The 115,047-nt window shown below is 68.8% G+C and carries 97 protein-coding genes and 2 tRNA genes (2 of these 99 running past the window's edge); 48 read left to right on the top strand and 51 right to left on the bottom strand.

Annotation, left to right across the window (positions count from 1 at the left end):
• Window positions 1-872, top strand: partial view of a type I methionyl aminopeptidase gene (map, locus tag ACOQPQ_RS09415; RefSeq protein WP_420639186.1) — the 3' portion only. 70 nt of this gene lie to the left of the window's left edge; the window shows 872 of its 942 coding nt (coding positions 71-942); the start codon falls outside the window, past its left edge; the stop codon is at window positions 870-872.
• A 69-nt stretch (window positions 873-941) separates the two neighbouring features.
• On the opposite strand, the gene ACOQPQ_RS09410 is transcribed toward map, so the two are convergent.
• From ACOQPQ_RS09410 to ACOQPQ_RS09400, 3 genes are read right to left on the bottom strand one after another with little or no spacing between them, the layout of a single operon-like run.
• On the bottom strand, window positions 942-1,775 hold the full coding sequence (locus tag ACOQPQ_RS09410) for a DegV family protein (protein WP_420639185.1): 834 nt from the start codon (window positions 1,773-1,775) through the stop codon (window positions 942-944).
• Between the two features lie 32 nt (window positions 1,776-1,807).
• Complete coding sequence (locus ACOQPQ_RS09405) at window positions 1,808-3,091, bottom strand: MFS transporter (protein ID WP_420639184.1); 1,284 nt, start codon at window positions 3,089-3,091, stop codon at window positions 1,808-1,810.
• Window positions 3,088-3,702 (bottom strand): glycerol-3-phosphate acyltransferase, encoded by a 615-nt coding sequence (locus tag ACOQPQ_RS09400; protein ID WP_420639183.1) that lies wholly within the window; start codon window positions 3,700-3,702, stop codon window positions 3,088-3,090. Before ACOQPQ_RS09400 ends, ACOQPQ_RS09405 begins: the two co-directional genes overlap by 4 nt.
• Before the next feature lie 106 nt (window positions 3,703-3,808).
• Between ACOQPQ_RS09400 and ACOQPQ_RS09395 the strand changes: the two genes are divergently transcribed.
• Window positions 3,809-4,465, top strand: a complete 657-nt coding sequence (locus tag ACOQPQ_RS09395; protein WP_420639182.1) for a histidine phosphatase family protein — start codon at window positions 3,809-3,811, stop codon at window positions 4,463-4,465.
• A gap of 52 nt (window positions 4,466-4,517) precedes the next feature.
• On the opposite strand, the gene selD is transcribed toward ACOQPQ_RS09395, so the two are convergent.
• On the bottom strand, window positions 4,518-5,579 hold the full coding sequence (selD, locus tag ACOQPQ_RS09390; RefSeq protein ID WP_420639181.1) for a selenide, water dikinase SelD: 1,062 nt from the start codon (window positions 5,577-5,579) through the stop codon (window positions 4,518-4,520).
• Between the two features lie 311 nt (window positions 5,580-5,890).
• Here selD and ACOQPQ_RS09385 point away from each other — a divergent pair, with 311 nt between their 5' ends.
• On the top strand, window positions 5,891-6,274 hold the full coding sequence (locus tag ACOQPQ_RS09385) for a hypothetical protein (RefSeq protein ID WP_420639180.1): 384 nt from the start codon (window positions 5,891-5,893) through the stop codon (window positions 6,272-6,274).
• A gap of 7 nt (window positions 6,275-6,281) precedes the next feature.
• Here the strand turns inward: ACOQPQ_RS09385 and ACOQPQ_RS09380 are convergent, their stop codons facing one another.
• The 18 genes from ACOQPQ_RS09380 to ACOQPQ_RS09295 all read right to left on the bottom strand — a co-directional run bounded on the left by ACOQPQ_RS09380 (window position 6,282) and on the right by ACOQPQ_RS09295 (window position 32,163).
• Entirely contained in the window at window positions 6,282-8,468 is a 2,187-nt protein-coding gene (locus ACOQPQ_RS09380) for a sensor histidine kinase (RefSeq protein WP_420639179.1), read from the bottom strand.
• Window positions 8,465-9,757 (bottom strand): ABC transporter substrate-binding protein, encoded by a 1,293-nt coding sequence (locus ACOQPQ_RS09375; protein ID WP_420639178.1) that lies wholly within the window; start codon window positions 9,755-9,757, stop codon window positions 8,465-8,467. Before ACOQPQ_RS09375 ends, ACOQPQ_RS09380 begins: the two co-directional genes overlap by 4 nt.
• Complete coding sequence (locus ACOQPQ_RS09370; protein WP_420639177.1) at window positions 9,754-10,185, bottom strand: ATP-binding protein; 432 nt, start codon at window positions 10,183-10,185, stop codon at window positions 9,754-9,756. Before ACOQPQ_RS09370 ends, ACOQPQ_RS09375 begins: the two co-directional genes overlap by 4 nt.
• A gap of 54 nt (window positions 10,186-10,239) precedes the next feature.
• Entirely contained in the window at window positions 10,240-11,391 is a 1,152-nt protein-coding gene (locus ACOQPQ_RS09365) for a PP2C family protein-serine/threonine phosphatase (protein WP_420639176.1), read from the bottom strand.
• A 66-nt stretch (window positions 11,392-11,457) separates the two neighbouring features.
• On the bottom strand, window positions 11,458-11,787 hold the full coding sequence (locus ACOQPQ_RS09360; RefSeq protein WP_420639175.1) for an STAS domain-containing protein: 330 nt from the start codon (window positions 11,785-11,787) through the stop codon (window positions 11,458-11,460).
• Between the two features lie 230 nt (window positions 11,788-12,017).
• The gene (locus ACOQPQ_RS09355; RefSeq protein ID WP_420639174.1) at window positions 12,018-13,196 is read right to left on the bottom strand and encodes a lipid-transfer protein; all 1,179 of its coding nucleotides are present in this window, start codon (window positions 13,194-13,196) and stop codon (window positions 12,018-12,020) included.
• 32 nt (window positions 13,197-13,228) lie between these two features.
• Window positions 13,229-14,638 carry an FAS1-like dehydratase domain-containing protein gene (locus ACOQPQ_RS09350; protein WP_420639173.1) on the bottom strand — a complete coding sequence of 470 codons (1,410 nt, stop codon included), beginning with the start codon at window positions 14,636-14,638 and terminating at the stop codon, window positions 13,229-13,231.
• Between the two features lie 26 nt (window positions 14,639-14,664).
• Complete coding sequence (gene mutM, locus ACOQPQ_RS09345) at window positions 14,665-15,465, bottom strand: bifunctional DNA-formamidopyrimidine glycosylase/DNA-(apurinic or apyrimidinic site) lyase (protein WP_420639172.1); 801 nt, start codon at window positions 15,463-15,465, stop codon at window positions 14,665-14,667.
• Window positions 15,466-15,519: 54 nt separating this feature from the next.
• Entirely contained in the window at window positions 15,520-16,323 is an 804-nt protein-coding gene (locus ACOQPQ_RS09340) for an NTP transferase domain-containing protein (RefSeq protein WP_420639171.1), read from the bottom strand.
• Window positions 16,324-16,345: 22 nt separating this feature from the next.
• Window positions 16,346-19,729 carry a UvrD-helicase domain-containing protein gene (locus ACOQPQ_RS09335; RefSeq protein ID WP_420639170.1) on the bottom strand — a complete coding sequence of 1,128 codons (3,384 nt, stop codon included), beginning with the start codon at window positions 19,727-19,729 and terminating at the stop codon, window positions 16,346-16,348.
• Entirely contained in the window at window positions 19,726-22,950 is a 3,225-nt protein-coding gene (locus ACOQPQ_RS09330; RefSeq protein ID WP_420639169.1) for a PD-(D/E)XK nuclease family protein, read from the bottom strand. The genes ACOQPQ_RS09335 and ACOQPQ_RS09330 overlap by 4 nt, the downstream gene beginning before the upstream one ends.
• A gap of 101 nt (window positions 22,951-23,051) precedes the next feature.
• A complete protein-coding gene (locus ACOQPQ_RS09325; protein WP_420639168.1) occupies window positions 23,052-24,248 on the bottom strand; it encodes a phosphotransferase family protein in 1,197 nt (398 codons plus the stop codon).
• Between the two features lie 50 nt (window positions 24,249-24,298).
• A complete protein-coding gene (locus tag ACOQPQ_RS09320; RefSeq protein WP_420639167.1) occupies window positions 24,299-25,261 on the bottom strand; it encodes a RecB family exonuclease in 963 nt (320 codons plus the stop codon).
• 28 nt (window positions 25,262-25,289) lie between these two features.
• Window positions 25,290-27,383 (bottom strand): DNA gyrase/topoisomerase IV subunit B, encoded by a 2,094-nt coding sequence (locus tag ACOQPQ_RS09315; protein WP_420639166.1) that lies wholly within the window; start codon window positions 27,381-27,383, stop codon window positions 25,290-25,292.
• Window positions 27,377-29,803: a DNA gyrase/topoisomerase IV subunit A gene (locus ACOQPQ_RS09310; protein WP_420639165.1), complete on the bottom strand. Its 2,427-nt coding sequence runs from the start codon at window positions 29,801-29,803 to the stop codon at window positions 27,377-27,379. The genes ACOQPQ_RS09315 and ACOQPQ_RS09310 overlap by 7 nt, the downstream gene beginning before the upstream one ends.
• Window positions 29,804-29,924: 121 nt before the next feature.
• The gene (locus ACOQPQ_RS09305) at window positions 29,925-30,692 is read right to left on the bottom strand and encodes a glycosyltransferase family 2 protein (RefSeq protein WP_420639164.1); all 768 of its coding nucleotides are present in this window, start codon (window positions 30,690-30,692) and stop codon (window positions 29,925-29,927) included.
• Window positions 30,689-31,621, bottom strand: coding sequence for an SDR family NAD(P)-dependent oxidoreductase (locus tag ACOQPQ_RS09300; RefSeq protein WP_420639163.1), 933 nt, complete (start codon window positions 31,619-31,621; stop codon window positions 30,689-30,691). The genes ACOQPQ_RS09305 and ACOQPQ_RS09300 overlap by 4 nt, the downstream gene beginning before the upstream one ends.
• Before the next feature lie 53 nt (window positions 31,622-31,674).
• The gene (locus ACOQPQ_RS09295) at window positions 31,675-32,163 is read right to left on the bottom strand and encodes a nuclear transport factor 2 family protein (protein ID WP_420639162.1); all 489 of its coding nucleotides are present in this window, start codon (window positions 32,161-32,163) and stop codon (window positions 31,675-31,677) included.
• A gap of 52 nt (window positions 32,164-32,215) precedes the next feature.
• Here ACOQPQ_RS09295 and ACOQPQ_RS09290 point away from each other — a divergent pair, with 52 nt between their 5' ends.
• Together ACOQPQ_RS09290 and ACOQPQ_RS09285 are read left to right on the top strand one after the other, a co-directional pair.
• Window positions 32,216-33,784: a long-chain-fatty-acid--CoA ligase gene (locus ACOQPQ_RS09290; RefSeq protein ID WP_420639161.1), complete on the top strand. Its 1,569-nt coding sequence runs from the start codon at window positions 32,216-32,218 to the stop codon at window positions 33,782-33,784.
• 71 nt (window positions 33,785-33,855) lie between these two features.
• Window positions 33,856-34,539: a TIGR00266 family protein gene (locus tag ACOQPQ_RS09285; protein ID WP_420639160.1), complete on the top strand. Its 684-nt coding sequence runs from the start codon at window positions 33,856-33,858 to the stop codon at window positions 34,537-34,539.
• A gap of 84 nt (window positions 34,540-34,623) precedes the next feature.
• On the opposite strand, the gene ACOQPQ_RS09280 is transcribed toward ACOQPQ_RS09285, so the two are convergent.
• Complete coding sequence (locus ACOQPQ_RS09280) at window positions 34,624-35,607, bottom strand: ferrochelatase (protein WP_420639159.1); 984 nt, start codon at window positions 35,605-35,607, stop codon at window positions 34,624-34,626.
• Window positions 35,608-35,757: 150 nt separating this feature from the next.
• Here ACOQPQ_RS09280 and ACOQPQ_RS09275 point away from each other — a divergent pair, with 150 nt between their 5' ends.
• The 3 genes from ACOQPQ_RS09275 to ACOQPQ_RS09265 all read left to right on the top strand — a co-directional run bounded on the left by ACOQPQ_RS09275 (window position 35,758) and on the right by ACOQPQ_RS09265 (window position 40,567).
• Complete coding sequence (locus tag ACOQPQ_RS09275; protein WP_420639158.1) at window positions 35,758-36,630, top strand: transglycosylase family protein; 873 nt, start codon at window positions 35,758-35,760, stop codon at window positions 36,628-36,630.
• 78 nt (window positions 36,631-36,708) lie between these two features.
• Window positions 36,709-38,631, top strand: coding sequence for a hypothetical protein (locus ACOQPQ_RS09270; protein WP_420639157.1), 1,923 nt, complete (start codon window positions 36,709-36,711; stop codon window positions 38,629-38,631).
• Between the two features lie 88 nt (window positions 38,632-38,719).
• A complete protein-coding gene (locus ACOQPQ_RS09265) occupies window positions 38,720-40,567 on the top strand; it encodes a flippase activity-associated protein Agl23 (protein ID WP_420639156.1) in 1,848 nt (615 codons plus the stop codon).
• Between the two features lie 141 nt (window positions 40,568-40,708).
• Here ACOQPQ_RS09265 and ACOQPQ_RS09260 read toward each other — a convergent pair whose 3' ends face one another.
• The 3 genes from ACOQPQ_RS09260 to ACOQPQ_RS09250 are packed head-to-tail and all read right to left on the bottom strand — an operon-like array spanning window position 40,709 to window position 42,134.
• A complete protein-coding gene (locus ACOQPQ_RS09260) occupies window positions 40,709-41,239 on the bottom strand; it encodes a DUF5615 family PIN-like protein (RefSeq protein ID WP_420639155.1) in 531 nt (176 codons plus the stop codon).
• Window positions 41,236-41,886: a DUF433 domain-containing protein gene (locus tag ACOQPQ_RS09255; RefSeq protein ID WP_420639154.1), complete on the bottom strand. Its 651-nt coding sequence runs from the start codon at window positions 41,884-41,886 to the stop codon at window positions 41,236-41,238. The genes ACOQPQ_RS09260 and ACOQPQ_RS09255 overlap by 4 nt, the downstream gene beginning before the upstream one ends.
• Window positions 41,883-42,134, bottom strand: a complete 252-nt coding sequence (locus tag ACOQPQ_RS09250) for a hypothetical protein (protein ID WP_420639153.1) — start codon at window positions 42,132-42,134, stop codon at window positions 41,883-41,885. Before ACOQPQ_RS09250 ends, ACOQPQ_RS09255 begins: the two co-directional genes overlap by 4 nt.
• A 330-nt stretch (window positions 42,135-42,464) precedes the next feature.
• Between ACOQPQ_RS09250 and ACOQPQ_RS09245 the strand changes: the two genes are divergently transcribed.
• Both ACOQPQ_RS09245 and ACOQPQ_RS09240 read left to right on the top strand, forming a co-directional pair.
• The gene (locus ACOQPQ_RS09245) at window positions 42,465-43,442 is read left to right on the top strand and encodes an AAA family ATPase (protein WP_420639152.1); all 978 of its coding nucleotides are present in this window, start codon (window positions 42,465-42,467) and stop codon (window positions 43,440-43,442) included.
• Window positions 43,443-43,451: 9 nt separating this feature from the next.
• Window positions 43,452-45,977: a S8 family peptidase gene (locus ACOQPQ_RS09240; RefSeq protein WP_420639151.1), complete on the top strand. Its 2,526-nt coding sequence runs from the start codon at window positions 43,452-43,454 to the stop codon at window positions 45,975-45,977.
• A 108-nt stretch (window positions 45,978-46,085) separates the two neighbouring features.
• Here the strand turns inward: ACOQPQ_RS09240 and ACOQPQ_RS09235 are convergent, their stop codons facing one another.
• Window positions 46,086-47,087: a nucleotidyltransferase domain-containing protein gene (locus tag ACOQPQ_RS09235; protein WP_420639150.1), complete on the bottom strand. Its 1,002-nt coding sequence runs from the start codon at window positions 47,085-47,087 to the stop codon at window positions 46,086-46,088.
• A gap of 88 nt (window positions 47,088-47,175) precedes the next feature.
• On the opposite strand from ACOQPQ_RS09235, the gene ACOQPQ_RS09230 reads away from it, so the two are divergent.
• The gene (locus ACOQPQ_RS09230; protein WP_420639149.1) at window positions 47,176-47,961 is read left to right on the top strand and encodes a phytanoyl-CoA dioxygenase family protein; all 786 of its coding nucleotides are present in this window, start codon (window positions 47,176-47,178) and stop codon (window positions 47,959-47,961) included.
• Here the strand turns inward: ACOQPQ_RS09230 and ACOQPQ_RS09225 are convergent.
• Genes ACOQPQ_RS09225 through ACOQPQ_RS09205 form a run of 5 tightly spaced genes read right to left on the bottom strand, consistent with a single transcriptional unit; the run spans window position 47,958 to window position 56,714 of the window.
• Window positions 47,958-49,478, bottom strand: a complete 1,521-nt coding sequence (locus tag ACOQPQ_RS09225; protein WP_420639148.1) for a sulfatase — start codon at window positions 49,476-49,478, stop codon at window positions 47,958-47,960. The two genes, ACOQPQ_RS09230 and ACOQPQ_RS09225, sit on opposite strands and share 4 nt — an antisense overlap.
• Before the next feature lies 1 nt (window position 49,479).
• Window positions 49,480-50,034, bottom strand: coding sequence for a TetR/AcrR family transcriptional regulator (locus ACOQPQ_RS09220; protein ID WP_420639147.1), 555 nt, complete (start codon window positions 50,032-50,034; stop codon window positions 49,480-49,482).
• Entirely contained in the window at window positions 50,031-52,853 is a 2,823-nt protein-coding gene (locus ACOQPQ_RS09215; protein WP_420639146.1) for an ABC transporter permease subunit, read from the bottom strand. Before ACOQPQ_RS09215 ends, ACOQPQ_RS09220 begins: the two co-directional genes overlap by 4 nt.
• Window positions 52,850-55,171: an MFS transporter gene (locus ACOQPQ_RS09210; RefSeq protein ID WP_420639145.1), complete on the bottom strand. Its 2,322-nt coding sequence runs from the start codon at window positions 55,169-55,171 to the stop codon at window positions 52,850-52,852. Before ACOQPQ_RS09210 ends, ACOQPQ_RS09215 begins: the two co-directional genes overlap by 4 nt.
• Window positions 55,172-55,205: 34 nt before the next feature.
• On the bottom strand, window positions 55,206-56,714 hold the full coding sequence (locus ACOQPQ_RS09205; RefSeq protein WP_420639144.1) for a hypothetical protein: 1,509 nt from the start codon (window positions 56,712-56,714) through the stop codon (window positions 55,206-55,208).
• Between the two features lie 112 nt (window positions 56,715-56,826).
• Between ACOQPQ_RS09205 and ACOQPQ_RS09200 the strand changes: the two genes are divergently transcribed.
• Genes ACOQPQ_RS09200 through ACOQPQ_RS09190 form a run of 3 tightly spaced genes read left to right on the top strand, consistent with a single transcriptional unit; the run spans window position 56,827 to window position 61,531 of the window.
• Window positions 56,827-59,283, top strand: a complete 2,457-nt coding sequence (locus ACOQPQ_RS09200; RefSeq protein ID WP_420639143.1) for a glycoside hydrolase family 3 C-terminal domain-containing protein — start codon at window positions 56,827-56,829, stop codon at window positions 59,281-59,283.
• Window positions 59,280-60,686, top strand: coding sequence for an endo-1,4-beta-xylanase (locus ACOQPQ_RS09195; RefSeq protein ID WP_420639142.1), 1,407 nt, complete (start codon window positions 59,280-59,282; stop codon window positions 60,684-60,686). The genes ACOQPQ_RS09200 and ACOQPQ_RS09195 overlap by 4 nt, the downstream gene beginning before the upstream one ends.
• Window positions 60,683-61,531, top strand: a complete 849-nt coding sequence (locus ACOQPQ_RS09190; RefSeq protein WP_420639141.1) for a phytanoyl-CoA dioxygenase family protein — start codon at window positions 60,683-60,685, stop codon at window positions 61,529-61,531. Before ACOQPQ_RS09195 ends, ACOQPQ_RS09190 begins: the two co-directional genes overlap by 4 nt.
• Here ACOQPQ_RS09190 and ACOQPQ_RS09185 read toward each other — a convergent pair.
• Both ACOQPQ_RS09185 and ACOQPQ_RS09180 read right to left on the bottom strand, forming a co-directional pair.
• Entirely contained in the window at window positions 61,519-62,316 is a 798-nt protein-coding gene (locus ACOQPQ_RS09185) for a maleylpyruvate isomerase family mycothiol-dependent enzyme (RefSeq protein WP_420639140.1), read from the bottom strand. The two genes, ACOQPQ_RS09190 and ACOQPQ_RS09185, sit on opposite strands and share 13 nt — an antisense overlap.
• Before the next feature lie 85 nt (window positions 62,317-62,401).
• Window positions 62,402-63,118: a crotonase/enoyl-CoA hydratase family protein gene (locus ACOQPQ_RS09180; RefSeq protein WP_420639139.1), complete on the bottom strand. Its 717-nt coding sequence runs from the start codon at window positions 63,116-63,118 to the stop codon at window positions 62,402-62,404.
• 87 nt (window positions 63,119-63,205) lie between these two features.
• Here ACOQPQ_RS09180 and ACOQPQ_RS09175 point away from each other — a divergent pair, with 87 nt between their 5' ends.
• The 5 genes from ACOQPQ_RS09175 (at window position 63,206) to ACOQPQ_RS09155 (ending at window position 70,371) form a co-directional block, all read left to right on the top strand.
• A complete protein-coding gene (locus tag ACOQPQ_RS09175; RefSeq protein ID WP_420639138.1) occupies window positions 63,206-64,147 on the top strand; it encodes an ATP-binding cassette domain-containing protein in 942 nt (313 codons plus the stop codon).
• Window positions 64,144-64,971, top strand: a complete 828-nt coding sequence (locus ACOQPQ_RS09170; protein ID WP_420639137.1) for an ABC transporter permease — start codon at window positions 64,144-64,146, stop codon at window positions 64,969-64,971. The genes ACOQPQ_RS09175 and ACOQPQ_RS09170 overlap by 4 nt, the downstream gene beginning before the upstream one ends.
• 108 nt (window positions 64,972-65,079) lie before the next feature.
• Entirely contained in the window at window positions 65,080-65,703 is a 624-nt protein-coding gene (locus ACOQPQ_RS09165; RefSeq protein WP_420639136.1) for a NifU family protein, read from the top strand.
• 76 nt (window positions 65,704-65,779) lie between these two features.
• Window positions 65,780-67,477: an N-acyl-D-amino-acid deacylase family protein gene (locus tag ACOQPQ_RS09160; RefSeq protein ID WP_420639135.1), complete on the top strand. Its 1,698-nt coding sequence runs from the start codon at window positions 65,780-65,782 to the stop codon at window positions 67,475-67,477.
• 218 nt (window positions 67,478-67,695) lie between these two features.
• Window positions 67,696-70,371, top strand: coding sequence for an ATP-dependent DNA helicase UvrD2 (locus tag ACOQPQ_RS09155; protein WP_420639134.1), 2,676 nt, complete (start codon window positions 67,696-67,698; stop codon window positions 70,369-70,371).
• A 63-nt stretch (window positions 70,372-70,434) separates the two neighbouring features.
• Here the strand turns inward: ACOQPQ_RS09155 and dxs are convergent, their stop codons facing one another.
• The 3 genes from dxs to ACOQPQ_RS09140 all read right to left on the bottom strand — a co-directional run bounded on the left by dxs (window position 70,435) and on the right by ACOQPQ_RS09140 (window position 74,278).
• On the bottom strand, window positions 70,435-72,282 hold the full coding sequence (gene dxs / locus ACOQPQ_RS09150; RefSeq protein WP_420639133.1) for a 1-deoxy-D-xylulose-5-phosphate synthase: 1,848 nt from the start codon (window positions 72,280-72,282) through the stop codon (window positions 70,435-70,437).
• Between the two features lie 129 nt (window positions 72,283-72,411).
• On the bottom strand, window positions 72,412-73,185 hold the full coding sequence (locus tag ACOQPQ_RS09145) for a phosphatase PAP2 family protein (protein ID WP_420639132.1): 774 nt from the start codon (window positions 73,183-73,185) through the stop codon (window positions 72,412-72,414).
• Window positions 73,186-73,210: 25 nt separating this feature from the next.
• Window positions 73,211-74,278, bottom strand: coding sequence for a lysylphosphatidylglycerol synthase transmembrane domain-containing protein (locus tag ACOQPQ_RS09140; RefSeq protein ID WP_420639131.1), 1,068 nt, complete (start codon window positions 74,276-74,278; stop codon window positions 73,211-73,213).
• A 52-nt stretch (window positions 74,279-74,330) separates the two neighbouring features.
• On the opposite strand from ACOQPQ_RS09140, the gene ACOQPQ_RS09135 reads away from it, so the two are divergent.
• The 4 genes from ACOQPQ_RS09135 to ACOQPQ_RS09120 are packed head-to-tail and all read left to right on the top strand — an operon-like array spanning window position 74,331 to window position 79,628.
• A complete protein-coding gene (locus ACOQPQ_RS09135; protein ID WP_420639130.1) occupies window positions 74,331-75,965 on the top strand; it encodes an acetolactate synthase in 1,635 nt (544 codons plus the stop codon).
• A 32-nt stretch (window positions 75,966-75,997) separates the two neighbouring features.
• Complete coding sequence (locus ACOQPQ_RS09130) at window positions 75,998-77,392, top strand: TldD/PmbA family protein (protein WP_420639129.1); 1,395 nt, start codon at window positions 75,998-76,000, stop codon at window positions 77,390-77,392.
• Window positions 77,393-77,414: 22 nt separating this feature from the next.
• Complete coding sequence (locus ACOQPQ_RS09125) at window positions 77,415-78,761, top strand: TldD/PmbA family protein (RefSeq protein WP_420639128.1); 1,347 nt, start codon at window positions 77,415-77,417, stop codon at window positions 78,759-78,761.
• 27 nt (window positions 78,762-78,788) lie between these two features.
• Complete coding sequence (locus tag ACOQPQ_RS09120; protein ID WP_420639127.1) at window positions 78,789-79,628, top strand: undecaprenyl-diphosphate phosphatase; 840 nt, start codon at window positions 78,789-78,791, stop codon at window positions 79,626-79,628.
• Window positions 79,629-79,700: 72 nt separating this feature from the next.
• Here ACOQPQ_RS09120 and ACOQPQ_RS09115 read toward each other — a convergent pair whose 3' ends face one another.
• The 3 genes from ACOQPQ_RS09115 to ACOQPQ_RS09105 all read right to left on the bottom strand — a co-directional run bounded on the left by ACOQPQ_RS09115 (window position 79,701) and on the right by ACOQPQ_RS09105 (window position 81,615).
• Complete coding sequence (locus ACOQPQ_RS09115; RefSeq protein ID WP_420639126.1) at window positions 79,701-80,360, bottom strand: SAF domain-containing protein; 660 nt, start codon at window positions 80,358-80,360, stop codon at window positions 79,701-79,703.
• 71 nt (window positions 80,361-80,431) lie between these two features.
• Window positions 80,432-81,226, bottom strand: a complete 795-nt coding sequence (locus ACOQPQ_RS09110) for an S-methyl-5'-thioadenosine phosphorylase (RefSeq protein ID WP_420639125.1) — start codon at window positions 81,224-81,226, stop codon at window positions 80,432-80,434.
• 14 nt (window positions 81,227-81,240) lie between these two features.
• A complete protein-coding gene (locus ACOQPQ_RS09105; RefSeq protein ID WP_420639124.1) occupies window positions 81,241-81,615 on the bottom strand; it encodes an FmdB family zinc ribbon protein in 375 nt (124 codons plus the stop codon).
• Between the two features lie 95 nt (window positions 81,616-81,710).
• On the opposite strand from ACOQPQ_RS09105, the gene ACOQPQ_RS09100 reads away from it, so the two are divergent.
• The 9 genes from ACOQPQ_RS09100 (at window position 81,711) to ACOQPQ_RS09060 (ending at window position 88,548) form a co-directional block, all read left to right on the top strand.
• Window positions 81,711-82,292: a glycerol-3-phosphate acyltransferase gene (locus ACOQPQ_RS09100; protein WP_420639123.1), complete on the top strand. Its 582-nt coding sequence runs from the start codon at window positions 81,711-81,713 to the stop codon at window positions 82,290-82,292.
• 18 nt (window positions 82,293-82,310) lie between these two features.
• Window positions 82,311-83,516, top strand: coding sequence for a gephyrin-like molybdotransferase Glp (gene glp / locus ACOQPQ_RS09095; protein ID WP_420639122.1), 1,206 nt, complete (start codon window positions 82,311-82,313; stop codon window positions 83,514-83,516).
• 93 nt (window positions 83,517-83,609) lie between these two features.
• Window positions 83,610-84,593 (top strand): GTP 3',8-cyclase MoaA, encoded by a 984-nt coding sequence (gene moaA, locus ACOQPQ_RS09090; RefSeq protein ID WP_420639121.1) that lies wholly within the window; start codon window positions 83,610-83,612, stop codon window positions 84,591-84,593.
• Between the two features lies 1 nt (window position 84,594).
• A complete protein-coding gene (gene moaC / locus ACOQPQ_RS09085) occupies window positions 84,595-85,098 on the top strand; it encodes a cyclic pyranopterin monophosphate synthase MoaC (protein WP_420639120.1) in 504 nt (167 codons plus the stop codon).
• A 221-nt stretch (window positions 85,099-85,319) separates the two neighbouring features.
• A complete protein-coding gene (locus ACOQPQ_RS09080) occupies window positions 85,320-85,844 on the top strand; it encodes a hypothetical protein (RefSeq protein WP_420639119.1) in 525 nt (174 codons plus the stop codon).
• 78 nt (window positions 85,845-85,922) lie between these two features.
• A tRNA-Ala gene (locus ACOQPQ_RS09075) sits at window positions 85,923-85,999 on the top strand.
• Window positions 86,000-86,066: 67 nt separating this feature from the next.
• A complete protein-coding gene (locus tag ACOQPQ_RS09070) occupies window positions 86,067-87,071 on the top strand; it encodes a phosphotransferase family protein (RefSeq protein WP_420639118.1) in 1,005 nt (334 codons plus the stop codon).
• Window positions 87,068-87,436: a hypothetical protein gene (locus tag ACOQPQ_RS09065; protein ID WP_420639117.1), complete on the top strand. Its 369-nt coding sequence runs from the start codon at window positions 87,068-87,070 to the stop codon at window positions 87,434-87,436. Before ACOQPQ_RS09070 ends, ACOQPQ_RS09065 begins: the two co-directional genes overlap by 4 nt.
• Window positions 87,433-88,548, top strand: coding sequence for a hypothetical protein (locus tag ACOQPQ_RS09060; protein ID WP_420639116.1), 1,116 nt, complete (start codon window positions 87,433-87,435; stop codon window positions 88,546-88,548). Before ACOQPQ_RS09065 ends, ACOQPQ_RS09060 begins: the two co-directional genes overlap by 4 nt.
• A gap of 50 nt (window positions 88,549-88,598) precedes the next feature.
• Here the strand turns inward: ACOQPQ_RS09060 and ACOQPQ_RS09055 are convergent, their stop codons facing one another.
• Window positions 88,599-89,429, bottom strand: coding sequence for an SDR family NAD(P)-dependent oxidoreductase (locus tag ACOQPQ_RS09055; RefSeq protein WP_420639115.1), 831 nt, complete (start codon window positions 89,427-89,429; stop codon window positions 88,599-88,601).
• 95 nt (window positions 89,430-89,524) lie between these two features.
• Entirely contained in the window at window positions 89,525-90,493 is a 969-nt protein-coding gene (rsgA, locus tag ACOQPQ_RS09050) for a ribosome small subunit-dependent GTPase A (protein ID WP_420639114.1), read from the bottom strand.
• Window positions 90,494-90,610: 117 nt separating this feature from the next.
• On the opposite strand from rsgA, the gene ACOQPQ_RS09045 reads away from it, so the two are divergent.
• From ACOQPQ_RS09045 to ACOQPQ_RS09035, 3 genes are all read left to right on the top strand, one after another.
• On the top strand, window positions 90,611-92,563 hold the full coding sequence (locus tag ACOQPQ_RS09045) for a molybdopterin-dependent oxidoreductase (RefSeq protein ID WP_420639113.1): 1,953 nt from the start codon (window positions 90,611-90,613) through the stop codon (window positions 92,561-92,563).
• Between the two features lie 22 nt (window positions 92,564-92,585).
• A complete protein-coding gene (locus ACOQPQ_RS09040; RefSeq protein ID WP_420639112.1) occupies window positions 92,586-93,776 on the top strand; it encodes an acyl-CoA dehydrogenase family protein in 1,191 nt (396 codons plus the stop codon).
• 89 nt (window positions 93,777-93,865) lie between these two features.
• A complete protein-coding gene (locus ACOQPQ_RS09035) occupies window positions 93,866-95,023 on the top strand; it encodes an acetyl-CoA C-acetyltransferase (protein ID WP_420639111.1) in 1,158 nt (385 codons plus the stop codon).
• Between the two features lie 37 nt (window positions 95,024-95,060).
• Here ACOQPQ_RS09035 and ACOQPQ_RS09030 read toward each other — a convergent pair whose 3' ends face one another.
• The 3 genes from ACOQPQ_RS09030 to ACOQPQ_RS09020 form a co-directional block, all read right to left on the bottom strand.
• Window positions 95,061-96,164, bottom strand: a complete 1,104-nt coding sequence (locus ACOQPQ_RS09030; protein WP_420639110.1) for an enoyl-CoA hydratase/isomerase family protein — start codon at window positions 96,162-96,164, stop codon at window positions 95,061-95,063.
• 33 nt (window positions 96,165-96,197) lie between these two features.
• A complete protein-coding gene (locus ACOQPQ_RS09025; RefSeq protein ID WP_420639109.1) occupies window positions 96,198-97,697 on the bottom strand; it encodes a class I adenylate-forming enzyme family protein in 1,500 nt (499 codons plus the stop codon).
• A 62-nt stretch (window positions 97,698-97,759) separates the two neighbouring features.
• Window positions 97,760-98,065: a hypothetical protein gene (locus ACOQPQ_RS09020; RefSeq protein WP_420639108.1), complete on the bottom strand. Its 306-nt coding sequence runs from the start codon at window positions 98,063-98,065 to the stop codon at window positions 97,760-97,762.
• 248 nt (window positions 98,066-98,313) lie between these two features.
• Here ACOQPQ_RS09020 and ACOQPQ_RS09015 point away from each other — a divergent pair, with 248 nt between their 5' ends.
• The 8 genes from ACOQPQ_RS09015 (at window position 98,314) to ACOQPQ_RS08980 (ending at window position 104,365) form a co-directional block, all read left to right on the top strand.
• On the top strand, window positions 98,314-99,582 hold the full coding sequence (locus tag ACOQPQ_RS09015) for a CoA transferase (protein WP_420639107.1): 1,269 nt from the start codon (window positions 98,314-98,316) through the stop codon (window positions 99,580-99,582).
• A gap of 136 nt (window positions 99,583-99,718) precedes the next feature.
• Window positions 99,719-100,411, top strand: a complete 693-nt coding sequence (locus ACOQPQ_RS09010; protein WP_420639106.1) for a VIT1/CCC1 transporter family protein — start codon at window positions 99,719-99,721, stop codon at window positions 100,409-100,411.
• Between the two features lie 67 nt (window positions 100,412-100,478).
• The gene (locus tag ACOQPQ_RS09005) at window positions 100,479-101,339 is read left to right on the top strand and encodes an SDR family NAD(P)-dependent oxidoreductase (RefSeq protein WP_420639105.1); all 861 of its coding nucleotides are present in this window, start codon (window positions 100,479-100,481) and stop codon (window positions 101,337-101,339) included.
• Between the two features lie 33 nt (window positions 101,340-101,372).
• On the top strand, window positions 101,373-102,308 hold the full coding sequence (locus ACOQPQ_RS09000; protein ID WP_420639104.1) for a methyltransferase domain-containing protein: 936 nt from the start codon (window positions 101,373-101,375) through the stop codon (window positions 102,306-102,308).
• A 12-nt stretch (window positions 102,309-102,320) separates the two neighbouring features.
• A complete protein-coding gene (locus tag ACOQPQ_RS08995; protein WP_420639103.1) occupies window positions 102,321-102,461 on the top strand; it encodes a hypothetical protein in 141 nt (46 codons plus the stop codon).
• Window positions 102,462-102,591: 130 nt separating this feature from the next.
• A tRNA-Glu gene (locus tag ACOQPQ_RS08990) sits at window positions 102,592-102,667 on the top strand.
• A gap of 64 nt (window positions 102,668-102,731) precedes the next feature.
• On the top strand, window positions 102,732-103,511 hold the full coding sequence (locus ACOQPQ_RS08985) for an SDR family NAD(P)-dependent oxidoreductase (protein WP_420639102.1): 780 nt from the start codon (window positions 102,732-102,734) through the stop codon (window positions 103,509-103,511).
• A 71-nt stretch (window positions 103,512-103,582) separates the two neighbouring features.
• Window positions 103,583-104,365 (top strand): SDR family NAD(P)-dependent oxidoreductase, encoded by a 783-nt coding sequence (locus ACOQPQ_RS08980; RefSeq protein WP_420639101.1) that lies wholly within the window; start codon window positions 103,583-103,585, stop codon window positions 104,363-104,365.
• Between the two features lie 182 nt (window positions 104,366-104,547).
• On the opposite strand, the gene ACOQPQ_RS08975 is transcribed toward ACOQPQ_RS08980, so the two are convergent.
• Complete coding sequence (locus ACOQPQ_RS08975; RefSeq protein ID WP_420639100.1) at window positions 104,548-105,231, bottom strand: class I SAM-dependent methyltransferase; 684 nt, start codon at window positions 105,229-105,231, stop codon at window positions 104,548-104,550.
• 297 nt (window positions 105,232-105,528) lie between these two features.
• Here ACOQPQ_RS08975 and ACOQPQ_RS08970 point away from each other — a divergent pair, with 297 nt between their 5' ends.
• On the top strand, window positions 105,529-105,795 hold the full coding sequence (locus ACOQPQ_RS08970) for a hypothetical protein (RefSeq protein ID WP_420639099.1): 267 nt from the start codon (window positions 105,529-105,531) through the stop codon (window positions 105,793-105,795).
• On the opposite strand, the gene ACOQPQ_RS08965 is transcribed toward ACOQPQ_RS08970, so the two are convergent.
• Both ACOQPQ_RS08965 and ACOQPQ_RS08960 read right to left on the bottom strand, forming a co-directional pair.
• Window positions 105,792-106,850, bottom strand: a complete 1,059-nt coding sequence (locus ACOQPQ_RS08965; RefSeq protein ID WP_420639098.1) for a hypothetical protein — start codon at window positions 106,848-106,850, stop codon at window positions 105,792-105,794. The genes ACOQPQ_RS08970 and ACOQPQ_RS08965 overlap by 4 nt on opposite strands.
• 13 nt (window positions 106,851-106,863) lie before the next feature.
• Window positions 106,864-107,421, bottom strand: coding sequence for a UGSC family (seleno)protein (locus tag ACOQPQ_RS08960; RefSeq protein ID WP_420639097.1), 558 nt, complete (start codon window positions 107,419-107,421; stop codon window positions 106,864-106,866).
• 49 nt (window positions 107,422-107,470) lie between these two features.
• Between ACOQPQ_RS08960 and ACOQPQ_RS08955 the strand changes: the two genes are divergently transcribed.
• From ACOQPQ_RS08955 to ACOQPQ_RS08940, 4 genes are all read left to right on the top strand, one after another.
• Window positions 107,471-108,535 carry a hypothetical protein gene (locus ACOQPQ_RS08955; protein WP_420639096.1) on the top strand — a complete coding sequence of 355 codons (1,065 nt, stop codon included), beginning with the start codon at window positions 107,471-107,473 and terminating at the stop codon, window positions 108,533-108,535.
• 321 nt (window positions 108,536-108,856) lie between these two features.
• Window positions 108,857-110,608, top strand: a complete 1,752-nt coding sequence (locus tag ACOQPQ_RS08950) for an ABC transporter substrate-binding protein (protein ID WP_420639095.1) — start codon at window positions 108,857-108,859, stop codon at window positions 110,606-110,608.
• 97 nt (window positions 110,609-110,705) lie between these two features.
• Window positions 110,706-111,677: an ABC transporter permease gene (locus tag ACOQPQ_RS08945; protein ID WP_420639094.1), complete on the top strand. Its 972-nt coding sequence runs from the start codon at window positions 110,706-110,708 to the stop codon at window positions 111,675-111,677.
• A gap of 109 nt (window positions 111,678-111,786) precedes the next feature.
• Window positions 111,787-112,644 carry an ABC transporter permease gene (locus tag ACOQPQ_RS08940; RefSeq protein ID WP_420639093.1) on the top strand — a complete coding sequence of 286 codons (858 nt, stop codon included), beginning with the start codon at window positions 111,787-111,789 and terminating at the stop codon, window positions 112,642-112,644.
• Window positions 112,645-112,668: 24 nt separating this feature from the next.
• Here the strand turns inward: ACOQPQ_RS08940 and ACOQPQ_RS08935 are convergent, their stop codons facing one another.
• The 3 genes in view from ACOQPQ_RS08935 to ACOQPQ_RS08925 are tightly spaced (at most 13 nt apart) and all read right to left on the bottom strand, a layout consistent with a single transcriptional unit that may run on beyond the window.
• Window positions 112,669-113,736 (bottom strand): transglutaminase family protein, encoded by a 1,068-nt coding sequence (locus ACOQPQ_RS08935; RefSeq protein ID WP_420639092.1) that lies wholly within the window; start codon window positions 113,734-113,736, stop codon window positions 112,669-112,671.
• Between the two features lie 13 nt (window positions 113,737-113,749).
• On the bottom strand, window positions 113,750-114,844 hold the full coding sequence (locus ACOQPQ_RS08930) for an alpha-E domain-containing protein (RefSeq protein WP_420639091.1): 1,095 nt from the start codon (window positions 114,842-114,844) through the stop codon (window positions 113,750-113,752).
• A protein-coding gene (locus tag ACOQPQ_RS08925) for a circularly permuted type 2 ATP-grasp protein (RefSeq protein WP_420639090.1) crosses the window boundary here: on the bottom strand, window positions 114,844-115,047 show its 3' portion. It continues 1,302 nt past the right edge of the window; the window shows 204 of its 1,506 coding nt (coding positions 1,303-1,506); the start codon falls outside the window, past its right edge; its stop codon occupies window positions 114,844-114,846. The genes ACOQPQ_RS08930 and ACOQPQ_RS08925 overlap by 1 nt, the downstream gene beginning before the upstream one ends.

Genomic DNA, 115,047 nt, shown 5'->3' with positions numbered 1-115,047 from the left:
CTGGACTGGTGGGCCCCCGCCGCCGGGTACCCCGCCACATCCCGCGGCCCCCCTACGCCCGCACGGGCGAGCCGGGCCCTGCGGTGTCGGCCCCGGTGCGCAGCGCCGCCGAGATCGCCGCCATGCGCCGGGCGGGCCAGATGGCCGCCGAGGTGCTGCTGTTCGCCGGCCGGTTGGTGGCACCGGGGGTGACCACCGAGCGCATCGACGCCGAGGTCCACGAGGAGATCGTGCGCCGGGGGGCCTATCCCAGCCCGCTCAACTACCGGGGCTATCCCAAGTCGGTGTGTACGTCGGTGAACGAGGTGATCTGCCACGGCATCCCCGACAGCCGACCGCTGGCCGACGGCGACATCGTCAACATCGACGTCACCGTGTATCTCGACGGGGTCCACGGCGACACCTCGGTCACCTTCGAGGTGGGCGAGGTGGACGACCACTCCCGCCTGCTGGTGCGCGAAACCCGGGCCGCCATGTACCTGGGCATCGAGGCGGTGCGGGACGGGGCGCCGGTCTGCGCCATCGGCCAGGCCATCGAAACCCACGCCCGGACGCACCGCCTGGGGGTGGTGCGGGAGTTCATCGGCCACGGGGTGGGCACCGAGTTCCACTCCGGCCTGCAAATCCCCCACTACTACGACCGCCGCCACACCACCCCGTTGACCACCGGCATGAGCTTCACCATCGAGCCCATGCTCACCCTCGGCGCACCCGACCTCTACGTGTGGGACGACCAGTGGACGGCGGTGACCGCCGACCAGCGCCGCAGCGCCCAATTCGAGCACACGCTGCTGTGTACCGGCGACGGGATGGAGATTTTCACCCGCACCCCGAGCGGTGAGGGCGCCGCCGAGGTTTACGCCCGAGACTGATCTTCGGGGCCTCGGTTCCAGTACCAGGCCAGGCCGCGCACCCCGGTGCCGGGGCCCGAGGGGCGAGGGTCAGCCCGGTTCGTCCCAGTACCAGGCCAGGCCGCGCACCCCGGTGCCGGAGTTGATCATCATGGCTTGGCCGAAGCCGCTGATGAAGGCGTCGGCGGGGGTCGCCTCGGCGGTCACCGCGGCCAGCAGCTCGGCGGCCCGCTCGGGAACCTCGGCGTGGAGGCTCACCAGATGCAGGCGGCCGGTGGCGTCGGCGGGTCGGGTGCGTCGCCAGATGCCGATGATGCGCTGGTGGGCGGCCTCGTCGCTGAGGGCGGGCCGCAGCTTGCCGATGGCCCCGTCACGGATGTCGAACAGGGGTCGCAGGCCGAGCCGATTGCCCGCCCGACCGGCCAGGCCGGGCACCCGACCGCTGCGGATCAACTGATCGAGGTTACCCAGCGCCCCCACCAGCTTCACCCGCCGGGCCACCCACTCGGCCCGGTCCACCACCTCGTCCAGGCTCATCCCGGCCGCGGCGGCTCGGGCGGCGGCCACCGCCACCAGGGCCTGGCCTCCGGCGGCCGTCCGGCTGTCCACCACCGCCACCGGACCGGTGGCGCCCTTGGCGGCCAGCACCGCCGACTGGTGGGTGCTGCTCAAGGTGGACGACACGGTGACCACCACCACGCCCTGGCCCTGATCACACTGGGCGATGGCCTGGGCGAACGCCCCCGGAGACGGACTGGAGGACGAGTGGTTCCGCGCCCCCAGAATCTCGGCGGTGTCGAGTTGGCCGTCGGCCACCGTTCGGCCGTCCACGGTGATGGCCAGGGGGACCACCCCGATGTCCCAGCGGTCCCGCACCTCGGCGGGTAACGCCGCCGTGCTGTCGGTGACGACGCCGACGGGCATCTAGCGCTCTCCGATGCCTGGGCGCCGACCCGTCACGACGCTTCCCGATCGACCACCGGACGCACGGTGGCCGCCGAGGCCAGCACCAGCAGGCCGGAGGCCAACAGCACCGACCGGGTGCCGGGCAGCCCCGCCCGGTTCAGCCCGTCGCCGATGGCGCCGGCGCCCAGCGCGGCCACCCCCAAACCGATGCGGATCACCACGTGGAACGCTGAGAAGGCCAACACCCGTTCCTCCTCCAGGGGGATGCGGGCCTGCAGCGCGCTCATCCCCGAGGTGAGGGCCACCGTGGCCCCGGCCCCGAACCCGGCCGCCCCCAGAAACGTGAGCCAGACCGCCGGGCTCTGACTCATGAGGGCCACCAGCGCCCCCATCACCAGGGCCCCCCGCCGGGTGAGCACCAGCAGATCCACGTGGCGCGAGCGGTGGGTGAGGGCCAGACCGACGCCCGCCCCGGCGCCGAACAACACGATGAGCACCCCGTACTCGATGTCGGAGGCGTGCAACTCCTCTCGCACCAGCTTGATCCCCAGCGAGAACAGGGCCCCCAACCCGACGGCGGCCGCCGCGGTGGCGGGCAGCACCCGGCGCACCAGCGGCACCGACCAGGCGTCACGCAGCCGGGGGGAACCAGCCGCCGGGCCCCCAGCCACCGCCGGGTCCTCAGCCGCCGCCGGGCCCCCAGCCGGAAGAGCCTCGTCGGTCGTCCCTTCCTCGACGGACAAGGCCCGACCCCGTAGGCCCAGGGCCCGGGCGATGAACCAGGCCGACACCCCGAAGGTGAGGGCGTCGAGCCAGAACACCAGGGCGTAGGGGTGCGACCCCAGCCAGCCGTCGTCCAGCGGGAGAGCGGCGAACGCGGCGAACAGGCCCGCCCCCACCGGGATGTTGCCGTACGAGGAGCCCATCATGGCGGCGTTGGCCAAAGGCAGGTCCGCCTCGTCCACCAGATCGGGGATGGCGGAGTCACGCGAGGCCAGGAACACCACGCTGGGGGCCTCCAGCAGGAACGCCCACAGATACACCCACCACAACTCCTGCACGAAGGGGACCACCGCGATCATCCCGGCCCGCAACAGGTCCATGGTGATCATGGTCCGGCGGCGGTCCCAGCGTCGCACCAGCTTGGCGGCCAGGGTGCCCCCCAGCGCGGCGGGGATGAGCCGGAAAGCCAGGATGCCCCCCACCGCGGTGGCCGAGCCGCTCAGATGGTCGACCAGGGCCATGAGGGCAAAAGTGCCCATCCAGTCGCCGAGCGCGGAGGCGCCTTGTCCGACGAGAAGGCGACGGAAGTCGACTTGGGTGCGAAGGCTCAACGGCCTGCGGTCACCCAACCGTCGTTGTCGAACACCAGTCGGTGGGCGGCGGCCCGCCAGCGGTGGGGCGTGGGCAGGGGCTCATTGCCGAGCACGCGCTTGATCAACATGGGGGCCACGATCACGGTGGCGGCGATGGCGGCCCGCCCGTCGGCCACCAGCAAGAGGAAGGGGGGCAACGCGGGCAGGGTGATGAACACCACCAGGCCGGTGTGGCGCAGGAGGCGGCCCAGGGCCAGGCCTCCCAGCAGGAAGAGGGCGGCGGGCCAGGCGATCACGGCGAAGGCGCCCAACGCGGGCGACAGGCCCCGCCCCCCGGCACCGTTGAGGAACAGCGACCAGTTGTGCCCGATCACCGACACGGCCCCGGCGAAGGCCATCAACAGCCAGCGGTCCCCGGCCAGGAACGGGCCCAGGGCCCCCTTGCCCACATCGCACAGGCCACCCACCACCAGGGGGGCGAACCCGGCCACCCGGTACAGGCCCGTGCCCGACACCGTTCCCGAGCCCACCTGGCGCAAATCGGTTCGGGCCAGCGAGTGGGCGATGAGATAGGAGAACGGCACCGCGCCGACGGCAAAAGCCACCAACAGCACCATCGTCCCCCACATCAAGAGAGATTCTGCCCCATGACGGGGCGGAATTGCCACAGATTGCCGAAGTTCATCGGCGGTGACTCCGGCGGCGGGGGCGGTCGGCGTGCCAAGATGGGCCGAGATGAGTTCTGGGGAGCGAACCCGCTTGCTTCTGATCCGCCACGGTGAATCGGAGGTCACGGTCAAGCAGATCATCGGCGGTGATTTGTCGTGCACCGGCCTGTCGCCGCTGGGCCGCCGCCAGGCCGAGGCCCTGGGGGCGCGCTGGGCCCGGGGGCATGAACCCGACGTGGATGTGCTGTGGGCCAGCACCCTGCCCCGGGCGATCGAGACCGCCGAGGTGCTCTCCCCCTCGTTGGGCGACCTGGAGGTACACACCCACCCCGATCTGGTGGAGCGGCGGCCCGGCGAGGCCGACGGGGTGGGCTACCAGGAGTTCCGCTCCCTGTTCGAGTGGACCGGCGACACCCACCCGCACCTGCCGCTGGCGCCGGGCGGGGAGAGCCTGGCCGCCTTCTCCTACCGCACCGGGCGGGCGCTGTACGAGCTGGTGGAGGGACATCCGGGCGCCACCATGATGGTGGTGTGCCACGGCGGGGTGATCGACATCGCCATGCGGCTGTTCATGGGGTTGGGAATGAACCTGCAGTTCATGCTGTGGACGCTCAACACGGCGATCACCGAGTTCGTCACCACCGACGAGCCCGGCGTGTGGCGGCTGGTGCGCTACAACGACGCCGCCCACCTGGCCGGGTTGCCCGACCGTACCGACCCCTGAGGGCTCAGTCTCCTGAGGGGCCGGCCTGACGAGGGGCAGTCCTCCCGGACAGTCAGCCCACCGCCACAGTGCCGGGATCGGTGGCCGTGAGTTCGCCGACCACCGCCGCGGTGTGGCCCGAGGCCCCGAGGTGGGCCACGGCGTCGGCCGCCCCGGAGGGCGGGCAACAAAACAGCAGACCGCCGGAGGTCTGGGCGTCGGCCAGCATGGTCAGGGTCCGGTGATCGGCGTCGCCCCGGACCCACGGTCGCACGTGATCCAGGTTGCGGGCCGTGCCGCCGGGGGCGAAGCCGTCGTCGAGGAGATCCCAGGCCTGCGGCAGCACCGGCACGGCGTCGCTCCGGATCACCGCGCCCACGCCGCTGGCCGCGGCCAGCTTCTGGAGGTGACCGAGCAAGCCGAAACCGGTGATGTCGGTGGCCGCGGTGGCCCCGGCCTCGTGCGCGGCGGCGGCGGCAAGGTTGTTCAAGCGGGTCATCTCGGCCACCCCGGCCTCGTAGGCGGCGGCCAACGGGCCCCCGGGCGCCACCGAGGAGGGTTCCGAACGCTTGACGGCGGTGGCCAAGAGTCCGGTTCCGAGCGGCTTGGTGAGCACCAGCGACTGGCCGGGCCGCCCGCCCGCGTTGGTGAGCAAGCGGCCTTCCTCGACCTCCCCGGTGACGGCTTGGCCGTACATCGGCTCGGGGCCGTCCACGGTGTGGCCGCCCACCACGGCCCAACCCCCCTCCTCGGCGGCGGCCGCCCCACCGGCCAGCACCGCGGCGAGGATCTCGAGGGGGAGTTCATCACGGGGCCAGGCCACCAGGTTCAGCCCGAACGTGGGCGTGCCCCCCATGGCGTAGACGTCGGAGGCGGCGTTGGCGGCGGCGATGCGCCCCCAGGTGTGGGGGTCGTCCACCACGGGGGCGAAGAAGTCGGCGGTGGCGATCAGGGCGCGGCCGTCACCCAGCCGCCAGGCGGCGGCGTCGTCACCGGTCTCGGTGCCCACGATCACGTTGGGGTGGGTTGGCGTTGGCAGTGAGCGCATGACCTGCGCCAGCTCGGAGGGCCCGAGCTTGCCCGCTCAACCGGCGCCGTGGCTGTAGGCCGTGAGTCTTCCCGTTTGCGGGTTCACCCCCCCGACGCTACCGGCCCGGTGTACTGCCGGTGCGCGAGAAATGGTTTGGCTAGCTTTGTCGGGATGACTTGCCCGAACAGAGCGGCGCAGCCGTGCCGGAGCCGCCGCCGTAGCCGGGGGGAGGCCAGGTGAGCGACCCGCCTGAGCGTCGGGCGCCGCCGGGTTGGTACGCCGAACAGGGCGGGCCTGACTACCGCTATTGGGACGGGGGGGCTTGGGCCAGGCCCGCGAGTGGGCGGTCGGGAAGCCCGATCCGACTCTTCGGTGGCCGGGGTTCATCCACCCGCCGGTGGGCGGGGCTGGCCTGCATGGGCGCGGGGGTGGCCTTGGTGGTGGTCGGTCTGTTCCTCCCCTGGGCGGAATCCGACGGGCTACGGCAAAGCGTCCTGGACGACGGCATACCGTGGCTGGTGCTCCCGGCCGGGGTGGCCGACTCCTGGTTGCTCGTGGCCTTGGCCTCGTGGATGTTGTGGGCGCTGGTGACGACGGTGGGGTCGGGCGGCGGTCGAGGGGTGGCCACGGTGATGGTGGTGACGGGTGTGGCGGTGATGGGTTTCTGCGTGGTGGAAGGGCTGGCCATCGACGACGAACTCGACAAGACGGGGGCTCGCGTGGGAGCCGGGTTGGCCGTGACCTACGTGGGTGGGGCCGTCGCCGCCATCGGCGGCGCGCTGCTCCGAACCCGCCGCTGAAGCCCGCTCAGGACTGGGTGAGGGGGATTTCCACCACCATCTCGGTGAACTCGCCCGGCTGGGTGTTGACGGTGATGGTGCCGCCGTGCTCCCGGATGATGTCGTTGGACAGGGCCAGGCCCAGGCCGGTGCCCTCGTTGGTGGGCTTGGTGGTGAAGAACGGGTCGAAGATCTTCTCGACCACGTCGGCGGGAATGCCGTTGCCGTTGTCCCGCACCCCGAGGATGACCTTGTCGTCGGTGCGGCGGCTGGTGAGCACCACGGTGGGGGCGTAGTCGCCCACCGTTCCCGCCTCCATGAGTTCCTTCTGCTTCTTGTTGGTGGCGTAGCCCGCGTTGGCCACGAAGTTGAGGAACACCCGGCCCAAGTCCTGGGGGACCACCTCGACCTCGCCCATGTCGGGGTCGAACTCCTCCTCCAGGGTCACCTGGAACTCGGGATCCTGGGCGCGGGCGCTGTGGTAGGCCAGCAGGGAGTGCTCGTGGATGAGGTCGTTGATGTTGGTCATCTGGGCCTCGCCCCCGCCCCGGCCCATCAACAACATGTCCTGCACGATGCGGTTGGCCCGCTTCCCGTGGGACTGGATGCGCCCCAGGTTGTCGTGCAGGTCCTGGGTGATCTCCTCCAGCAGCGTCTTTTGCTCCTCGGAGAGGTGCTCGGCCAGCTCCTCCATGATCTCGGCCATCTCCTCGAGGAGTTCGTCGGAAGCGGCCGAGAAGTTGTTGATGAAGTTGAGCGGGTTGCGGATCTCGTGGGCCACGCCCGCGGTGACCTCCCCCAGGGCGGCCAGCTTCTCCCGGGCCACGATTTGGTCTTGGGCCTGGCCCAGCTCCTCGAGCACGGTCTGCAGCTCGTCGTTGCGCTCGCCCAGCTCCCGGGCCAGTTCCTCCACCAGGTTCAGGCGCTGAATCTCCAGAGCGTGGCGGCGGAACACTTCCAGGGCCGACGCCATCTCGGCAATCTCGTCCTGGCCGCGAATCTCCACCTCCTCCTCCAGCTCGCCCTTGGCCAGCGTGCGCATCCGCCCCGACAGCCGACCGATCCGCCGCAACAGGAGCCGTCCCACGAACAGCCAACTGATGAGCGCGGCCCCGGTCACCCCGACGGCGCTGATGATGATCAGCAGGATCCGGGCCGTGCTGATGGTCTGCGCGGAGTTCTCGGTGGCCTGATCGGCGCCGGCTTGGGCCTCCTCCACCAGGGCGTTGACCTCGTCCAGCAGCTCCTCGGCCAGCACTTGGTTCTGGGCCAGGAGGCTGCCCTGGCGCTCGATGATCCGCAACCGGTCGATCGGGACCACGAACGGGCTGTCGGTGCCGTCGGCCAGGCCCAGCAGGCCGCCGACCGCCGTTTGCAGTTCGGGAGCGATGTCCATGTCCGAGATGGCGGCCAGGCTGATCTGGATGCGGTCGGTGGCCGACTCGAACCTCTCCTGCAGGGGCTCGACGAACTCGGCGGTGGAGGCGATGAGCGCGCTTCCCATCAACTCGGACACCTGGGCGACGTCGGCCTGCAGGGCGTTGAGGTGGCGGTACAGCAGCAGCTCCTCGGCCGACGTTCGGGTGATGACGTTGGTCCGCGCGGATTCCTGGTCGCGATACCCCGTGGCCTGGAAGAAGAGCTGATCGTCGATGGCGGGCAACAGGATGCTGTTGGCTTCGCCCTGCAGGTTGGGAATGTTGGCCTGCAGGCTCTCGATCTTGCGGGTCAAGATGAAGTACTGGGGCATGTCGGCGGTGATGGTGTCGATGTTGGCGTCGAGCGAGTCGACGGCGCGGGCGATGCCCTGGACGTGGGGGTTGTCGGGGTTCTCGACGGTCAGGGGCTCGAACTGCTCGTTGAAGGCCTCCTGCACGGCGCCCACCTCATCCGAAATGGCCGAGAACTGGTTGGGCGGGGCGGTGGTGAGCCGGGGGGCGGCGGCCACCAGGGCGCTGCTGAACTCCGCCAGGGAGAACGCACCGGCGAGTTCCGGCACGCTTTCCTCGCTGACCCGCCGCTGGCTGCTGTCCACGTTGTTGAAGGAGATCCAACTCACGATGCTGGCCACGATGGTGAGGGCCACGGCGGCCACGATGCTGGCGTAGAGCTGGGTGGAGATCCGGCGGTGGATCGCCGGTCGCTGCCCCCCGGTCACCGGGCCCTCCGACGGCGATTCCGTCGAGGCGGTGGGCTCGGGGGCGGGGTCGGTCATGAGCCGGTGTCCTGGAGCGACGTCGCCGGACGGTACCGGCCGTCGGCGTCGATGACGGTCAGGAAGACGGCGTCGGAACCCTGGTTGTCCACCGTCCGATCGGCCTCGTCGCCGAAGTCGAACGTGAACCCGCCGATGTCGATCACGCCTCCGCCCAAGAGGTGCTCCAGGAAGCAGTCGCGGGTGGGCTCGGGGCCGCATTCCCGGAGCCCGGCAATGGCCAGGCGGCCGGCCAGATAGCCCTCCAGCGACACGAACCCCGGTTCCACTTCGGGGTTGTATTCGGCCAGGGCCGCGGTGTAGGAGGCCACCACCGGGATGGACGTGTCGAGGGGGAAAGGCACCACCTGGGTGACGTAGACCCCCTCCCCCTCCGCGCCGAGTTCGTCGGCCAGGGCGTTGCTGCCCACAAAGGAGATGGTCATGAAGACCGGATCGAAACCGACATGGCGGGCCCAGTCGATGAGCGCCGCCACCGGCTGGTAGGCCCCCACCAGGATGACGGCTTCGGGTGCTCCCCGGCGGAGATCGAGCAACGCCGACTTCACCGCCGTGGTGTTGCGGGGATACACCCCCGTGGCCACCGGGGCCATCCCCCGCCGTTCCAGGGCGGCCAGGGCCCCGGTGCGCCCCGCCCGGCCGAAGGAGTCGTCCTGGAACATGATGGCGATGCGGGTGATGCCCAGGTCGGTGGTGAGCCGCTCCACCATCTCCTCGGTTTCCTGGGCGTAGGAGGCCCGCAGGTTGACGATGTTGTCCCAGTCGTCGTCGCGGAGAAAGCCCGCCCCGGTGAACGGCGCCACGTAGGGCACGCCGAATTCGGCGGCGATGGGAGTGGCCGATCGGGAGGTGGGCGTGCCCACCGCGCCGATGAGGGCGAAGACCCGGTCGAAGTCGATGAGGATCTGGGTATTGGTGATGGCCGCCTCGGGCTCGTAGAAGTCGTCGCGGGAGGTCAGCTTGAGGATTCGTCCGTGGACGCCGCCTTGGCGGTTGGCTTCCTCGAAGGCCGCCAGGATGCCCCGCCGCATGTTGATGCCCAGCTCCTGGGCGGGGCCGGTGAACGCGGCCGACTGTCCGAACAGGATCTGGTCGGGGTAGACCCCGGGCACCGTGTCGTCTGCGGGATCCTGGGTGGGATCGGGTTCGACGGTGGCCGTCGGATCGGGGTTCGAGGGGTCGGGATCGGGATCGGCGGAGCCGCACCCGGTGGCCATCAGGGCGGCGGTGACCACGCCCACGCCGACCAGCCGCATCCTGCGCAGGACGGACGGCTCGGCGGGCGTCACGACTCGGAGGGAATCACGAGCTTGAGGTGATTGCGGTCGTTGTCCCGGCGGTACTCCAGGTCCTGGCCGATGGTGCGGACCAGATGCAGGCCCAGGCCGCCGATGGGCCGTTCGGACAGCGGCAGCGTCAAGTCGGGCTCGGGGGCGTCGGCCAACGGGTCGAAAGGGGCGCCGTCGTCGGTGAGCGAGATGGTGAGCCCGCCGTCGTTGGAGTCCAGGTCCAGTTCGATGGCGGTCAGCCCCCCGGTGTGGCCGTGGGTGAAGGTGTTGAGCACCAACTCCTCCAACACCAGATTGGCCTGCATGGTCAGGGTGACCGGCCAATCCTCGGCTTCGGCCATCTCCTTGAGGAGTTCCTCGATCCGGGCCAACGCATCGGCGGGCTTGCGTTCCTCCGTCGGGTGGGAAAGGCGCAACGACCGGTGCATGTCAGCCGGTCCGGTTGGCGGGACGGACCCTCGGTGGCCGGGCGGTCACCCCCATCAGGTGTGTCGCAGGGTGAGGCAGGTGATGTCGTCGGACTGGGGGGCGTCGCCCGCGAAGCCGCGCACCGCTTCGAACACGGCCTCGTTGGCCGCCAACGCCGAGGCAGGCGGGCGGGCCTCGAACACCTCGTACAGGCGCTCCATGCCGAACTGTTCCCGGTGCTCGTCCATGGCCTCGGTGACCCCGTCGGTGAACAGCACCACGGTGTCGCCGGGCGACAGGGTGACGGTGTTCTGGCTGAACCTGATGTCCGAGGCGATGCCCAACGCCACCCCGTCGGTGGAGGCCATTTCCGAGACGTTGCCGTCGGCGCTGACCAGAAGCGGGGGGTCGTGGCCCGCGATGGAGTAGGTGAACGACCCGGTGGTGGGGTTGTAAAGGGCGTACACCATGGTGACGAACATGAAGGTGGGGTTGTCCTGGTGGAGCTGGTTGTTGACCTCGGCCAGGGCCTTCTCCGGTTGGCGCAGACCGATGGCGGCCCCCTTGAGGGCGGTGCGACTGGACATCATGAACATGGAGGCGGGAATGCCCTTGTCGGAGACGTCGGCCACCACCACGGCGATCTCGTCGTCCATGGGGAAGAAGTCGTAGAAGTCGCCGCCGATGTTGCGGGCCGGTTCCATGTTGGCGGCCACCTCGTAGTCCTCGGTGACCGGAGAGTTCTTGGGCAGGATGGACTGCTGGAGTTGGCTGGCGATGCTCAGCTCGTTCTGCAGGGCCACGAGCTGGTCGCGCGACGACAGGGCCTCCCGCCACTCCGACAGGTGGTCCAGGGTGCGGCCGATGGTGATCTTCAGGTCGTCGAAGTCGATGGGTTTGGTGACGAAGTCGAAGGCGCCCCGGTTCATGGCCGTTCGGATGTTGTCCATGTCGCCGTAGGCGGAGATGATCACCGCCCGGAGATTGGGGTCCACGCCGGGAAGCTGCTGGAGGAGGGTCAGGCCGTCCATCTTGGGCATGTTGATGTCGGACAGCACCATGTCGATGGTCTGATCGGCGTTGAGCATGTTCAGCGCCTCGACGCCGTTGGGGGCGAACACGAACTCGTACTCGTTGGAGCGGATGTGGCGGCGCATCCGCTGAAGGATCAGGGGTTCTAGATCGGGCTCGTCGTCGACCACCAGGATCTTGTAGGGCTTGGACAAGGGTTCACCCCTTTTCGGCGTTGGCGACCACCACGACCGTGTGCTTGTCGGTGGGGGACAACGGGGCTACCCCTTCTTGGCGTCGTCGACCGAGGAAAAGACGTTGATGATCTGGTCGAAGCCGCTGATGCGGAACACGTCGCCCACCGATTCCGACAGCGAGCAGATGCCGAAGGACTTCTTCTGCTTGTCCAGGTTCTGGGCGGCCAATAGCAGGACCCGCAGCCCGGCGCTGCTGATGTACTCGAGACCGCCGAGATCGAGGATGACCTTCTGGTCGCCGTCTTCGATCATCCCCTGCAGGCTGTCCAGGAAGTCCGACGCGTTGGATCCGTCGACCCGTCCGGATGCGCTGACAACCAGGGTGTTGTCCGAGCGGTCATGGCTGAATTCCATCGTGGTACCTCACTTGTCGGGGCTTGTGGGGAATTGTCGGGACTTGTCGGATCGTGCCGCCGAAGGCGACGTCAACCGGCATCTTACACCCGCCGGGGTGGGCACAAGCAGCCCCCCTACCGGGATGACGCCGTGAGGGGCGGCGGTGGAGCCAGGGCCGGCGGGTGGTCGGCCCGTGGTCTGTGAGTGGTCTGTGAGTGGTCGGCCCGTGGTCTGTGAGTGGTCGCCGCTCAGCGGGGCTGCGACAGGATGAGGGCGCTGGTGGGCACGGCGGTGCCCGCGGTGGCCAACACGTTGTCCACGTTGTCGATCTGGTTGACCGAGGTGCCCCGGATCTGGCGAACGCCCTCGGCGATGCCGTTCAGCCCGTGGATGTAGGCCTCGCCCAACTGGCCGCCGTTGGTGTTGATGGGCAGGCGGCCGTCGCGCTCCAGGTGGCCGTCTCGGATGAAGTCCTTGGCCTCCCCCCGGTCGCAGAAGCCGAACTCCTCGAGCTGCGGGAGCACCAGGGGGGTGAAGTGGTCGTAGATGATGGCGGTTTGGATGTCGTCGGCGGACAGGCCGCTGGACTGGTAGAGCTGGCGGGCGCACAATCCCATCTCGGGGATGCCGGTGATGGAGTCGCGGTAGTAGCTCCTCATCATGTGCTGGTCCTCGGCCGCCCCCTGCGCGGCGGAGGCGATGACGGCCGGCTTCTGTTGGAGGTCGCGGGCCCGCTCGGCGGTGGTCACCAACAGGGCCTGGGCGCCGTCGGTTTCCTGGCAGCAGTCCAGCAGGTGCAGGGGCTCCACGATCCAACGGCTGTTCTGGTGATCCTCCAGGGTGATGGGTCGCTGGAAGAAGTGGGCGAGGGGGTTGGTGGCGGCGAAGTCCCGGTCCACCACCGACACCCGCCCGAAATCCTCGGAGGTGGCCCCGTACTCGTGCATGTAGCGGGTGGCGAACATGGCCACCCAGGAGGCCGGGGTGACCAGACCGAACGGCGAACTCCACGAGAAGCTCACCTCGGAGGCCTCGGCCCCGGCGGGCCGGTCCTGCACCCCGGTGCCGAAACGATGCCAGGAGCGCTCGTTGAAGGCCCGGTAGCACAGCACGTAGTCGGCGGCCCCCGAGTAGACGGCCTGGCAGGCCACCGCGATCACCCCGCAGGCCGCCCCACCGCCGTGGTGGACCATCGAGAAATGGGTCAGCTCGTCGATCCCCAGGTTGCGGGCCAACTCGATCTCGGGGTTCTGCTCGGCCGAGTAGGTGACCATGCCGTTGACCTTCTCGGGGGGCAGGCCCGCGTCCTCGCAGGCGGCCAGGCAGGCTTCCACGGCCTGGTCCATGGGGGTGCGGCCCGAGTCCTTGGTGAACGGGGTGGCGCCGATACCGGCGATGGCGCAGTGGTAGGCGTACTTCAGGGCCATGGGGTTCTCCGGGGGTTGCTCCTGGTGGCGTTCTATTGGCGGGGCAGGGCCAGATCGACGGTGCCGGTCACGTGGGGGCCCCGGCTGTTTTGGCCCTGGAAGGTGATCTCGGCGATGGCCTCGCCGTCGGCTTCCCGCTTGGCGGTGACCGATCCCGACATGGTCATGCAGTCGTAGGGGTAGTTGGGGGCGCCCAGTCTGATCTTCAGGTTCTTGAACACGGCGTGGGGTCCGGCCCAGTCGCCCACGTAGCGGGCGGACAGGCCGCTGGAGGTCAGGATGTTCATGAAGATGTCCTCCGATCCCTTCTGGATCGCCCGATCCCGGTCGTGGTGGACGTCCTGGTAGTCGCGCGAGGCAATGGCGGTGGACACGATGAGGGTGGGGGTGATCGGAATCGGGCACAGCGGCAGCTCGTCGCCCACGCTCACCCCGTCGAACGTGAGGGTGGCGGGGTTGGGGGGCACCCGGGCGGGGCGGAACACCGGCACGTTGACGTCGTCGTGGGTTTGCCGGTGCCAGACCTCCAGCGGCATGCCCACCCGGAGCTGATCGGGTTGGCAATCGGTGATGTTGGAGACCAGGCGCACCCCCTCGTCCAGCTCGACCAGGCCGATGCTGAGGGGGTAGTCGAAGGCGGGGACCCGGGGATGGTGGGCCACCACGTAGGAGTAGAGGGTGCCCTTGCCGGAGACCACCGCGTAGCCGGTTTCGGTGGACCCGCAGGCCGGGCAGCGGACTCCCGGTGGGTGCTGGAGTTGGCCGCACCTCAGGCACTGTTGGATGCGCAGCTCGCCTACCCGACTGCCCTCCCAGAAGAAGTCGGTGTCCTGGTTGCGGCTGGGGCGGGGTCGGGGCGGGCGCTCGGTGGGTTGGTCGGCGCTGCTCTCGGGGTTGGCGGTGCGCCCGGTGCCGGGGCGGAACTTGAGGATGCGGAAAAACATGGAGCCCACGTGGTTGCCGTGCTGGTCGTGGAACTCGGTCTCGGTGGTGACGAAGTGGCCGACGCCCAGGGCGGTGTGCTTCTCGTCGGACACGTCCACCAGCTTGCCGACGGTGCTGAGATGATCGCCGAGGGTGAGGTAACGGTGGTAGACGTGCTCGGAGTTGGTGGCCACCACCCCCACGTAGCCCGCCTCGTCCAACTGGGCGTACACCTGTGTGGCCGGATTCTGGGGTTCATTGTCCCGGGGCACCAGGCCGACCATGGTCCAGGCGTTGAGCATGGCGGGCGGGGCCACGATCTGGCCGTGGGGTCCGTCTCCGGCGGCGTCGGGATCGGTGTAGAGGGGGTTGGTGTCGCCCATGGCGTCGCACCAGTGGCGGATCATGGGCTGGTTGACCGGGTCGCGAGCGGTGCTCGGGGCGCTGGTGCTGCCCACGTCTCGGCGCAGTTGGGCCACGAAGTCCCCCGGCTGCGTATCGGCCATCTCTTTGTTCATGGGCTCACCTTCGACCGCAGGGGAGGTTAGCGCGGCTGGCATTGGGGGCAGAAGGTCAGGGTTCGGGCGTCGTAGCGGCGGCGTTGCAGGTCGGTGGCGCAGCGCAGGCAGGGCTGGCCCGAGCGGCCGTAGCAGGCCAAGGCGTCCTGGTTACTTCCCGGCCGGCCGTCGGCGTTGCGGTAGTCCCGCAAAGTGGTGCCGCCGTTGGCCAGCCCGGCGTTGAGCACCTGGATCAGGGCGGCGTGGAGTCGGGTGGCGGCTGGTCGGCTGACGGCGCGCCGGGCCGGGTGGATGCCGGCCCGCCACAGGGCTTCGGTGGCGTAGATGTTGCCGACACCCGCCACCGGCCGCTGGCTGAGGAGCTGGGTGGGGATGCGGCGGCGGCTGCGGCGCAGCGCCTGGTACAGGCCCTCGGCGGTGAAGTCGGTGCTGAGGGCGTCGGGGCCCTGGGCGGCCAGCGTGGGAATGGTGTGGTAGCAGCCTGCGGGTACGCAGCGGATGCGGCCGAAGCGGCGAACGTCGCGGTAGATGAGCACCTGGTGGTCGTCGAGCCGCCACCAGGCTCGCACGTAGGGGTCGTCCGGTCGGTCGGAGGTGACGGCCAGCGAACCGGTCATCCCCAGGTGGACGATCAGCTCCTGGCCGTCGTCGAGGGCGGCGATCAGGTACTTGCCCCGGCGGTTCAGGCCCCCGATGGTGGCGCCGACGGTGGCGGTGGCCGGGGTGAACTTCTCGGAGGGGTGGCTGTGGGCCTCCAGGATCCGCCGGTGGTGGAGCCGGGGCGCCAGTTGGCGGCGAATGGTCTCCACTTCGGGCAACTCGGGCACGGCCAGATTGTGGCATGCCCTCGGCGGGAGACGGGGGGCCGGGTTCGCCGGTGGTCAGCGGTGGGCCAGGGCGGCGCGGGCGGTGGCGAGATCATCGGGATTGGTCACCCCGATCCAGGACTCGGTGGTGGTGACCACGCCGACGCTCAGCAGCCCGGCCTCCATTTGTTCGGCCACCGCGTGGGGCAGGAGATACTCGGCTCCTGGGCTGTGTCGATGGGCGTCCAGGAACCGGGCAAACCCGTCGTGCAGGCCGTCGAGAAACGACGGGGAGAAGGCCCACAGGTTCATGGACACGATGGTGTGGTCGGGGAATTCGTGGCTGGATCGGGCGATGCCCTCGTGTTCCTCGATGCCGATGAGGCGGCTGCCGTCCATGCGGCACACCCCCCGGGTCACCGTGCCTTCGGCGGGCAGGGTGTGGTCGAGGAGGTAGCCGCACAGCCAGGCCTGGTCGTCGGCCATGCCGTCCATGGCCCGGGCCAGGGCGGTGTAGGCGGTGGGGCCGTAGTAGTCGTCGGCGTTGCACACCATGAAGGGGCCGTCAACGGCGTCGGCGGCCGCCAGCACGGCGTGGGCCGTGCCCCAGGGTTTGGTGCGGGACGGGCCGTGTTCGTCCTGGCGCACCATGGCCACCTCCAGGCCGACGGGGAGGCTGCCGCCGGTGTCGAAGTGCTGCTGCACGTCGGCCTCGATGTCGCGGCGCACGATGAGTACCACCCGTTTGGCCCCGGCGGCGTGGGCGTCGGCGATGGCGAAGTCCAAGAAGGCCTCGCCGTTGGGGCCCACCTGGGCCAGTTGCTTGGTTCCGCCGAAACGGGAGCCCAGCCCGGCCGCCATCACCACCAACGTGAACATGGGTGTGCCCTTCCTCGGTGCCTCAAGCCACGTTCGACGTCAGCCAGTGGCGGATGGATTCTTGGGCCGATGCTAGGTCGTCGCCGGCGATCGTCACTTCCTGGGCGGCCTCACCGGGCTGGGCGAAGACCAGCACGCATCGGCTCACCGATTCACCCACGGCCTGCTCCACGGCCAGGGCGTAGGCGGCCACTTGGAGCCGGTAGGCGTGGGCCTTGGCTTCCAGACTCTCCTCTAGTCGGACGTCGTCGGTCTTGTAGTCCGCCACCACCAGGCCGTCGGGGCTGCGGTAGAGCAGGTCGATGTAGCCCTCCAGCACGGTGTCGCCCACGGTGGTGGCCACGTACACCTCCTTCCAGTGCTCGGCGGCGGCTGCCTCCTGCACGGTGCTGGCCGCCAAGACCGATCGGGCCAGCTTGCCGACGGCGCTCTGGTCCCGGAGGACCCCCTCGGCCTCGGCTTGGGCGGCGGCCACCGGTTGGATCTGGTCGGGTTCGGCATCCAGGGCCACCGTTTGCAGCACACCGTGGACGGCGGCGCCCACCTTGGTGCCGTAGCGACCCTTGTTCCAGGGTGCTCGCCGGTCGTCACCGTCGGCGGGCCGGTCCTTGCTCAAGCCCGGATCGCTTTCAGCCGAGGATTCGTCGGGGGGCAGGAGGAGGCCGGGGAGGGCCGAGGCCCCCACCGCCAGGTGTCGGTCAGCGGCGGTCAGAACTGCGTTCCGCTCGTCTTGCCAATCGGACAGTGAGGGTGAGGCCTCACCGGATTGTGGGCGCAGGGCGGCTACCACGGGCAACGGATCTAGCTCCAAGGCGACTTCGGTCGTTGGCGGGGTGTCCTCGGACGCGGGCGGGGCATGGTCGACGATCAGGTCGGCCATCGAGGGGTTCTTCCGCCCGCCCTTGGGCGGTGCCTCTCGATGAGCGGAAACCACCAGATGATCCATGGCCCGAGTCGTGGCCACGTACAGCAGACGAACGCGCTCGGCGGCGTCGAATGCTCCCTCTACTTTCTTCTGTTCAGCCGCGTTTTCGGTCCGCAAACTCTCGTTGAACTGCACGGCAAAGCCACCCTCGGCAGGCCACATGAGCGTGGCTTTTGAAGCCTTGGGCTTCGCGGAGGTGCCCGAGAGGATGACGATGGGGAACTCCCGGCCCTTGGCGGCGTGGATGGTGGCGATGCGCACGGCGTGGTCGTCGGTGTCCGACACGTCCACGTCGGTCTCCCTGGCCTCCTCGGCCACCTTGAGGTCCACCCAGGAAATGAACTCTCGCAGGCCCCGTCCCCCGGTCTCCTCGAACTGTCGAGCCTGATCGATCACCACCTGCAGGATGTGCCACGCATCACGGGCTCGACCGCGACCGAAGCAGTGGGATTCCATCAGCCGCCGCTCCCGCACGATGTGCTCGAGCAACTGGCTGGGGCTCAGCCAGCGGCATTGGCGGTGGAGGCCTCGCAGCCAGGCCAAGGCGTCGGCCACCGGATGGTCACTGGGCAAGGACTCCGGGTGTCGCGCCAAGTAGTTCCACTGCCCGTGATAGGTGACCCTGTAGTTGAACAGGTCGTCGTCACCACAGCCAAGGGCCGGTGATCGCAGCGCATTGACCAGAGCCACCTCATCGGTGGGATCGGCCAGGGACCGGACGACGGTGATCACGTCCCGGATGGTCCGGTCGGCCCAGATCAGGGAGCCCGCCTCCAACCGGAAGGGTATGCGGTGGCGTTCCAGGGTCTGTTGGAGCTGGGGTAGCGAGATGCGGTCGGGCACCAGGATGCAGATGTCCTCCAGCCGGGCGGGACGCCAGCGGTCCCCACCCTGCTCGTCGGTGCCGTCGCCCACCGACCAACCCTTGGAGACGGCGGTCAGGATGGCCGCGGCCACGTCCTCGGCTTCGGCTTCGCGTATGACGTCGACCTTGGTTCCCTGGGGGTGGGCTCGGTCGAGCACGGCCACCGGCGCACCCACCGGTGGGCCGTCGCGTATCGGCTCCAGGGACTGGTAGAGGGGCTGGACGTGCTCCTGATCGGGGCCGGGCGGAGCCATCAGGCTATCGAAGAGCTGGTTGACCCACTCCAGGATGGGTGCCGCCGACCGGAAGTTGCGGGTGAGCGATTTTCGGGTGACCGTGGCCGCTGCGGCCGCTTGGGTGTACACGCCGAGGTCGGCTCGGCGGAATCGGTAGATCGACTGCTTGGGGTCACCGACGAAGAACAGCCGACCGGCGTCGTCTTCCAGCTCGGGCCAGGGCCGGCGATCATCCGGATCGGTGGCGATGAGTTTGGCCAGGTCGACTTGGATGGGGTCGGTGTCCTGGAACTCGTCGAGCAGCAGTCGCGGGTAGCGTTCGGCCAGCGCGGCCCGAACTTGGGCCCCGTGCTCGCCGTCTCGCAACAGGAGTTGGGCCAGCACCAGCAGGTCGTGGAACTCCAGGACTCCCCGGCGTCGACGCTCCTCGGCCGCTTGTAGCACAAAGGACCCCAGCACCCCGGCCAGCCGGTTGATGACGGCGTCGGCCAATCCGTCCTTGATGGCGGCGACCTGCGCCCCCAGGGCCATCACCTGGGTGCGCACCTCATCAATCGTGTGCTTGTCGGTCCAGTTCTTCCTATTGCCGGTATTGCCCACCTTGAAGCTGGGCCAATCCCTGAACAGGACGCGGACCGGTTGCAGCCAATCGCCGTGGGTATTGCTCAGCTCATCGGCCTTGTTGCCAATCTCTTGGAGCCGGTTCGCCATGCCGTCGCCTGCGCCGCCGTCGCTGGGGGCCGCAGCACAGAATCGTTCGAGGTCGGCCACATCTCGGCAGTCCGCCAACAGGCGGTGGAAGTTGGGTAATTCGATGGGCGTCGTGGGAGGCGCTCCGGCCACCGCGCGCTCGACCACCAGGTCCCAGTTGCTGTCCAGCCCTTTGGCCAATTCCCGCAGGTTTTGGGTGGTGATGCCCATGGCCAGGGCCAACGCCATGAGTTCCTGATGGTCGGGGTCGTGCCAGAGGCGGTCACGGAACTGGTCCCACCGCTCGCTGAAGGCGCTCATGGGGGTGACCTCGATGCGTGGGGGCAATCGGGCCTCGATAGCGTGCTGCGACAGGATTCGCAGGGCGAACCCGTGCAGGGTGGTGATGGCCGCCCCGTCCAGTTGGTCGAGGGCCTCGGGATGCTTGCCGGTTGCGGTGAGGCTTTGGCGCAGCCGGTTCTTCAGCTCCTCGGCGGCCTTCTCGGTGAAGGTGATGGCGGCGATGTTCTCCATGGCGATGCCGCTGTCCAGCAAGGCCACGATCCTCTCCACCAGCGCAGTGGTCTTGCCCGAGCCAGCCCCGGCCTCCACGAACAACGTGGCTGCCAGGTCGCCGGCTATGGCCTGCCGGTCAGCCTGATCGGGGTGGGCCGAAACCGGGGAACTCATGGCGAAACCTCCTTGGACGCGGGGTCGTCGTCGGGGGGCTCGACCAAATCGCGATAATCGCGCAGCTCGGGTTGGGCTCGCAGGCGGTCCCAGTCCCATCTCCGGTCGTGGGTGCCGACCCGATCGGCATTGCAATATTCGCAATGCTGGCTGTAGCGGCCCATGGTGTCTTCCCGGGGCCGGTCGCAGAACACGCCCGCGTCCACTCCCTCGACAATGGTGGTCACCGCCTGGCCGAAGCGCTCCATCACTTGCTGGTCGAGGGCATAGCCGTAGGCCTTGAACTCCTCCTCGGAGTTGACAAACCAGTACCTGGTGGTCACCGGCGCTCGCGGGTTGCCCGCTTGGGCTCGGGCGGCCAGCCCGTAGACCGGGAGCTGCAACCGGGTGCCTTGCAAAACGGGATCCCAACCCTTCTCCTTTTTGGAGCCCCTTTTGGGGCGATTCACCCCCGTGTACTTCTCGGCCTTGCCAGATTTGTAGTCGAGGGCCACCAGTTCGCCGTCCGGTCCCTGGTCGATCCGGTCGGCCCGACCCCGGAACCGCACCCGTCGGCCCGATGGCAGCTCGACGGCCACCTCATCCAGCGGACTGTCGTCCATTCCGAAAGCCAGCTCGCTGGCCACCGGGGCGGTGTTCAGCTCCCTTCGCAGGTCATTGTCCTCATCGATGAAGCGGACCAGGTCGGCCAGAATCCGGCCGCGACGGTCACCCCAGACCACCGGTGATCCGGTGATGCCTCGGTCCTCAGCTTCTTGGCACAGCTCCTGGCCGATCTCCAAGAGCCGACTGCGCTGCTCTTCGGTCCAGGGTTGTCCGGGACCAGGGACCTGGTTCTGGGCAAGCTGCTCCTGCAGGAAGGTGTCCAGGGCGTTGTGGATCAGCGATCCCTTCTCCGACGCGGTGATCTCCGTCACGTCCTCCGGCTGTTCGATGGTGGCGACCCGCAGGACGTGGCGGAAGAAGTAGCGCAGGGGGCATTCGGCCCACGTCGCCAAACTGGTGGGCGACATCACCGTGCCGATGGTGTGGCTGAGATCCACCCCGGCCAGGTTGCCGTCGAAGCGGGTGAACCCATCCGACGCTCGGGCCTGCATCAGCTCCACGCCTCGGGCCAGCGCCGGGTCTTGGCCGAGATCAGAGTCTCCGGGGGTGTCGCCCAGGGCGAGGGCCTGCAGGCGAAACTCCTGGACGGTGGCCGGGAACTCGGCGTGCATCACCCGTGAACAGAAGGAGGGAACGTGTTCGAACCAAGGGGCGTGGCTGTCGTTGGCCAGGCTTTCGAGATGGGTGCTGTCCACCCGGGATCCGGCCAAGGCCGTGGCGGTGTCCAGGAGCCAGCGGGAGGGATGCTGCTCGGCCGCTCGCCGGGAGTTTCCCCGGGCGTAGATCAGGGTGGCCCCCTGTGACGAGGCCAGCGCGGCCAGGAATTGACGGTGTTGCTCGGCGGGCCGGTCGCCGAGTAGGGCCAGGTCGTCGCCCGCGGCCTGACGCTCCCGGTCGGGCAGCAGGGGGTCGTCGTGGAGGGTGTGGGGGAACTCACCCTCCGACAAGCCGAGCAGGACGACCTGATCGAGTTCCATGCCCAGGGACTCACCGATCGTTCCGGTCAGCACCCCGCGTCCGACCTGCCCGATGCGGGTGGTGGCCGCGGTCAACTCCGAGACCAAGGTCTGGCGGAAGGTGGAGGGTCGAGGCTTGGCTTCGACTTCGTCCAGGCCCCGCAGGCGGCTGAGGATGCCGAGTACGGCGGTGGCCGCCTCCTGTTCCTGCTCCGGCCAACGGCGCCGGGATTGCCGGTCGCCCAGGTACGTCTCCACCAGGTCGGTGACCCAGTCGCTCCATGAAGACCAGGTGTCCGGCGCGGGGACGGGGGACAGGTCGGTGATCAGCCCGGCCATGAATTCGGCCAACGACTCCGCGTGACCGGCTGCTCGCTTCAGGGCCTGGATGCGCAAGTCGGCCTCGTCGGGATCGTCGCCCTGAGTGGCGGCTTCGGCCTCGGCCCGCAATTCGGCGGCGTGCCTCCCCAGTCGTTCCTGCCATTGGTCGGCTCCCCGGGCCACGCCCGCGTCCCGCGAGGCTCGTTCCCAGGCCATCACCGGCGCGGGGACCGCGGCCTCACCATTGCCGGATCCGTCGGGGGCGGCCACCGTGGGTTGCGCCACCGACAACAGGGCGAACACCTCGTCGCGGCGAAAGTCCCGGCCCGGCAGGTGGAGCAATGCCCCCAGCCCGCGACCCACAAGGGAGTCGGCCAGGGTCAGCCCACTGGGACCGTTGTAGACGATGCCGGCGGCTTCGAGTTGGCTGTGCAACCGGCGGACCACCGTCGGCCCACCGCCGCACAGCACGGCGATTCGGGCCAGGGGTGTGCCACCGCGTGCGGCGTTGACCACCTCGCGGACCGCCACCCGGACCTCCTCGTCGGTGCTGACCGTGCTGATCACCCGCTCGGCGTGGGGCCGGTCGATCTCCGGCAGGCCTTCGGGTTCGACGCCCATGCGGCGAGCGGACGCCAACACCGGGGCGTCGGCTTTGTCGTCGCCGGTGAGGCCGATCAGCACGGCCATGGGGGTGACGCCGGCCAGCGCGGCCAGCAATCGAGCCTGAGGACGGGTGATCCGCTGCGGCAGGTGGACGATCACCGGGCCGAAGCCGGCGGCCACCGCCCGGCCCGACTCGGTGGGCAGGGACTTGGCAGCCAGGTCGACCAGATCCTGACCGTCGTACCACTGGTGCTGCAGTTGTTCTCTGACCTGGCCGCAGATGCGCACCACATCGGCGGCCCGCTCGCTCTGTTCGGCCAGCTTGGCCTGTTGCTCGTCGGACAGGTCGCGCAGGTCGTGGTAGGAGCGCACCAGGGCTTGTTCGGTTGCCGGGTGCTGAGCCGACTCCCGAAACACACCGGGCCGATCGCTCAGTGCCTGGCGAACGGTGGCTCGAATGATCGAATCGGACAGCGGCTTGCGTTGATGGTCGTCGGCCATGGCTCGGCCGGCCAGGCGCTCGGCCATGTCGAACAGCTTGAGGAAGTCCACCGCGGCGATACCGGGGCCCTGGGTGGCGAGGGCCCGTCGGGTGGCCAGGCCTGCGATGTTGGTGGGCACCACCACGGTCACCGGAGCCAAGGGATTGCCTGCCTTGAATGCCGAAATCTGCTCGGCCAGACGCTGGGTGGCGGGCGCTCCGTAGGCGCTCCCGACAACGGTGATGGTCATGGGCAAGACTCTAGAGACCACCGATGACAGTATCTCCGAATCGGGCTACGAGGGTTGCTCGGTCCAGCCGGGGGCGGGTCTCGAAGCGGGGTGTCGGACGGTCAGGGCCGGAAGAGCTTGGAGTGGGCCAGCCGGCCCATGGCCGGGGCCATCAGGGCCTGGTCCCGCAGGGACTGGCGGGCCAGGTAGGCGGCCAGCCCGGCGTCGGAGTCCAGGTCGAACCGCTTCCGGTCGGACCGGTCCTGCTCGGCCAGTTCCGGTCCGATGCGGTCCACCATGTCCAGGTGGCGCACCAGCCGGGCGGTGGACTTGGCCCGAGCGGCGGCGTAGCCGTCCAGGGCCGGGGTGATCACCGTGTGCAGATCGTGCAGGACGGCGGAATAGTGCTCGCTCGCCGGGGTGTCGCGGGGTTCGGGCACCTCGGGGGGCTCCACTGTCACGCCCAACGCCTCGCACACCACCTCGGCGGTGACCCGGCGGTGCAGGGTGGTGAAGAGTTTCACCATGCCCTGGTCGCCGTCGGCCGCTCCTGCTGCGCCCAGGCCGATCAGGTTGCGGACCTGGCAGGCGAGTTGCCAGTAGCGCACCCGCTCGACGTCCACTGCGCCTTCGTACCACCCCAACGCGGTGGGCAGGTTGACAAAGGGGGTGAGCATGGCCCGCACCGTGATCCAGGCCAGATCCTCCATCGGGTCGCCCACGTGGGCCAGCTCCCAGTCGCACAGCCCGGTGACCCGGCCGCCGTCGTGGAGCACGTTGCCCGGTCCCAGGTCACCGTGGACCAGCACCGTCCGCCCCGGTGGTTCGGGGGCCGATCGGGCCAGCAGGCGCAAGCCCAGGTCGATGAGCGGATCGGGCCGGCGGCAATGGGTTCGGTAGATCCGGGTCCATACGCCCAAGTCGTCGGTCACCAGATGATCGGGGGGCGCCAAGGCGTGGAGGGTGTTCACCTGGTCCATGAAGTCCCGGGCCAACGCCGGGTCGTCCATCGGGCCGGGCGATCCGGCCACGTAGTCGAGCAGTAAGGCCTGCCCGTCGGGGCTGACGCCCCACAGCCCCGCGGCCCGAACCGGCGTGGTGGCCAACCACGCGTACACCTCGGCCTCGCGGGCCAAGTCGTAGCCCTGCTCCGACAGGGGCGACGAGCCGGTGTCCACCCGCAGGAAGCGGCGAGTGTCGTCGGCCAGTGTCACCACCCAGGCCTGGCGGGAGGCGCCGCCGGGGATGCGCGCGGTGGCCGTCACCGGTTGGCCACAGCACCCCTCGATCCACTGGGTCAACGCCTCCGGTCCGCTCATCGCTTCCCTCTGTCCCAGCGTCGGTTGCGCTCCAACAGGCTCAAACAGGCCTAGTCGGGGTCGCCCGGGTTGGTTTGGGCACTTGGCTCCGGCGCGGAGGCCTCGGCGTTGGCTTGGGCGATTCGCTCCAGGGCAGGAGCATCGGATCGCAACCGCCCGGCCTCGTCGCGGCGGAGCACCTCGTCGGTGCCCTCGGGACACTGGGCGACGAACGGGCACCACCCGCACAACGGGCCGGTGGAGGCCGCGAACTCCTCGGTGATGCAGCTCTCCATGATGGCCAGCCAGGTGGTCCGGAGTTCGTCCACCGCCTCGGCCAGGTTCTCGTCGGTGATCTCCACGGTCACCACCTTCTGGCCCAGGTAGTGCAACTGGGCCTTGACCGGCTTGCGGCCCTCCAATTCGGTCAGCGCAGCGGCGTACAGCAGCATCTGGGTGGCGTAGTTGGCCGAGAATCGAGCCGACGGGGCCTTGCCCGACTTGTAGTCGGTGACCACCAAACCTTGGTCGGTCTCGTCGAGGCGGTCGATGATGCCCCGAAACGGCACCCCGTTGATCTCCACCCGGACGTCCTGTTCGGTGGCCGCCACCTGCACCTGACGGGGATCCTCCAGATCCCACAAACCCTCGATGGCCCGCCAACCGTTGATGCGGAAGTCCAACCCACCCCGCTCGTCCAACTCCAGCCCCACATAGTCGGGGTGACGCTCCATGGTGGGCCACAATTCGCGGGCCAGCTTCTTGGCCCGGTCCACCGTGCGTTCCGGTTCCGGCTCCTGCATCAGCTTCTCCAGCACCATGTGGGCGAAGGTGCCGGTCACCGCCGACTCGCCGGGCGGGTCGGGCAGGCGGTCGACGTAGCGGAACTTCCAGCGGCGGGCGCATTCCCGGTAGGACGAGGCGCTGGAGGGCGACAAGTACTTGGGCACGTAGCGTTCGGGGATCTCCACCAGCTTGTCGGCCACGGGCTCGGCGGTGGCTTCGGCCCGGGGAGCGGCGTCGGTCATGGTCATCTCAGACTCTCCGATTCTGGCTTGGCGGTCAATAGTCGAGGGCGTCACGGTCGACCAGCTCGCTGTGGGAGATGAGGAAGTCCTTGCGGCGGCTCACGTCGGCCCCCATCAGGGTCTCGAACATCTGGCCCGCCCGTTCGGCGTCGTCCAGGGTGAGCCGACGCAGCGTCCGGGTCGCGGGGTCGAGGGCGCACTCGGCCAGCTCGTCGGTGTCCATCTCGCCCAGCCCCTTGAACCGGGACCACCGGATGTTCTCCACCTTGCGGTTCCCCTTGGCCAACTCGGCGGTGATGTGGTCCCGCTCGGCGTCGGACCACGCCCTGTGGGTTTGGTCCCCCACCTTGGTGGTGTAGAGCGGGGGTTGGGCGGCGTAGACCCGCCCTGCTTCCAGCATGGGCAGCATGAAGCGGTGGATGAGGGTGAGCAGCAGGCAGCGGATGTGGCTGCCGTCCACGTCGGCGTCGCACAGGATGACGATGCGCCCGTACCGGGCCTTGGCCATGTCGAAGTCGTCGCCCGAGCCCGCTCCCATGGCGGTGAACAGGGCCTGGGCCTCGGCGTTGTCCAGCACCTGCTTCATGGACGACTTGGCCGCGTTCACCACCTTGCCCCGCAAGGGCAGGATGGCCATGTTCTCGGCGTTGCGCCCCGCCTTGGCCGGACCGGCCGCCGAGTCGCCCTCCACCAGGATCAGCTCGGAGTCCGGCCCGTGGACCCGACAGTCGGCCAGCTTGTCGGGCATCCCGGTGGAGCCCAACGAGGCCGCCCGTCGCTTGTTCTCCAAGGTCTGGCGGGCCGACACCCGGTTGATCACCGCGTCGGCGATCTTGGACTGCAAACCGGTGACGTGGCTCTTGGGACCGGTTTGGAACCAGCTCTCCAAGCCGTCCTTGAGCACGTTGTAGACGATGGACTGCACCGCCGGAGTGCCCAACTCCTGTTTGGTCTGGCCCCGGAACTGGGGCTCCGGCAGGGTGACCTTGACCGCGGCGACCAGGCCCTCCTGCACGTCCTCCCGCTGGGCCCGGTCGTTGCCCTGCTTGGCCAACCGGGCCAGCTTCTTGACGTCGGCCAGCAGGCTGTCGTTGACCGCCCGGGTCAGGGCCCGATCAAAACCGGCCAAGTGGGTGCCCCCGTGGGGGGTGGGGATGGTGTTGACGAAGGTGGCCACCGCGGTGGCGTAGTCCTTGACCCAGCGCAGGGCGATGTCCACCTGACATCGGCGGTTGACCACGGTCATGGCCCCGTCCACCGGCACCTTCTCCTCGAATTCGCCCTCACCGGGGATGGAGATGACCTCGGTGACGGTCTCGGACTTCGAGAGGTGGGCCACCAGATCGGCCAGGCCCCCGTGGGAGATCAGCTCCACCGGCTGATTGTCGGCGTCCCGGCGCTTGTCCTCCACCCGGATGCGCAGCCCCGGCACCAAAAAACAGGCCTGCTGGGCCCGCCGGGCGATGGCCTCGAAGTCCACGGCGGCGTCGGGATCGAACATATCCAAATCGGGCCAGAAGCGGATCCGGGTGCCGGTCTTGCGGGTGGCGCGCACGCGGCGGAGCTTGTGACCCGCAGCGAAGCGGTCGCCGTCGAACTGGCCCGCCTTCTGCTGGGAGAACCAGAGCTGCCAGGTGGCACCGTCGCGGTCGACCTCGGCCCGCAGGCGGGTCGACAGGGCGTTCACCACCGAGGCCCCCACCCCGTGCAGGCCGCCCGACGCCCCGTACACCCCGCCCCCGAACTTGCCGCCCGCGTGCAGCTCGGTGAGCACTACCTCCAGGGCCGACACCTTCTTGGTGGGGTGGCGGTCGACGGGAATGCCCCGGCCGTTGTCGGCCACCTCGACCGAGCCGTCGGCGTGCAAAGTGACGTCGATGCGGGTGGCGTAGCCCGCCCCGGCTTCGTCCACGCCGTTGTCGATCAGCTCCCACACCAGGTGCATGAGGCCGTCGCTGCCGGTGCCCCCGATGTACATGCCGGGGCGCTTGCGCACCGCCTCCAGCCCTTCCAGGGTGACGATGTCGGAGGCGGCGTAATTGCCGTTGCCATTCTCGCCCTTGGGCGGGGCGAAGAGGTCGGCGGTGGCGCCCTTGGTGGTGCCCGCGGTGCCGGTGGACGTCACCATCGGGGCATCCCCACGCCCACGACCACCCCGTGGTGGCCCGCACCGTCGGCCGGCGGGAAGGGCACCGGGGCCTTGGCCGGGCGGCCGTTGTCGTCCACCTCGGCCAGAAGGTCGGCCGGCGGGGCGATCACCGCCAGGGCCAGCGGGTCGCGACCGACCAGGGCGGTACCGAGACCTCCCCGGGCGGTGGCCGGAATGTCGGTCACCGGCGTGATGTCCACCGAACCGGTGGTGCCCACCGAGATCACCGCCTCGTCACCGCTCACGCCGTCGGCGGCGATGAGGCGGTCGCCGTTGCGCAGCTTCATGCCCACCACCCCGGCCGCACTCCGCCCCTGCACCCGCACCGACTCCACCGGGGCGCGCAGGGCCCGTCCCTGGGCGCTGACCAGCACCATCTCGGCCGAGGCGGGGGCGCAGAAGGCGGCTACCACCTTGTCGTTGGGCTTCAGCTTGATGACCTGCTTGGTGGCCCGGCCCTTGTCGGCGTCGGACAGGTCGACCCGCTTGACCGTGCCCGCGGCGGTCACGATCACCAGCGGGTCGCCACCGGCGGTCACCAAGGTCAGCACCGCCTCGCTGCGCATGGTTCCGAACACCTCGGAGGCGGCCGCCCCCCGGCTGCGGCCCGACACTTCGGGCAGCGCCGACACCGCCGACGAGATGATCCGCCCCCCCGAGGTCACGGCCAGAATGGCATGGCCGGGGTCGGCCTCCACCGAGGCGGTGAGCACGTCGTGGCGGCCGAACTGGGATCGGCGACGGCCACCGGCGGCGGCCCGGCCCACCACCCCGGTGGTGGACAGGGTGACCACGCAGGGCCCCTCGGCCTGGGGGGTGAGGTCGGCGACCGGGGTGGCCTCGTACACCGGGGCGTCCTGATGACCCAGAATCTGTGTGCGGCGTGGGCGGCCGAAGCGCTCCACCAGGTCGTCCAGCTCCTTGAGCACCAGGGTGCGTTGGCGCCGCTCGGACCCCAGCAGCTTCTCCAGCTCGGCGATCAGGGTGATGAGCTGGTCGCGCTCGTCGATGATCTTCTGCTTCTCCAGGGCGGTGAGCCGCCGGAGCTGCAGCTCCAGGATGTGGGCGGCCTGGGTCTCGCTGAGTTCCAGGGCGTCCTGCAACCGCTGGCGGGCGACGGTGGCATCGTCGGAGCCCCGGATGATGGCGACCACCTCGTCGATGTTGTCCAGCGCGGTGATGAGACCCTCCAGGATGTGGTGGCGATCACGGGCTCGGGCCAGCCGAAAGCGGGTGCGGCGCACCACCACGTCGAGGCGATGGTCGACGTAGTGGACGCAGAGGTCGTAGAGGCCCACGGTGGTGGGAACGCCGTCGACCAGCACCACGTTGTTGAGGGCGAACGTCTCCTCCAGGGGGGTGAGACGGAAGAGGTCGTAGTAGAGCTTCTCGGGGGCCACGTGGGGTTCGCACTCGATGAGGATGCGCAGCCCGTGATGGCGGTCGGACAGGTTGCGGGCGTCGTGGACGCCGGGCAGCTTGCCGTCGACGATCAGATCGTTGATGCGCTTCACCGCTTTCTCCGGGCCGACCATGTAGGGCAGCTCGGTCACCTCGATTCCCCAGCGGCTGCGGGTGAGGCGGACCGGCGCCATCTTGGCCTGCATCCGGATGGAGCCCCGCCCGGTGGCGTAGGCCTGCCGCAGACCCCCCTCCTGGGAATCGACGATGATGCCCCCGGTGGGAAAGTCGGGCCCGGGCAGCCTCTCCAATAGCTGGTCGATGGTGGGCTTGGGGCGGCGCTGCTCCATCACCAGCCGGATGGCCTGGGCCACCTCGGCCAGGTTGTGGGGGGCCATGTTGGTGGCCATGCCCACGGCGATTCCGGTGGTGCCGTTCACCAGCAGGTTGGGCAGCCGACCGGGCAGGTACTCGGGTTCGGTGCCCTCCCCGTCGTAGGTGGCCCGGTGCTCGACGGTGTCCTCGTCGATCTCGGCCAGTATCTCCATGGCCGCCTCGGCCAGGCGGCACTCGGTGTAGCGGGGGGCGGCGGGGGGATCGTCCAGGGTGCCGAAGTTGCCGTGGGGATCGATCAGCGGAACGGGCCGGGAGAACTCCTGGGCCAGTCGCACCAAGGCGTCGTAGATGGCGGCGTCCCCGTGGGGGTGGTACTTGCCCATGGTGTCGCCCACCACCCGTGCGCTCTTGCGGTGGGGCCGGTCGGGGCGGATCCCCATGTTGAGCATGGAGTAGAGGATCCGGCGCTGCACCGGCTTGAGCCCGTCACGGGCGTCGGGAATGGCCCGGGAGGTGATGACCGACAGGGAGTAGGCCAGAAACGACTCCGACATCTCCTCGTCCACCGGGACGTTCACCAGTTCGCGGGCGAAGCTCACCTCGGTGTCGGTACCGGCGTCGTCCTGGTGGGCGTCGAACAAGGTTTTGGATGGTTGGGGCATGGTCGGTTCGATGGGGTTTTCGGGGATTTGCGGGGAAGGATCGGGTGGTCTTCCCTGGTGCGACGGTACTCGCTTGCGATGACAGATTCGGGACACTCCCCCAGATAGGAGGGGATTTCCGTCAGTCTCCGGGGAGCGGGGTGCGGCTGAGCCGAACGGTCTGGCCGAACGAGCGGATGGCGGCCATCAGCGCACGGGTACCGAGGATCGAGACCTCGCCGGTGGTGCGGCTGCGGTGGGGCACGGGCACCTCGGCCAGGCGGGCCCCGGAGCGGGCCAGCATCCCGGCCAGCACCACGTTGGGAGCGAAGGTGTCGTCGGGGATGGGGGTGAGCAGCGGGGCCAGGGCCGAAGAGCGCATCAGGCGATAGGGGCAGTTGACGTCGGCCAGGCGGCAGCCGAAGGCCGCCCGAGCGGTGAGCCGGGCCCCGTGGGTGACGAACCGGCGAGCAGGCGATTGCTTCCGACCGGTGCGTATCCCCACCACCGCGTCCGCGTCGGGGCGAAGCTCCCACAGTCGACCGAACGAGGCCGCGGGCATCTCGTTGTCGGAGTCGGTTTGGAACACCCAATCGGCGGTGATCACCCCCCGCCGGTAGCCCCGCAGGATGGTGGGACCGTGGCCATGGTTGGGCTTGACATCGACCACCAGGCGGGGGTGCTGCTCGGCCACCGAGCGCAGGATCTGCTCGCTGGCGTCGGTGGCCCCGTCCACGATGGCCACCAGCTCGTAGTCGATCCCCAGACCGTCGAACTCGGCCAGCCAGCTCCGGGCCACCTCGGCCACGATCTCGGCCTCGTTGTACACCGGCATGACGGCGCACAGCTCCCGGCGCCGGTCGGCGCCGGTCGGCTCGATGGTGTGGGTCGGCTCGACCGGGTCGGTCACTCGCCGGCGCTCTGGGCCAGCAGTTGGGCCTCCTTGTCGGCCAGGATGGCGCCGCTCAGGTCGTAGGAGATGGCGTGGGTATTGGGCTTCGGCCCCTCCCAGCCGGGCAACAGGCCCCGCTCATGGCAGAAGAACTGGGCCTCGATGTTGGTGCCGCTCAGGGTGGCGGCTTCCGAGTCGGTGGCCAGCCAGGCCACCACCGCGCCGATCACCTCGGGGGGCTCCCCGTTGTCCTCGAAGCCGAACCGGGCCATGTCCTGGGCGATGCGCTCGGTGGAGATGTAGCCGGGCTGCACGTTGAAGGCCCTGATGCCGTGGTCGCCGTGCTCCACGGCCAGGAATCCGGCCACCCGGTGAAAGGCGCCCTTGCTGATGCCGTACCCCATGCCCCAGCCCCCGTCGCCCGCTGCCGAGGTGGGGTCGGCGTAGCCCGAGGCCGAGGTGATGTTGACGATGGTGCCCGAGCCCCGCTCGATCATCTGGGGCAGGAAGGCCTTGGTCAGCACCAAAGGGGCCAGGCAGTTGGCCCGCAGGTGCCGGTCCAACAGCTCGATGGGGGTGTCCAGCAGGCGGTCCATGTGGCCGGGGCCGATGTAGCGACCGTTGTTCACCAGCACGTCCACCCGGCCCCAGCGTTCCAACACGGTGGCCGCGGCCGCCCCCAGGGAGGCGTCATCCAGCAGGTCGGCGGCCACCACCATGGCCTCGGCTCCGGCCTCGGCCACCAGCGCGGCGGTGGACGACAGGCTGCCGGGCAACGGCGAGGTGTCCGAACTCTTCACGGTGGAGGAGTGCTCGCGCTGCTCCCCCTCCTGCACGGTACGGGCGGAGACGGCCACGTCGAAGCCCGCCCGGGCCAGATACACCGAGCAGGCCTTGCCGATGCCCCGGCTGGCCCCGGTCACGAAGGCAACGGGACGGTCATTCATTGCGGCGGTGCTCCTTTGGGGTTGCCGGGCCGGATGTGGGGATCACCGTTCGCTCATTCATTGCGGAGGGTCTTTCCGTGCCACGTGCTGCGCAGCTCGTCGGGAGCGTGGGGAACCGGACCCCGGACCCACTGGGGCACGGCGGTGCGGGCGGTGATCAGCCAGCCCTCGTCGAATCGGGCCACGTCGTCGCAGTAGCGCAGGCCCAAGATGAGGTCCTCGAGGCCCGACTCCTCCGTCTGCATCTGGTAGGCCACGGCGTAGGTCTCCACGTGGCCCTCGTCGGCGCCTTCTTCCAGGTCCACGTACTGGTTGCCCATCACGTGCAGGGTGGACTCGTACTTGCGCAGTTCGTTTTCCGTCCAGTCCAGGTAGGGGTCGAGCGGCCCGGACACCACCGTCCCGAAGACCTGGCAATCGGGGTGGAAATTGGACCGCACCAAGTCGAAGTCGATGCGGTCGATGCCCCGGGCGTAGCGCAGGGGGAGTTCCTTGATCAGCTCCCGGTCCTTGAGCCATCGCACGGTGGATTCGATGTCCATGTCGCCTCCTCGCTTCGATCGGGCACCGCCGGTTTCGCGATACGGTTGCCCCATGAAAGAGCTGATCTATCACCGGCTGTTCTATCCGGCAATGGAACGGTACGCCAATGACGAGGCCATCGTGGACGGCGGCTACCGGGCGACCTTCGCCGAGCACGGGGAGCGGGTGACCCGACTGGCCAACGCCATGGGTACCGAACTGGGGGTGGGCCGGGGCGACCGGGTGGCCATCATGGCCCTCAACAGCGCCGCTTACCTGGAGCTGTACCACGCCTGCTACCTGGGGGCGGGGATCGTCAACCCCCTGAACCTGCGGCTGGCCGGGCCGGAACTGGACTACATCGTGCGGGACTCGGGCACCGAGGTGGCCTTCGTGGACGCCTTCTTCGCCGAGCCTTTCGCCAAGGCCCTCGAGGCCGCGGGCGACAGCCCCATCCGCACGGTGGTGCTCATCGGCGCGGGTGACGGGCCCCACGACGTGGCCTACGAGGACTTGGTGGCCGCGGGCAGCAACGAGACGCCCCCGGAGCCCGAGGAGGACGATCCCGTGGTGCTCATGTACACGGGAGGCACCACCGGCCTGCCCAAGGGGGTGGTGGTCCAGCAGCGGGCCGAGATGCTGAACGCCTACCACGTGGCCATCGGGCTGGGCGGCTTGAACCACGACGAGGTGTTCTTGAGCCAGACCCCGCTGTTCCACGCCGCTTCCATGGCCAGCCTGCTGTTGATCCCGGCCACGGGGGCCAAATTGGTGACCATTCCCGCCTTCGACCCGGCCGGGGTGATGAATCTGATCGAGGCCGAGGGCATCACCCAGACGGTGATGGTGCCCACCATGATCGGCCTGTGCATCCAGCACCCCGACTACCGTCCCGAGCGGTTGGCCTCGCTGCGCAGTCTGGTCTACGGGGCCTCGCCCATGCCCGAGGCCATCTTGAACCACCTGTTGGAACACCTGCCCGAGGTGAACCTGCACCAGGGCTACGGCATGACCGAGTGCTCTTCGGTGCTCACGCTGTTGGGGCCCGAAGACCACGTGGCGGGCAGCGACCGGCTGCGATCGGTGGGCCGCCCGGTGTTCGGTGTGAACCTGTGCATCCAGGACGAGGACGGCAATGTCCAGGGGCCGGGGGAGATCGGCGAGGTGTGCGCCCGAGCGGGCAACTTCATGCGGGAGTACTGGAACAAGCCCGAGGCCACCGCCGAGGTGTTCGAGGGGGGCTGGTACCACTCCGGTGACGCCGGGTACCTTGACGAGGACGGGTATCTGTTCCTGGTGGACCGGGTGAAGGACATGATCGTCTCCGGGGGCGAGAACGTGTACTCCACCGAGGTGGAGAGCGCCATCTCCACCCATCCGGGGGTGGCGCAGGTGGCGGTGATCGGCATCCCCGACCCGGTGTGGGGCGAAGCGGTTCACGCGGTGGTGGTGCCCGCGCCCGGTCACGAGCTGACCGAGGCGGAGGTGTGCGATCACGCTCGGGAGTTGATCGCGGGCTACAAGGTGCCCAAGTCGGTGGAGTTCCGGGCCGAGCCGCTGCCGTTGTCGGGGGCCATGAAGGTGCTCAAGCGCGACCTGCGGGCCCCCTACTGGGAGGGCCAGGACAAGAAGATCGGCTAGCGGGGCCTGGCCGGGCCCGACCCGCGGCCAGGGCCGTCGGTTTTGGGACGCGGGCCGGTAGGGTGCCGGGCATGGATGTAGAGATTCGTCATGCCCCCAGTTTCGGGGTGGCCCGTTGCCGGTTGCGCGCCTCAGAAGCCGTCAAGGTCGAAGCCGGGGCCATGATGGCCCACTCCGTCGGGATGGCGCTGGAGGCCAAGATCGAAGGCGGCGTGCTCAAGGGGCTGAAGCGAAGCGTGCTGGGGGGTGAGTCGCTGTTCATGTCCACCTTCACCGCTCCCGCTCAAGGGGGGTGGGTGGACGTGGCCGCCAAGCTCCCCGGCGATCTGCGGGTGATCGAGTTGGACGGTTCCCAGTCGTGGATCGTGGAGCGGGGCAATTGGCTGGCTTCCGATGCCGCGGTGGACATCGACGCCAAGTGGAGCGGGTTCAAGTCGCTGGTGGGCGGCGAAGGCGGCTTCATGGTTCACGCCGAGGGGGTGGGCAAGCTGCTGGTGGCCTCCTACGGCGCCATCGACGTGATCTCCCTGGGGGCGGGTGAGACGGTGGTGGTGGACACCAACCACATGCTGGCCTTTCCCGACACCGTGACCTTCGAGCTGCGTCGGGCGGTGGAGGGCCGCTCCATCCAGTCGATGAAGTCGGGCGAGGGTTTGGTGTTCCATTTCACCGGCCCCGGCGACATCTTGACCCAAACCCGCAATCAACAACAGCTCATCGCTTGGATCAATACCGAAATCGGCTCCCGGGAGTAGTTCTCGTCGCCCTATGGCCGTGTGGCAGGTTGCGGTCGGGCCCACCGAATTGGGCTTCCGGGCGTAGGGCTGGTCAGTAGCTGGTCAGTATCGGCAACAGTTCGGAGGGCAGGGGGCCGGCGGCGGACCGAGGGCCAAGTCGGCGATCATGGCCACGAACGCGGGGTGGGTGCCCACGGTGGGCACCCGGCTGAACCGCAACCCCAGTTGCTCGGCGCGCAGGCGGGCCTCGGTGTCGAGGTCGTAGACCACCTCCATGTGGTCGGCCACGAAGCCGATGGGAACCACGATCACCCCGTCGGCCCCGTCGCCTGACAACCGGTCGAGTTCGTCGCCGATATCGGGTTCCAGCCACGGCACCTGAGGCGGACCGCTGCGGCTCTGGTAGGCCAGCGACCACTGGGGGGCTCCGGCTCGGGTGGCCACCGACTCGCAGGCCTGGAGGAGTTGGGCCTCGTAGGGGGCGGCCGCCGCCATGGCCAGCGGAATGCTGTGGGCGGTGAACACCACCGGGGCGGCGGGCTCGGCGCGTCGGGCGGCGCGCAGGTGCTCGACCATGGCGGCCAGAAAGCCCTCCTGATCCCAAAAGGGGGGCAGCTTGTCGATCACCGGGGCGTCGGGGCCGACCGTCGCCCGGGCCCGCTCGATGTCCTCGGCGTACTGGCGACACCCGGAGTAGGAGCCGTAGGCCGAGGTGACGAAGGCGGTGGCCCGACCGATCCCGTCGGCGCGCATGGCGGCCACCGTGTCGGCCAACAGCGGCGTCCAATTCCGGTTTCCCCAGTAGACCGGCACCGACTTCTGGCGCCCGGCCAGCTCGTCGGCCAGCGCCGCCATCAGGTCACGGTTGGCCTGGTTGATGGGGCTGACGCCGCCGAACAGGTGGTAGTGCTCGGCCACGGTGGCCAGGCGTTCGTCGCTGATGCCCCGACCCCGGGTCACGTTGCGCAGAAACGGCATCACGTCGTCGGGCCCCTCCGGGCCGCCGAACGACACGATCAGGATGGCTTCCGGCCCGTCGGCGGGCGAGGCCGACGGACCGCAGGCGGTTGAGGGCGTAGTGGACATAGTCGGTAGGGTTGCCCCACGGGGCTGAAGGGAATGGCGGCCTCGAGCGATGTCGTGGCGACGTCACTTCGAGGGTTGCCGTTTCGAGAGTAGCCGAACCAGGGAGAGAGATTGCGGGCTCACAAGCGAAGTCGTTGGACGGTCCTGGTCGTGGCCGTGGCGTCCATCTCGGCGGCGGTGGGCGGCGTCGCCTTCGGACAGGCTGACGGGCAATCCGAGGCCGTGGAGCCGGTGGCCGTGGAGTCGGCCAACCCGCCGTGGCGCGACCTGGAACGGGCCCAACACGATCTGGAGGTGGCCCAGGCCGCCCGTGCGAGCGCACAGGCGGCCCTCGACGCCACGGTGGAGGAACTGCATCGTGAGCTGGGCCGGCTGGATCAGCTCAACGCCATCGACGCCGGAGAACGGCTGTTGCGCCAAGAGGCGGAGTCGTTGGTGGTGCAGGAGTACATCCACGGCAGCGAGATCGAGGACCTGGAGTTCATCTTGGGGGTGACCGAAGCCACCGACGCCCTCTGGCGGGAGGCGCTGCTTTTGGAGATGGCCGATTTGATGGACCAGGCGTTGAGTTCCGTGGAGGACGTGTCCGGGGAGCGCGAGCGCACCGCCGCTCGCATCGGGCGGCTCAACGACGCCATTCCCTACCTGAACAGCCGGCTGTCCGACACCGGTCAATCGGTGGAAGCGGCCGAGTGGGTGGTGTACATCGCGGAGATCAACGACCTGGCCGACCGGGAACTGGCCAAGAACCGATTCATCGAGCCCACCGAGCAACAGTGGTTCAACCTCCGATGGTGCGAGTCCACCAACAACTACAGCGTCGAGAGTTCCAACGGCCTGTTCTACGGCGCCTATCAGTTCGAGCCCCGCACCTGGAGAACCGTGGGTGGCACCGGGAACCCGGCGCACGCGCCCCCCGAGGAGCAGGACGCCCGGGCCCGACTGCTCTACTCCCGACGGGGCTCCCAGCCCTGGCCCGTGGACTACTGCGGACGGTGGCTGCCCCAGCCCTGGACCCGATGACCCTGACTGGGTGACCCGGCTGTGTTCCACAGGACACGCGCCATTGCTCCCCCGACTCTCCACTAGGTTCATCCCTCAATGAAGTTGTGGGTGGTGCTGCTGTTGGCCGACTGCGTGGCGGTCGGCGTGGGCCTCACCTACCTGACCGGGTTGAAGCTCCGCTTGGAGGAGCGGGTGGCCTACGGCGCGGTGGTCGGCTTCATGACGGTCACGCTGGTGGGCTACGGCGTCGGTTGGGCGGTGGGCCGGTTGAGCGGGCCGGTGGCGCTGGCGTCGGCTGTGGTGGCCACCGCCCTTTCGGTGACCGGGTGGTGGACCGGCGTTACCCGGATCGGCCCCGAGTGCCGCGACTTCTGGCAGCGACTCCGGGGGCCGGTCAGCTCCCCGGAGAGCCCCGCGCCCCTGCTCATGCTGTGCGTCCCGGCGTATCTGCTCACCGTGTGGATTCTCAACCAGGCCTATGTGCCCGACGGCTCGGGGGGGATGCTGGCCGGCCACCTGTCGTCGTGGACCGACTGGCAGGCCCACCTGACCTACGCCTCGTCGTTCGCCCATGCCGAGAATTTCCCCCCGACGCTGCCCACGGCGTTCGGGGTCGAACGACTGCCCTACCACTTCGGCATCGACTACTTCGCCGCCATGCTGGATCGGGCCGGGCTGAGCGCCTTCGGCGGGCTGGAGGTGTCGTCGGGCTACCTGGCGTTTGCCTTCGTGCCCACCATGTACTCGGCGGGGGTGCGGTTGTTCGCCAGCCGAGCAGTGGGAGCGGTGTCGGTGTTGGTCTTCACCTTGTTCGGCGGCTGGGGCTGGCTCCGCTTCTTCGACGACCGGTCGGCCGGCGGCTGGGGCGTGATCGGGGATCTGCCCACCGACTACACCCGCCATCACGCCGGGAACATTCTCATGGAGAACGCGGTCACCGGGAACCTGTTTCCCCAGCGGCCCACCCTGGCTGGTTTCTCGTTGCTCTTGGTCGCCGTGGTGCTGTTGCGGGAAGCCCACCAAGCGAGATCCCGCAAGCTGTTCGCCATCGCCGGGGTACTGGTGGGGCTGATGCCGGTGTTCCACGTGTATTCCTTCGTGGTGGCCCTGGGGTTGGGCCTGATCTGGGCGGTGATGGATCTGCGCTGGCAGTGGGTGTTGTTCGCCCTCCCGGCGGTGGTGTTGTCGCTGCCCGCGGCCCTGTGGATCGAGCCGTTCAACACCGAGGTGGTGGTGGAGAATTGGGTGCGGGGCGAGTGGCTGCAGGCGCCGGGTTACTCGGCCGACCGGGACGGCTTGTTCGAGTTCTGGTGGCGGAATGCCGGGCCCTTCCTGGTGCTGATGGCGGTGGCGCAGTGGTGGCGGGGCACCCTGCCCCGGCTGCTGCTGTGGGCTTCTCTGCCGGTGTGGCTGTGGTTCTTCGTGCCCAACGCCGCTCGGGTGGCACCCTCACACCCGTGGAACAACACCCACTGGTTCATCCTGGTGATTCTGTTGGGCTCGTTCCTGGTGGCCGCGGTGCTGGTGCGGCTGGCCGCCACCGGAGGATTGGCCGCGTTGGGGGCGGTGGTGCTGTTCCTGGTCCTCACGTTGTCGGGGGCCTTGGACATCTGGAAGGCGGTGGACCCGGAGGTGAACGTGTGGCCGCACCCCATCACCTCGGGCGACGGGTTGGCCGCCGGAGAATGGGCCCGGGACGAGACCCCGGCCGACAGCGTGTTCCTGGTGGGCTTCGAACACACCCATCCGGTGCCCGCGTTGAGTGGCCGCCAGACGGTGGTCGGTTTCGCCGGGTGGATCAACGATCTCGGGGTGCTCGACTGGGCAACGCGCCATGAACAGGCACGCACCATGTTGGCCGGGGCCGGGGGGTCAGAGGAGTTGTTGGCCGCCTACGGGGTGGATTACGTGGTGGTCGGACCCATCGAGCGTCGTGTCGGGGTGAACGAGGCGTTTTGGGCGTCACGGGGCACCCCGGCGTTCGCCCAGGGTTCCTACACCGTGTACCGGGTGAATTGAGGGCCGTAGCGAAGATGACGATGGCAACGGGCGCGAAGGCAGCCGACAGGAAGAGAATTGAGGCGATGGAGGTGGACCGTTGTCGACGATGACGCATGGTCGTGGGCTGGGGGCGGCCAGGTGGTGGACCCCCGAGTTGTGGCGCCGACACCCGGAGCGGACGCTGGCCGTGGCGGTGGGGGTGCTGGCGGTGGCCGGGTTGGTGGTGCGGCTGGTGGAGCTGGCCGAGCGCCCGTTGCATCACGACGAGAGCCTGGACGCGTGGTTCTCGTGGCGGTTCCTGGAGGGCACCTTCGAGGGCTACGACCCGGTGTACCACGGGCCGCTGCGGTTCTACCTGACGGCTGGGTTCTTCTGGGTGTTCGGGGAGTCGCCCACCACCGCTCGCATGGTGGCGGTGCTGGCCGGCGTGGGGCTGATCATTCTGCCGTGGTTCCTGCGCCGGTCGCTCGGCCCGGTGGCCACCTTGACCGCCGCCGCGGTGCTGGCGTTCAGCCCCATTTCCCTCTACATGACCCGGCTGGGCCGTGAGGACTCGCTCACCGCCTTTCTCATCTTGGCCATGATGGTGGTGATCGTGCGGTTCCTGGACCGCCCCCGGTTGCTCTTGCCCGCGCTGTTCGGGTTCTTGCTGGCCGCGGGATTCGCCGTCAAGGAGTCCACGTTCATCGCCGTGTTCATCTTCGGAGGGTTCTTCCTGGCCCTGCTGATCGAACAGGCCGTCCACCAGAGGGCCCCGACCGGCGAAACCGAGCGTGGCGCGGGGCCGCCGGGGTGGTCGTGGATGCTGCCGTTGGGGTTGTTGCCCATGGGCATCGCCTTTGGCGTCAGCGCGTACTACGACGTGGAGGTCTTCCTCACGCTGGGCATCTACGGCGTGTTGATGCTGGAGGTCCTCTTGCTGTTGGCCGACCCCCGGACGATCTGGGAGCTGCCAGTGGTGCGGATGGCCCGACGGGTGCCTGCGTGGGGCTGGATTCTGGCCGCGGCGGTCTTTCTGTTCTTCTTCGCCCTGTGGTTCACGGAGTTCTTCACCCGGCCGGGGAGTTTCCTTGACGGCTTCACCGAGGGCATCACCTACTGGCGGGGCGAGCAGGACACCAATCGGGGCGGCGAGCCGTGGCACTACTACCTTTACACCATCCCGGCGTACGAGTACCTGGTGTGCATCCTGGCGGCGATCGGCACGGTGCGGGTCTTTCTCCGTCCCACCCTGCTGGGGAAGTTCATGGTGTGGTCGGCGGTGGCCAGTTGGCTGTCGTACTCCTGGGCCAGCGAGCGGTTCCCGTGGTTGGCCCTGCACATCCTGGTGCCCATGGCGTTCTTGGCGGGCTACGGCGTGGAGGTGCTGTGGCGAGCCCGGAGGAACGTGGCGATGGTCCCGGTGTGGGTGGTGATGGCCGGGTTGGTGGCCACCACGCTGTTCGTGTCGTGGCGGGCCAACTACGTGAACCAGCGCGATCCCCGGGAGCTGCTCACCCAGGTCCACACCACTGACGACTATGTGGGCACGGTGGAGCGCATCGAGGCCCTCAACCGCTACAGCGTGTCCGTTGGCGAGGGACCGGTGACCGTGGCGGTGGACACCGCCATGTCGGTGCCCAACCTGTGGTATCTCCGCGACTATCCGGGGCTCACCTGGGCCAACCGGGACACCGCCCCTCAGGTCACCGCCGACTTCGTGCTCCACCTGCCCGAGAGCGATTTTGCCTCGGCCGCCCCCCAGCTCGCCGACTACCAGACCACCCGCCTACCACTGCGGGACTGGTGGGCTCCCCAACTCGACTCCTACCACACGGGCTGGTTCTCCGGTTGGGCCCAATGGATGCGGAACCAAGAGGTGTGGAACCCCTCCACCCTCGGCAGCACCGACTTCGACCTGTCCATCAGCCCCCGAGCCCAAACCCTGGAACGCCAACTCCCACCCCCCGACTAACCCGTCTCCGCCTGGCCACGGCAAGCTCCATTGGTGGCCGCAGCAGATTGGAGCATGACTGATGTGGGCCGAGTCCGTTGCCGGAGAGCCAGCCCACACTGGGACCTTGACCTGCTCATGGCAGTCAGCGGTCGTTGGGCATCACTTCGATTCATCTTCAGGGGACAGGAGAGGGCCCAGCGGTGTATGGGACTTGTTTCTCCGTTTTTTGGCGGAGCTGCGAAGCATCCTCGAGTGGGCACGCTGCGCGGCCTCTTCCATAGTCAGCGTGACAGTCTTCGTCCTCATAGCCTGAAGGCATATTGGAAGTGAAGCTTGTTTGAGCCTGTCATTCCAGTCGGAGATATTCTTAAAGACTAGCAGAACAAGTTCTTCAAATCGAAAGTCACGGCCTCGTGCATCTATCCAAATCACCGATTGCTTGCGCTCAGTGCACAGCAAGATCATGTCGTAGTTGGAAGTCACAATAGTTCGATTTACCCCTTCAGTATACCTCAGAACTTCCTCATCTGATGAGCCCCTAGTTGGAACATCAGGGTGGTTCTTATCCCCGACATAGGTAGAGTGAAAGTTGAGTGTCTCCAAGGCTGCAGCCACTCTCCAAGGCAGATTTTCGTCGAATAGGAGTCGAATCTTAGGGCGTAGTCTGGGTTTTGTCGGTTGAGGGCTCACGCCGCCATGCTGGCTTCAAAATCAATGGCAGCTTGCACTTGTTCATATTGGAGTCGGTAGTCATCCGACAAGTCCTCTATGCTCAACCCAGAGTTATGCAATTGAGCGAGTGTGGCCGTGGGTGTCCTCGTGCCATCGACACAGGGTGCCCCTGCTTGGACCTCTGGGTTCACCCAGACTCCCAGATGCGGTCTCCAAATGGCTGCCATACCCGATTCATTGAATGTGATTGGCTTAAGTAGGGGTTCAATCACAACCTGGAAGGCCTGTTGACCGCCCCTGCCGACATCTACCCAACTCCCAATGTCGGCAAAGAACCCCCGGCCAACCGTGGCAAGACCCTGATGGGCGAATGGCCTGTGAGTACCCAGCCTAACGGCCAGGTAGTTGGCCCCCTCGGCGATTTCAGCTCGTGGCACTCCTCGATCCACAAGTTCACCGATGACGCGGAGGCTGAGCAGGTCCCAAAAGCTGAACAGGCCGTCCAGTTCTCCCGACAGCAGGGGTTCCCTCACGGCACCGGTCCTGGTCCACCCTTCCACCCGACGCCTACTGCACTTTGTGAGGCGCGCGACCTCTGCAACATCGTAGATTCCACGGCCCAAGTAGGCCCCCGCAGAGGGGTGTGATTTGAGTGTGTCGTTCACGCTGCCGAGAGCAGGTCGGATTCTGTCAGGACGTCGCCCCAGATGAGCCAGAGGTCTCTGAGCAGGGGGTGGTCGAGGCGGTCATCCTTGCCGAGTTCGTAGAAATCGCGCAGTCCCAGACCGGTCGCTTCGGCATTCCATCGCAACATCTCAACGATGTCCTCTCGAGGGACAGTCTGAGTCTCCACTTCGATCTCCTTCGTGGTAAGCCCAGGGGCTGTGAACTGGGGCTTCTCTGCCAACAGCATACCGACACCGGTGACAGGCAGGAGCAACCTCGGAGGGCAGAATGCGGCGGGGGGGGAGCCACCGAACGCTACAGGGGGAGATGGCCGGATGGGAACGGGTTTGCCGTGCAAGGAGGCCTTGTGCGCGGCAGGCGTGGTGTTCCCGGGGCCAGGCTCGAACTGGCCGTGCAGGAATCGGTCGCCCACGCGGTTCATATTGGAGGGGCCGCGAACACGACTGAGGCCTTGATGTCGGCAATGGATTGGACCTCTGGCAGCCCGGAGGCCTGAACTACGGTGATGGGTCAGGGGGTGCCGCCACCCGTGTACGGACGAGGTGAGGTGTAGGAGATGGCGACTGCGGCTCAAGTGAAGGCCCTGATCAAGAGTCACGCCGCGGGTGACGACGACCAGTTCTACGCCGTGGCGCTCCAGATGGCTGCTCGGGAAGCGCGCAGCGGCCACGCAGGGTACGCGCAGCAACTGCGAGATCTGATCGACGCGTCGAAGGGGCGAGTGCCGAGACCCGGACCGACGCCGGTGGCTTCGCCGCGCGGTGATCTGGCGGCCTTGCTTTCCGTGGAGTACCCGGAACAGCGGTTGTCAGACCTGTCGCTGGACAACGACGTCCTGTCGTTGCTGCGTCGAGTGTTGCTGGAACAGCGGCAACGGGATCGCCTTCGGGCAACGGGCTTCGCGCCTCAGCGCCGTCTGCTGCTCGTGGGCCCTCCGGGGACGGGTAAGACGCTGACGGCCAAGGTGCTGGCTGGCGAGCTGCATCTTCCGCTCTTCACGGTCCGACTAGAGGGCTTGATTACGAAGTTCATGGGAGAGACTGCGGCGAAACTACGCCTCATCTTTGACCAGGTTGCGGAGATCGCAGGCGTATACCTGTTCGATGAAGTCGACGCACTCGCCGGTGCGCGTGGTCTGAGCAATGATGTCGGTGAGATCCGAAGAGTGCTGAACTCCTTCCTGCAGTTCCTCGAGCAAGATGTGTCCGACAGCGTTATCGTCGCCACGTCGAACCTGCCTGAGCATCTCGACCGAGCGCTGTATCGACGATTCGATGCAACCCTCGACTACCCGATGCCGACTGGGGCCATCGCAAAGCAAGTGATACGCGCTCGCCTTGCGTCGCTCGACCTTCGGGCGGTGGACTGGCGTGGAGTGTCCACCGCTGCCAAGGGGCTGAGCCACTCGGAGGTCACGGCCGCTGCTGAACAGGCAGCCAAGGATTCGATCTTGGCTGGCACCCTCCAGGTCAGGACAGATTTTCTCGTGGAGGCGCTCAGGTGGCGAAATCGGTCGGACAGTCCGCCTGAATGAGGCCGGACTATGGCAGAACGGAACAGGCGCCACGTCATCGTCACGCGGGCTCCTTGGGTTGATGACTACGCCCCGCCGACATCGGGACGCGAGTCGGGAGCCCCGCCATCACCTGCCGACCGAATACAGCACGGCCGCAAACTCATCGATCAACTGGACGCCGCGGCGGAAGCGGCCCAGAGGCGTAAGGAAGATCACGACGCCATTCAAGTCGAAGGTGCCTTGGAGGGCATCTATGTGCAGTTCCAGTCGCATCCTGGTTTCGAGCTTGCACTGACCTCACTTGAGCCTCAGCAGGGATCCGTTCACCCCGAGCTGTGCGCAGTGACGACACGTGAGGTCGAGGGGGAGTCTGTGCAATTGGCAACAGTCTTCGTTCCCGAGGGTTGGATTGGGAGGTTCACAAAGCGATTCGAGGACTACGTCTCCGAAGACACGAATCGCGGCAATCCCAAGAACAAGAATCTGGTGGAGAGAATTGCAGAGTTGCGACTGGCGACACTTCGTGCCCTCTGGACCGACGACGAAGACGCTTTTCCCGACAGTGAGAAGGCAGTGTGGTGGGAGGTATGGCTTCGGAATCGGGAAGGAGTGAACTCACGACTCCAAGACTTCGCCGAAATCATCGGGGTTACGATCGGGCGCCAACGACTGGTCTTGGAAGATCGCTTGGTGGTCCTCGTGCGAGCCACATCCGGACAGCTCGGCTCAGCCCTCAATCTACTTGACGACATTTCTGAGCTTCGTCACCCTGTGGACCCTGCACAGTTCTTGGCGGATCTGCCAGCATCCGAACAAGGCGAGTTTGTGGACGAGTTGGCTGGGCGACTGGTCGTGCCAGCCGATGATCGTGCAGTGACGTGCCTGCTGGACACAGGAGTGACGACAGAACACCCGCTGCTCCGGATCGCGATTGCGCCGAATGACGCTCACAGCGTGGATCCTCGGTGGGGCAGCGATGATCGTCGAGGGCACGGCACCGAGATGGCCGGTCTCGCAATTCACGGGGATCTTGCTGAGTGCTTCTTGGTCGACGGGCCAATCCAGGTCCAGGGCCGCATCGAGTCGGTCAAGATTCTTCCAGACTCGGGCAAGAACGACCCTGAGCTGTACGGCGCCATCACCGCCCAGGCGACATCGATTATCGAGATCGAACACCCTCAGCGACGCCGGTCCTTCGCGCTCGCGGTGACGGCCCCGAACTCCGCCGCAGACCCATCGGACCTCGGTCAGCCTTCCGCGTGGTCGGCCGCGGTCGACGCTCTGGCGGCAGGCCGCGCAGTGTCTTCCGCCGATGGCGATCTTGTCTACATAGATGAACCCGACGGCGGAGCGGAACGGCTGTTCATCATCTCAGCGGGCAACGTCCGCGTGCCTCTGGATGAAGATCATCTCGATCGTAGTGACGTCGAACCAGTTGAGGATCCAGGTCAGGCTTGGAACGCCTTGACCGTCGGTGCCTTCACCCAGTTTTCCCACATTGTTCACGAGGACTTCGAGGGGTGGGTGCCTCTTGCATCAGCGGGGGAACTGTCGCCCTTCAGTCGGACCTCAGTTGGTTTTCGCTCCCAATGGCCCCACAAGCCGGAGGTCGTTCTCGAAGGGGGAAACGCAGCGGTGTCACCAATCGATCGCTCCATCGACACCCCTCCAGATCTGCAAATCCTCACTACCCGAGCACCCGCGCTAGGCGGTCGACCACTTACGACTGTCACCGGTACGAGCCCAGCAACGGCGCAAGCAGCGTATCTGGCCCAACGCCTGGCGACGGAGTACCCGCACTTGTGGCCGGAGGCACTTCGTGGACTCATTGTTCATTCGGCCCGCTGGACCGACTCCATGACGAAGCATTTCAGCGGGACCAACCGGCAAGGAGCCGTGGCGAGCCTGCGGCGCTACGGATGGGGCGTGCCCGACATGAACCGGGCGCTACGCTCCGCAAACGACTCGGTCACGCTGATCGGGCAGCACCGGATCCGTCCCTACCTCGACGGCAAGATGCGTGAGATGCACCTTCACAACCTCCCATGGCCCGCTGATGCCCTGGGCGATCTTGGCGAGGTTGAGTTGCAGATGCGAGTCGTGCTGTCGTACTTCATTCAGCCGAGCCCGGCTCGTCGAGGTTGGGCGCAACGCTTCCGATACGCGTCGCATGGTCTCCGATTTGATGTGCGGCGTGCCACTGAAGGCAACGGCGAGTTTTGCAAGCGAATCAACAGGCTCGCCCGGTCGGAGGACGAGCAGCGACCCAGCTCGGACAGCGACGCTGATCAGTGGCTGCTCGGTCCGCGAGAGCGGGTCCGAGGATCCCTGCATGTGGATCACTGGACTGGACCCGCAGCCGAACTTGCGGCCCGAGGGGCGATTGCCGTCTATCCGGTCACCGGCTGGTGGAAGGAACGAAGCGCCCGCGACCGTAGCGAGGCCGGTGTGCGGTACGCGCTGATCGTGTCGATCGACTCACCGGATGTCGAGGTGGACCTCTGGACTCCGGTTGCGATCGAAGCCGAAGTCCCAGTCGTGATCGAAACGTGACTCAATTGTCCGATACAAGAATTCGGGGGGTTCCATCCTCTCGGTGGGACCCCGCAACCATCCCGAGACCCCACCGCTCAAGGGGGCGGCCCTAGAAGGCAGCCTGGTCTACGGGGTGGGGTGGTGGTCGGGGTCTTGGCCGGGGGTGGCTCTGGTGGCCATCCATTTGGTCAGGTCATTGCACCGAGTGATGACTTCGGCGGTTCGCGTTGTGGGATGGCCGAACTGGGCTTCGATCGTCTCGGCGCACCTCTGGGCCACCCGCGCGGCCGCGGTGGCCATGGCCCAGGCGTACTCCGGTGTCGCATCTTCGCGACTGACAGCCATGTCCATGTCGTCGGGATAGCTCGCCCCCTGGCGCCAACCCGAGATCTTGCCCTCCTGCAATCCGTCCAAGGCCGAGAGAAGGAGGGCGCCCGTGGATGCATCCAACTGGGCTTGAGCAAAATCCATCAGCCCTTCGATGCTGTGGACCCTCCTCGGGTGTTCTCCTCTCAAGGCGTGAATCAGGGACTTCAGGGCGTTCTCCATCACCTCTTGCGACAGGGAACAAACCCGCAGCATCCGATTCTGCAGCACCTCTCGCGCCGTCACTGCGTCTCCAGCCTCCAGAGCTCCCACCTCGTGTTCGTAGGGGCTGAGGATCCCTCGGAGGTTGTCCAGGGAATTCAACGTGTTGCCCAAGGAGTTCTCTGCCTGCTGCGCATCGCTGGGGGCCAAACCAATCTCCTTGTTCCAATCGATTTGTGCATTGGAGGGCCGAGTCACCAGCCGCACTGCGTGCGACGCAATGTGGGCCTCGAAGGACGACTTCACCAACTCCGTCCGCACTTTCCATTCCGGCCTGTCCGTCACCTTGACGTTGGCGGGAAAGCCAGTGGCTTCGGTGACGGCCGCCTCCGCGCGCCTTGCCAACTCGCCGCGCCTCTTGTAGTCCCCAAGATCGTCAAACAGCACCACCAGGTCAATGTCGGAGAGAGGGTGCTGGAGGCCTCGGGCGACCGAACCGAACACCATGACCTCGGCCGGGTTCAGCGCACGACAAATCACCTCGGCCGCTCGATGGGCGTCCTCCATCGTCGGGGCCGGCTGAACATCGAGTACAACCACAACGCCATCCTATGGCTTCGGGGGCAAAACAGTGGCGGGGTGGGGTGGATGGGGGAATGGGTGGTCGGTAGATTTCCGGGGTGTGGGGGTGAGCGCGGGGCAGCGGGAGGCGTGGGAGGAACAGGGGTTCTTCTTCCTGCCAGGGTTTGTGGATGGGGCGACGCTGGACGCCATGGTCGGTCGGGTGAGCGAGATCGCCCGGGAGGTGGCCGACGGCGACCACCGGCCGGATCTCTGGGTCAACGGGGAGGGTGCCCTCGCCGACCGACCGGACCCCGCCGATCGGCTCTCGAAGGTGTTCCGGTTGATGCGGACCGAGGAGGTCTTCCGGTCCTTTGCCACCGATCCCCGGTTGCTGGCCATCGTGGGTGACCTACTGGGGACGGACGTGGACTGCTTCTTGTCGCAGTTCATCTTCAAGCACCCCGGTGCGCTGGGTCAGCCGTGGCATCAGGACAACTACTACTTTCGACTGGAACCCACGCCTCAGGTGGGGGTGTGGCTGGCTTGCACCGCCGCCACCCTCGACAACGGGCCCCTGTGGGTGGCCCCCGGTTCGCATCGAGAGGCGATCCATGATGCGGTGCCCGACAGCCGTGAACACGCCAACCTGGGCTACGTGGAGATCGTCGGCGCCGATGTCTCCCGGGAGATACCCGTGTTGATGGAGCCCGGTGACGTGCTGGTGTTTCACTCGCACCTGCGTCACCGTTCCACCGACAACCGGTCGGCCACCAGCCGGGCCGCAATGGTCTACCACTACGCCGCCGCGGCCAGCGTGGGTCATCGGGCCTGGAATCAGGATTGGGTGGAGGTGCTGCGGGATGGCCGGCCGGTGATGGCTTCGGACGAACCAGTACCGATCACCCGCTAGGAGTAGTCGAAGCCGGACCCGTCCCATTTGGGACCAGCAGGCGCACCGTCGGTGTCGCCGGGAAAGTGCTCGACAAGCTGGTCGGCCCAGTGGCTGCGGCCGGTGGTGCGCAGGCGGTCCAGGTAGGCCGGGAGGTGGCCCCGCACGTGGTAGGGCCCGCCCTCGGCCAGCACGGTCTCCATGGGGTCGGATCGGTCGCCGAGGCCGAGTTCGAGTTGCTCGGCCGTCCAGGCCTCGAGCTTCGACCGACCCAGTGCCACCAGCTCGGGCCGGTCGCCGGCCAGATCATCGACCTCGTGGGGATCGGCGGCCACGTCGAACAGCATCTCGTCGTTCCAGTGGGGGTGGTAGCCGTTGTGCCACGTCCTCAGGTAGAGATGGTCGCCCCAGCGAACACCCCGCTGGCACGACCACGCGCCCTGCGAAAGCACCAGGTGGTCCCGGCCCGCCTCGGAACCGGCCTCCAGGGCGGGTCTGACCGACCGGCCGCTCCACCAGCCCTCCGGCACCGAGATGTCGGCGAGGTCCACCACGGTGGCGGCCACGTCCAAGTGGTAATGCAGCCCGGCGTACGATCGCGGGGCCAGGCCGGGCCAGCGGAGGATGGAGGGAATGTGGCAGGTGGCCTCATCGGCACCCTGGTGGTCGGCGTACACCCCCAACTCGCCGAAGGCCTCGCCGTGGTCCGAAGAGATAAGCACCGCGGTGTCGTCGAGCACGCCGAGATCGTCCAGCTTGTTCATGACGGCGCCCACGGCGTCGTCGGCGTAACGGATGCCGGTGTCGTAGCCGTCGAAGATGCCCTTCACCGATTCCATCGAGTCGGCATTCCACGGGTGGCGGGCCGGCGGCGGACCCCACTCGTCGGGGGTGAAGCCCCACGGTTCCTGGGCCGAGTGCGGCCCCGCCCAGTCCCAGTTGCGCAGACGGATCTCCTCGGTGTGCCAGGCCGGGGCGGGATCATCGGCAAAGGGGTCCCCGTAGGCGGTCGGGGTGTTGTAGGGGGTGTGGGGATCCCACAGGTGGATGTGCAGGAACCACTGGTCGGCCCGGCCGCGGCGGTCCAGCCAGTCGAGGGCACCGGGGAGCACCTGGTCGGCCCGCTCCCCGCCCATGCCCCGCATGAGGTTGAGCGACTCCATCACCCCGTGGTTCCACCAGGAGGCCGAGTGGCGGAACGGGAAGCTGGAGATCGACGCCGTGTGCCAACCGGCGTAGTAGAACTTCGACGCCCAGGAGAGGGCCGCGATCTTGCCGATGAACGCCCGCGACGCCCCCTCGGCCCGTAGGTCCGACGCCGCGCCGCCGTGGTTGACCACCCCGTTGCGGATGCCGAACAAGCCGGTGGCCAGGGCCGTGCGCGACGGCAGGCAGGGCACGTCGGAGGCGTACACGTTGTCGAAGCGGACGCCGTCGGCAGCAATGGCGTCGATGTTGGGCGACGTGTTGCGGTGGTAGCCGTAGCACCCCAGATGGTCGGCGCGCAGCGTGTCGATGTCGATGTAGCAAAAGCGCATGTCACGCGGGTTTCTTGACCACGGCGTCCAGCATGGTGTGCAGCGTACGGCGGAAGACGTCGGTGCTGGGGGTCGGGCGGGCGAAGGCCTCCTCGACCCCGATGCCGTTGGACAAGGCGCTGATGATGAACAAGACGGTGTCGGGGTCGTGGTAGGCGTGGGCCAGGTTGTCGAGCAGCCAGCGGTTGCGGGCCGAGTAGATCTCCTCGATTCCCGCGGCCACGTCGGGGTCATGGCGGGCCGCCGACGCGGCGTCCACCAGTAGCAGTCGCAGATCGGCGCTCTCGGGGCGCAGGAAGAGCTGGTAGTCGTCCCCGAAGCGGATGTTGTCGTCGAGCTGGCCCTGGAGGCGGCGGATCACCTCCACCAGCAACTGCCCTTTGGACCGGAAGTGACCGTAGATGGCGCCCTTGGTCAGCTCGGCGGCCCCGGCGATGTCATCCAGCGTCACCGCGGCATAGCCCCGTCGGACGAACAGCTCGGTGGCCAGACCCAGGAGGTGGCTGCGGGTGGCCTCCGCTTTGGCCGTGATCGGAGGGTCGGCGAAGGCGGTCACGGGGCCGCCCCGACGTCGGAGCGGGCGATGGCCCGTTCGTCGGTTCCCAGATAGGCGGCGATCACCTGGGGATTGTCGCGCACGTCCTCCGGGAGACCCTCAGCAATGACGGTCCCTTGTTCCAGGCAATAGATGCGGTCGCTGATGGCGGTGATCATGGGCATGTCGTGCTCGATGATCAGCACCGAGGCGTCCAGTTCCCGCCGAATGCCGTGCAACAGCGGCACCAGGGCTTCGGCTTCGCGCTGGGCCACGCCGGCGGTGGGCTCGTCGAGGCACAAGAGGCGGTTCCCTCCGGCCACCAGACAGGTGAGCTCCACGATGCGTCGGGTGCCGGTGGACAGCTCGGCCACGAAGGAGTTGGCGTAGTCGCCCAGGCCGAGGAAGTCGATCAGGTCACGAGCAGCGGCTGCCTGGCGGCGCTCGTGGGCGGCCCCGCCCAAACCGGGCACGGCCGCGGGCACAAACCGGGTGGTTTGGCCGGACTCCAGGGCCACCTGGACGGTTTCCTGCACGGTGAGGTCGGGAAACAGCGGCGCCGCCTGGAACGTCCGTCCCAACCCGAGCGCGTGGCGGCGGTGGGAGGGGAGCGACGACACGTCGGTGCCGTAGATCATGACCGTTCCCCGGGCGGGTACCAGACCGGCCACCGCGTTCATGAACGTGGTCTTGCCCGCACCGTTGGTGCCGATCAGACCGACGATCTCGCCGTGGGCCACCCGCAAATCCACCTGGTTCACGGCAACCCGGGGCCCGAATCGCACCGCGACCCCGGTGGCGGCCAGGGCAGTGTCGTGGGGCGGGGCCGGAACCGGATCCCGTCGGGGGATCGTGATCGCAGGCGCGGGCTGTTCGGGTCGTCGCTGGGCGTACCACCGCAACAAGCCGTCACGAGCCAAGTACCAAAGCTGCACGAACCCTCCGGGCACGTACATCAGCAGGATCAGGATGCCGAGGCTGCTGGTGAGCAGGGCGACGGTCGGGGAGTCCGGCCAGAACGCGGGCAGGCCCACCACCCACAACGCCCCCAGCACCGGCCCGGCCACCGAGCCGATGCCACCGATCACCGCCACCGCCAGAATCTCGATGGACCGTCCGGCCGAGAAGAACGAGAACAGGATGGTGGCGTACAACCCACCGAGGAGCGCCCCGGCGAATCCGGCGATGCCGCCGCTCACCGCGTAAGCGGTGATCTTGGCCCCGGTCGGCCAGACGGTGAACGAGGCCGCACCGTCGGGATTCTCCCGGGTGGCGATGATCCTCCGTCCCACACCGGTTCGTCGCAGGCGGGCCACAAACACGATGCCCACGATGAGGGCGCCCAGGGCCAGGTAGTAGTAGGTGCGCTGGGGGGCCAGGTCCACCGGCCCGAGGGAGGCTCGCTCGAGCAGGGCCGAGGTGGTGCTGTTGTCGCTCAGGAACGGCCGTCGGAAAAAGAACTTCTCGGCGCTCACCGCGAACGCCAGGGTGATGACCGCCAGCAACAGGCCGCGTACCCGCAACGCCCCCAGCCCGATGATCACCGCCACCACGGCGGTGGCCGCCGTGGCCACCACCACCGCCAAGAGGAAATGCAGTTCGGGAATCGGCACCGACACGTCGAGGCCGGCGGCACCCAGGCCCAGATCCCGACCGGAAACCAGGGCGGCGGTGGTCAGCGCCCCCAGCCCGGCGAAGGCGCCCTGGCCGAGGGAGATCTGACCGCTCCAGCCTCCGAGCACCACCAGCGACAGGGCGGCCAGGGCCACCAGGATGATCTCGCTGAAGCGGAAAGTCCGGCTGGCCGCGGTGATGATCACCGGGATGATGGCGGCGACGGCCACCGCGACGGTGCCCAGGATGCGGGTGTGGTGGCGCACCCACCACACCTCGCGCACCGACGGCGGGATGGGTCGGACCCGGGGGGCGAAGCTGAACGACTCCCGTTCGTCGCCGGAGTCCCGCCGGGTGGTCACGAACACCGCGATCACTGCGGCCACCAGGAGTACGGCTTCGAACCGCCCCAAGTCGAGGGGGTAGTTCACCCGCACGATGGCCTCGATGATCCCGAAGATGATCCCCGCGGTCACGGCCCGGCCGAAATGCAGGAACGACGCGCACACCGCCACCACCAGCACCCGGGTCATGAGCGAGTAGCCGGGGCTGGCACCGATGAAGGCCCGGGTGCTGCCCGCCTCCAGCAGCACGGTGACCAAAGCGGCAAACGTGCCGGTGAGCGTCCACACGATGGTGGAGACGGTGCCGGGGTTGATCCCGGCCAGACGGGCACGGTCGGGATCGGCAGCCGAGGCCCGGATGGCTCGACCCCACGCCGATCGCGCCATCCACAGGGCCAGCGCCACCACCGCGGTGGCCGACGCCACGAGCAGCAACAGCTCGCTCCCCACGATGCGCACGCCCAGCCACTCGTACTCGGTGGTCCACGGCGAGGGGAAGTCGCGCCGGTTCTCTTCCACCGACGGCTCGGGCAGGGCGAACATGAGTGCCTCGGCCAACTGGGAGAGCCCGATGGTGGCCACCAACAGAATCACCCGAGGGGCGGTGAACAACCGCCGTACCACCGTCAACTCGGCCACGGCCAGGAAGGCCGCGCCGGTGGCCAGGGCCACCGCGAACCCCGCCCAGTAGGGGGCGCCGTAACGGATCACCACCTGGGACATGACCTGGGCGGCCAACACCCCGGCGGCGCCCACGGCGAAGTTGATGGTGCGGCTGGAGCGGTAGATGAGGATCACCCCCAACGCCAGCAAGGCGTAGGCCAACCCTTCGATGGCGCCGATGAACACGAACTGGCGGCTCACCGTCAACGCCAGGATCACCGGCCGCTACTTCCGTTGTCGAGGTCACCTCCGTTGTCGGAGTCGCCTCCGAGGTCGGGCTCACCCGCGGGGTCGGGACTGCCGGCGGGGCCTGGCTCACCCGCGGGGTCGGGACTGCCGGCGCCGGTGGCCTGGCTCGCCCCTCCGAGGAACACGGCCCGGGCAATGTCGCCCCGGGCGGCCAGTTCGGCGGTGGGACCGTCGAAGCGCACGTGACCCTTTTCGATGAACACCGCCCGATCGGCGATGGCGGCCGCCACGTTCAGCGACTGCTCCACGATGATCATGGTTTGACCTCGGGCCTTGAGCTGTTCCACCAGATCGAGCAGATCGCCCACCACCGCAGGGGCCAACCCCAAGGAGAGTTCGTCGATGAGCAGCACGTCGGGCTCGTGGATCAGCACCATGGCCAACGCCAGCATCTGCTGTTGACCGCCCGACAGGGAGCCGGCGGGATCGTGGTGTCGTTCGGCCAGCACGGGGAACGACTCCAGGACGCCCTCGATCCGGTCGGCCAACCGGCGGCGGTCCTTGCGGAGCGTCCACCCGGCGGTACGGAGGTTGTCGATGACCGACAGGGTCGGAAACACGGCCTTGCCGCCGGGCAGTTGCTGTATGCCGAGGTCCACCCGGGTCTGGGGCGACGTCAGGGTGATGTCGCGGCCGTGGAGCCAGACCACTCCCCGGGAGGGCACGGCCAAGCCGCTGATGACCCGCAGGATGGTGGATTTTCCGGCCCCGTTGGTGCCGAGCAGCGCCAGGGCCTCCCCCCGGTCGACGTGGAGGTCGATGCCGAAGAGCACCTGCACGGGGCCGTAGGAGAAATCGACGTCGCGCAGCGACACCGCCGGAAGCTCGTCAGGGTGGTCTTGGCGCCACTGCCGGTCGGCCTTGTCCTTTTCGATCTCGTCCACGACCAGCGACAGGTCGCGGCGGATGTGGCGTGCCCCCCAGATGAGCAGGATCCCCCCGAGAATCTTGAACGGCACGGCCACGATGAGGATGGCGGTGCGCTCGTCGGTCGCGTCGGACAACAACCCGGCCACGATGGGCCCCAGCACCCCGCCGCCCAGGAAGATCACCATCATCGACAGCGCCGTGGCCTGAGCCCGGAGGCGATAGGGCACGATGCCCACGAACAACGGCGAGATCATGCCGAAAACCACCACGCCGAGCACCGACGGGATGATGCCCACCGCGGCGAACGCCACCGGGTGGGGCATGAAGAACTGAATGGGCACGGCCACCGCGATGGGAAAGAACAGCGCCCCCACCCAGGCCAGCGCCTTGGCCGGGCTCTGGCTGTAGAGGCGGTCGTACTTGCCCGCGGCCCACGGCGCGGCGGCGAAGGCGAGCATGCCGGGCACGAAGGCGATCATCGCCCGCTCGAACGGGGACAGGCCCCAGCGGTCCTCAAGGAAGAGGTTCACCAGAAAGCCCGCCCCGATCTGGGAGAAGACGATGACGCTGAAGGCGATCCAGGCCAGCTTCAGGGTGCGGATGGCCATGAGCCGTTGCCACACTGCCGCCAGCGAGACCCGGGGCTGATCGGGGTCCTCGGCCATGACCTCGCCGATCGTGGACAACTGTTCGTACTGGCCCCGCGGGGGATCCTTCACGAACAGCGCCCATATCCCGAGAGCCACCGTGGGCCAGGCGAACACCCAGTAGGCCCAGCGCCAGTTGTCGTCCACCAGCAGCATCAGGCCGCCGACCAGCAGGGGGGCGATGCGTTCCCCGGCCCGCCCGAGCACGTTCTTGACCGCGTAGATGCGGCCTCGGGCGGCAATGGGGTAGGCGTCGGCCAGGACCGCGCCCTGCACCGGGAACGTGTTGGACGTGCCCACGCCGATGAGCACCCCGACCAGGAAGAACCCCAGGGCGGTGGCCTGGAAGCCCCGGGTGAACATGGCCAGGCTCCACAGCAGGGTGGCCACACCCACCAGCCGCATCCGGTTCACCCGGTCGGCCAGCCGGCCCATGGGAACGGCGAACAGCGTGGAGGAGATCAGCCCGCCGACCCCGATGACGGCCAAGCCGGCGTCGGAGACGTTCAGGCTGTCCTGGATTTCGGGACCGAGCAGCGACGGGATGGCGATCTGCAGGGCGTCCACCGCGTCTAGGGTGCCCAGCACGCCGATGACCCCGAACCCGCCCGCGGCGATACCCGCCCGAAACGTCAGGGGGGCATCGCCCACTCCGGGGAGTTCCTCGTCTCGTCGGACCTCGACGTGGTCGGTGGCGGCGCCCTCGGCCTCCCGCTGAGCCTGCTCGGCCAGCAGGGCCTGGGAGATGTCCGACAGGTCGCGTTGATCCATGCCCGGTCCGGCTATGGGGCGGTGCCGCGGTGCATCACGGGGTCAGGTCGATGGGGTCTCCCAGCGGCACGAGCTCGCCGTCCTCGTCGGCGTCGGCGTCGAAGAGGACCAACCGGAACGTGTCGCTGCCGTTGTACTTGCCCGGCCCGTAGGACGCGTAGGGAATCTCGGGCAGGGCCAAATTGGTGAGCGACTCCAAGCCGACCCGGAAGGAGTCGTTGGTGAGGTGGACCCCCGCCGCGGTGGCCGATTGCACGAACAGCTCCAGGTCGCGGCAGGCCAGGATGGTGTAGGGCCAGTAGTTGGGGTCGTCGGCGGAATTCTCCACCCCCGGACCGGGTCGCTCGAAGCGGGCATCGGGCAGGGCGGCCTGCACGTCGTCGAGGCACTGTTGGGAGATCGGGTCGATGGGGTCGGTCGGCGAGTCGGCTCGCAGCGCGCTGGACACGGTGCCGTCGAGTTGGGCGGGATCGATGCCCTGCATGATGGCGGTGGTGAAGTTCTGCGAATCCACCGCCGCCAGGTCCATATCCAGATCGCCATAAGTGATGAGGGCGGTGGCCGCGGGCCCGATGATCACCATATGGCTGATGTTGTTGGACCGGGCCAGTTCCTGCATGACCTCTATCTGGGCTTCCATGGTGTCTGCGTCCACGCCCAGATCATCGAGGCTGAGCACCAGGTCGAGATCGACGCCGGCGGCGGTCAGCGCACCGTTGACGGCGTCGCCCAACTGCTCCTCGACGTCGGCTCCGTCGTAGTGGACCCCGACCGCGGTGGCATCATCGAACCAGCCTCGATCATCGAGGGCGGCGATGAATGCCGCTTCCCGGCCGTCCCCGCTGGGGAAGAACCCCGCGATCGGTGCCCTGGCCCGCTCCAGCGCCTCCTCGCCGACGTACACCTGCGATCCCAGATGGATGGTCTCGTGCTGTTCGAAGACACAGAAGTTGGCGTCGCCCCGCATGCCGCCGAGCACGGCAAAGACCTCGGCATCCTCGGTGAGCGCGATGCAGGCCTCGAGCATGCCCGCGTTGTCGGCGGGGTTGAACCCGGCGATGGTCGGCACGAGGCTGCGGCCGTTCACCCCTCCCCGGGCGTTGACGGCGTCGGTGAGCGCCGCCCAAACGGCCTCGGTATCGCCGAAGAAGCCGAACCCGAACACCGTGGTGTCCCAGAAGCCGACCCCGATGTCGATGGTGTCGGCGGTGACCCCTCGGAAGCTGGCCGTCCGCTCGACCTCCGGCTCCGGTTCCGGCTCGGGATCCGGTTGGTCGGGGTCCGCGGCCGCCGGCGCCTCGGTGACGTCGTCGGCTGCGGCGGGTGCTTCGACCTCTGCCCCGTCCTCGGTCGGCTCGCCGGCGTCGGATGGGGTTTCGTCCGCCGGGGCCTCGTCGGGCGGTGCGGGAGCCGGGGCGGCCGTGGCCTCCGTCGGGGGATCGGCGGTACCGGACTCGTCATTGCCGGTGCTGCACGCTCCCGCCACCAGCGCGAGACCGGTGACGAGTGCGACGGCGGCGAGCCCGAGGCGTTGGTGGCGCATGGTTGCCCCCTCCTGTTGTCCTGGGTGCGCCGCGTTGGTCAGTGCGGCGACTGCGCGACAAATGTACCGTTGGTATCTCACGTCGTCCAGAACTGTTGTAGGCGGGAAGCCCATGGCCACCACTCCAGATGAACCCACCGCCTCCGCTGGCGAAAGCAGTGCCGAAGAAACCATCGAGCACCGCCTGTCGGCATTGACGCTCGAGGAGAAGTGCATGATGGTGCACGGGGCCGACGCGTGGACCGTGCCGGGTTGTGCCCGCCTGGGCATCCCCGACTGGTGTCTCAGCGACGGGCCGGTCGGAGTCCGGGGGCGAACGGTTGGTCCGGGCCTGGTGGTACCGGGCCCGACGGCGTTGGCCGCCACGTGGAACCCCGCTCTCGTGGAGCAGGTAGGCCAGGCGCTCGGGGTCGAGGCCAACGACCGCAAGGTGGACGTGGTTCTGGGCCCGACGGTCAACCTGCACCGCTCACCCCGCGGCGGACGCCACTTCGAGTCCTACAGCGAAGACCCCGAGCTGAGTTCTCGTATCGCGGTGGCCTACATCATCGGTGTGCAGAGCCAGGGGGTGGGGGCCTGTGTCAAGCACTTCGTGGCCAACGACCAGGAACACGAGCGCTTCACCATTGACGTGCAGGTGGACGAGCGCACTCTTCGGGAGATTTACCTCCCCCCCTTTGAGGCGGCCGTGATCGAGGCCGAGGTCCGGTCGGTCATGGGGGCCTACAACTTCGTCAACGGGCACCACGCCTGTGCCCACCCCGAGTTGCTGGTCGACCTTCTCAAGCGTGAATGGGGCTTTGCGGGTTTTGTGGTGTCCGATTGGGGGTCGCTCAAGGAGACCGTGGCCCCGGCCCGGTGGGGGCTCGACCTGGAGATGCCCGGCCCCGGTCGGTATTGGGGCCGGGACCAGTTGCTCCGGGCCGTTCGCGCCGGTGAGGTGGACGATGCCGACGTGGACGACAAGGTCCGGCGCATCCTTCGTTTTCTCGAGTGGGCGGGACGCCTCGACACCCCCACCAGCCACGACGAAGCGACCGTGGAGCGGCCCGAGCACCGCGCCCTGGCCCGCCGGGCGGCGACGGAATCAATGGTGTTGGTGGCCAACGCCGACGGTGTGCTCCCCCTCGACGGCGAGGGCACGGTGGCCCTGATCGGGGCCGGGGTTGCCGAAACGGCCGTTCTGGGCGGCGGCTCCGCCAGTTTGTCCCCGCACCGGACCACCACCGTGCTCGAGGAAATGGGGCAACGCCTGGGCGATCGGCTCGTCGGCGTCGCTCCGGGTATCGACATGGCTCGTTCGGCGGCGTCGGTGCCGGCCGATTGGATCGGGAGCGAGAGGGTGCGCATCGAACTCCACGACGGCTTCGAGGTCAGCGGGGAACCCTTCGCCGTCGAAGAGCGGGACGGGGTGTTCAACGTGTGGTTCGGTGAGAGCTGGCCCGAGGGCCATGATGCGATGAGCGTCCGCATGAGCTTTTCCCTCACGCCGCCCACCGGCGGCCGTCACCGGTTGTGCGCCATCGGTTTCGCTCATGCCCAGCTCTTTGTCGACGACACCTTGGTGGCTGACAACCAGGAGAGCCCGTTTTCTGCCGGTCTCGGGCTGAAGGGCGGTGAGGGCTACGTGGATCTGGAAGCGGGCGTCACCTACCGGGTCCGCCTCGACCATTTCCCCCGAGAAGGAGGGCAGTGGGTCTGCCTGGTGGACGTGGGGGCTGAACTCGCCGGGGACAATCGCGACGCGCGGCTGGTCGAAGCGGAGCACCTTGCCGGGCGCGCCGACACCGCCGTGGTGGTGGTGGGGAGCACCGCGGAGTGGGAGTCGGAGGGAGCGGACCGAGACGCCATCTCGCTGCCCAACGGTCAAGACGAGCTGGTGCAGCGGGTCATGGCCGCCAACCCGCAAACGGTGGTGGTGCTGAACTGCGGTGCGCCCATGACCCTGCCCTGGCTCGATGACGCCGCCGCCACGCTGATTGCGTGGTATCCGGGCCAAGAGGCCGGACCGGCCATTGCCGACGTGCTGCTGGGCGCCGCTGAGCCCGGCGGTCGTATGCCCACGAGCTGGGCGGCCGACGAGCGGCACACCCCGGCCTACCTCAACTATCCGGGCGAGGCGGGTGTGGTCCGTTACGGCGAAGGGGTGTTCGTGGGCTACCGGTCCTACGACGCCCGGGGGGTCGAGCCGATGATCCCGTTCGGGCACGGGGGGTCGTACACCACCTTCTACTGGGGCGCGCCCAACATCACCGGTGAATGGACCGACCTCACCGTGGAGGTGCCGGTCACCAACACCGGCGGTCGGGCGGGCAGCGACGTGGTGCAGGTGTACGTCGGGGCCATCGACCCGGTGGTGTCGCGTCCGCCCAAGGAGTTGGCCGGGTTCGCCAAAGTCCACGTCGAGCCGGGGGCCACCGTCACGGCGGTGATCCGGCTACGCCGGCGGGCCTTTGCCCGCTGGGATCCCGAACACCATGGCTGGGTGGTCGATCCGGGCGAGTACCGAGTCGTGGTGGCCGCGTCGGCGGTCGACGTGCGCTCGAGCGAGAGAGTCACGATCCCGTGACCACCGTGCGAGCCATCCTCGAGCAGGTCGAGCAGGCCGTCAACGCGTCCGACGCCGACTTCACCGCCACCTTTCAGTTCGTGTGCGAGCCGGAGGGTACGTACCGCCTGGTGGTGGTGGACGGGCAGTGCGACCTGCGGGTGGGTGCCGGAGAGGCGGTCTCCACGGTGGTGGCCGACGCCGACGATGCCGTGCTGATCTTCTCGGGCAAGGCCGACTCGATGAAGGCCTTCATGGAGGGCCGGATGCGGATCGAGGGCGATCTGATGGCCATGTCGGTGCTGACCCAGTTCACCGCGGGCGGCACGCGCTCGACCGGCGGCCCACCGGCCCACCCGCGGGTGGGCTACCTGGCGCCGGCCGAGTCCCCCTCGCACGAGTGGTGGCGTGAGCAGGCCCTGGAGGCATCCGAAGGGCGGCCGCTGCGGCAGGTGGCCGCCGACCGGGGCCTCCATGTGGGGGCGGCCATCGCCACCCCGAGCCTGCCCAGCGCCGACGCGCTGGTGCCCCGGGAGTTCAACCAGGTGGGAGCCGAGAACGCCTTCAAGTGGGGGACGCTGGCCAAGCGGGTGGGGGAGTACGACTTTTCGGTGGCCGACGCCTTCGTCCGCTACGCGCAACGCCACGACTTGCGCCTGCGGGGCCACACGTTGATCTGGGGCCGGGCCGGGCGCCCCACCGATCTGGAGGCCACCATTCGGGCCGCCTCCGACCCCACGGCCACGCTGCGACAGCTCATGGGGGAGCACATCGATACGGTGCTCAACCGCTACCGCGGCCAAGTGGCCGCCTGGGATGTGGTGAACGAGCCCATGGCCTACGGGGGCGAGGGCCTCGACCGCAACGTCTTCTCCGATCACCTGGGTGACGACTACGTGGCCGAAGCGTTCGCCATGGCCCGATCGGTGGACACCGAGGTCGACCTCGTGCTCAACGAGCAGATCCCGGCCAATCAGTACAACGACGTTGGCGGCGAGCAGTTCCACCGGTTCGCCGAGAAGCTCATCGGCCAAGGGGTGCCCATCGACGGCATCGGGATTCAGGGCCACCAACTCATGTCGGTGCCCGATCCCGTCGAGCTGCGCGACTACCTTCGCCGCATCGAGGATCTGGGCGTGTTCATCGAGATCACCGAGATGGACATGCGCATCGGCCTGTTCGCCGACCGGGACGATCCGCTGGGCGCCCAAGCCGAGGCCTACCACCGCTGCGCCGAGGTCTTGGCGTCGGTGCCCGCGGTTCGGGCCGTCATGTTCTGGGGAGCAGCCGACACCGACACCTGGCTGGATCACTTCCCGCCGTTCGACGCCGCTGCCCCCAACCAGCCGTTGCTGTTTGATCGGAACCTCGAACCCAAGCCCGCCTACTACGCGTTCCTGCACGGATTGGCCACCACACCATGAACCCCCAGATCAGCAATCGCATTCGCGGCGACGTCTACCAGGTGACCGCCGAGGAGAAGGAACACTTCGCCACTCGGGGCTATGTGCATCTCCGTGGCCTGCTCACCGAAGCGGAAGTGGCCGAGTTGGAGGTGGTGTACGACCGGTTTCTGCGCCGTGAGATCGAGGTACCCGGAAAGGACTACTGCGACATGGCGGGTGACTACGGGCGTGATCCTGCCGACTTCTCCATCATCAACGTGATGTTGCCCCGCCGCTACCACCCCGAATGGCAGAACAACGTGTTCGAGCGGCGGGCTGCTTCGGTCAGCACCCAATTGTGCGGTGAGGGAATGGCCATCGACTACGACCAACTGCTGGCCAAGCAGCCCTACAAGCACGACGCCGTGTTCGCCTGGCACCAAGACCTGGCCTATTGGCCGAACACGCCCGACACCCGAACCGCCACCCTGTGGTTGGCCATCGACGACTCCACGCTCGACAACGGCTGCATGCGCTTTGTGCCCGGCACGGTCGAGGAAGCGGCGTTACGACCCCACCAACCCCAATACGGTGATCGCGGTGAATCCCACGCGCTGGGGACCGAACTCCTGCCCGACGATCAGGTGGTGCCGGTGCCGATCTCTCGCGGTGACGTCACCGTTCACAATGAGCGGGTGATGCACGGCTCGGGGGGCAACTTCACCGGTGGGTTCCGCCGGGCCTACGTCCTGGCCTTCCGGTCGCAGGCCACCATTGCCACCGAGCGCCAACTGGGTTTCACCCACAGCCACAACGACGACCGGGAGGTGCTGGACGGAGTGGGCGACGGGGTGGCGAACCGTGGCCGGGGTCAGGTGACGTAGGGGAGGGCCGAGACCACCCGCCGGCCGAGGTCCTGGTCGCCGGAAAGCGTCACCCGCCCGTCGGCCAGGGCGCCGGCGGGGTCGGTGCGCCCGCAGCACACGGCGTTGTAGGTGTCCACGTCGGCATGCACGGTGACGGTGGGGTCGGCGGGCACCGCGGACAGCTTGGCCCGTCCGTCGGTCACCGCCACCGCCCGAGGGCCGTCGGCGTCGCCGTCCACGTCGAACACCACCGTGGTGCCGTCGGGGGCGCCCGCCTTCTTGCCCACCACGTAGCCCATGTTGCGGGCGTGCCAGTCGAGGCAGTGCTGAGCCACCGGGCCGCCCAGGTGGCCGGGGATGCCCAGGGCTCGGCGCATGTCCTGTTCGTGGACCCAGCAGTCGAACACCCGGATCTGCATGAACGTGCGGTACGGGGCCTCGCCGATGGGGGTGAAGCCCACCTCGTCCCATTTCTCCGCCGGTAGTGTCCGCAGCATCTCCAACCGTTGGGCGCAGACGTCGCGCATCTCGGCCAGCACCTCGGCCCCGGGACGCCCCCGCCGGGGGGCGATCTGCGCTTCGTTGAAGGCGGCGATCCCGTCGAGCCCGCCCTCGGCGACGGGAGGCTCGGTGTCCACGCCGAGCAGCATCTGCTCGATGCCGATGATGTGGCTCACCTGATCACGCACCGACCAGCCGGGGCACTCGGTGGGGGTGTCCCACTGCTCCTCGCTCAAGTCGGCGCCCAAGCTCCCGATGGACGCCCACACTTCTTCCAACAGACCGACGACCGGATCGCTCATGTTTCCCCTCCTCCTGCGCGTTGCCTTCCTCGGCGCTTTCCTCGGCGTCCAATGGGTGGGCGACCGCCGCTCATGGCCCCGCTCCTCAGGACAGGCCGACGGTGAACGACCGGGTGTCGCCGTCGAGCATCTGGCGGATCGACTGGGCCACCGGACCGCGGATCACCTGACGGGTGCCGGCGAACGCCGCCAGTGAGAGCCCCTCGGCCAGCCCGGCGGCCTCGGCCAAGGCGGCGTCCTCCACGTCCTCGGGGGGCACCACCCGGTCCAAGTAGCCGGCATCGGCGGCTGACGCCGGCGAGAACAACCGAGCCAGCAGCACCGAAGCCTGGACGTGGCGCACCGACAGCCGGTCGCGGGCCAACGTCACCACCGACGGGGGCAACACCATGCCGATGGCGACCTCGTTCAGCCCGATCTTGGCGTCCACGTCGGCACCGATGCGCACGTCGCAACTCATCAACCAGATGGCCCCGGCCGCCAAGGCGTGCCCCGTACAGGCGGCCACCACCGGGATGGGAAATTCGTACAGCCGGAGGAACAGGTCCATGCCCGCTCGGAACAGATCGCGGGCCGATTCGGGTCCGGCTTGCATGATCTTGAGGTTGAATCCGGCGCTGAACGTGCCCGGCCGGCCGATCATGACCACGACCTTGGCCTCCTGTTCGGCCCGGTCGAGCGCCTGGTGCAACGCGGTGATGACCTCGTGGGACAGGGCGTTCACCTTGCCGTCGTCCAGTCGGACCAGGGCGACCTCCCCGGCCGTTTCGTAGCTCACCGGGGTGCTGATTGCTTGCGACATCGGCGACGAGGTTATCCCATCGAGCGGCGACAGCCATGAAGCAGCAGCCGCGGTGAAGGGCCGATGGCGTTGGTAGCATTGACCGCCGTGCCTCCTGCAATCTCCGCCCGTGGGCTGCGCCGCACCTACGGCGACGTGGTGGCGGTGGACTCGCTCGACCTCGAGGTGGACGCGGGCGAGGTCTACGGCTTTCTCGGGCCCAACGGCGCGGGCAAGTCCACGGCGGTGCGGATGCTGTGTACGTTGGCCACGATGACCGCGGGTACGGCCTCGGTGGCGGGCTACGACGTGGTCGCCCAGGGTGATCTGGTGCGGTTGAGCATCGGGGTGGCCCTGCAGGACGCCGCGCTGGACGGCAAGCTCACCGGGCGGGAGACCCTCACCCTCCAGGGCCGCTACTACGGGTTGGCCAAGCCCGCCATCAACCGCCGCATCGACGAGTTGGCCCCCCTGCTGGAGATGGGCGCCATCGACCGCCGGGTGTCCACCTACTCGGGAGGCATGAAGCGCCGCTTGGACCTGGCCGCCGCCCTGATGCACAACCCCGAGGTGCTGTTTCTGGACGAGCCCACCACCGGCCTCGACCCCATCAGCCGGGCCACCGTGTGGGAGCAGATTCGCCGCTTGAACCGGGAACTGGGCATGACCATCTTCTTGACCACCCAGTACCTGGAGGAGGCCGACGCCTTGACCCATCGGGTGGGCATCCTCAACGAGGGCCGCCTGGTGGCCGAGGGTACCCCCGACGAACTCAAGCGCACGGTGGGGTCCGACGTGGTGGTGGCCCGGGTGGCGGGCGATCCCGACACCGCCCGGCAGGCCGTCGAAACGGTGGCGGGCATTACCAGCACCGAGGTGTACGGCAACGAGGTGAGCGCGGCCACCGGTGACGGGGCCTCGGTGGTCAGCCCGGTGGCGGTGGCGCTGGCGGCCGCGGGCGTCGAGGTGATCGAATTGTCGATCCACCCCACCACGCTGGACGACGTGTTCCTGGAGTTGACCGGCGCCCGGATCGAGGTGGAGGAATGACCGCCACCGCCCCCACTGCTGCTACTGCTTCGAATCCGGCCGACGTGGTGCGGGCCCAACCGTCGGGCTTCTTCCGCGACATGGCGTCGGTGTCCAACCGGGCGCTGCGGCTGCTGCCCCGGGATCTTGAGGCCATCCTGCCCGCCATGGTGATCCCCCTGTTCTTCCTGGTGGTGACCATCGGCGCCATCCAGAATCTGGTGGATCAATCGGTGACGGGCATCGACTACAAGGCCTTCCAGTTGCCGGTGGCCATCATGACCGCGGTGACCGGCATGTCGAGGGCCAACTCGCTGGTGATCGACATCTCCGAGGGCTACTTCGACCGCCTGCTGATGACCCCGATCAATCGCTACGCCCTGCTGCTGGGCCTGATGGTGGCCGACTTCACCCTGTTCATGGTCATGGCGATCCCGGTGATCGTGGTGGGCTTTGTGATCGGCGTGAGCTTCGGGGCCACCGGGTTCCTGGGCCTGGTGGTGTTCGTGCTCTTCGGGGCCCTGTGGGGGCTGGCCTACACCGGCTTCCCCTACGCCATTGCCCTGCGCACCGGGAATCCCTCGGCGGTGAACTCCAGCTTCCTGCTGTTCTTCCCGTTCATGTTCTTGACCACTGCCTGGGTGAGCCGCGACGTGATGACCGACTGGCTGGCCGCCATCACCTGGTTCAATCCCATGACGTACGCCCTGGAGGGCATGCGCTCGCTGTTCACCGGTTGGGACGGCTGGGCGTTGGCTCGGGCCCTGCTGGCCGTGGGCTCGGTGGCCCTACTCGCGCAAACGCTGGCCTTCCGGTCCCTGCGGGGCCGCATCCGCCGCGGCTGATCCATCGGGCCCCAATCCGAGGCCGCATCCGACTCGGCTGATCCGCCGGGCGCCAAACCGGTGTCCGAGCCGTGGTGGCCGGGGCTCGCCTCGGGTAGGCTGGCCGACGTGAGCGAAACCATTGAAGCCCAACTGTTCGAGGTCACCGAAGCAGCAGTTGCCAAGGTGCTCGAGATCCGTGACAACGAGGATGATCCGCAGGCCCTCGGCCTGCGCATCGAGATCACCGGCACCAGCGGTGCCGACTACACCTACGACCTGGCCTTCGAGGAGATCGCCAACTGTGCCGAGGGCCACCGCCACATCACGGTCGACGATCTCACCGTGATGATCCCGGAGGATTCGGTGGAGTCGCTGACCGGCGCCACCCTGGATTTGCCCAACAACCCCATGCAGGGCGGGCTGGTCATCCGCAATCCCAACAAACCCGATCTGTTGGCCGGGGCCGATCTGGAACTCTCCGGCACCGTCCCCGAGCAGCTCCAGCAGCTTCTCGATCAGCACATCAACCCATCGCTGGCCTCCCACGGGGGGTTCGCCACCCTGTTGGGGGTGGACGGGGCCACCGCCTACATCACCATGGGCGGGGGCTGCCAGGGCTGCGCCATGAGCCAGGCCACGCTGCGGGAGGGCATCACCGTGATGATCACCGAAGCCATCCCCCAGATCACCGACGTGGTGGACGCCACCGACCACGCCGCGGGCGACAACCCCTACTTCGCCCGCACCTGAGCACGTCGGCCGGCCGCGACCGCGAGGTCCGGGCCTCGGCCCCGGTGTGGTCGCCGGCGCCTGACAGAATGGCGCCATGATTGATCTGTTGATCCGTGCGGGCACCGTGGTGGACGGAACCGGGGCGGCCCCCTTTCAAGCCGACGTGGCCGTTTCCGAGGGGCGGGTGGCGGCCATCGAACGCCGAATCGACGCCGACGCTGCCGAGGTCATCGACGCCACCGGTCGTCACGTGACCCCCGGCTTTGTGGACGTCCACACCCATTACGACGGACAGGCCACGTGGGATCCGATCATGGCCCCGTCGGCGTGGCACGGGGTCACCACCGCGGTGATGGGCAACTGTGGGGTGGGGTTCGCCCCCGCCGATCCCAGTCGCCACGGCTGGCTCATCGAATTGATGGAGGGGGTGGAGGACATCCCCGGTGCGGCCCTCTCGGAGGGAATCACCTGGCAATGGGAGACGTTCCCCGAGTACCTGGACGAGCTGGAACGGCTGGGGCGCACCATTGACGTGGCCGCCCAGGTGCCGCACGGGGCGGTCCGGGCCTACGTGATGGGGGATCGAGGGGCGACCACCGGCCCGGCCACCGAGACCGAACTGGCCGAGATGGCCCGCATCGTGGCCGAGGGGACCGAAGCCGGGGCGGTGGCCTTCTCCACCAATCGGCTGCCGCTGCACACCTCGTTGTCGGGGGTGCCGGTGCCGGGCACGTTTGCCGACCACCGGGAGTTGGCCGCCATGATGGACGAGCTGTCCGGCCGATCCCTGGTGGAGGTGGTGCCCGCCGGTTCGATGGGCGAGGATCCCGACGCCCCCATTCGGGAGGTGGAGCTGTTCCGCAGGCTGAGCGAGGAGGCCGGGCGGGCCATCACCTTCACCATGGTCCAGGTTCACGCCAATCCCGATCAGTGGCGTCGGCAGATGGAGCTGGTGGAGCAAGCCAACGCGGCGGGAGCCAAGTTGGTTCCCCAGGTGCAGGGGCGGCCCGGTGGGCTCTTGGCCGGGTGGGACCAGTTCAATCCGTTCGCCAAGCGGTCCGCGTACCGTCGACACGACCACCTCCCGCTGGAGGAGCGGCTGGTGGAGCTTCGTCGCCCGGAGGTGCGGACGGAGATCCTGGCCGAGGACATCCCAGGCGATCCGGCCATGGGCATCCTGCGGCACTCCCTGCACGCCACGTTCCCGTTCGACGGTGGCCCGGTGTTCGAACCCGACCCGTCCCAGTCGGTGGCCGCCATGGCCGACCGCACCGATGAGGACCGGCTGGGGTTGCTGTACGACCTGATGTGCGAACGGGGCATGCTCCAGGTGTTCTTCACCGGCTATCGCCACGGCGATCTGGAGGACCTGCGGGAGATGATGGTGCACCCCATGTCGGTGGTCGGACTGGCCGACGGAGGGGCCCATTGCCGGGTGATCTCCGATGCCAGTCTGCCCACGTTCATGCTCGAGCACTGGGTGCGCGACCGCCGTCGAGGGCCCAAGCTGTCGGTGGCCGAGGCGGTGAAGATGCTCACCTCCGAGCCGGCCGAGCTGTACGGCTTCGACGATCGGGGCGTCCTCGACACCGGCAAGCGTGCCGACATCAACGTCATCGACCTTGAGGGCCTGCGCCTGGACCTGCCCGAGATGGTGGGAGACCTGCCCACCGGCGCCCGACGCCTACTGCAGACCGCCAGCGGCTACGACGCCACCATTTGTGCGGGCGAGGTGACTTTCCGAAACGGACAAACCACCGGCGCCCGCCCCGGCACCCTCATCCGCAACTAGCCGTTGTCCTCCTGCGGCCGTTGCCGACGGCGTGGTGAGAGGTCCGGTGTGCCCGTGCCGGCACGCGGGGCGGGAACCGCGCCCTCTGTGGGGGCGAGGTGAGGGGACCGGTCTCCCTGGGGCGGAGCGTCTTGGTACGGCCGGGGCAGGAGGCGCCCGAGGAGTGGGGGGATTGTCGACGGCTGACGGTTCGCCCCTCCGAACCCCGTCTCGAAGCGATGCGGGAACTGCGGCGGATATGGGTGGAGCGCATCCCGTTGGTGATCGAGGTGGACGGCGATGTGCCCCTGGCCGATCCGGTGATGCACACCTCGTGGTGGGACCTCTCGCCGGGATTGACCATGACCGCCGAGGTGCTCCGTCATCTGCTCATGGCCAATGCGGTGGACGGACGCGACCCTGGTCCCCTCTCATTCGAGCCGCTCCGCCTCGCCGTGGAGGCAGGGGGGCGGCCCTCAGCCCCGGGTGGGCCCGGCGACGTGATCACCGACGGAGGCCCGGCGTGGTGCGACGGCGGTCCCCTCGACGCCTTCGGGCCGGAAGAACTGGGCTCCGGCGGCCTCGGGGTGATCCCGGCGGCCAATGTGGCCGTCGGCAGCCTGGCCGTGGCCACTGCGACTTCTCCTCAAGCTGATCTGGCCGACGACCAACGGGCGGCGGTGGGCCATCGGGGAGGGCCCGCCTGCATCGTGGCCCCTGCCGGGTCGGGCAAGACTCGTGTCCTCACCGAGCGGGCCCGCCATTTGGTGCGCCACTTGGGTGTGGATCCCCGGGCGGTATGCCTGGTGGCGTTCAACGTGCGGGCCCGGGCGGAGATGCAGGAACGCACGGTGGACATCCCCGGCCTGCAGGTCCGCACGCTGAACAGCCTGGCCTTGGCCGTGTGCAACGGCACCGGACCGTTTGCCCGGCCTCGCCATCACCACCGGGTGGAAGTGGTTGATGAACGGGGGGTGCGGGACCTGCTCGACGGGATGGTCCGCCGCAAACGGCGAGCCATGACCGACCAACTTGCTCCCTGGCTGGAGGCGCTGGGCTCGTCCCGGCTGGGATTGCGGAATCCCGAAGAGGTCGAACGCGACTTTCATCCCGACGTACCCGACTTCTCGGTGATCGCCCCGCACTACGTGGAGACCCTCGATGCGCAAGGACTGGTGGACTTCGACCAGCAGATCATCCGGGCCATCGACATCTTGCTGAGCGATCCCGAGGCCCGGGCCGCGGCCCGGCGGGTGTGCGGCCTGCTGTTGGTGGACGAGTTTCAGGACCTCACGCCGGCGCATCTCCTGCTGGTGCGGCTGCTGGCCGGTCCCCGTTCCGACGTCTTCGGGGTGGGTGACGACGACCAGACCATCTACGGCTACTCCGGCGCCTCCCCCGAGTGGCTCATCGACTTTGGCAAGTACTTTCCCGGTGCGCAGCGCCATGAGCTGCACGTCAACTACCGCTGTCCCCCCGAAGTGGTGGGCGCGGCCTCGAACCTGCTCAGCCACAACCGCCGCCGAATCGAAAAGCAGATCACCTCGTCCCCCCTGCGCCACGACCCCGCTGGTTCGGCGATCACGGTTGGACAGGCCCATGGCGGTGGGCTGGCGACCAAACCGGTGGGGGGATCGCGTGCAGCCATCACGGTGAGAAACACCGCCAACGGGGCCCCGGAGCTGCGGCGGGTTGTCGAGTCCCTGTTGCAGGAGGGCGCTCATCCCCGCCACCTGGCCGTGTTGACCAGGGTGAACAGCACGCTGTTGGTTCCCCAGATCGTCCTCGGCGAGTTGGGGGTACCGGCCAACCAGCCGGTGGGCCCCATGTTCTTGAACCGTACCGGGGTGGCGGCCGCCCTGGCTTGGCTGGACATTGCCACCGCCCCCGAGCGCGCCCTTCCCGCCCGAGCGCTGGCCGCGGCGGCTCGTCGTCCTCCCCGAGGCATTTCTCCTCGGGTCATCGAGTGGATTGCCGAGCAGCGGAGCATCTCCCAGATCAAGGCCTTGGCCGATCGAATCAAGGATGAACGCACGTCGAACAAAGTGGGAGAGTTCGCCGACGATGTGAGGCGGTTGTGGACGAAGGCCGACGGAGACGGCGGTGCCACGACGCAAGTGTTGCTGGAAACCGTGCGGGACGAGTTGGGTCTCGGCGGCAGCCTCGACACCCGACTGGACGCCTCCCGTCGCTCGGTGGACCGGTCGGCGCACGGTGACGACCTACGGGCCCTCATCTCGGTGGCCCACCTGCACCCCGACCCGGTGGGGTTCCGGGGGTGGCTGGCCGGATGGCTCTCCGACGAACACGAGGTTGATCCCGGCACCAGCGGCGTCCAACTGGCCACGGTTCACCGGGTGAAGGGACGGGAATGGCCCCATGTGATCGTGTACGAGGCGTCGAAGGGATTGATGCCCCATCGCCTGGCCGGCGACCTCGAAGAGGAGCGACGGGTGTTCCACGTGGCCATCACCCGCTGCTCGGAATCGGTCACGCTCATCTGCGGAGACCCACCCACCGAATTCGCCGACGAATTGGTCACCCGCTACCAGCCTCCGTCGGAACCGGAACGGGCTGCAGACTCGGCCGTGTACTCCACGCCAAGGGCCGGGGGTTCAGGTCAGACGACCAAACCGCCGGCGGCCGCGGCAGCCCGGCGCCCGAACCGACAACCGCCCACCGATCCTGTCGGCGCGGCCGCCTTCGACGCGTTGAAGGCCTGGCGGCTCCAACGCAGCCGGGCCGACGACGTGCCCGCGTACATCGTGTTCGGCGACGCCACCCTCATCGAATTGGCCACCCGCCGACCCACCACCGATGCCGGGCTGCGGGCCGTCCGCGGTATCGGTCCCGCCAAACTGGCCGCCTACGGAGATTCGGTCAAAGAAGTCCTGCGTCGATTCAGCGACTCGTAGCCGGAGTCGTCACCGCGGCCCATGCACTCGTGGGAGCATCGTGGTGAGCCCGCGGGCCGGTTGTCAATCCCCGAGGGCTTGGCGGGCGGCGGTGGCGATGCCGGTGGGGTCGAGACCGCAGTCGGCCAGAATCTCGTCGGGCTTGCCGTGGGGGATGTACTGGTTGGGCACGCCCAGCACCCGGATGGCGGGCACCGGGCCCTCGCGACCGGAATGGGCCAGCCGGTCGGCGACGGAGCTGCCCGCCCCGCCTTCGCGCCAACCGTCCTCGATGGTGACCACCGCCCGGTGGCCGGCGGCGTCGGCCAGCATGTCCTCGTCGAGGGGCTTCACGCAGCGCACGTCCCACACGGTGGCCGACACGCCCTCGGCCTCCAGCGCCTCGGCCGCCTCCACGGCGGGGGCCAGCATCTTGCCCACGGCCAACAGGCACACCTCGGTACCCTCTCGGACCTTGCGGCCCCGCAGGCCGTAGCCCACCTGGTCCTCGGACACCCAGGGCGCCGCCGTTTTGGCCCAGCGCAGGGCCACCGGCCCCGAGGTGATCTCCAGGGCGTCGTGCAGCATCTGCTGGAGTTCCTGGTAGGACGACGGGGCCAGCACGGTCATGCCCGGAACCTTGGTGAGCAACACCATGTCGAGCACGCCGTGGTGGGACGGGCCGTCGTCGCCGGTGATGCCCGCCCGATCCAAACAGAACACCACCGGCTGGCCGTGGAGGCCCACGTCCAGGTTCACCTGATCCATGGCTCGGGTCAAGAAGGTGGAGTAGATGGCCACCACCGGGCGCAGACCGCCCATGGCCATGCCCGCCGCCGCGGTGACGGCGTGCTGCTCGGCGATGCCCACGTCGATGCACCGATCGGGGAAGCGTTCGGAGAAGGGCAGAAGACCGGTGGAGTCGGGCATGGCCGCGGTGATGGCCACCAGGTCGGGGCGGGACTCGGCTTCTTTGATCAGGGCCTCGGTGAACGCCTCGGTGTAGCTCCCCGGCTTGGCGTAGGAGGTGTCGTGCATGTTCTTGACCGGGTCGTTCTCGGCGGGGGCGTAGCCCCGGCCTTTCTGGGTCAGCACGTGGACCAGGCAGGGCCCGTCCAGCCCGGCCACCCGACCGAACACCCGTTCCAGTTCGGCCAGGTCGTGTCCGTCGAAGGGCCCGAAGTAGCGGATACCCAGCTCGTCGAAGAACGTGCGGGATTCCCACATCTCCCGCACCGCCGCCTTGGTGGCCCCCAGGGCCCGTCCGGCCAGGTTGCCCACCCAGGGAATGTCCTTCAGCACTTTGCGGAGCTGGTTGTCGGTGCGGATGTAGCGGGGATCCATGCGCACCCGGATGAGGCTTTCCGACAATCGGGAGATGGTGGGGGCGTAGGACCGACCGTTGTCGTTGAGCACGATGGTCACGCTGCGGCCCGAGTGCCCCAGGTTGTTCAGCCCCTCGAAGGCCACCCCCCCGGTGAGGGAGCCGTCGCCCACCACCGCGATCACCCGTCGCTGGTCGCCCCCCGAGGCCTGCTGGGCGGTGGCCAGCCCGTGGGCGTAGCCCAGCACGGTGGAGGCGTGGCTGTTCTCGATCCAGTCGTGGGGGGACTCCTCCCGACTGGGGTAGCCCGACAACCCTCCCGGCTGGCGCAGCGTCTTGAAGTCCCCGGTCCGCCCGGTGAGCATCTTGTGGACGTACGCCTGGTGGCCGGTGTCCCACAGGATGATGTCCCGGGGCGAGTCGAACACCCGGTGCAGGGCCAGGGTCAACTCCACCACACCCAGGTTGGAGCCCAGGTGGCCACCGGTGGCCTGGACCGTCTCCACGATGAACTGGCGGATCTCCTCGGCCAGCTCGCCCAGTTCGTCGGCGTCCAGACGGCGAAGGTCGGCGGGGCAGGTGATTCTCTCAAGAAGACTGGTATCCATGTCCCTTCCCATTGCTTGGGGGTATCCAGGCTAACCGCGGAATCGACCGGGGCGATAGCCCGGAGCGGTCGCCCGGAGCGCCGTCGGCCACACCACCTGGTACGAGTCGATTCGAGACTGCAAATGAGCCTACCGGCGGTCCCGCAGCCGGTGGTAGCCCTTGGCCGCGGCCCAGCCCACCCCCAGCGCGCCGAGCCCCCCGACGGCGTCGATCCAGTAGTGGTTGGCCGTCACCACGATGGCGAACAGGGTGAGCCACGGGTAGGCGGCCAGGGACCACTTGGCCACCGGGTTGGTGAGGTGCTTGCGCAGGGCCAGGAAGCACCACAGGCTCCAGGCGAAGTGCAGGCTGGGCATGGCCGCGTACTGGTTGGAGAGCTGCTCGGCCGCTCCCGAGGTGAACGACCACAGCCCGCCCAGGTCGGCCACCGTGTCCACGTAGCCGGTGTCGGGCAGGTCGCCGCCGTAGGTGCCTCCCACGGACAGCAGGCGGGGCGGCATCAGCGGGAACAGGGCGAAGCCCACCAGGGCCGACCCGGTGGTCAACAGTCCGGTGGTGCGCCAGAACGGGTAGTGCCGGGGAAACCGGTAGTAGAGCCAGATGAGGGTGATGGCGGTGACCGCAAAGTGGAAGAGGCCGTAGAACAGGTTCCAGAACTGGATGAACGACACCCAGCCGATGAACAGATCCTGCAGGTCGCGCTCGAAGTACAGCCCGATGCTGCGCTCCCAGTCGATGACCAGCTCGGCGTTGGCCTGGGCCTCTGACGGCGACACCGCCGCCGACCCGAACTGGTTGCGCACCCAGGAGTAGATGCCGTAGAAGGCCCCGATGACCGCCAACTCCAGGTACCAGCGGGGCCGCAGTCGGCCCTGGCGGGATGGACGGGTCTCGGTGCTCAAGGCGGGAGCGCGCTAGTGGGGTCGTTCAGGGCGCCCGGCGGGAACGCGCCGCCTTTTGCCATCGGCGGCCGCCGAACACCAAAGTCGGCAGCCCCATCAGGCTGCCGGCCACGGTCAGGAAATAGAGCAGCAGTCCCATGGCGATGGCCCGTTCGTCGATGACCCCCAGCTCGTGGAGGAACAGCACCAGGGCCCCTTCCCGGAGTCCGAGCCCGCCCAGGGAGATGGGCAGCACCTGGATGATGAGCATGGCCGGAATGAAGGCCATCAACTCGGTGGGTCCCAGCCCGTTGATGCCCACCACCTTGGCCGCGCACCCGGCGGCGGTCAGCATGACCGCCTGGTAGGCAAAGGCGGTGAGCAGCACCCGGCCGGCGTCGCGGGGCTTGGCCCGCAGCTCGTCGATGCCGGTGTGCAGCCCGTTCACGAAGCGGACCCAACCGTTGTGCTTGCTCACCCATCGGCCGAAGCGTTGGTTGCCCACCAGGATCAGGATCAGCACCAAGGCCAGCAGCGTGAGTCCGGCGGTGCTGGCCGCCACCCGGGTGGGGGCGCCCAGCCCCCGCAGCTCCTCGTCCAGGGCCAGCCCGAGCAAGGTGAACACCGGCAGCACGATCCAGCCGCTCAGCCGCTCCAGCAGCACCGAGGCGAAGCTGTGGGGGCCGTCGTCGGTGTCGTTGGCCAGCCGGGTCATGCGCAACACGTCGCCCCCCACCGTGGTGGGGACGAAATTGGAGATGAACATTCCCGCCATGTAGTGGGAGAACAAGCGCCGGGGCTTCACCCGCAGTCCCAGGGCCGAGGCCACCTCGTACCACCGGGCGGTGGCCACCACGTTGCCGGCCACGGTGAGGGCGAACGCGGCCACCAGCCAGAAGGGGGTGGCCGAATTGAAGTCGGGCCACATTTCGTCGGCGTCGAACGACGGGGCCCGCCAGATCAACAGCACCAACAGCACCCCGCTGATGCCCACCCGCATGACCACGCCGAGCATCCGGCGTACGGGGTGCTTGTCGGTCGTTCCCAGGCCGCCGGTGGCGGCGGTGGCCTGGTTCTGGGCACGCGTCGCAGTCGGAGGCGGCCTCGGGGTCATCCGGCCAAGGCTATTGTCCCGACGCAGCCCGTTGGATATTACGGTGAGGCGAATGCCGGCAAGAGAAGTCATGGGCCACGGGGGCGATCAGGTGCTGGCGGCCCTGGCGCCCTTCGGTGTGCAGGAGCTGTTCACCCTGTCGGGGGGCCACATCTTCCCGCTGTACGACGCGGCGGTGAAACGGGGCGACGTCGCCCTCTACGACGTCCGCCACGAGCAGACCGCGGTGTTCGCCGCCGAGGCCCTGGCCAAGCTCACCCGGCGGCCGGGGGTGGCGGCGGTGACCGCCGGGCCGGGGGTGACCAACTCGGTGAGCGCGGTCACCACCGCGTGGCTCAACGGGGCGCCGGTGGTGGTGTTGGGCGGGCGGGCGCCGGAGGCCCGCTGGGGATCGGGCTCGCTGCAGGAGCTGGACCACGTGCCCATCCTGGCCCCGGTCACCAAACGGTCGCTCACCGCTGCCGGGGGCGACGACCTGGCCGAGGTCACCTACCGGGCTGCGCAGGCGGCCATGACCCCCCACCGGGGGCCGGTGTTCGTGGACTACCCCATGGACGTGCTGTTCGCCGAGGGCGAGGGCACAGTGCCCGACGAGCCCCTGCCGGGGGGCGCGGCCCCCGACGCCGAGGGGATCGAGCAGGTGGCCGCCCTGGTGGCCGCCGCCCGCCGCCCGGCTGTGATGGTGGGCTCCGACGTGTACTGGGACGGCGCCTGGGAGGCGTTGACCGGGTGGGTGGAGGCCCAGCGACTGCCCACGTTCGCCAACGGGCTGGGGCGGGGGTGTCTGCCCGCCGACCACGAGCTGTTCTTCAGCCGCACTCGGGGGCTGTTGCGCACCGACGCCGACCTGGTGATCGTGGCGGGCACCCCGCTGGACTTCCGCTTGTCGTTCGGTCGGTTCGGCGACGCCCAGGTGGTGCACCTCACCGACAGCGCCGAGTCGGTGTCGGGCCATGCCCAGCCCGCGGCGTCGCTGGCGGGCGACCTGACCAAGATGATGTCGGCGCTGGCCAACGGGCCCGCCCCGGCCGACCCCGCAGAGCGCCACCGGTGGGTGACGCGGCTTCGGGAGGCCGAGGAGGACGCCCGAGCGTCCGAGGAAGCCGTCCTGCTGGCCGCCGCCGATCCGATCCTGCCCACGCGGGTGTACGGGGAGCTGCGCCGGGTGCTGGACCGCGACGCGGTGGTCATCGGTGACGGCGGCGACTTCGTGTCCTACGCCGGGCGGTTCGTGTCGTCGTACCGGCCCGGTCACTGGCTGGACCCCGGCCCCTACGGCTGCTTGGGCACCGGATTGGGTTACGCCCTGGCCGCCCGGGTGGTCCACCCCGACCGCCAGGTGGTGCTGCTGTTGGGCGACGGGGCGGCCGGCTTCTCCCTGATGGACGCCGACTCGCTGGTGCGCCACCGGTTGCCGGTGGCCATCGTGGTGGGCAACAACGGCTGTTGGGGCCTGGAGAAACACCCCATGCGCCAAATCTACGGCTACGACGTGGCCGCCGATCTCCAGCCGGGCTGCCGCTACGACCAAGTGGTGGCCGCCCTCGGCGGTGCCGGGGAGACGGTGCACCGGCCCGACGACATCGCCCCCGCCCTCCAGCGGGCCCTCGACGCCGGTGTGCCCTACCTGGTGAACGTCATCTGCGACCCCGAACATGCCTACCCCCGCCGCTCCAACCTGGGGTGAGCAACGGGGAGGGGAGGCGGTACGCTGAGGCGGTGATTGATGAGTCTGTGGTGGCCGACACCCTGGCCGTGGCGATGGCCACCGGCGGGGAGTTCGCCGAGGTGTTCGTGGAGGATCGTCGGTCGTCGTCGGCGTACCTGGACGACGGCAAGGTGGAGGAGCTGATCTCGGGGCGCACCCGGGGGGCGGGCATTCGGGTGATGGTGGGGGACACCACCGGCTTCGCCCACACCTCCGATCTGAGCGAGACCGGTTTGTCCAAAGCGGCCCGGGCGGCGGCTGCGGCCGCTCGGGGCGGGGGCGGGGGTCAACGGCTGGTGGCCCTCGACCGGGTGGAAGCCCCCGCACCCCACCAGGTGGAGGTGCTGCCCGAAACGGTGGCCAAGGCGGCCAAGGTGGAGCTGCTGGGCCGGGCCGACGAAGCCGCCCGAGCCTCCGGGAAGGCCATTTCCCAAGTGTCGGCCCGCTACGCCGACGGGCGCCGCCGCATCCTGGTGGCCAACAGCGACGGGCTCTTGGCCGGCGACGACCAGGTGCGCACCCGATTCGCGGTGACCTGCGTGGCCGTGGGCGACACCGGCATGCAGACCGGCTACGAGAGCGTGGGCCGACCGGTGGGCTTCGAGCTGTTCGACGAGTACGAGGTGGCGTCATTGGCCCGCACGGCGGCCCGGCGGGCCCTGACCAAGCTCACCGCCCAGCCCGCGCCCAGCGGCTCCCTGCCGGTGGTCATCGGTCCCGGCGGCGGCGGTGTGTTGTTCCACGAGGCGTGCGGCCACGGCCTGGAAGCCGACCTGGTGGCCAAGCAGGCCTCGGTGTTCCGCGACCGGGTGGGCGAGCAGGTGGCCCACCCCGAGGTGACCCTCATCGACGACGGCACCATGGCCCGGGAGTGGGGAGCGTTTGCCATCGACGACGAGGGCCGCCCGGCCCAGCGCAACGTGCTGATCGAGAACGGGGTGCTCACCGACTACATGTGGGACCAACTGCGGGCCCGCAAGGAGGGGCGGGAGAGTTCGGGCAACGGGCGCCGCCAGAGCTACCAGCATCTCCCCATGGTGCGGATGACCAACACCTACCTGGCCAACGGCACCGAGGATCCCGAGGCCATCATCGCGGCCACCGACCGGGGGGTGTACGTGGCCCACCTGGGCGGTGGCCAGGTGAACACCGCCACCGGCGACTTCGTCTTCGGCATGAACGAGGCCTACCTGATCGAGGGCGGCAAGATCGGCGCCCCCATCCGGGAGGGCAACCTCATCGGCAACGGCCCCGAGGTGCTGGCCGGCATCGAGGTGCTGGGCAACGACTTCGCCATGGGGTCGCCGGGCACCTGCGGCAAGGACGGCCAGGGTGTGCCCGTGGGCGACGGCACCCCCACCCTGCGGGTGGCGTCGATGACCATCGGCGGGACCGCGGCGGCGTGAGCGACGGCGGCAGGCCAGGCCGGTGAACCCCGAGGAGCTACTGGCCATCGCCGAGCGGATCGTGGGCTGGGGTGGCCCTGGCGAGCAGATCGAAGCGGTGGTGGGCCACAGCCGGGAAACTGACGTGCGGGTCTACGAGGGGGAGATCGAATCGCTCTCGGTGGCCGAGTCGCAGGGGGTGGGCATCCGGGTCATCACCGACGGTCGCCAGGGTTTCGCCCACGCGGGCACCCTGGATGCCGACGTGCTGGAGGAGACCCTGGCCGAGGCCCGCGACAACGCCCGGTTCGGCTCACCCGACGAGTTCTTCGGGTTGGCCGAGCCCGACGGGGTTACCCACCCGGAACTCGACCTCTACCACGAGTCGCTGTTGGCGTTCGGCACCGAGGCCAAGATCGACCTGGCCCTCGAACTGGAACGGGCGGTGCGGGCGGGCGATTCCCGGATCGTGGGGGTGGAGTCGGCCGACTACGGCGACGTGGTGGGGGCCGACGCCATCGCCACCACCACCGGCATACGCAGTTCGGGGCGGGACACATCGTGCTACCTCACCGCCTACTCCTTGGCCTCGGAAAGCGACGAGACGCAAACCGGTTTCGGATTCTCGGTGGGCCGCGAGCCCGCCTCCTTGAGCGTGGAGGAGGCGGCCACCGACGCGGTGGACCGGGCCACCCGCATGTTGGGGGCCACCCAGCCTCCGACCGAGCGTGTCACCGTGGTGCTCGATCCGATGGTCACCGCCCAGTTCCTCAGCATCATCGGCGGCACCCTGTCGGGCGAGGCGGTGCTCAAGGGCCGCTCGTTGTTCGCCGACCGGCTGGACGACCAGGTGGCGGCCAGTGCGGTCACCCTGGTGGACGATCCCACCAACCCGGCCGCCTTCTCGGCCACCGACGCCGACGGCGAGGGCTTGGCCACCCGCCGCAACCAGCTCATCGGCGGGGGCACGCTCGAGCGGTTCCTGCACAACAGCTACACCGGCCGGCGTTCCGGGTCGGCGTCCACCGGGTCGGCGGTGCGGAGCTACGCAGGCACCCCCGGCGTGGGCTGCCAGGCCCTGTCGCTGGTACCGGGCGACCGTACACCGGCGGAACTCATTGCCGGCATCGACAACGGGGTGCTGATCCAGGGGGTGTCGGGGCTGCACTCCGGCGTCAACCCGGTGAGCGGCGACTTCTCCACCGGGGCCGAGGGGCTGCGCATTCGCAACGGCCAGTTGGCCGAGCCCATCCGGGAGATCACCATCGCCTCCACCCTGCAGCGCATGCTGCTGGACGTGACCGCGGTGGGGTCCGACCTCACCTGGCTGCCCATGAGCTCGGCGGGCGTCACCCTGGTGGTGGCCGAAGTCACCATGTCCGGGGCGTGACGGCGGGCCCCAGGTAGGTACCGGGCCGTGTCGGTCCTGCATGCCATCTTGCTGGGCATTGCCCAGGGGCTGACCGAGTTCCTGCCGGTGTCCTCCAGCGGTCACCTGCAGATCATCCCGTGGCTGGCCGGTTGGGACGACTTCGAGGGCCGAGACGACCTCAAGCGGGCCTTCGACGTGGCCCTCCATCTGGGGACGTTGCTGGGGCTGGCCGCCTGCCTGCGCCGCGAGGTGGTGGCGTTGCTGCGCGAGGGGGTGGGCGCCACGGCCCGGCGACATCGCCCCCTGAGCATCGAGGCCCGGCTGGGTTGGCTCCTGGTGTTGGCCACCGTGCCCGCCGGGGTGGTGGGGGTGGGCTTGGGATCGGTCATCGACGAGGCCGACGACCACGTGTGGCTCACCGCCGTCATGCTGGCCGGCTTCGGGGTGCTGCTGTGGTGGGCCGACCGCCGCCGTGAGGGTGGGCGGGAGATGGGCGGCTTCGGGGTGGGCGACGCGCTGGCGTTGGGGCTGGCCCAGGCGTGCTCGCTGCAGCCGGGGGTGTCGCGCTCCGGGGTGATCATGACCGCCGGGCGACTGCGGGGGTTCGACCGGGAGGCCGCCACCCGGCTGGCCATGCTGATGAGCCTGCCGGTGATCGCCGGGGCGGGCCTCTACTCGTTTATCGACATCGGCGGGTGGGCGGGCATTCCCGCCGATGCCCGCGCCGGGTTCTTGTGGGGCACGGTGGCCTCGGCGGTCACCGGGTTCGCCACCGTCAAGGGGTTGCTGGCCTTGGTTCGCCGTCACAGCTTCGGCCCCTTCGCCCTGTATCGGGTGATGGTGGCGGCCACAGTGCTCACCCTGATCGCCGCCTCGGTGCGCTGAGGGCCCGACGGTCACCCCGACGGCCGTTGCGAGCCTGCTTCCCGCTCGAAGCTTGTCATGGGTGTCAGTCCCTCACCCCGGCGGCACCAGGGCCAGGGTGATCGATCCCTGCACGGCGGCGGAGGCCACCGGGAGCAGTTCGTCCTCGGTCACGGCAATGGTCACGGCGTGGTCGGCGCTGTCGGTGACCACCGCGGTACGGGCCACGGTGAGGGTGACCTGGGTCCGGGTGCCGTCGGCCTCGGTGATCGGCAGGGTGACCAGCACGTCCACCCGGTCGCCCGGTGCCAGCGGTGGCAGGGCGGCGTGGGCGGGAACGGCCACCTCGGTGCGGTCCCCGATGGGCAACCCACCCAAACGGGGAATGGTCACCACGTCGCCGCGGTAGAGGGCGGCTGACGCCACCTCGTCGCCCCCCAGAGCGGCAATGGCGTCGAGGGGCAGGGTTTGGGCGGGGTAGCGACGGGCCTCGGTGTTGTCCGGTCCCAGCGGCTCGCCTGCGGTGATGGGCCGGGTGGCCACCACCACGGGCACCAGTGGTCCCAGCGACGGCCCGCCCCCGGCCAGTCCGGCCACGATGGCCACGGCCAGTCCGGTGACGGCCGCGGCGGCGGCCACCACCATCCAGTAGCTGCGCCGCCCGCCCGGCAGTCGGCTGAGCAGGGATCCCCGCCAGGTGAGGGGCTGGTTGGCCGTCTCGTCCCCGTTGTCCGCCGTTCGGCGTGGCTGCATGATTCAACCGTGGTGGGTGCGGTGGGGGAAGCGGGCTCAGCGTAGCCGCCGATGCCGGCCAGGGGAAGGGGTCAGGGGAGCGGCGGGGCGATGCCGTTGGTGCGGTCGGAGCAGTCGGGCACGTTGTCGCCCACCGCTCGGATGGCCCCGAACAGCAGGGCTCGCATTCGGTCCAGGTTTTGGGCGAAGAACTCGAACACCTCGTCATGGGTCACCGGGGCCACGCCGGGGTCGTCGTCCAACCCCGCGTCGTAGTCGGTGACCAAAGCGGCGTTGGCGTAACAGATGCCCAACTCGGCGGCCAGGGCGGCCTCGGGATACTGGGTCATGCCCACCACGTCCCAGCCGTTGTCGCGAAACCAGCGGGACTCGGCCCGGGTGGAGAAGCGGGGCCCGGAGATGACCGTCATGGTGCCCCCGTCGTGAGCCGTCATGCCCTCGGCCCGAGCGGCAACCAACAGCGCCTCACGGAGTTCCGGGCAGTAGGGGTCGGCCAGGGAGACGTGGTTGGTCACCGTGTCGAAGTAGGTGTCGGCCCGCCCCGAGGTGCGGTCCACCAGTTGGTCGCACACCACCACGTGGCCGGGGGCCATCTCGGGCCGCAGCGAACCGCAAGCGCTGGGGCCGAAGACGGCCCGCACCCCCACCTGGTGCAGGGCCCACAGATTGGCCCGGTAGTTGACCCGATGGGCCGGGTAGCGGTGCCCGGGGCCGTGGCGGGCCAAGAAGGCCACCTCGATGCCGTCCACCGTGGCGATGTTGAGCGGCCCCGACGGCGGGCCGAACGCCTCGTCGCCGGCCACTTCCACCGCGTTCTCCAGCAGGGAGTAGAGACCGGTGCCGCCGATGACGCCGATCTCGGGCATGGCCGCGCTGCGGGTCAGTCGTCGGAAGAGCCCGAGGCGGCCACCGCGGGCTCCGGGCTGGTTGACGATGACGAGTCGCTGTCGGAGGCCTTCTTCGGGGTGTCGGAGGAGTCGGCCCCGCCCCCGTTGTCCGAGGTGTCCGAGGAGCCCGTGGTGGTGGACGACTTGGCCCCCGACCGGCTGTCGTTGCGGTAGAAGCCGTCGCCCTTGAAGGTGATGCTGGGCACGCTGAACACCTTGGCCACCAGGCCCTTGCCGGGCTGCGTGCAGGCGGCAGGACTGGCGATCGAGTCGGCTTGGGGGCAGTGGACCAGCGAATCCTCGGAGAACGACTGGATGACCTCGAAGCGGGTGCCGCAGGTTTGGCAGTTGTAGTCGTAGGCGGGCACGGGGAGAGGATAGAAGCGACGGCGGATTTCTGGCCATCCGGGCGCCGGCGGGCCGAGGCGGAAGCGTCGTCGGGCGGCTTCGGTAATATCGGCCCGTGGACTGGTCGTGGGTGCTCATCCTGGCCGGGTATGCCTTGGGCACGTTTCCGGGCGCACTGCTGGTGGGCCGCTACACCGGGCATGATCCGACGCGGGAGGGGTCGAACAATCCGGGGGCCAGCAACGTGTACCGGGTGGCGGGCCGGTGGCCGGCCGCGTGGGTCCTGCTCAGCGACGTGGGCAAGGGGGTCATTGCCGCCGGGCTGGGGCTGCTCGTTGCCGACCAGTTGGTGGGGGCCGCCTGCGGGGCGGCGGCGGTGGTGGGTCACATCCTGCCGCTGGGCCGCTATCGCCAGGGGGGCAAGGGGGTGGCCACCTTCGGGGGGATGTTGCTGGTCCTGACCCCGGTGGTGGGAGTGATCCTCATCGGCGTGTGGGGGGTGGCGTTGGCGGTGAGCAAGCGGGCCGGAGCCGCCTCGCTGGTGGCCACCGCGGCCGCCCCGGCGGCGGTGGCCCTCCAGGGTTGGCCGGCGCCGGAAGTCGGCGTGGCAATCGGGGTGGCGGTGGTGGTGATCGCCCGCCACCATGAGAACATTCGCCGGATGTGGCGACGAGAAGAACCGGCCATTTGGTCATGACCCGGTCATGATCCCGGCATGATCCCGCTGAACGAGGCCCAGGAGCGGGTGTTGGCCGGCTGCCAGGTGCTGGACGAGGCCGTGGTGCCCATCGGCCGGGCCCGAGGCCTGGTGACCGCGGAGACGGTGGCCGCCCCCGAGATGGTGCCCCCCTTCGACAACACGGCCATGGACGGCTTCGCCGTGCGGTCGGCCGACGTGGCCGACGCCCCGGTGACCCTGGCCATCGCCGGTACCCTGGCCGCAGGGTCCGCCCCCCATGTCACCGTGGGGCCGGGGCAGGCCGTGCGCATCATGACCGGGGCGGTGATTCCTCCCGGCGCCGACGCGGTGGTGATGGTGGAACTCACCGAGGCCGCCCCCGACGACGCCACGGTGATGGTGAGCGAGTCGGTACCGGTGGGCAACCACATCCGCCGGGCGGGCGAAGACCTGGTGGTGGGTCAAACGGTGTTCGAACCGGGAGAGGTGCTGACCCCCGGCCACCTCGGGGTGCTGGCCAGCCTGGGCCGCTACCAGGTGCGGGTGTACCGCCGGGCCCGGGTGGGGGTGATGTCCACCGGCGACGAGTTGGTGGAGGGGCCCGAACCGCTGGGTGCCGGTCAGATTCGCGACTCCAACCGGCACACGCTGTTGGCCCTGTTGGCCGAGGCCGGGTGCGAACCGGTGGACTTGGGCCGCATTCCCGACGACGAGGAGGCCATCGCCACCGGCATCCGCACGGGCGTGGACACCTGCGACGCTCTGCTGACCTCGGGCGGGGTGAGCATGGGCGACTACGACTACGTGAAGAAAGTGCTGAACGAGATCGGCGACATGTCCTGGATGCAGGTGGCCATCAAGCCCGCCAAGCCCCTGGCCTTCGGTCGGGTGGAGGGCATCCCCGTGTTCGGGTTGCCCGGCAATCCGGTGTCGTCCATGGTCTCCTTCGAGCTGTTCGCCCGGCCGGGACTGCGCAAGATGATGGGCCACCCGGCCGATGGGTGGCACCGCCCGCCGGTGGCGGGCCGAATGGCCGAGCCGCTGCGTCGCCGGGCCGACGGCAAGACCCACTTCGCCCGGGTGCGGGTGGACTACGCCGACGGTCGGTACCGGGTCCGCTCGGCGGGAGGGCAGGGCTCGCACCAGCTCTCGGCCATGGCGGCGGCCGACGCGCTGGCCGTGCTGCCCGACGGCGACGGGCTCGACACCGGCGACGACGTCTCGCTGCTGATCCTGCGCTGACCCTCTCTCGGAGGCCGCTCTCTTGAGGTGTCTCCGGCAGGCCGTTCTGCCTTCCACAGTGTGTCACCCCGTCCGTTCGGCCAGAATGGAGGGGTGAGCGTGCCGCTGGTCGACAGCTTCGGGCGAGTCCACCGGGATTTGCGCATCTCGGTGACCGACCGCTGCAACTTCCGCTGCACCTACTGCATGCCCGCCGACGGGCTGGACTGGCTGCCCCGCGAAGACTTGCTCACCTTCGAGGAGATCGAACGCATCGCCGCGCTGATGGTGCACCGCTTCGGCATCGACAGCATTCGCCTCACCGGAGGGGAGCCCACCGTGCGGGCCAACCTGCCGGTGCTGGTGGAAAAGCTGGCCGCCCTGGGCGTGGACCTGGCCCTCACCACCAACGGGGCCACCCTGGCGCTTCTGGCCGACAAGCTGGCCGCCGCCGGCCTCCGCCGGATCAACATCTCGCTCGACTCCCTGCAGCCCGAGCGGTTCGAGCGCCTGACCCGCCGCGACGACCTCGACCGGGTGCTCGAAGGCATCGACGCCGCCCTGGCCGCCGGATTGCACCCGGTGAAGATCAACGCCGTGATGATGCGGGGCATCAACGACGACGAGATCGTGGATTTCGCCCGGTTCGGCCGGGATCGGGGCGTGGAGGTGCGGTTCATCGAGTTCATGCCGTTGGACGCCGATCAGTCGTGGACGAACGACCAGGTGGTCACCCTCGACGAGATCGTCACCACCGTGGGGGAGGCCTTCCCCCTGGCCCCGGTGGAACGGTCGCATTCCCCGGCGGCGGTGTGGCACTACGCCGACGGGCGGGGTTCGTTCGGGGTGATCGCCAGCGTGACCGACGCCTTCTGCGGGAGCTGCGACCGGGTGCGGCTCACCGCCGAGGGCATGTTCCGCAACTGCTTGTTCGCGGTGGACGAGCACGACCTCCGAGGCCTGTTGCGCTCGGGGGCCACCGACGACGAGGTGGCCGAGGTGATCGCCGGCGTGGTGATGGACAAGTGGGCCGGACACGCCATCAACCGGGTGCACTTCATCCGCCCCGGCCGCTCCATGTCCCAGATCGGGGGTTGAGGTGACCGATACCGGTCTCACCCACCTGGATCCCCTGGGCCGGGCCCGCATGGTGGACGTGACCCCCAAGGAGCCGTCCCATCGTCGGGCCATCGCCCGGGCCAAGGTGTTCATGAGTGCCGACACCGCGTTGGCCGTGGCCCGGGGGGCCATCGCCAAGGGTGACGTGCTGGCCGTGGCCCGGGTGGCAGGTATTCAGGCGGCCAAGCGCACCCCGGAGCTGATTCCGCTGTGCCACCCGCTGCTGGTGGGGGCGGTGCTGGTCAACTTCCGCATCGAGGACACCTACATCGAGATCGAGGCCGAGGTGGAGACGGTGGACCGCACCGGGGTGGAGATGGAGGCCCTGACCGCCTGCTCGGTGGCCGCCCTGACCGTGTACGACATGTGCAAGTCGCGCGACAAGGACATGGTGATCGGCGAGATGGCCCTGTGGGAGAAGTCGGGGGGACGCTCCGGCCATTATCGCCGTGCGGGCGATTCCCACGCCCCGCACGACGATTGACGCTGGGGTTGGCCCGCCTCGCTCGGACAAGTCCGAAGATGGGGTGGCGCGGGGGGACTTTTTGTAGTACAACCGTAACAAGTGTCAAGTTGCTGTAATGACCTCCAGCCCGTGGCCAACACCTGCCGGAGCCTCCTCGCCGGGAGGATGCGGCTCGACCATCCACCAGTGAGCCACCTTTCGGGGCTTACCATTGATAGTGCAAGGGATACCCGAGATTGGTGACGTCATTGCTACTCATGATCTTGGCCGCCGCCTGGGCCGCCTTTTTGATTCCGCCTCTGATCCGTCGGGCGCGCAACGGCCAGTTCGGGGGCAGGCGTCGTTCGCCCCAGTGGGGCCTGGGTGCATCGAGGCCCGCCGGCCATCCCCGTTTGGCCGAGCGGGGGGCCATGGCCGCACCGGTGGTGGCCCTGCGGCCCAATGCGGCGATGGCGCCCCGGGGGTACCCTTCCCGCGTGGCACCCAGCCCGGTCCGGGGAATGCCCCGCACGTCGATCGACGCCCGCCGTCGTCGGCGCCGCATCCTGGTGTCGCTCATCGTCGGTGCGTTGGCCACATTCGTGCTGGCGGTGTACTTCGGCGGGTTCGCCCTGGTGGTCCATCTGCTGATCGACGCCATGCTCTTGGGCTACGCCATGTTGCTGGTGCAACACCAGCGCACTCGGGAAGAGCGGCTGCAGCCCATCGACGTGGAGAACCCAAACCCCGGTTCCTGGGGCGTGGCCTCCGGCGGCGAGCGCTGAACCCCACCCCTGCCGAGACCTCCTGCTGATTCCGGTCGCGGCGCAGGCAGAGCCCCCGCTATCCTGGGGGCACATTCCGGGGCTGTAGCTCAGTTGGCGAGAGCGCCTCGTTCGCAACGAGGAGGCCGGCGGTTCGAGTCCGCTCAGCTCCACCAGGCACGCTGCCGGGCAATCCCACCCAGCAGTTCCACCGCGTACCCCAGCCGGTAGCGTGGGTGGGCGATGGGGGATGAGCTGGACGGGGAGCTGGAGCGGTTTGTCCGTGGTCGGTTGGGGGCGGTGGACGAGTTGACCGTGGTGGGCCAGGGTCGGGTCACCGGGGGTCAATCCCGGGAGAACTGGCCCTTCGACGTGTCCTGGAAGGACCACGAGGGGTCGCACCATCGCCGCTTGTTTCTGCGGCGCGATCCGGTGGGCAGCGTGCTGGAGACCGACCGACGGGTGGAGTTCGAGGTGCTCCGGCGATTGCACGAACAGCCGGTGCGGGCCCCCGAGGTGGTGTGGCTGGACGCCGACGGGTCGGAGTTGGGCCGTCCGTCGCTGGTGATGACCCGCTACGACGGGCGCAACGACCACTTCGTGCTGGAAGGAGGCGTCAGCCGGTTCGACGAGGCCACCCGGCTGGACATCGCCTCCCAGATGGTGGACCTGACGATCGAGATTCACGCGTTGGACTGGCGGGGGGCCGGGCTCCACGAAGTGCTGGACGTGCCCGCCGATCCGGCAGCAGCGGCCATCGACGAGTGGGCCGGGGTGGTGGAACGCCAGTCGCTGGAACCCCAGCCGGTGATGGCCCTGGTGGAGCGGTGGCTGCGCCACCACAAACCGGCGTCCGGTGAGGTCACGGTGGTACACGGCGACATCAAGCCGGGGAACGTGCTGCTGGACGGCCACCGTGTGCAGGTGCTGCTCGACTGGGAGACCGTGCATCTGGGCGATCCCAACGAGGACGTGGGCTGGGTGACCAACCCGCTTCGTCGCCGGGAGCACCAGATTCCCGGACGGTGGGAGGTGGACGAGTTGGTGTCGGCCTACGAGGCCCGCTCCGGTCGGGCGGTGGACCGGGCCGCGCTGCGGTTCTGGCAGGTGCTGGCCAACTACAAGCTGGCCGCCATCGCCCTCACCGGGATGCGCAGCTTTTGCGACGGCCGCTCCCACCGGGTGTGGTCGGGCATCGGTGCCCTCCATCGGGTGTTGCTGGCCCAGATCGACCAGGAGCAGCCGTGAGGCCCAGTCTGACCGAGCAGATCAACGGCGCCCGTCGGGTGCTGGTGGACCTGGTCGAGCCCGAGTTGGACGACCCCTATGTGAAAGAGCAGGTGGCCCACGCCGCCGCCACGCTGGAGCGCGCCGCGGGCCGTTGGACCACGGTGCTGGCCGAGTTGGTGACCGACATCCGGGAGCTGGAGGCGGTGCTGGGGGTGGCCCGCCGGGTGCTGGACGAGACCGTGCCCGGCGTGGTCGACCACTCCGCCGCCGAGGAATACCACCGGGAGCTGCGGACCCGGCTGACCGACGAGATCAGGAACGGGCCCGAGCCGTCCGCCGCGGTGCGGGCCTACTTGGCCGGCTCCCTGGAAAGGATGGGATGACCATGCTGGGACCCCTCGATGACACCCTGTGGCATCAGATTGCCGAACCGTTCGAGCACGTCGGCACGTCCGATCCCCGCTTCTTCGACCGTTACTGGTTCGCGGTGTACGACCCGGCCGGTCGGGCGGCCATGCAGTTCACCATGGGCTCCTACAACAACATGAACGTGCTGGACGGCGGGGTGGTGGTGGTGCGGGGCGGCACCCAGCACAACCTGCGGGTCTCCCGGGCGCTGCGCCCTCGCTTCGAGCCCGAGGTGGGGCCGATGCGGGTGGAGCCCACGGTGCCGCTGGAGGAACTGCGCCTGGTGGTGGCTCCCGGCGAGCACGCCGTGGCCGCCGATCTGGTGTGGCGGGCCGAGTTGGCCCCGGAGATCGAGAAGCCCCACGTGGAGCGGGAGCGGGGCCGCCTGGCCCAGGACTACCAGCGGTTCAACCAGGTCGGGGTGGTGGACGGCTGGATCTCGGCGGGCGGCGAGCGGCTGGAGGTGGACGGCTGGTGGGGAGGCCGGGATCACTCCTGGGGGGTGCGGCCCCAAATGGGCATCCCCGAGCCGGTCACCGGCCCGGCCCGTCAACCCAGCGAGCAGGGAACCCTGTTCTACTTCCTGTTCTTCTCCACCAACCGCCGGGCGGGCCACGTCCAGATCATGGAGCGGGGGGCCTCGCGGGTGTACCTCACCGGGCTGATCCGAGACCGGGAAGCGCCCGAGGTCGACCACCGGGTGACCGAGGCCGACCTGAGTCTGGACTTCTTCGCCGACACCCGGCGCTTCTCCTCGGCCGACATGGCGGTGACGTTGGACGACGGACGCGCCCTGCGGTTGGGGGCGACGCCGCTGGGCTCGGCGGTGGCCATGGCCGGCCTGGGCTACAGCGGCGGATGGAACGACGGGTTGGGTCTCGGGGTGTACCGGGGCGAGGCCTCTACCGAGCACGAGGTGTGGGACGTGAGCCACCCCGCCGACGTGATGCCGTCATCGGGGGAGGTGTTCACCCCGATGCACCGCATCGCCCCGGTGACCGTCGCCACCGATGACCCCGACGAGACGGGTACCGGCAGCCTCACCCTGATTGCCAACGGCAAACTGCCCCAGTACGGCCTGGAGTGACCGGCCCGACCGGGCGGGCGTGAGTCGGCCCGCGGGACAGCGGCGGCCGATCAGGGGGCGTCGGGGAGGTTGGTGAAGCCGCGGCCGTCGGCCCGGCGGTACCAGCCCTGGGCGGTCATGGTGCCCCCGTCCACCGGGATGGTCTGGCCGGTCATGAAGCTGGACTGGTCGGAAGCCAGGAACAACGCCACCTGGGCGAACTCCTCGGGATCACCGAAGCGGCTGAGTGGAATCCACCGCTCGGCGTGCTCGAGGGGTCGTCCCCGCAGCATGGCGTCGAGGGGGGTCTGCAGGGTCATGGCCATGTCGGGGGCGATGCAGTTCACCCGGATGTCGTGCTCGGCCATCTCCAGGGCCAAGCAGCGGGTGAACGCCGAGACGGCGGCGTTGGCCGCCGAGTACACCGCCATGCGGGTAATGCCCCGCATGGACTCCACGGTGGACATGTTGACCACGGTGCCCCCGCCCCCGTCGATCATGGTGGGCAAGAAGGCGTGGGAGCAGCGCAGGACATGGCGAAGGGTGATGTCGATCTGGGCGTCCCAGTCGGCCTCGGTGGTCTTGAGGAACCTCCCCATGCCCGGCCGGTAGTCGCCCACGTTGTTGACCAGCACGTCCACCCGACCGTCGCCGAAGTCCACCGCCGCTCGGTGGAACTCGGCCACCACGGCGGCGTCGGTGATGTCGCCCACCACCGCAGTGGCCCGACCCCCGGCGTCGGTGATGTCGCCCACCGCCGCGGCGGCCAGCTCGGCGTCGATGTCGTTGACCACCACCGCGGCCCCGGCCTCGGCGAACAACCGGGAGATGCTGCCCCCGATGCCCCCGCCTCCGCCGGTGACGGCCGCGATCTTGTCGTTGAGTGGTGTTGCTGTCGGCATCCAATGGTTCTACCGCATTCTCGGCGGTGCTGCCCTTTTGGTGGGGAAGCTCCTACCGGCGGCAGTCGACCGGCCCTCGTTCGTCCAACGGCCGGTTATCGGCGGCGTCGGGCTCGGTCGAAGTCCTGGTCGGCCAGTTCCTCGGCCAGGTCGAGGTAGCGGCGCAGCCGGTCGGCGTCCACCTTGCCCGCCACGGCACAGCCGGGTTGCCCCTGGTGCCAGCAGTCCTCGGCGAAGCGACACTGGTGGTCCAGGGCGTCGATCTCGGCGTAGGCGGCGGCCAGCCCCTCCCACGCGTCCCACGGTCCCACCGTGCGGATGCCGGGCGTGTCCACCACCGATCCACCTCCGGGCAGGGGGATGAGCCTCCGGGCGGTGGTGGTGTGGCGGCCCTTGGCGTCACCGGCTCGCACTTGTTGGGTGGCTTGTGCGTCGGTTCCGGCCAGCGCGTTGATGAGCGTGGACTTGCCCACCCCGGACGGGCCCAGCAGCACCAGCGTGCGGTTCCCTTCCAGCAGGGCGGCCACGTCGGCCAAGCCCTCGTCCCGAAGGGCGGCGGTGACGATGACCCCCGCTCCCGGTGCCAGAGCCGCGGCCTTCTCGGCGTCGCGCTCGGGATGACGGCGAAGATCGGCCTTGGCCAAGATGACGGCCACTTCGGCACCCGACTGCCAGGCCACCACGCAGAAGCGCTCCAACCGGGCCGGATTGATGCGCCGGTCGAGTCCGTGTACCACCCCCACCACGTGGGCGTTGGCCACCAGGGGCTGGGGTCGGGCGTGCTCGGCCGGGTCTCGCCGCACTACCAACGTGCGGCGTTCCAGCACGTGCCCCACCGCCGGGCTGTCCTCGGGGCCGGGAACGATCATGACCCAGTCGCCGGTGACCGGGGCCACCTTCCCCTGGGCTCGCTGGGAGTCGGAGGACGCCCGGATGCGACCGTCGTCGGTCACCACCTCGCACTCCCCCCGGTCCACCTGCACCACCCGGCCCAGTTGGCCCCCGTGGCCCTGGGCCAAATCCCGCCACTGCCGGTCGGCACCCAAGGCCTCCAGCAAAGTCATCGAGGTCGGCGCTGAATCATCCCGGACACCAAAATGCACAATAGCCTTGGTCCGGCGGCGACGGTTCCCCCGTCCCGCGCCGAGAACCGGTCACAACAGGGCAGTGAGAAGGCGAACATGAGCGAATCGCAAACCACCACGGAAGCCACCACCTCGGCGGACCCGGCCGGCCGACGGGCGGCCGTCTCACCGGCCCAGGCGACCTCCGCGGGCCTGGTCGCCGCCGGCGGTGCCTTGGGCCTGAGCGAGATCCTGTCGGGGCTGAGCCGCGCCATTCCCTCCCTGGTGGTGTCGGTGGCCGACGTGTTCGTGGACAACACCCCCGGATTCATCGCCCGCTGGTCGATCGACACCCTGGGCAGCGCCCAGAAGCCCGCCTTGGTGTGGGGCATCGTGGTGGTGTCGGTCCTGCTGGGAGCAGTGCTGGGGTTGGCCTCCCGGAAGCGGTGGTGGGTGGCCCCCGTCGGTCTGGTGGTGTTCGCGGTGGTCGGCGGCTGGGCCGCGGCCCGCAACCCCCTGGCCGGCGCAGGGTGGGGCTGGACGTCGGGCCTGTTGTCGGGCGCCTTCGGCATCGCCGTGTTCCTGACCCTGTTCGTGCTGGCCTACCGGGAGGCCCAACGGCCCACTGCGGCCGGGTCGAGCACCCTGTCGGAAGCGGCACCCTCGGATTCTTCGCCGCTGGAATCTTCGCCGTCGGAACCGGCATCATCTGAATCTCCTCAGCCGGAACCGGCAGCTTCAGGGCTCTCGCCGTCGAAGGCTCTGGCGGCAGCGGGGCGGGAGGCCCGGGTGCCGATGGTCGGTCGGGGGCGTTACAACGACCGGCGACGGTTCGTCGGGGCGGTGGGCATCATGGCCGGGGCGTCGCTGGCCGGCGGGCTGCTCGGTCGATGGCTGCGGCGGCGCGACACGGTGGAGGGCGCCCGAGAGGGCTTTGCCGCCGACGCCCTCCAGGGGCGCAGCGTCACCACCACGCCGGGAGCCACCGGGGCCACCCAGGGCAACGGCGCCCAAGCCGATGCCTCCGAACCGGGTGTCGCCGACGACGGCGGCGGTGCCGGCGATTCCCCCGCCGAGCCCGGTGCGGATTCCGGTGCCGGGGACGGTACCGACGCCGGCGGCGAGCCCGGCCCCTCCGTGACCGCCGAGCCGGCGCGGGAGCCGAACTTCGACTACATCGCCGGGATCGCCCCGCTCATCACCCCCAACGAGGACTTCTACCTGATCGACACCGCCCTCGCCTACCCACAGATCGACCCGGAGGACTGGTCGCTTCGGGTTCACGGCATGGTGGACCGGGAGGTGGAGATCGGCTACGAGGAGCTGCTGGACCTGGGCTTGGTGCAGGAGGACGTGACCCTGTCGTGCGTGTCCAACCGGGTGGGCGGCGACCTGGTGGGCAACGCCACCTGGGTGGGGGTGCCCCTCACCACCGTGTTGGATCTGGCCGGGGTGCGGCCCGAGGCCACCCAGATCGTGGGGCGCTCGGTGGACCGCTGGACGGCGGGCTTCCCCACCGAAGTGGCGCGAGACGGTCGAGTGGCCCTGGTGGCCGTGCAGATGAACGGGGAACCCCTGCCCATCTCCCACGGTTTCCCCGCCCGTCTGGTGGTGGCCGGGCTGTACGGGTACGTGTCGGCTACCAAGTGGCTGTCGGACATCGAGCTGACCACCTGGGAGGGGTTCAACGGGTACTGGATTCCCCGGGGATGGGCCAAGGAAGGGCCGATCAAGACCCAGTCCCGCATCGACGTGCCCCGGCGGGACGCCACCATCGACCCCGGCCCCACCCCGATTGCCGGGGTGGCCTGGGCTCCCACTCGGGCCATCGAGCGGGTGGAGGTGCAGGTGGACGACGAGCCGTGGGTGGAGGCCGAGCTCAGCCGCGAGACCACGGTCAACTCGTGGCGTCAATGGATGGTCGCGTGGGAGGCCACGCCCGGTGAGCACCGGATCCGGGTGCGGGCCACCGACGGCACCGGATCCACCCAGACCTCCGAGATCAGCAACCCGGCGCCCGACGGGGCCACCGGTTGGCACACCATTCAGGTGCGGGCCGACCAAGCGTGAGTCGTGGCTGAAACCGGCAACCATGGATTTTGATCTCTCGGCATCGGAGCGGGCCTTCCGCGACGAGGTACGCACGTGGCTGGAGGAACACCTGGTGGGGGAGTTCGCCGAGCTGCGGGGTCGGGGCGGCACCGGGCAGGAGGACATCCCGGTGGAGCTGCAGATCGCCTGGGAGCGGGAGCTGGCCGCCGGGGGCTGGCTGGGTATCGACTTCCCGGCCCGCCTGGGTGGTCGGGAGTGCAGCTTGTCGGAGCAGGTGCTGTTCCATCAGACCTACGTGGAGACCAGGGCGCCGGGGCGGCTGCCCAACATGGGGGTCACCCTGTTGGGGCCGACCCTGGTGGCCTACGGCACGGCGGAACAGCAGGAGCGGTTCGTTCCCCCCATCCTGTCGGCCACCGAGTTCTGGTGCCAGGGCTACTCCGAGCCCAATGCCGGGTCCGATCTGGCCAACGTGGGCACCAGGGCGGAACTCGACGGCGACCGCTGGGTGATCAACGGGCAGAAGATCTGGACCTCGCTGGCCCAGTACTCGGATTGGTGCTTCGTGGTGTGTCGAACCGACCCCGATTCGGCTCGCCACGCGGGCCTCTCCTACCTGCTGGTGCCCATGGATCAGCCGGGCATCGAGATTCGACCCATCGTGCAGATCACCGGGGGGACCGAGTTCAACGAGGTGTTCTTGGACGACGCGGTGACCGACGCCGATCTGGTGGTGGGCCGGCCCGGTCGGGGCTGGGAGGTGGCCATGGGCACGCTGGCCTTCGAGCGGGGGGCGTCCACCCTCGGCCAGCAGACCTCCTTTCGCCAGGAACTGGACGCACTGTTGGCCGAGGCCCGGGCCAACGGCACCGCCGATGATATGGTGGTGCGCCAGGCGCTGGCCCAGGCCTACGCCACCCTGGAGATCCTGCGGTACAACAACCTGCGGATGCTGACCGTGGTGGACTCCGGGGGCGTGCCGGGGCCGGAGATGTCCATCGGCAAGCTGGTGTGGTCCAACTGGCACCGGTCGCTGGGCGAGCTGATGGTGCGGGTGCGGGGGGCGGCGGCCATCGCGGGGCCGGCCCAACCGGGCGAGGACTACTCCCTGGACTCCTGGCAGCGCACCTTCCTCTACAGCCGGGCCCACACCATCTACGCCGGGTCAAACGAGATCCAGCGGAACATCATCGGCGAACGGGTTTTGGGCCTGCCCCGCGAGCCGCGATGATGGCCCCGACGAAATGGCCCCGACGAGATGGCCGAATGGTCGATCGACCGAATGGCCGATTGACCGGATGACCGACGACAGGAGCGAACATGGCTGAGGCATACATCATCGATGCGGTCCGCACGCCGGTGGGACGACGGGGCGGCAGCTTGTCGCAGGTCCACCCGGCCGACCTGGGAGCCCACCCCCTCGTCGGGCTGTTGGAGCGCACCGGCGTCGATCCCGCCGCCGTGGACGACGTGATGTACGGCTGCGTGGACGCCCTCGGTCCCCAGGCGGGCGACATCGCCCGCACCGCCTGGTTGGCCGCCGGGTTGCCCGAGCACGTGCCCGGCACCACCATCGACCGGCAGTGCGGCTCGGCCCAACAGGCCGTCCACTTTGCCGCCCAGGCGGTGATGGCCGGGGTCAACGACCTGGTGGTGGCGGGCGGCGTGCAGAACATGAGCATGATCCCCATCGGCTCGGCCCTGACCGCCGCCGAGCACCTGGGGGTGACCGATCCCGATCCGTTCTGCGGCTCCGACGGCTGGGTGGAGCGCTACGGCACCCAGGAGGTGTCGCAGTTTCGCGGGGCGGAGATGATCGCCGAGCATTGGGGCATCAGCCGCCAGGACATGGAGGAGTTCGCTCTGGCCAGCCACGAGCGGGCGGCCACCGCCACCGACGAGGGCCGATTCGACAACGAGATCCTGCCCATGGCCGGCCTGTCCACCGATGAGGGCATCCGCCGGGGGACCACATTGGAGAAGATGGCCGGCTTGGCCCCGTTGGCCGAGGGAGGGCGGCTGACCGCGGCGGTGTCCAGTCAGATCTCCGATGCGGCCTGTGCCCTGTTGATCGCGGGCGATCAGGCGGTGGCCGACCACGGCCTGCGGCCTCGGGCTCGCATTCACCACATGTCGGTGCGGGGCGCCGACCCCATCTTCATGCTCACCGGCCCCATTCCCGCCACCGAGCACGCGCTGGCCCGAACGGGCATGACCATCGACGACATCGACCTGTTCGAGTGCAACGAGGCTTTTGCCTCGGTGGTGCTGGCCTGGATGGGCGAGCACGACGTGCCCCACGAGAAGGTGAACGTGAACGGCGGGGCCATCGCCCTGGGCCACCCCTTGGGGGCCACCGGGGCCCGGCTGATGACCACCCTGGTGAACGAGTTGGAGCGCACCGGCGGCCGCTACGGGCTGCAGACCATGTGCGAGGGGGGCGGCCAGGCCAACGTCACCATCATCGAGCGGCTGTAGGGGCTTCCCGCCCGCCCGGAGAGAGTGTGGCCCCTGGTCAGGCGGGGGAGACTCGGTCGATGAGCCCCCACGACAGGGCCGTGGTGGTGTCGATTTCGGCGTTGGTGAGGGCCAGGTAGCCCAGTCGTTGGCGACCGATGCGGCGGGCGATGCTCACGGTGCCGCCCGCGCCGGGCACGAGGCCCATGGCCACCTCGGGCAGCCGGAAGGTGGTGTCGGGGTGGGCCACCACGTCGTGGGCGTAGGCGGGCAACTCCACTCCGGCCCCCACGCACGGGCCGTGGACCATCACCCGGATCTTGGCGGCCAGCCGGTCCATCCAGAAGGCGGCGCTGCGGACCGAGCGAATCCGGTGGGCGGTACCGGGGTCGGGGGTGGTGCCGAACTCGGCCAGGTCGCCGCCGGAACAAAAGGTGGGCCCGGCCCCGGTGACCACGATGCCGTCGAGGCTGGGGTCGGCGCCCGCGGCCCGCAGTTGCTCGACCAGGTGGTCGCGCATCGGGGCGCTGAAGGCGTTGTGGCGCCGGGGCCGGTTGAGGGTGAGGTAAAGGGTGGAGCCGATGCGCTCGGCCAGCACGGGGGGCTCGGGAGCGTCGGGTCGCGGACGAGACCGCTGGGTGGCCAGCCAGGTTTGGTACTCGGGGCCGGTCTGAAGGGTGGAGTAGGCCAGCGACTCGGCCACCAGGCCCTCGACGGTGGATCGGCTCTCGCTCAGACGCAGGAGTTGGACCAGGGTGATCGCCGCGGCCGGTGACGCCGCCGCAGCGGCGGCCATCGGTTCGATCTCGGCGGCGCGCACCGCCGTCGGCAGGGCCACGGGATCGTCGGCCACCACCACGTCGAACAGGCGGCACAACACGTCGAGCTGGTCCAGACGGTCCTGCTGGCCCCGAGAATCCTGATGATGGAGACGGGGGTTACCGGCGCTGGCCCCGCCGTCGGGTACGGCCACGGCCATGACCGCGGGAACCGCCTTGATGGCCTCGGCCAGCCGGTCGCCGGGCCGGCCGGCCAGGTCGTCGGAGGTGAGCCGGGTCACGACGAACGGGCAGTCGGCCAGCCCCCAGTCCTCGGCGGCGTAGGGGTACCGCAGCCGCTCCTCCAGTTCCGCCAGACCGGTGATCTCGACGGGCGAGGCCACCACTAGCCGGCGGGGAACCGCCGACGGCCGGCCTCAACCACTGTCGGCCAGCTCATCTCGCAGGATGCGGCGCAGCAGCTTGCCGGTCTCGTTGTAGGGCAGCTCGGGGCGCACCTCGACGCGGTCGGGGGTGCGTGACGACCGCATCCGGGTCTTCACGAACTCCTGCAGCTCGGCGATGTCCACCGTCTGGCCCTTGGCCGGAACCACCACGGCGGCCACCGCCTCTCCCCACTGCTCGTCGGGGATGCCGACGGCGGCGGCGTCGTCCACCGCGGGGTGGCTCACCAGCACGTCCTCGATCTCGCCGGGGGAGATGTTCTCGCCGCCCCGCACGATGATGTCGTCGATCCGGCCTTCCACGAACAGATAGCCGTGGTCGTCCAGTGAGCCCCCGTCGTTGGTGGGAAACCAACCGTCGGGGGTGACCCGGGAGTTTCGCCCCAGGTACTCGCCGGAGACCTGCTCGCCCCGCACCCAGATCTCTCCCGAGGTCCCGGCGGGCACCGGCCTGCCCTCCTCGTCGCGAATGTCCACCTCGATGGCGGGGAGCGGTCGACCGGCCGATCCCAGGCGGGCTCGCACGGCCGGATCGCCCGACCGGTGGGCCTCCCGGTGCTCCTCGGGGCCGAGCACCGCCACCGTGGAGCTGGTCTCGGTGAGGCCGTAGGCGTTGACGAAGTTGGTCTCCGGCAGCTTGTCCAGGGCCCGGGCGATCACCGGTGCGGGCATCTTGCCACCGCCGTAGGACAGGGCCCGCAGGGAGGGCAGGCCCCCGCCCACCTCGTCGAGGTGATCCACGATGCGGGCCAACATGGTGGGCACGACCATGGCGTGGGTGACGTGCTCGGTGCGCACCAGGCTCACCCACTCGGCGGCGTCGAAGTCGGGGAGCTGCACGATGCGGCGTCCGGCGTACACCGAACTCAAGATGGCGGCCATCCCGGCCACGTGGTACGGGGGCACCGACACCAGGGTGGCCTCGTCCTCGGCCGCCCCCATGAACTCCACCGAGCCGATGATGTACGACACCAGGTGGCGGTGGCGCAGCACGGCGGCCTTGGGGGCGCCGGTGGTGCCGCTGGTGTAGAGCAAGACGGCGATGTCATCGGGGTCGGCGCTCCAGTCCCGGTCGGGGGCGCCTCCCTGGGCCCACTGGTCCAAGAACGCGGGACGGTCGACGGCCTGCACGCCGGTCACGTCGCCGATGGTGTCCAGGGCCCCTTGGTTGCACACCGTGACCGAGGGGGACACCTCGGCGGCCAGATGGCGCAACTCGGGGGCGGTCAGCCGGTAGTTGAGGGGCACGAACGGCACCCCCGCCCAGGCCGAGGCGAACAGCGCGATGGGCAGGGCCTCGCTGCTGACGTCCACCAGGCTGACCCGCTCGATGCCCGCGTCGCGAAAGCGGGCGGCGGCCGCCCCTGATCGCTCGAACAGCTCCTCGTAGGTGAGGCCCTGGCCTGCGGGCCCGACGGCGGTGCGGTCGCCGAAGCCGCTGGAGGCCATCTCCAGCAGCATCATCAGGTTCATCGGTGCATTCCCGGCGGTGCGGTGGCGGGCGCGGTGTCCGTGGGCAGTTCGATCGGGGCCGCTCAGTCGGAGGCAGGCAGCGGTTTGGCCTCTTTCAGCCCCAGGGGCGTGCCGTCCACCGCCAGCGAACCGGCGCCGGGCTTGGTGCAGAGCACCTCCAGCGACTCATCGTCGTTCACGTAGCGCTTGCCCAAGGCGGTGCCGCCCGCGGCGTCGCCTGCCACCTCGCCGTTGGTCTCGACGTTGGCGGGATCGCCCATCGGCGCGCCCCCGCAACGGATGTCCACGTCGCCGCTCGGTGCCTTGACCACGATCAGTTCGGTCTCGCACACCGAACTCTTGAGGCGGCTACCCGGTTTCAGGTCCATTCCTACCCCCTGGGAGATGTCCCCCGATCTTTTCCCATCAGCCCCGCCCGGTACAAGCTGCGTCGGCCCTGAGGCCCTGGACCAGGGGCGTGGGCATCGTGCTCCGGCCCGCGAAGGGCTGCGGGCGGGCGAGGCCAGCAGGTGGCCTGCGGCAGGACATCGGCAGGACATCGGGGGTCCCGGCCGCGGCGTCATCGGGCGGGGACCGGTACTTTCGTGGCGTGGGACCGCCCGGTGGGATCGCCCCGATGACGCCCGACGGAACCGGCCTCCACCCTGCTCTGGTGTGGGCCCAGTCCGGGTTGATGGCCTTGAGCGGACCTGAGGACGGCCCCCCGGCGGTGGCTTCCGGTCGCTGGGTGCAGCGACTGGACGAGGTGGTGGCCGACATTGCCAGGCTGCGCGCCCAAGCCACGGGCAATGTCAGCGCACCGGGGGGAGTGGGGCGGCCGGAAATTTCTGAAGGACCCAGCGCGGGGTTGCGCACCGATGCCGCGGGGTTTCTGGGGGAACGCGCCGCCTTGGTGGGTCGACGGCGGCGGGGGGCGGTGTCGGTGGGTGGGGCCTGCCGGATGGTGGCCGCCGCTGACGGGGTGCTGGCGGTGTCGCTGGCCCGGACCAGCGACGTGGAAATGGTTCCCGCCTGGTTGCAACGAGACGTGCCCCCCGGTGCCGATGTGTGGGCTGCGGTGGTCGACGGGGCGCGGCGGCGGCCAATGGCCGAGTTGCTGGAGCGGGCCGGGTGGCTGGGCCTGGCCGTGGGCGAAGCGGCCCGACCGCCGGCGCCCGCTGAACCCCACTCGTTCGCCGACGCCGGGTCGCTGGCCCCCGGCCGCCGCCTGGTGGTGGACACGAGTTCGCTGTGGGCCGGGCCGCTGTGCGCCTCGTTGCTGGGCGGTCGTGGCACGGCGGTGACCAAGGTGGAGGGACCGAACCGCCCCGACGGCGCCCGGTACGGGTCGCCCGCCTTCTTCGAGCTGATGAACCGGGGCAAACAGCACACGATCATCGACCTGGAAGGTGCTGAGGGTCAGGCCCGGTTCGGGGAGCTGTGTCGCCGGGCCGCGGTGGTGGTGGACGGGCTGCGGCCCCGGGTGTGGGCCAACTGGGGCATCGACCGCTTGGAGGTGGCCCGAACCTGCGGTCTGCTATGGGTGTCGATCACCGCCCACGGCGACGACCGGCCCGGCTTCGGCGACGACGCCGCGGTGGCCGGGGGCCTGTGGCTGGCCGATCCCCACGGCGGGCTGCCGTGGTTCGTGGCCGATGCCGCCGCCGATCCGGTGGCCGGCTTGGTGGCCTGTCGGGCCGTTCTCGAGGCCATGGCTGCGGGCCGGGCGGGGTTGATCGAGGTGGCCATGAGCACGGCGGTGAGCTGGCTGCGGGCCGGGGACGATCTGACCGCCCCCGACGCCGAGGTGTTTCGGCGGGGGGATCGCTGGGTGGTGCGGGCCGACGACGACGAGCAGGTGGTGCTCGACCCCCAAATGGGGCCAGTCAGGCCGGTCCATGAGTGAATTGTGCGGGTGCAGGAAGTAGGTTGAGACAGTGTTCGCCAGAAGACGTCGCGGCTCCCATGAGCACAGTGCAGGACATCACTCGGGACATCACGGGTCGGGGCATCACGGGTCGGGACATCATGGGTCGGGGCACATGGTCGAGGGGCATCACCGGAAGGTGACCCAAGGCGGGTATCGGGCCGCGGTGTTCGGGGTGAGCGACGGCCTGGTGTCCAACATGGCCATCATCTTGGGCTTTGCCGGGGGGACATCGGGCCAGGGGCTGGTGCGGTTGGTGGGCATTGCCGGTCTGGTGGCCGGGGCGATGTCCATGGCGGCGGGGGAGTACCTGTCGATGCAGGCCCAGCGGGAACTCCTGGAGCGGGAGCTGGAGCGAGAACGCCGGGAGCACGCTCGCAATCCCGAGAGCGAGGTGGAGGAGCTGGCCGAGATCTACGAGTCCCGGGGCATGGAGCAGGCCGTGGCCCGGGAGATGGCCACCAACGTCATGGCCGATCCCGAGAAGGCCCTGGAGGTCCATGCCCGCGAGGAAATGGGCATAGATCCCAACGAGTTGGGCAAACCGCTGTTCGCCTCCCTGTCGTCGTTCTTCTCCTTTGCCCTGGGGGCGGTGCTGCCGCTGCTGCCCTGGTTCTTCGGGGGTGGCAATGGGGCCATTGTGGGGTCGATCGTGCTCGGCGCGGTGGGCGCCATTCTGGTGGGGAGTGCGCTGGCCGTGGCCACCAACCGCTCGGTGGTGCGGGGCTCGTTGCGCCATCTCGTGTTCGTGGCCGCCACTGCGGCGGCCACTTTCGGCATCGGCTCGGCCGTGGGGGTCGGCGTATGACGGCGCAGCCCGGGCCGCTCCGTCGTGGCGACGGCGCGCGGCTCGCTGGTACAGGGGGTGCCAGAGCATGACAACCAGAGAATGGACGCTGGGGGGCGGTGGTACGGGTCCGTCCATCTGGGACGACGGCCGGGTGCTGGATCCGTCCAGCGTGCTGCTCTCCGACAAAGTCGCCCTGGTCACCGGCGGGGCTCGGGGGATCGGGGCGGCGACCGCGCTGGCTCTGGCCCGCTTCGGGGCCGATCTGGCCATCTGCGACCGGGAGGCCGACGACATGGCCGCCACCGCCGCTGCGGTTGGGGATCTGGGCCGTCGGTGCGTGACCGGTCTCCTGGATGTCCGTGACGCCGAGGCCCGGGAGGCATGGTTGGCGGAGGTGGGCGAGGCCTACGGCCGGGTGGACGTGCTGGTGAACAACGTCGGCGGAACGTTCCACGCCCCGTTCGCCGACATCAACCCCAAGGGCGAGGCGGCCCTCATCGCCGAGAACTTCACCCAGGTCACCGGGTTCATCCGGGGATGCCTCCCGCTCATGTCCGAGGGTGGGTCGATCATCAACGTCACCTCCATCGAAGCCCACCGGGCCGGTCCCGGATTCTCGATCTACTCGGCGATGAAGGCGGCCCAGGCCAACCTGGCCAAGTCGCTGTCGCTGGAACTGGCCCCCGCCGGCATCCGGGTCAACTGCATCGCCCCCGACGTGATTCCCACGGCGGGTGAGGGGCAGCTCGGGGCCGACGGGGTCGAGATGGTGCCGGGACTGGCCTCGCAACCGTGGCCGGAGACCGGTTCGGTTCACGACTGCGCTGCCGCCGTGGTGTATCTGGCCGGGGACATGTCCCGGTTCGTGACCGGCTCGACCATCCACATCGACGGCGGCAATCTGGCCGCCGCCGGATGGAAGCGTCACGTTCCCGATCACCGGTGACCGTGCGGAAACGGCGATCAGGAGGGGGCTCCCATGGACATTGACGTGGAGCGGGTATCCGAGCTGGCCAAGGAGGTGGCCGATCACATGGCCGGCGCCACCACCATCGCCATGATCCACGTTGGCGACGAGCTGGGTCTCTACCAGGCCATGGCCGGCGCCGGGCCCATGACCGCCGACGCCCTGGCCGAGGCGGTGGGCTGCAATGCCCGCCTGGTCACCGAGTGGCTGCGCCAGCAGGCCGCGGTGGGACTGGTGGAACTCCATCATCAGGACGAGCCCGCGGGCGACCAGCCGAAACAACAGGTTTCCTTTGTGCTCACCGATGAAGCGGCTGTGGTGCTGGCCTGGGAGGTGAGCCCGGCGTTTCTGGCCGGGGGCATCGGTATGTTCCGAGCGATGTTCGCCGACATGGGCGAAGTGCTGGATGCGTTCCGGGGTGACGGCGGGCTGGCCTGGGGCGACCATCACCCGTGCTTGTTCACCGCCACCGCCCGCTTCTTCCGGCCCCAGTACGAGGCCCACCTGGCCACCGAGTGGATCCCGGCGGCCGAGGGCATCGAGGAGCAGCTCCAGGCCGGGGCCACCGCTGCCGACGTGGGCTGCGGCTGCGGGGACTCGGTACAGATCCTGGCGTCGGCCTACCCCGAGTCCCGGTTCACCGGCATCGACTTCCACGGTCCGTCCATCGACCAAGCCCGGGAGTTGACCACGGCGGCCGGCCTGGACAATGCCTCCTTCGAGGTGGCCGACTCCCAGGGTTACGGCGGCAGCTATGACGTGATCTTCTTCTTGGACTGCCTGCACGACATGGGCGACCCGGTGGGGGCCGCCGCCCACGCCCGCACCAGGCTGGCCGAGGGGGGCTCGGTGTTCGTGGTGGAGCCGTTCGCCCTGGACGGCCATGTTCGCAACCTGACCGAAAACCCCATGGCGGCCACGTCGTACGGGGCCTCGGCGGTGTTTTGAGTTCCTTGTTCCATGGCCCAGCCCGTGGGGCTGGGATTGGGAGCACAAGCCGGGGAGTCGGCCATGCGCGAGGTGTTCGGGGCCGCCGGTTTCACCAGCTTTGAGCGGGTCACCGAGACCAACGCCAACATCATCTACCAGGTCCGGCCCTGACAGCCCCCCTGCCATCCCTTGAACGCCCGAGACGCCCAAGGCACTTGCCGGGCCGCCTCGGAACAGGGGCAGAATTCGGGTCGCCCCTGCCGATCGGCAGCCGGTACACTCGTCAAGCTTGAGTGCTCCTGCCCCGTTCGTCTAGAGGCCTAGGACGCCAGATTCTCAATCTGGTAACACGGGTTCGAATCCCGTACGGGGTGCCATGCCAGCCGTGCCCAAGCCGAGACGCGGCCGGGTAGCGGCCCGAGTCCCGTTGGGGGGTGAGCGATGACGCCACTGGACGGCAAGTCGGCGTTGGTCACGGGGGCGGCCCGGGGGCTGGGGGCGGAGATCGTGCGGCGCCTGTCGGACGCCGGCGCCTTGGTGACCGCCGCTGATCGACGAGTTGACGAGGGTGCGGCCGCTTCGGCCGAGGCCAACGCCCGATTTGTGGCGTTGGACGTGACCGACGCCGAGCAATGGGAAGCGGCGGTGGCCTCGGCCGCCGACGCCGGGGGAGGCCGCCTCGACATCCTGGTGAACAACGCCGGGATCATCCGGGTGAACCCGATCCTGGCGTGCGAGCCCGACGAGTTCCGCAAGGTGATCGAGACCAACCTGGTGGGCACGTTTCTGGGCATCCGGGCGGCCGCGCCGGTCATGGCCGCGGGCGGCGGGGGCTCGATTATCAACCTGTGTTCGCCCGGTGGGTTCCAGGGCACGGTGGGCATGCCCGCCTACACCTCGTCCAAGTGGGGCGTTCGGGGGCTCACCCGCACGGCGGCGTTGGAGTTGGCCGATGATGGCATCCGGGTCAACACGGTGGTGCCCGGCCCCCTGCGTACGGCCATGACCCGCCGACCCGGCTGGAGCGACGAAGACTACGAACGCCACTACGGGGCTACCGTGCCGCTGCGGCGGATGGCCGAGTTGGGCGAGGTGGCCGACCTGGTGGTGTGGCTGGCCTCCGACCAGGCCTCCTACTGCACCGGCGGCGACTACCCCGCCGACGGCGGCCTCACCGCCGGCACCCCCACCCCCCAGGCGGAGAGCCACGCGGCCGATTGATGGGTAGGTCTCATACACACCACTAGTCTGCGCACCAGTAGTTCCGTTCGTTCCGAGTGAGGGAGGCAATCATGGGTCGTTTGGACGACAGAGTGGCGTTGGTGACGGGGGCCAGCGGGGGGATCGGCATGGCCACCATGCGGCGCCTGGCCGCCGAGGGGGCCGCGGTGGTGGGCACCGACGTGGTGGACGAGTCGGGTGAGAAGTTGGTGGCCGAGCTGTCCGAGGGCGGCGCCCGGGCGGTGTACCAGCACTGCGACGTGGGGTCGCTGGACGACGTAACCGCTGCCGTGGAGCGGGCGGTGTCGGAGTTCGGCCGCATCGACGTGCTGTTCAACAACGCGGCCACCAGTACCGGCGGCTACATCCCCGACCTCGACCCCGAGGGCTGGGACACCAGCCTGCGGGTCATGCTCACCGCCGCCATGTACGGCATGAAGGCGGCCATCCCCCACATGGCGGCTCAAGGGGGAGGGTCCATCGTCAGCACCTCGTCGATCTACGGCGTGGTGGCCTCTCCGGGCAACGCCCCCTACTGCACGGCCAAGGCCGGGCTCATCAACCTGACCCGTACCGCCGCCGTGGAATGGGGGCGCAAGAACATCCGGGTCAACGCCATCTGCCCCGGCGTGGTGGAGACCCCCATGTACGACTCGGTGCTCGGCATCGGCCTGAAGACCCACGAGGAGATCTCGGCCATGCACGCCCTGGGCCGCACCATCCGGCCCGAGGAGATCGCCAACCTGGTGTTGTTCCTGGCCTCGGACGAATCCTCGGCCATCACCGGTCAGGCCATCGTTGTCGACGGTGGCCTCATCTCCGACTGCAATCTGACCGGCGTTCCCCCGGCCTGAGTTAGTGGTGTGTCGCAGAAATAATCGCGCATGTCTTGCTAGGCATCGGCGCCCCTCGCTGCGTTGCGTCTCCTCGCCGTACGCAGGGAGTATGGCTTCGTCGTCGCGCCTTGCGAGGAACCCCGCTGCCGTCGCATGCCACGTCGCTATTTCTGCGACACACCACTAGCCCCGGTGGCTGATCACGACGAGGGTCGGGCGTAGTCGGGGTTGAACTCCACCTGGCCGTCGACCCGGTGAAGCCAGGGGTGCAACTCCTCGGGTCGGCGGGCGATCACGGCAAGCTGGTTGCCCTGGCGCTTGAAGGCCATGCACAGCGTGCGGAGCACGGGCTCGGCCAGCCGCCCGGCCCGGCGCCGCCGACGACCGGTGGCCTCGGCGGTGGGCAGGCGCAGGCCGTAGCGAAACTCGATGCGGGGCCGGCCGGTGGGGTCGTAGGACCGCAGCGTCTTGACGATCTCCGCCTCGGTCCAGCGGTACACGTGGTTGGGAACGCTGGTGTTGTCCATTCCCCCGGTGCGGAACCCCTGATCGGTGACCGCGGCCAGCTCGTAGGTGTCGGCCATGCCCACCCGCACGGCCAGCCGCACGAGCGCACTGTCACGGGCCTCGATGGCCACGATCCCCTCGCGGCACACCCGGTACATCTCCACCAGCGCCCGATGCGGGGAGCGGCAGTGGTGCAGACCCTCGGAGACGAACACCCAGTCGAACGAGCGGTCGCCGAAGTTCAGCGACTGGGCATCCTGGTACGACCATCTCCCGTCGGGAACCAGGGGGGCGAAGGCTTCGTCCAGGTTGGACACCACCACATCGGAGAATCCGAGCGATGTCAGCAGCTCCCAGTCCTCGGTGCCCGCACACACCGCCAGCAGCCGGGTGTCGGGGTCGAGGTTCAGGTCTGCGAGCGTGGCCGCGGCGAATTCTCGGTCCAGGGTTCCTCCCGGTTGGCGAATCGGACGAGACGGGACCCGGCCAGCCTAGGGCCTGGTCATCGGGGGCGAGTGGGACCGTTCCGGCAATGTGCGGAAAGTTCCCGCAGGGGGCGTAGAATGGCTTTTCTGCACAGAGGACTTCCGGCACGGAGGTGCTTCTGCGCAGACCACTCTGAGCACACGACACGTGCCCACGTATCGCCAACCACAGACCAGCTAGGAATTGCCATGGGACGAGGATCAGAGAGCTTTCAGAAGCGTCAGCGGGAGAAGAACAAGCGGGAGCGGGCTGCGGCCAAGCAGGCCCGGCGACAGGGAAAAGTCGACGACCCGTTCGAGGTGGAGGAGGCTCCCTCCAATGGCCGGTCAGAGGCCGAGCTGTACGAGGACTTCGCCCTGCTGAGCGAGAAGTTCCAGGCGGGGGACATGGACGAGGAGACCTACGAGCAGCGCCGGGCCGAGATTTTCGAGCAACTCGGCCTCGAGGTTCATTAGCCCAGAGACTGACCGCCACCGATCAATCGACTGGTGGGCAGGCCCAACATGCACGACAGGCCCGCCGATTGGAGGCCACCCGATCCGCCGGCCACCAGGATCACGAAGTCGTCGGGGGACAACACGATGGGCACCCGGTCGTCGGTGATGGTCACCCCTCGGCCGGCCAGCACCTCCCGGGTGGCCTCACGCCGGTACGGGGGGTAGAAGTCCAGCGGTACCCGCGCCTCGGCGAACAGGTGTGCCCGCAACTCCTGCTTGGTGGGCAACAATCCGGCCACCATCTCGGCGATGACCGGGCTCATCACCAGCACGGTGGGGAACGGGTTGGGGGCGTCGTGGCCGCCGCACGGCCCGCTGAGGGCCAGCCCGTGGGTCACGTGGTGCAGCACCTGCTCGGGCTCGTGGTGCATGTCGGTGATGGGCCACATGCCGTTCACAGCCAGCACGGTGACCACGTCGTCGTCGGGGGCGAAACCGACATCGGTGTGACAGGGCGGCCAGGGGGAGGCTTCCTCGTTCTCGGCCACGCACAGCGACGTGGCCTTGCCCGGCCACCCCAAGGGCGCCTTGTCCACCTCACCGGGGATGGCCCCGCCGATGTTGACCAAGGCCAGCCGCAGGGCCCGTCCCACGGTGGCGTTGGCCCGGACGCCGGGGCCGAAGCATCCGGCGCCGTCGTTGAAGCCCAACCGGCGGCGGATGGGGCCGTTGAGCACCATCATGGGGCCCACCGGGTTGGTGGTCGTTTGGATGCCGTGGGCGTTCATCTGCGGATCGCAGAAGGCGTCGACGGCGGCGACGAGCACCGGCATCACCTCCGGGGGGCATCCGGCCATCACCGCGTTCACGGCGATCTTCTCTACCGTGGCCGGGGCGTTCAGCGGGGGTATGGGCGCCACCACATGGTCGGCCGGCAAACCGGTGGCCGCCACCGCCTCGGCCACCCGCTCGGGGGTGGGAGGCACGACGGGCAGCCCGTCGGTCATCCCCCGCTCCCGCAGGTAGGCCTCCACCTCGCTCGGCCCCCCCGAAACGGTGATTTGTTGAGTCATGGCAGAAGGCTTCTCACGCCACCAGTGCGGCCGCGATCTCGTCGAGGCGAGACGCCATGTCGGCCCTGATGTCCTCCTCCGCCCATTCGTCGTACCCCGAGGGCAACACGATGAACGGCTGATCGTGTACCCGAAGGCCCCGGGCCGTGGCCTCGGCCAGGCCCCGGAACTGCTCGGTGATGAGGGCCACCGTGGGTGTACCCATCGACTCCAGGGTGCTGCTGGCGTGGATACACCACGCCGTACACGAGCCTCAATTGCCCAAACCGCTGATCACCGCGTCCACCTCCCGGTGGAAGGCCTCCATCTCCCGGCGATACTGCTCGGGATCGGCGCCGTGCATCGGCCCGCTGGACCGCACCACCACCCCGACCGCTCCGGCCTGGTCCACCAGCAGCCGGGACAACTCGTCGGCCATGATGCCCATCGACCGCCACATGTCGTTGTCGATGATGCCCACCACCGACCCGGCCAGGGAGTCCTTGCGGATGGCCAGCGGCTGGGCCGGCTCGCTCACCTCCCCCGTGGGCAGCAGGATGGTCGTGGTTTGCGCCGGCGAATCGGGGGCCATTGGGCCAGCCTATATTCCCGGTGTCGCTCCGCGTTCTACGATGGCGGGGATGCGCACGACCACCTTGCCCCGTCCCCCGGTCATTCTCGAACAGGCCCTGGAAGACCCCGATGTGCTGCTCGGCATCCTGGAGCGGCAGTCGCCCCATCCGATGACCTTGGCCGGCGCCGAGTTCGCCGAGAGCCGCGCCTACCTCCGGGCCGGGGCCCGCACCGGCGACGTTCCCCCCTTCGTGCAGGTGGTGGACGGCGAGCCCCGCATTCCCCCGGTGTTTCGCACCACGTGGGGGGCCGAGGAGCAGGCGGTGCCCGGGGCCGACGTGATCGTGAACAATCCCCGGTTCATCGACGCCGCCCGCAGGCTGTACGACGCCGAGGTGGTGCGCCCCTACTTCACCTACGTGAACATCAATGCTCCTGCCGGTCAGTACGAGCGCCACACCGACATCCCGGCCTTCCGGGGCATCGGCCGGGACCGCTATCCCACCTGGCTGCTCAACTGCATGTTGCACTCGGGGTGCTTCGACCGCTGGCGGTTGAAGATCGCCACCGCGGTGTGCTGGTACTACGAGGGCACCGGCGGGGAGTTCACCTACTGGCCCGAGGGTTGGGACGGCGAACAGGTGGTGATCGACCCGCCCTACAACTACGGGGTGATGGGCGACAACGACTACATGCCCCACCGGGTGGAGCGCATCGGTGGGCCGGGTGACCATCCCAAGTACGGCTTCGACGCCACTATTCGTTTGACCAGTCTGAGCAGTTCGAACAGCTTGAGCAGTGGGAAAAGTTTGAACGGCTTGAGCAGTTTGAGCAGTTTGACCCCGGAACGACAGTGGGTGATCGAGGAGCCGGGCCACTCGCCGGTGGTGCATGCTTTCGACGAGGTGCGGGTGTCGCTGTCGTGGAAGGCCTTCGTGTTCACCGATGACCACGAGGCCGAGGTGTTCGACCAGCGGCTTGACGACCTGGACGAGGCCACCCTGGTGGCCACCCTGGCCGAGGACTGCGCCCGCCGAGGAGTGAGCGTGCCCGAGGGGCCCGACGCCTTATCCGACCCGGAGTTCGGGGACAAGGTGAGGGACGTCTACTTGTCGTCGGACTTGAGGTTCTGAGCACGCGGAAGCTGAGCGCCGGATGCTCAGTCTCCGGATGCTGAGTTTCCGGATGCTGAGTTTCCGGATGCTGAGTAAGAGGAAGCAGGGCGCCGGAGTCTGAGTCTCCGGATGCTGAGTTTCCGGATGCTGAGTAAGAGGAAGCAGGGCGCCGGAGTCTGAGTCTCCGGATGCTCATGGCGTTTGCCGCGTTCTGAGCGTTCCTGGGCTACGGTTGGGGGACTGCCGATACGGGGGGTTCGAGACGTGTTTAGCCTCAGACGGGATTCTGGCCGGTTTGCACCGAAGACGAGTTGGCGATGGCTGGCTCTGTTGTGCGTCATGGCACTGGTGGCCTCGGCCTGCGGCGGCAATGACGATGACGACAGCGGTGCCGGCGGAGTGGCGGCTGAGGCAACCGCCGCGCCCGACGCCCCGTCCGGGGGAGATGACCCCCCGGCCCCTTCCGGTGACGGCGACGGCGGTGGCGACGCCGGGTCCGGTGACCAGGACGGCGACAGCCAAGCCGACCAGGGCGGCGAGTCGTCCGGGGCCGAGGAGACCCCGGCGCAGGACGGGGGCGAGGCTCCCCTTGCCCCCGCCGAGCCCCAGTACGGGGGCACGTTGACGTTCGGCCTCGAGGCCGAGACCAACAACGGGTGGAACCCGGTGACGGCCCAGCCCGCGGTGTCAGGTCACATCGTGTTGCGCTCCATGTACGACACTCTCACCACCGAGTTGGCCGACGGGACGGTGGCCCCCTACCTGCTGGAGAGCTTCTCCTCCAACGACGACTTCACCGAGTGGACCCTGACCATGCGGCCGGGCATCACCTTCCACGATGGCCTGCCCGCCGATTCGGTGGCCGTGCAGCGTCACTTCGAGGAACTGCAGAAGGGCGTCCTCACCGGCCTGGTGTTCTCCGACGTGGAGCTGCAAGAGGTGCAGATCGTCGACGATCTGACCGCCAAGGTGATCCTGGGCCGCCCGGTGGCCGTCTTCCCCGACTATCTGACCGCGTTCTTGGGTTATCTGGCGTCGCCCGCCATGTACGACCTCGGGGAGGACAGCGCCCGCAATCCCATCGGCACCGGGCCGTACATGCTCGATGAGTGGGTTCCCAACGAGGTGACCCGGGTGGTTCGCAACCCCAACTACTGGCGAACCGACGCCGAGGGACGCCAACTCCCCTATCTGGACGCCATCGAGTTCCGACCGATTCCCGACTCCGACACCCGGTTCGCGGCACTCAGGTCGGGCGATCTGGATGCCAGCGTCGACAACACCGGCACCCGGATCGAGGAGTACACCGAGGAGTTCAATTCCGTTTGGGAGCCCCAGGCCTACGGGAACGTCACCTACCTGATGTTCAACAACCAGGCCCCGCCCTTCGACAACGTGGAGTTCCGGCGGGCCCTGGCCCAATGTACCGACCGGCAGACCTACAACAATCTGCGCTGGGACGGGCAGCCGCCCGCCAATGGCCCGTTCTCGGTGGGCACGCCCGGCTACCTGGAGGATTCCGGCTTCCCGACCTATGACCCCGACGCGGGGAGGGCCGTCATCGAACGGCTGGGCATCTCCGAGGTGGAGCTGGGCACCACCAACGACTCGGCCAATCTGTTGAGCACGGAGCTATTGGCCGAGATGTGGCGCCAGTGCGGCATCGACGTGTCCATCACCCAGGTGGACCAGGCCGAGCTCATCAACAACGCCATCTTCGGGTTGTTCACCGCCTTCTTGTGGCGCAATCACAACGGTTTCGAGTTGGCCTTGGAGCGGTCGTGGTGGCACAGCAAGTACAGCCGGGGCATCGCCATCAACTTCGGGCGCATCACCGATGACCGCATCGATGCCGCCTTGGACGAGGCCTTCGTGGCCGACGATCCCGAGGCCAGCCGGGCCCTGGCCGAGGAGGTCAACCGGGTTTTCGCCGATCAGGTGTACAACCTGTGGTTCTACTTCTCCAACTGGGTGGTGGGCGCCCAGGACTACGTGCGGGGAGTGGACGAGCTGACCCTGCCCGAAGGAGGGGAACGCCTGACCCTCATGGAGGGCCGGGCATTCCTCGGAGAGGTCTGGCTGGACCAGTAGCAGCCGCTCCAGACGGCTGGCCAGTGGCCCGTCCGGCGGATGGCAATAGGGAGTCCAGGTGGCTGAGCCTCATGGCTGAACCAGGCGGCTGATCCGGATGGTCGGGACAGGAACCCTGGTCCGGGCGATTCGCTTTGCTGCGCCGCGGCTGGGCCAGTTGGTGGTGGTCGTGCTGGCGGTGACGCTGCTGTTCTACTGGATGCTCAGCCTGTTGCCTGGCAACCCCTGTGTGTTGACCCTCAGCGGGGCGGCCACCCAGGAGCAGATCGACGAGTGCGAACGCGACCGCAACCTCGATCAGCCGGTCATCGTGCAGTGGGCCAAGTGGGGGGCCGACATCTTCACCGGCGACTTCGGCAAGTCGTACAACACCGGCCTCACCTTCAGCGAGTCGTTCACCAATGCGCTGCCCCGCACGCTGCTGCTGATGGTCTATTCCCAGGTGCTGGCCCTGGGGGTGGCCATTCCGCTGGGGGTGTGGTCGGGCTATCGCCAGGGCAGCGTGGGCGACAAAGTGACGAGTGGCGGGGCCTTCTTGTTGCTGTCCATCCCCGTGTTCGCGTTGTCCTTGATCCTGATCCTGGTGTTCGCGGTGAAGCTCGACTGGTTCGACCTGTCGGGCTACGAGCCCCTCTCCCAGGGTCTGGGCGCCCACTTCCGGGTGATGTTCCTGCCCTCCATTGCGCTGGCCGCCGGGCTCTTGCCGGTGTATCTGCGGCTGCTGCGCACCGATGTGATCGGCACCCTGCAGGAGGACTTCGTGGGCACCGCCCGGGCGAAAGGGCTGCCCACCCACATGATCCTGGGTCGCCATGTGCTGCGCCCCTCCAGCTTCACCCTGCTGACCGTGTTCGGCATCCAGGCGGCCCAAGCCCTCAACGGGGCCATCGTGGTGGAGTTCATCTTCGACCTCGACGGTCTGGGGTCGCTGCTGGTGGGCTGGGTGGCCGCCCGTGAGTACCTGCTGGTGCAGACGCTGGTGGCATTGATCGCGGTGGCGTTCGTCACCATCAATACCCTGGTGGATCTCTTGTATTCGGCCCTCGACCCCCGGGTGAGACGGAAATGAGCGTGATGGCTGCTCTCCGTTGTTGCCGAAGTGCCGGCTTGCCTGTGATCTACTTGGAGTGCCCGCAATGAGCGACGCCACCTCGACCGCGTATCTGAGTTCTCAGTCGATGAGCGCTCAACCCGCGGCGGCACTGGAAGTTTCGCCTAATCGGGGGGGCCGCAATGGGGCCTTGTTGGTGTCGGGGGTGTGGCTGGGCCTGCTGGTTCTCGCCGTGGTGCTCGTCCCGTGGCTGTGGTTCATCGACGATCCCTACGCCCTGGGCGGCGAGGCCAACCAGGGGCCGTCGCGGTCCCACTGGTTCGGTACCGACCAACTGGGCCGGGACATGTTCGCCCGGGCGATTTGGGGGGGCCGGGTGTCGTTGTCCATTGCCGGGGTGTCGGTGGGCATCGCTTTGGTGATTGGCTGCCTGGTGGGGGTGGTGGCCGGCTACTTCCGGGGAGCCATCGACACGCTGGTGGGCAGCGTGATCTACATCACCTTGGCCCTACCTGCGCTGATGTTCGCCCTGTTCATCGTGACCCTGTTGGGTCAGACCTTCTGGAACGTCACCATTGCCGTCACGATCTTGGCCATCCCGGCCATTGCCCGGATCGCCCGAGCCCAGACGCTGCGGTTCGCGGCCCGTGAGTTTGTGACCGTATCCCACATGATGGGTGCCCGCTGGCCCCGGCTGTTGTTCCGGGAGATTCTCCCCAACGTGATTCCGGCCATGGTCTCGATCGGATTCCTGGCGGTGGGCCTCGTGATCATTGCCGAGGGCAGCTTGTCGTTCATCGGGGCCAGCGTGAGTGCGCCCAACATCACCTGGGGGTCGATCATGACCGCGGGCAAGGGCAGGCTGGAGGAGAGCCCGCACATCTCCCTGATCACCGCAGGCATGATGTGCGCCACCCTGCTGGCCCTCAACTTCATCGGCGATGAGTTGCTCAAACGCCTCGACGTCCGCGAAGCCAGAATCTGAGCAGTCGCCCGAGGGCGATTTGAGCTATTGCTGCTGCTGGGCTGTTTGGCTCCGGGCTGTTTGGCTTTGGGCTGTGTTGCCCTTGGACTGAGTCCCCGGGGCGTGCGACACCAGGGGCTGCATGCGCGCGGTCGGCGGCTGGGCGGGATCCATGCGGCGGATTTCCACCGATGCCTCCATCCGAGGGGTGCCCGGCCCTGAGTAGACGCCCCGCAGTGGGGGTACGTCGTCGTAGTCGCGGCCGTGGCCGATCTTCACGTGCCTGCGGCCCACCGCCAGTCGGTTGGTGGGATCAAGCGGCAGCCAGCCCCGCCCGGGCACCGCCGCCTCGAACCACGCGTGGGTCTGCACCCGCACCAGGTCGCCTGCGGAGTCTGGGTCTGTCTCTGGCTCAGACTCGGGCTCACCGCGCTGGTCAGGCGTCCCGGTGATGCTCCCGTCAGGGTTCCCACCAGGGTCCCCAATGATCTGGCTGTCGGTGGAGAACAGGTAGCCCGACACGTAGCGGGCGGGAATGCCGACGCTGCGGCACATTGACACGGCCAGGTGGGCGAAGTCCTGGCACACGCCCGCGCCCTTGGCGAAGATCTCGGAGACGGGCACCCCGATCTCGGTGGCCCCCGGCTGATAGCTCAGGTACTCTCCGGTGAACTCATGGATGGCCAGCACGGTGGCCCAGGGATCGAGTTGGGCGTCCTGGGCCAGCCGGTTGGCCTGTTCGGCAATCTTGGCACACCAGTCGGTGTGGCCGGTGCGGGCCAGATACTCCAGGTGCCGATCCCGAAACTCAGGATCATGCTGGTTCTCCGGCTTCTGCTTCGGGTGATCACCCTCGGTCCGATCCCGGGTCAACACCGAGGCTTCGGCGATCACTTCCAGCGTGCTGTGGGCTTCGGTCACCCCGAAGTGGTCCACCTGGGTGCCCCAGTAGTCGATGAACGAAAGGGTCCGCACCGGGGGCGACACCGTCACCCGGTAGTTCAGGAGTTGCTGGGTCCCGTCGTTGATGGGACAGGCCCGCAGTTCGTTTTGCGACTCACGCACCGGCGCGTCGAACTCGAACCGGGTGCGGTACCTGATATCCAATCTCATGAATATTCCAGCCTCATGGAGCAATCCCTGGTCCAATGGCTTGGCTGTGAAGCTCCACGACCTCGGCGTGGCGGAAGAACGCCACGCTGATTCGGTCGGCCACATCCCGAATGCCCGATTCGAGATCCTGCAAGTACCGGGGCAGATCGCTCATCAGCTCCTCCAGGTCGGCGAACTCCAACCGGGACCGCAGGCGGCCCAGCACCTGACCGGGCAGTGAGCTGGTGTCGTCGGCAATGGCCCGGAGTTGGGATTCGCAGGCCTGCAGGCAGTAGAGCACCGACCGGGGAAACGATGGGCTCAGCAACAAGAAGCGCACGACGTCGGCCGGGTGGGGGGACGACTGGGAGGCTCGCTGATAGGCCTCCAGCGCCGACACCGATCGGAGGGTGAGCGCCATCTCGTCGTAGGACGAGCCGTCCAGTTCCGGGTACCGCACCATGAGCAGGCGGGAGGTCATGACCGCTCGCTCCAGCATCAGGCCGAGCATCAAGAAGCGGTACCCCTCACCCTGGGGCATGGTCGAGTCGATGATGCCGACCAGCGTCTGGCAATTGACCCGCACCTGATCCAGGGTGCCGAAGGGATCAAGTTCCATCATCTGAGCGAAGTTGCCTTGCGCGAAGCTGCCTTGGGAGAGGTGTCTCTGGGAGAGGTTGCTCTGGGAGAGGTTGCTCTGGGAGGAGCTGCTTTGGCGGAGCTGCAGGTGGAACTGGTTGATCTGCTCCCACAGCTCGGAGGGAATCTGATCTCGCAGCGAGCGCAGGTTCTCCCGGGCCCGCCCGATGCAGAACACCACCGAACCGACCAGGGCCGGTGACGACACCAGCCGGGTGGCGGTGGCCTGCACATCCAGCCCCAGCCCGGCCGGGCTGCGCAGCAGCGGGGGGGCGTCGGTGATTTGGGCGGCCACCTGCTGGGTGTTCTGGCCGATCTCGGGCACGTCCAGGCGAAGGGTGTGGACCAGATTCTGCATGCGATCAATGGATTGGGCCGGACTCTCGGCCACCGTGCTCATGAGCGTGGCCCGCACCATCCGGGCGGTGTCCTCGGCCCGCTCCAGGTACCGGCCGGCCCAGAACATGTCCTCCGCGTGTCGGGCCAGCATTACCTTCTCGCGGCCAAGTGCTCAGCGGCCTCGGCCTCGTCATCCGGGGTGTCCCCGTGGGTTCCCAACACCCACGTGTCCTTGGAGCCGCCGCCTTGGGAGCTGTTCACGATCAGCGATCCCTCTCGCATGGCCACCCGGGTCAGGCCGCCGGGGATGACCTCCACCTGTTCGCCGCACAGAACGAAGGGCCGCAAATCGAT

The organism is Candidatus Poriferisocius sp., from assembly GCF_965219775.1.
In the GTDB taxonomy this organism is placed as follows: Bacteria; Actinomycetota; Acidimicrobiia; order Acidimicrobiales; family Bin134; genus Poriferisocius.
Note: the sequence above shows the minus strand (reverse complement) of the source record. Positions and strands in the feature narration are given on the sequence as shown.

Coding starts and splice junctions, on each gene's coding strand:
- ACOQPQ_RS09410 (WP_420639185.1), bottom strand. CDS start 1,775: ATGCCCGTCGGCGTCGTCACCGACAGCACGGCGGCGTTACCCGCCGAG.
- ACOQPQ_RS09400 (WP_420639183.1), bottom strand. CDS start 3,702: ATGTGGGGGACGATGGTGCTGTTGGTGGCTTTTGCCGTCGGCGCGGTG.
- ACOQPQ_RS09395 (WP_420639182.1), top strand. CDS start 3,809: ATGAGTTCTGGGGAGCGAACCCGCTTGCTTCTGATCCGCCACGGTGAA.
- ACOQPQ_RS09385 (WP_420639180.1), top strand. CDS start 5,891: ATGGGCGCGGGGGTGGCCTTGGTGGTGGTCGGTCTGTTCCTCCCCTGG.
- ACOQPQ_RS09380 (WP_420639179.1), bottom strand. CDS start 8,468: ATGACCGACCCCGCCCCCGAGCCCACCGCCTCGACGGAATCGCCGTCG.
- ACOQPQ_RS09370 (WP_420639177.1), bottom strand. CDS start 10,185: ATGCACCGGTCGTTGCGCCTTTCCCACCCGACGGAGGAACGCAAGCCC.
- ACOQPQ_RS09360 (WP_420639175.1), bottom strand. CDS start 11,787: ATGGAATTCAGCCATGACCGCTCGGACAACACCCTGGTTGTCAGCGCA.
- ACOQPQ_RS09355 (WP_420639174.1), bottom strand. CDS start 13,196: ATGGCCCTGAAGTACGCCTACCACTGCGCCATCGCCGGTATCGGCGCC.
- ACOQPQ_RS09350 (WP_420639173.1), bottom strand. CDS start 14,638: ATGAACAAAGAGATGGCCGATACGCAGCCGGGGGACTTCGTGGCCCAA.
- ACOQPQ_RS09340 (WP_420639171.1), bottom strand. CDS start 16,323: ATGTTCACGTTGGTGGTGATGGCGGCCGGGCTGGGCTCCCGTTTCGGC.
- ACOQPQ_RS09335 (WP_420639170.1), bottom strand. CDS start 19,729: ATGAGTTCCCCGGTTTCGGCCCACCCCGATCAGGCTGACCGGCAGGCC.
- ACOQPQ_RS09330 (WP_420639169.1), bottom strand. CDS start 22,950: ATGACCATCACCGTTGTCGGGAGCGCCTACGGAGCGCCCGCCACCCAG.
- ACOQPQ_RS09325 (WP_420639168.1), bottom strand. CDS start 24,248: ATGAGCGGACCGGAGGCGTTGACCCAGTGGATCGAGGGGTGCTGTGGC.
- ACOQPQ_RS09320 (WP_420639167.1), bottom strand. CDS start 25,261: ATGACCATGACCGACGCCGCTCCCCGGGCCGAAGCCACCGCCGAGCCC.
- ACOQPQ_RS09315 (WP_420639166.1), bottom strand. CDS start 27,383: ATGGTGACGTCCACCGGCACCGCGGGCACCACCAAGGGCGCCACCGCC.
- ACOQPQ_RS09310 (WP_420639165.1), bottom strand. CDS start 29,803: ATGCCCCAACCATCCAAAACCTTGTTCGACGCCCACCAGGACGACGCC.
- ACOQPQ_RS09300 (WP_420639163.1), bottom strand. CDS start 31,621: ATGAATGACCGTCCCGTTGCCTTCGTGACCGGGGCCAGCCGGGGCATC.
- ACOQPQ_RS09295 (WP_420639162.1), bottom strand. CDS start 32,163: ATGGACATCGAATCCACCGTGCGATGGCTCAAGGACCGGGAGCTGATC.
- ACOQPQ_RS09290 (WP_420639161.1), top strand. CDS start 32,216: ATGAAAGAGCTGATCTATCACCGGCTGTTCTATCCGGCAATGGAACGG.
- ACOQPQ_RS09285 (WP_420639160.1), top strand. CDS start 33,856: ATGGATGTAGAGATTCGTCATGCCCCCAGTTTCGGGGTGGCCCGTTGC.
- ACOQPQ_RS09280 (WP_420639159.1), bottom strand. CDS start 35,607: ATGTCCACTACGCCCTCAACCGCCTGCGGTCCGTCGGCCTCGCCCGCC.
- ACOQPQ_RS09270 (WP_420639157.1), top strand. CDS start 36,709: ATGAAGTTGTGGGTGGTGCTGCTGTTGGCCGACTGCGTGGCGGTCGGC.
- ACOQPQ_RS09265 (WP_420639156.1), top strand. CDS start 38,720: ATGACGCATGGTCGTGGGCTGGGGGCGGCCAGGTGGTGGACCCCCGAG.
- ACOQPQ_RS09250 (WP_420639153.1), bottom strand. CDS start 42,134: ATGCTGTTGGCAGAGAAGCCCCAGTTCACAGCCCCTGGGCTTACCACG.
- ACOQPQ_RS09245 (WP_420639152.1), top strand. CDS start 42,465: ATGGCGACTGCGGCTCAAGTGAAGGCCCTGATCAAGAGTCACGCCGCG.
- ACOQPQ_RS09240 (WP_420639151.1), top strand. CDS start 43,452: ATGGCAGAACGGAACAGGCGCCACGTCATCGTCACGCGGGCTCCTTGG.
- ACOQPQ_RS09225 (WP_420639148.1), bottom strand. CDS start 49,478: ATGCGCTTTTGCTACATCGACATCGACACGCTGCGCGCCGACCATCTG.
- ACOQPQ_RS09210 (WP_420639145.1), bottom strand. CDS start 55,171: ATGGATCAACGCGACCTGTCGGACATCTCCCAGGCCCTGCTGGCCGAG.
- ACOQPQ_RS09205 (WP_420639144.1), bottom strand. CDS start 56,714: ATGCGCCACCAACGCCTCGGGCTCGCCGCCGTCGCACTCGTCACCGGT.
- ACOQPQ_RS09200 (WP_420639143.1), top strand. CDS start 56,827: ATGGCCACCACTCCAGATGAACCCACCGCCTCCGCTGGCGAAAGCAGT.
- ACOQPQ_RS09190 (WP_420639141.1), top strand. CDS start 60,683: ATGAACCCCCAGATCAGCAATCGCATTCGCGGCGACGTCTACCAGGTG.
- ACOQPQ_RS09185 (WP_420639140.1), bottom strand. CDS start 62,316: ATGAGCGATCCGGTCGTCGGTCTGTTGGAAGAAGTGTGGGCGTCCATC.
- ACOQPQ_RS09180 (WP_420639139.1), bottom strand. CDS start 63,118: ATGTCGCAAGCAATCAGCACCCCGGTGAGCTACGAAACGGCCGGGGAG.
- ACOQPQ_RS09170 (WP_420639137.1), top strand. CDS start 64,144: ATGACCGCCACCGCCCCCACTGCTGCTACTGCTTCGAATCCGGCCGAC.
- ACOQPQ_RS09160 (WP_420639135.1), top strand. CDS start 65,780: ATGATTGATCTGTTGATCCGTGCGGGCACCGTGGTGGACGGAACCGGG.
- ACOQPQ_RS09155 (WP_420639134.1), top strand. CDS start 67,696: ATGCGGGAACTGCGGCGGATATGGGTGGAGCGCATCCCGTTGGTGATC.
- dxs (WP_420639133.1), bottom strand. CDS start 72,282: ATGGATACCAGTCTTCTTGAGAGAATCACCTGCCCCGCCGACCTTCGC.
- ACOQPQ_RS09140 (WP_420639131.1), bottom strand. CDS start 74,278: ATGACCCCGAGGCCGCCTCCGACTGCGACGCGTGCCCAGAACCAGGCC.
- ACOQPQ_RS09135 (WP_420639130.1), top strand. CDS start 74,331: ATGCCGGCAAGAGAAGTCATGGGCCACGGGGGCGATCAGGTGCTGGCG.
- ACOQPQ_RS09115 (WP_420639126.1), bottom strand. CDS start 80,360: ATGCAGCCACGCCGAACGGCGGACAACGGGGACGAGACGGCCAACCAG.
- ACOQPQ_RS09110 (WP_420639125.1), bottom strand. CDS start 81,226: ATGCCCGAGATCGGCGTCATCGGCGGCACCGGTCTCTACTCCCTGCTG.
- glp (WP_420639122.1), top strand. CDS start 82,311: ATGATCCCGCTGAACGAGGCCCAGGAGCGGGTGTTGGCCGGCTGCCAG.
- ACOQPQ_RS09070 (WP_420639118.1), top strand. CDS start 86,067: ATGGGGGATGAGCTGGACGGGGAGCTGGAGCGGTTTGTCCGTGGTCGG.
- ACOQPQ_RS09060 (WP_420639116.1), top strand. CDS start 87,433: ATGACCATGCTGGGACCCCTCGATGACACCCTGTGGCATCAGATTGCC.
- ACOQPQ_RS09055 (WP_420639115.1), bottom strand. CDS start 89,429: ATGCCGACAGCAACACCACTCAACGACAAGATCGCGGCCGTCACCGGC.
- rsgA (WP_420639114.1), bottom strand. CDS start 90,493: ATGACTTTGCTGGAGGCCTTGGGTGCCGACCGGCAGTGGCGGGATTTG.
- ACOQPQ_RS09045 (WP_420639113.1), top strand. CDS start 90,611: ATGAGCGAATCGCAAACCACCACGGAAGCCACCACCTCGGCGGACCCG.
- ACOQPQ_RS09040 (WP_420639112.1), top strand. CDS start 92,586: ATGGATTTTGATCTCTCGGCATCGGAGCGGGCCTTCCGCGACGAGGTA.
- ACOQPQ_RS09035 (WP_420639111.1), top strand. CDS start 93,866: ATGGCTGAGGCATACATCATCGATGCGGTCCGCACGCCGGTGGGACGA.
- ACOQPQ_RS09025 (WP_420639109.1), bottom strand. CDS start 97,697: ATGAACCTGATGATGCTGCTGGAGATGGCCTCCAGCGGCTTCGGCGAC.
- ACOQPQ_RS09020 (WP_420639108.1), bottom strand. CDS start 98,065: ATGGACCTGAAACCGGGTAGCCGCCTCAAGAGTTCGGTGTGCGAGACC.
- ACOQPQ_RS09015 (WP_420639107.1), top strand. CDS start 98,314: ATGACGCCCGACGGAACCGGCCTCCACCCTGCTCTGGTGTGGGCCCAG.
- ACOQPQ_RS09010 (WP_420639106.1), top strand. CDS start 99,719: ATGGTCGAGGGGCATCACCGGAAGGTGACCCAAGGCGGGTATCGGGCC.
- ACOQPQ_RS09005 (WP_420639105.1), top strand. CDS start 100,479: ATGACAACCAGAGAATGGACGCTGGGGGGCGGTGGTACGGGTCCGTCC.
- ACOQPQ_RS09000 (WP_420639104.1), top strand. CDS start 101,373: ATGGACATTGACGTGGAGCGGGTATCCGAGCTGGCCAAGGAGGTGGCC.
- ACOQPQ_RS08995 (WP_420639103.1), top strand. CDS start 102,321: ATGGCCCAGCCCGTGGGGCTGGGATTGGGAGCACAAGCCGGGGAGTCG.
- ACOQPQ_RS08985 (WP_420639102.1), top strand. CDS start 102,732: ATGACGCCACTGGACGGCAAGTCGGCGTTGGTCACGGGGGCGGCCCGG.
- ACOQPQ_RS08980 (WP_420639101.1), top strand. CDS start 103,583: ATGGGTCGTTTGGACGACAGAGTGGCGTTGGTGACGGGGGCCAGCGGG.
- ACOQPQ_RS08970 (WP_420639099.1), top strand. CDS start 105,529: ATGGGACGAGGATCAGAGAGCTTTCAGAAGCGTCAGCGGGAGAAGAAC.
- ACOQPQ_RS08965 (WP_420639098.1), bottom strand. CDS start 106,850: ATGACTCAACAAATCACCGTTTCGGGGGGGCCGAGCGAGGTGGAGGCC.
- ACOQPQ_RS08955 (WP_420639096.1), top strand. CDS start 107,471: ATGCGCACGACCACCTTGCCCCGTCCCCCGGTCATTCTCGAACAGGCC.
- ACOQPQ_RS08950 (WP_420639095.1), top strand. CDS start 108,857: ATGGCACTGGTGGCCTCGGCCTGCGGCGGCAATGACGATGACGACAGC.
- ACOQPQ_RS08945 (WP_420639094.1), top strand. CDS start 110,706: ATGGTCGGGACAGGAACCCTGGTCCGGGCGATTCGCTTTGCTGCGCCG.
- ACOQPQ_RS08940 (WP_420639093.1), top strand. CDS start 111,787: ATGAGCGCTCAACCCGCGGCGGCACTGGAAGTTTCGCCTAATCGGGGG.
- ACOQPQ_RS08935 (WP_420639092.1), bottom strand. CDS start 113,736: ATGAGATTGGATATCAGGTACCGCACCCGGTTCGAGTTCGACGCGCCG.
- ACOQPQ_RS08930 (WP_420639091.1), bottom strand. CDS start 114,844: ATGCTGGCCCGACACGCGGAGGACATGTTCTGGGCCGGCCGGTACCTG.